121 protein-coding genes, 1 pseudogene and 1 riboswitch (1 of these 123 only partly in view) are annotated in these 108333 nt (G+C 70.6%); of the genes and pseudogenes, 68 read left to right on the forward strand and 54 right to left on the reverse strand.

The genetic code is table 11. The annotated features are described in order from the left end of the window. Positions 1-318 precede the first annotated feature (318 nt). Complete coding sequence (locus tag CKY28_RS12125) at positions 319-1242, reverse strand: ABC transporter ATP-binding protein (protein ID WP_095998650.1); 924 nt, start codon at positions 1240-1242, stop codon at positions 319-321. A gap of 100 nt (positions 1243-1342) precedes the next feature. Between CKY28_RS12125 and CKY28_RS12130 the strand changes: the two genes are divergently transcribed. Genes CKY28_RS12130 through tldD form a run of 3 tightly spaced genes read left to right on the forward strand, consistent with a single transcriptional unit; the run spans position 1343 to position 3333 of the window. Then, complete coding sequence (locus CKY28_RS12130; RefSeq protein WP_095998651.1) at positions 1343-1612, forward strand: usg protein; 270 nt, start codon at positions 1343-1345, stop codon at positions 1610-1612. 43 nt (positions 1613-1655) lie between these two features. After that, the gene (locus CKY28_RS12135) at positions 1656-1889 is read left to right on the forward strand and encodes a zinc-finger domain-containing protein (protein WP_095998652.1); all 234 of its coding nucleotides are present in this window, start codon (positions 1656-1658) and stop codon (positions 1887-1889) included. A 19-nt stretch (positions 1890-1908) separates the two neighbouring features. Further along, positions 1909-3333 (forward strand): metalloprotease TldD, encoded by a 1425-nt coding sequence (gene tldD, locus CKY28_RS12140; RefSeq protein ID WP_095998653.1) that lies wholly within the window; start codon positions 1909-1911, stop codon positions 3331-3333. Between the two features lie 9 nt (positions 3334-3342). Here tldD and CKY28_RS12145 read toward each other — a convergent pair whose 3' ends face one another. Next, a complete protein-coding gene (locus CKY28_RS12145) occupies positions 3343-3828 on the reverse strand; it encodes a gluconokinase (RefSeq protein ID WP_245841827.1) in 486 nt (161 codons plus the stop codon). Between the two features lie 70 nt (positions 3829-3898). Between CKY28_RS12145 and CKY28_RS12150 the strand changes: the two genes are divergently transcribed. Both CKY28_RS12150 and CKY28_RS12155 read left to right on the forward strand, forming a co-directional pair. Next, on the forward strand, positions 3899-4465 hold the full coding sequence (locus CKY28_RS12150; RefSeq protein ID WP_095998654.1) for a pyridoxamine 5'-phosphate oxidase family protein: 567 nt from the start codon (positions 3899-3901) through the stop codon (positions 4463-4465). After that, positions 4462-4656: a putative signal transducing protein gene (locus CKY28_RS12155; protein WP_095998655.1), complete on the forward strand. Its 195-nt coding sequence runs from the start codon at positions 4462-4464 to the stop codon at positions 4654-4656. Before CKY28_RS12150 ends, CKY28_RS12155 begins: the two co-directional genes overlap by 4 nt. Here CKY28_RS12155 and CKY28_RS12160 read toward each other — a convergent pair. The 5 genes from CKY28_RS12160 to recQ all read right to left on the reverse strand — a co-directional run bounded on the left by CKY28_RS12160 (position 4653) and on the right by recQ (position 8406). Next, positions 4653-4859 (reverse strand): hypothetical protein, encoded by a 207-nt coding sequence (locus tag CKY28_RS12160; RefSeq protein WP_141243922.1) that lies wholly within the window; start codon positions 4857-4859, stop codon positions 4653-4655. The genes CKY28_RS12155 and CKY28_RS12160 overlap by 4 nt on opposite strands. After that, positions 4856-5677, reverse strand: coding sequence for a sterol desaturase family protein (locus CKY28_RS12165; protein WP_095999205.1), 822 nt, complete (start codon positions 5675-5677; stop codon positions 4856-4858). The genes CKY28_RS12160 and CKY28_RS12165 overlap by 4 nt, the downstream gene beginning before the upstream one ends. A 79-nt stretch (positions 5678-5756) precedes the next feature. Beyond that, complete coding sequence (locus CKY28_RS12170; protein ID WP_095998657.1) at positions 5757-6155, reverse strand: hypothetical protein; 399 nt, start codon at positions 6153-6155, stop codon at positions 5757-5759. Then, positions 6152-6583 (reverse strand): protein tyrosine phosphatase family protein, encoded by a 432-nt coding sequence (locus CKY28_RS12175; RefSeq protein WP_095998658.1) that lies wholly within the window; start codon positions 6581-6583, stop codon positions 6152-6154. The genes CKY28_RS12170 and CKY28_RS12175 overlap by 4 nt, the downstream gene beginning before the upstream one ends. A 56-nt stretch (positions 6584-6639) precedes the next feature. Further along, a complete protein-coding gene (gene recQ, locus CKY28_RS12180; protein ID WP_095998659.1) occupies positions 6640-8406 on the reverse strand; it encodes a DNA helicase RecQ in 1767 nt (588 codons plus the stop codon). Positions 8407-8516: 110 nt separating this feature from the next. Between recQ and CKY28_RS12185 the strand changes: the two genes are divergently transcribed. Together CKY28_RS12185 and CKY28_RS12190 are read left to right on the forward strand one after the other, a co-directional pair. Then, the gene (locus CKY28_RS12185) at positions 8517-9416 is read left to right on the forward strand and encodes a hypothetical protein (RefSeq protein WP_095998660.1); all 900 of its coding nucleotides are present in this window, start codon (positions 8517-8519) and stop codon (positions 9414-9416) included. A gap of 37 nt (positions 9417-9453) precedes the next feature. Then, positions 9454-10092: a hypothetical protein gene (locus tag CKY28_RS12190; RefSeq protein ID WP_095998661.1), complete on the forward strand. Its 639-nt coding sequence runs from the start codon at positions 9454-9456 to the stop codon at positions 10090-10092. A 75-nt stretch (positions 10093-10167) separates the two neighbouring features. On the opposite strand, the gene CKY28_RS18710 is transcribed toward CKY28_RS12190, so the two are convergent. Further along, positions 10168-10602, reverse strand: coding sequence for a hypothetical protein (locus tag CKY28_RS18710; protein ID WP_095998662.1), 435 nt, complete (start codon positions 10600-10602; stop codon positions 10168-10170). 33 nt (positions 10603-10635) lie between these two features. On the opposite strand from CKY28_RS18710, the gene CKY28_RS18715 reads away from it, so the two are divergent. After that, entirely contained in the window at positions 10636-10857 is a 222-nt protein-coding gene (locus CKY28_RS18715; RefSeq protein ID WP_095998663.1) for a hypothetical protein, read from the forward strand. Positions 10858-10963: 106 nt separating this feature from the next. Here CKY28_RS18715 and CKY28_RS12205 read toward each other — a convergent pair whose 3' ends face one another. The 3 genes from CKY28_RS12205 to CKY28_RS12215 all read right to left on the reverse strand — a co-directional run bounded on the left by CKY28_RS12205 (position 10964) and on the right by CKY28_RS12215 (position 15765). Next, positions 10964-11374 (reverse strand): hypothetical protein, encoded by a 411-nt coding sequence (locus CKY28_RS12205; protein ID WP_141243924.1) that lies wholly within the window; start codon positions 11372-11374, stop codon positions 10964-10966. Between the two features lie 290 nt (positions 11375-11664). Beyond that, a complete protein-coding gene (locus tag CKY28_RS12210) occupies positions 11665-13485 on the reverse strand; it encodes an ABCB family ABC transporter ATP-binding protein/permease (RefSeq protein ID WP_095998665.1) in 1821 nt (606 codons plus the stop codon). Between the two features lie 267 nt (positions 13486-13752). Continuing rightward, a complete protein-coding gene (locus CKY28_RS12215; RefSeq protein WP_095998666.1) occupies positions 13753-15765 on the reverse strand; it encodes a S9 family peptidase in 2013 nt (670 codons plus the stop codon). A 114-nt stretch (positions 15766-15879) separates the two neighbouring features. Here CKY28_RS12215 and CKY28_RS12220 point away from each other — a divergent pair, with 114 nt between their 5' ends. Both CKY28_RS12220 and CKY28_RS12225 read left to right on the forward strand, forming a co-directional pair. Further along, the gene (locus CKY28_RS12220) at positions 15880-16110 is read left to right on the forward strand and encodes a hypothetical protein (protein ID WP_095998667.1); all 231 of its coding nucleotides are present in this window, start codon (positions 15880-15882) and stop codon (positions 16108-16110) included. Positions 16111-16166: 56 nt separating this feature from the next. Continuing rightward, positions 16167-16562 carry a hypothetical protein gene (locus CKY28_RS12225; protein WP_095998668.1) on the forward strand — a complete coding sequence of 132 codons (396 nt, stop codon included), beginning with the start codon at positions 16167-16169 and terminating at the stop codon, positions 16560-16562. Here the strand turns inward: CKY28_RS12225 and CKY28_RS12230 are convergent. The 4 genes from CKY28_RS12230 to crtY all read right to left on the reverse strand — a co-directional run bounded on the left by CKY28_RS12230 (position 16511) and on the right by crtY (position 20835). Further along, complete coding sequence (locus CKY28_RS12230) at positions 16511-17458, reverse strand: phytoene/squalene synthase family protein (protein WP_095998669.1); 948 nt, start codon at positions 17456-17458, stop codon at positions 16511-16513. The two genes, CKY28_RS12225 and CKY28_RS12230, sit on opposite strands and share 52 nt — an antisense overlap. Then, positions 17455-18036, reverse strand: a complete 582-nt coding sequence (locus tag CKY28_RS12235) for an LOG family protein (protein ID WP_095998670.1) — start codon at positions 18034-18036, stop codon at positions 17455-17457. The genes CKY28_RS12230 and CKY28_RS12235 overlap by 4 nt, the downstream gene beginning before the upstream one ends. Positions 18037-18193: 157 nt before the next feature. Then, positions 18194-19672: a phytoene desaturase gene (locus CKY28_RS12240; RefSeq protein ID WP_095998671.1), complete on the reverse strand. Its 1479-nt coding sequence runs from the start codon at positions 19670-19672 to the stop codon at positions 18194-18196. Then, a complete protein-coding gene (gene crtY, locus CKY28_RS12245) occupies positions 19669-20835 on the reverse strand; it encodes a lycopene beta-cyclase CrtY (RefSeq protein WP_095998672.1) in 1167 nt (388 codons plus the stop codon). Before crtY ends, CKY28_RS12240 begins: the two co-directional genes overlap by 4 nt. 77 nt (positions 20836-20912) lie before the next feature. On the opposite strand from crtY, the gene CKY28_RS12250 reads away from it, so the two are divergent. Continuing rightward, positions 20913-21431, forward strand: coding sequence for a GNAT family N-acetyltransferase (locus CKY28_RS12250; protein WP_245841828.1), 519 nt, complete (start codon positions 20913-20915; stop codon positions 21429-21431). Positions 21432-21603: 172 nt separating this feature from the next. Here the strand turns inward: CKY28_RS12250 and CKY28_RS12255 are convergent, their stop codons facing one another. Further along, positions 21604-22002: a response regulator transcription factor gene (locus tag CKY28_RS12255; protein ID WP_095998673.1), complete on the reverse strand. Its 399-nt coding sequence runs from the start codon at positions 22000-22002 to the stop codon at positions 21604-21606. Positions 22003-22114: 112 nt separating this feature from the next. Here CKY28_RS12255 and CKY28_RS12260 point away from each other — a divergent pair, with 112 nt between their 5' ends. The 5 genes from CKY28_RS12260 to CKY28_RS12280 all read left to right on the forward strand — a co-directional run bounded on the left by CKY28_RS12260 (position 22115) and on the right by CKY28_RS12280 (position 26066). After that, positions 22115-24241, forward strand: coding sequence for a CHASE3 domain-containing protein (locus CKY28_RS12260; protein ID WP_141243925.1), 2127 nt, complete (start codon positions 22115-22117; stop codon positions 24239-24241). Then, positions 24238-24603, forward strand: a complete 366-nt coding sequence (locus CKY28_RS12265) for a response regulator (protein ID WP_095998675.1) — start codon at positions 24238-24240, stop codon at positions 24601-24603. The genes CKY28_RS12260 and CKY28_RS12265 overlap by 4 nt, the downstream gene beginning before the upstream one ends. Next, positions 24600-24878, forward strand: coding sequence for an Hpt domain-containing protein (locus CKY28_RS12270; RefSeq protein WP_176473076.1), 279 nt, complete (start codon positions 24600-24602; stop codon positions 24876-24878). The genes CKY28_RS12265 and CKY28_RS12270 overlap by 4 nt, the downstream gene beginning before the upstream one ends. 77 nt (positions 24879-24955) lie before the next feature. Beyond that, positions 24956-25711 (forward strand): sterol desaturase family protein, encoded by a 756-nt coding sequence (locus tag CKY28_RS12275; protein WP_176473119.1) that lies wholly within the window; start codon positions 24956-24958, stop codon positions 25709-25711. After that, positions 25644-26066, forward strand: coding sequence for a DUF2141 domain-containing protein (locus CKY28_RS12280; protein ID WP_095999207.1), 423 nt, complete (start codon positions 25644-25646; stop codon positions 26064-26066). The genes CKY28_RS12275 and CKY28_RS12280 overlap by 68 nt, the downstream gene beginning before the upstream one ends. A 93-nt stretch (positions 26067-26159) precedes the next feature. Here the strand turns inward: CKY28_RS12280 and CKY28_RS12285 are convergent, their stop codons facing one another. Further along, positions 26160-26876, reverse strand: a complete 717-nt coding sequence (locus tag CKY28_RS12285; RefSeq protein ID WP_095998678.1) for an anti-sigma factor — start codon at positions 26874-26876, stop codon at positions 26160-26162. Next, the gene (locus CKY28_RS12290; RefSeq protein WP_095998679.1) at positions 26866-27450 is read right to left on the reverse strand and encodes a sigma-70 family RNA polymerase sigma factor; all 585 of its coding nucleotides are present in this window, start codon (positions 27448-27450) and stop codon (positions 26866-26868) included. The genes CKY28_RS12285 and CKY28_RS12290 overlap by 11 nt, the downstream gene beginning before the upstream one ends. 156 nt (positions 27451-27606) lie before the next feature. Between CKY28_RS12290 and CKY28_RS12295 the strand changes: the two genes are divergently transcribed. The 6 genes and pseudogenes from CKY28_RS12295 to CKY28_RS12320 all read left to right on the forward strand — a co-directional run bounded on the left by CKY28_RS12295 (position 27607) and on the right by CKY28_RS12320 (position 34233). Next, positions 27607-28575 carry a ferritin-like domain-containing protein gene (locus tag CKY28_RS12295; protein ID WP_095998680.1) on the forward strand — a complete coding sequence of 323 codons (969 nt, stop codon included), beginning with the start codon at positions 27607-27609 and terminating at the stop codon, positions 28573-28575. 17 nt (positions 28576-28592) lie between these two features. After that, positions 28593-29633, forward strand: coding sequence for a ferritin-like domain-containing protein (locus tag CKY28_RS12300; protein WP_095998681.1), 1041 nt, complete (start codon positions 28593-28595; stop codon positions 29631-29633). Between the two features lie 103 nt (positions 29634-29736). After that, positions 29737-29827, forward strand: a riboswitch (TPP riboswitch). Between the two features lie 43 nt (positions 29828-29870). Further along, positions 29871-31718 (forward strand): phosphomethylpyrimidine synthase ThiC, encoded by a 1848-nt coding sequence (gene thiC / locus CKY28_RS12305; protein WP_095998682.1) that lies wholly within the window; start codon positions 29871-29873, stop codon positions 31716-31718. Between the two features lie 140 nt (positions 31719-31858). Next, positions 31859-32494: an NYN domain-containing protein gene (locus tag CKY28_RS12310; protein ID WP_095998683.1), complete on the forward strand. Its 636-nt coding sequence runs from the start codon at positions 31859-31861 to the stop codon at positions 32492-32494. An 861-nt stretch (positions 32495-33355) separates the two neighbouring features. After that, a complete protein-coding gene (locus CKY28_RS12315; protein WP_095998684.1) occupies positions 33356-33841 on the forward strand; it encodes a GNAT family N-acetyltransferase in 486 nt (161 codons plus the stop codon). Continuing rightward, a pseudogene (locus tag CKY28_RS12320) lies at positions 33838-34233 on the forward strand (VOC family protein). The gene CKY28_RS12315 and the pseudogene CKY28_RS12320 overlap by 4 nt, the downstream one beginning before the upstream one ends. On the opposite strand, the gene CKY28_RS12325 reads toward CKY28_RS12320, so the two are convergent. Further along, entirely contained in the window at positions 34230-34661 is a 432-nt protein-coding gene (locus tag CKY28_RS12325; protein ID WP_095998685.1) for a pyridoxamine 5'-phosphate oxidase family protein, read from the reverse strand. The pseudogene CKY28_RS12320 and the gene CKY28_RS12325 overlap by 4 nt on opposite strands. 84 nt (positions 34662-34745) lie before the next feature. Next, positions 34746-34901, reverse strand: coding sequence for a hypothetical protein (locus tag CKY28_RS18720; RefSeq protein WP_176473077.1), 156 nt, complete (start codon positions 34899-34901; stop codon positions 34746-34748). A 127-nt stretch (positions 34902-35028) separates the two neighbouring features. Here CKY28_RS18720 and CKY28_RS12330 point away from each other — a divergent pair, with 127 nt between their 5' ends. Continuing rightward, entirely contained in the window at positions 35029-35337 is a 309-nt protein-coding gene (locus CKY28_RS12330) for a terminase small subunit (protein ID WP_245841829.1), read from the forward strand. Positions 35338-35516: 179 nt separating this feature from the next. Here CKY28_RS12330 and CKY28_RS12335 read toward each other — a convergent pair whose 3' ends face one another. Continuing rightward, positions 35517-35795, reverse strand: coding sequence for a hypothetical protein (locus CKY28_RS12335; protein ID WP_095998686.1), 279 nt, complete (start codon positions 35793-35795; stop codon positions 35517-35519). A gap of 100 nt (positions 35796-35895) precedes the next feature. Between CKY28_RS12335 and CKY28_RS12340 the strand changes: the two genes are divergently transcribed. Then, the gene (locus tag CKY28_RS12340; RefSeq protein WP_095998687.1) at positions 35896-36399 is read left to right on the forward strand and encodes a 2'-5' RNA ligase family protein; all 504 of its coding nucleotides are present in this window, start codon (positions 35896-35898) and stop codon (positions 36397-36399) included. Here the strand turns inward: CKY28_RS12340 and CKY28_RS12345 are convergent. Then, positions 36389-37081 (reverse strand): endonuclease III domain-containing protein, encoded by a 693-nt coding sequence (locus CKY28_RS12345; protein ID WP_176473078.1) that lies wholly within the window; start codon positions 37079-37081, stop codon positions 36389-36391. The two genes, CKY28_RS12340 and CKY28_RS12345, sit on opposite strands and share 11 nt — an antisense overlap. Before the next feature lie 106 nt (positions 37082-37187). On the opposite strand from CKY28_RS12345, the gene CKY28_RS18305 reads away from it, so the two are divergent. From CKY28_RS18305 to CKY28_RS12360, 3 genes are all read left to right on the forward strand, one after another. Next, positions 37188-37724 carry a DUF3833 family protein gene (locus CKY28_RS18305; RefSeq protein WP_176473079.1) on the forward strand — a complete coding sequence of 179 codons (537 nt, stop codon included), beginning with the start codon at positions 37188-37190 and terminating at the stop codon, positions 37722-37724. 43 nt (positions 37725-37767) lie between these two features. After that, positions 37768-38646 (forward strand): OmpA family protein, encoded by an 879-nt coding sequence (locus CKY28_RS12355; RefSeq protein WP_095998690.1) that lies wholly within the window; start codon positions 37768-37770, stop codon positions 38644-38646. Between the two features lie 62 nt (positions 38647-38708). Then, the gene (locus CKY28_RS12360) at positions 38709-39224 is read left to right on the forward strand and encodes a YciE/YciF ferroxidase family protein (RefSeq protein WP_095998691.1); all 516 of its coding nucleotides are present in this window, start codon (positions 38709-38711) and stop codon (positions 39222-39224) included. Here CKY28_RS12360 and CKY28_RS12365 read toward each other — a convergent pair. From CKY28_RS12365 to CKY28_RS12380, 4 genes are read right to left on the reverse strand one after another with little or no spacing between them, the layout of a single operon-like run. Continuing rightward, positions 39193-39627, reverse strand: coding sequence for a DUF1810 domain-containing protein (locus tag CKY28_RS12365; RefSeq protein ID WP_095998692.1), 435 nt, complete (start codon positions 39625-39627; stop codon positions 39193-39195). The genes CKY28_RS12360 and CKY28_RS12365 overlap by 32 nt on opposite strands. Further along, entirely contained in the window at positions 39624-40949 is a 1326-nt protein-coding gene (gltX, locus tag CKY28_RS12370) for a glutamate--tRNA ligase (RefSeq protein WP_095999208.1), read from the reverse strand. The genes CKY28_RS12365 and gltX overlap by 4 nt, the downstream gene beginning before the upstream one ends. A gap of 5 nt (positions 40950-40954) precedes the next feature. Beyond that, positions 40955-41389, reverse strand: coding sequence for a type II toxin-antitoxin system VapC family toxin (locus tag CKY28_RS12375; RefSeq protein ID WP_176473080.1), 435 nt, complete (start codon positions 41387-41389; stop codon positions 40955-40957). Next, on the reverse strand, positions 41365-41631 hold the full coding sequence (locus CKY28_RS12380; protein ID WP_095998694.1) for a type II toxin-antitoxin system Phd/YefM family antitoxin: 267 nt from the start codon (positions 41629-41631) through the stop codon (positions 41365-41367). Before CKY28_RS12380 ends, CKY28_RS12375 begins: the two co-directional genes overlap by 25 nt. Before the next feature lie 109 nt (positions 41632-41740). Here CKY28_RS12380 and CKY28_RS12385 point away from each other — a divergent pair, with 109 nt between their 5' ends. Continuing rightward, positions 41741-42676 (forward strand): ribose-phosphate pyrophosphokinase, encoded by a 936-nt coding sequence (locus CKY28_RS12385; protein ID WP_095998695.1) that lies wholly within the window; start codon positions 41741-41743, stop codon positions 42674-42676. Here CKY28_RS12385 and CKY28_RS12390 read toward each other — a convergent pair. The 3 genes from CKY28_RS12390 to CKY28_RS12400 are packed head-to-tail and all read right to left on the reverse strand — an operon-like array spanning position 42673 to position 45115. Then, positions 42673-43683, reverse strand: coding sequence for a hypothetical protein (locus CKY28_RS12390; RefSeq protein WP_095998696.1), 1011 nt, complete (start codon positions 43681-43683; stop codon positions 42673-42675). The genes CKY28_RS12385 and CKY28_RS12390 overlap by 4 nt on opposite strands. Next, complete coding sequence (locus tag CKY28_RS12395) at positions 43680-44537, reverse strand: PP2C family serine/threonine-protein phosphatase (protein ID WP_095998697.1); 858 nt, start codon at positions 44535-44537, stop codon at positions 43680-43682. The genes CKY28_RS12390 and CKY28_RS12395 overlap by 4 nt, the downstream gene beginning before the upstream one ends. After that, positions 44447-45115, reverse strand: coding sequence for a vWA domain-containing protein (locus CKY28_RS12400; RefSeq protein ID WP_095998698.1), 669 nt, complete (start codon positions 45113-45115; stop codon positions 44447-44449). The genes CKY28_RS12395 and CKY28_RS12400 overlap by 91 nt, the downstream gene beginning before the upstream one ends. A gap of 155 nt (positions 45116-45270) precedes the next feature. Here CKY28_RS12400 and CKY28_RS18725 point away from each other — a divergent pair, with 155 nt between their 5' ends. Beyond that, complete coding sequence (locus CKY28_RS18725) at positions 45271-46215, forward strand: hypothetical protein (protein ID WP_176473081.1); 945 nt, start codon at positions 45271-45273, stop codon at positions 46213-46215. A gap of 32 nt (positions 46216-46247) precedes the next feature. After that, positions 46248-46832, forward strand: a complete 585-nt coding sequence (locus CKY28_RS18730) for an OmpA family protein (RefSeq protein ID WP_095998700.1) — start codon at positions 46248-46250, stop codon at positions 46830-46832. Here CKY28_RS18730 and CKY28_RS12415 read toward each other — a convergent pair. Continuing rightward, positions 46803-47705: a hypothetical protein gene (locus CKY28_RS12415; protein ID WP_095998701.1), complete on the reverse strand. Its 903-nt coding sequence runs from the start codon at positions 47703-47705 to the stop codon at positions 46803-46805. The genes CKY28_RS18730 and CKY28_RS12415 overlap by 30 nt on opposite strands. A 291-nt stretch (positions 47706-47996) precedes the next feature. Next, positions 47997-48326, reverse strand: a complete 330-nt coding sequence (locus tag CKY28_RS12420; protein ID WP_095998702.1) for a PilZ domain-containing protein — start codon at positions 48324-48326, stop codon at positions 47997-47999. Between the two features lie 122 nt (positions 48327-48448). Here CKY28_RS12420 and sucC point away from each other — a divergent pair, with 122 nt between their 5' ends. From sucC to CKY28_RS12445, 5 genes are all read left to right on the forward strand, one after another. Continuing rightward, complete coding sequence (sucC, locus tag CKY28_RS12425) at positions 48449-49648, forward strand: ADP-forming succinate--CoA ligase subunit beta (protein WP_095998703.1); 1200 nt, start codon at positions 48449-48451, stop codon at positions 49646-49648. A 164-nt stretch (positions 49649-49812) separates the two neighbouring features. Further along, positions 49813-50565 carry an electron transfer flavoprotein subunit beta/FixA family protein gene (locus CKY28_RS12430; protein ID WP_095998704.1) on the forward strand — a complete coding sequence of 251 codons (753 nt, stop codon included), beginning with the start codon at positions 49813-49815 and terminating at the stop codon, positions 50563-50565. Further along, positions 50562-51491, forward strand: a complete 930-nt coding sequence (locus CKY28_RS12435) for an electron transfer flavoprotein subunit alpha/FixB family protein (RefSeq protein ID WP_095998705.1) — start codon at positions 50562-50564, stop codon at positions 51489-51491. Before CKY28_RS12430 ends, CKY28_RS12435 begins: the two co-directional genes overlap by 4 nt. 4 nt (positions 51492-51495) lie before the next feature. Beyond that, positions 51496-52170: a phytanoyl-CoA dioxygenase family protein gene (locus CKY28_RS12440; RefSeq protein ID WP_245841831.1), complete on the forward strand. Its 675-nt coding sequence runs from the start codon at positions 51496-51498 to the stop codon at positions 52168-52170. Positions 52171-52239: 69 nt separating this feature from the next. Further along, positions 52240-53331, forward strand: coding sequence for an alpha/beta fold hydrolase (locus CKY28_RS12445; RefSeq protein ID WP_095998706.1), 1092 nt, complete (start codon positions 52240-52242; stop codon positions 53329-53331). Positions 53332-53335: 4 nt separating this feature from the next. Here CKY28_RS12445 and CKY28_RS12450 read toward each other — a convergent pair whose 3' ends face one another. Then, on the reverse strand, positions 53336-54685 hold the full coding sequence (locus tag CKY28_RS12450; RefSeq protein ID WP_095998707.1) for a serine hydrolase domain-containing protein: 1350 nt from the start codon (positions 54683-54685) through the stop codon (positions 53336-53338). A gap of 65 nt (positions 54686-54750) precedes the next feature. On the opposite strand from CKY28_RS12450, the gene CKY28_RS12455 reads away from it, so the two are divergent. Both CKY28_RS12455 and CKY28_RS12460 read left to right on the forward strand, forming a co-directional pair. Next, positions 54751-55299 carry an AAA family ATPase gene (locus tag CKY28_RS12455; protein ID WP_095999210.1) on the forward strand — a complete coding sequence of 183 codons (549 nt, stop codon included), beginning with the start codon at positions 54751-54753 and terminating at the stop codon, positions 55297-55299. Positions 55300-55444: 145 nt separating this feature from the next. Next, positions 55445-56677 (forward strand): dipeptidase, encoded by a 1233-nt coding sequence (locus tag CKY28_RS12460; protein WP_095998708.1) that lies wholly within the window; start codon positions 55445-55447, stop codon positions 56675-56677. A gap of 108 nt (positions 56678-56785) precedes the next feature. On the opposite strand, the gene CKY28_RS12465 is transcribed toward CKY28_RS12460, so the two are convergent. Genes CKY28_RS12465 through CKY28_RS12475 form a run of 3 tightly spaced genes read right to left on the reverse strand, consistent with a single transcriptional unit; the run spans position 56786 to position 60601 of the window. Continuing rightward, positions 56786-57790 carry a histone deacetylase family protein gene (locus CKY28_RS12465; protein WP_095998709.1) on the reverse strand — a complete coding sequence of 335 codons (1005 nt, stop codon included), beginning with the start codon at positions 57788-57790 and terminating at the stop codon, positions 56786-56788. Next, complete coding sequence (gene nhaA / locus CKY28_RS12470) at positions 57790-58980, reverse strand: Na+/H+ antiporter NhaA (protein ID WP_095998710.1); 1191 nt, start codon at positions 58978-58980, stop codon at positions 57790-57792. Before nhaA ends, CKY28_RS12465 begins: the two co-directional genes overlap by 1 nt. A 1-nt stretch (position 58981) precedes the next feature. After that, positions 58982-60601 carry a lysine--tRNA ligase gene (locus CKY28_RS12475; RefSeq protein ID WP_095998711.1) on the reverse strand — a complete coding sequence of 540 codons (1620 nt, stop codon included), beginning with the start codon at positions 60599-60601 and terminating at the stop codon, positions 58982-58984. A gap of 121 nt (positions 60602-60722) precedes the next feature. On the opposite strand from CKY28_RS12475, the gene CKY28_RS18735 reads away from it, so the two are divergent. Continuing rightward, positions 60723-63194, forward strand: a complete 2472-nt coding sequence (locus tag CKY28_RS18735; RefSeq protein WP_095998712.1) for a TonB-dependent receptor — start codon at positions 60723-60725, stop codon at positions 63192-63194. 111 nt (positions 63195-63305) lie between these two features. Further along, positions 63306-64148: an SDR family oxidoreductase gene (locus tag CKY28_RS12485; RefSeq protein WP_245841832.1), complete on the forward strand. Its 843-nt coding sequence runs from the start codon at positions 63306-63308 to the stop codon at positions 64146-64148. On the opposite strand, the gene CKY28_RS12490 is transcribed toward CKY28_RS12485, so the two are convergent. Further along, a complete protein-coding gene (locus CKY28_RS12490) occupies positions 64132-64425 on the reverse strand; it encodes a 4a-hydroxytetrahydrobiopterin dehydratase (RefSeq protein WP_095998713.1) in 294 nt (97 codons plus the stop codon). The genes CKY28_RS12485 and CKY28_RS12490 overlap by 17 nt on opposite strands. 45 nt (positions 64426-64470) lie before the next feature. Between CKY28_RS12490 and CKY28_RS12495 the strand changes: the two genes are divergently transcribed. Genes CKY28_RS12495 through CKY28_RS12505 form a run of 3 tightly spaced genes read left to right on the forward strand, consistent with a single transcriptional unit; the run spans position 64471 to position 66070 of the window. After that, complete coding sequence (locus tag CKY28_RS12495; RefSeq protein WP_245841833.1) at positions 64471-64881, forward strand: metallopeptidase family protein; 411 nt, start codon at positions 64471-64473, stop codon at positions 64879-64881. After that, a complete protein-coding gene (ccmA, locus tag CKY28_RS12500; RefSeq protein ID WP_095998715.1) occupies positions 64878-65429 on the forward strand; it encodes a heme ABC exporter ATP-binding protein CcmA in 552 nt (183 codons plus the stop codon). The genes CKY28_RS12495 and ccmA overlap by 4 nt, the downstream gene beginning before the upstream one ends. After that, complete coding sequence (locus CKY28_RS12505) at positions 65426-66070, forward strand: heme exporter protein CcmB (RefSeq protein ID WP_095998716.1); 645 nt, start codon at positions 65426-65428, stop codon at positions 66068-66070. The genes ccmA and CKY28_RS12505 overlap by 4 nt, the downstream gene beginning before the upstream one ends. Before the next feature lie 224 nt (positions 66071-66294). Here CKY28_RS12505 and CKY28_RS12510 read toward each other — a convergent pair whose 3' ends face one another. From CKY28_RS12510 to CKY28_RS12540, 7 genes are all read right to left on the reverse strand, one after another. Beyond that, positions 66295-67179, reverse strand: a complete 885-nt coding sequence (locus CKY28_RS12510; RefSeq protein WP_095998717.1) for an RsmD family RNA methyltransferase — start codon at positions 67177-67179, stop codon at positions 66295-66297. Further along, positions 67176-68567: a threonine synthase gene (gene thrC, locus CKY28_RS12515; protein ID WP_095998718.1), complete on the reverse strand. Its 1392-nt coding sequence runs from the start codon at positions 68565-68567 to the stop codon at positions 67176-67178. The genes CKY28_RS12510 and thrC overlap by 4 nt, the downstream gene beginning before the upstream one ends. Further along, positions 68567-69187 (reverse strand): SURF1 family protein, encoded by a 621-nt coding sequence (locus tag CKY28_RS12520; protein WP_095998719.1) that lies wholly within the window; start codon positions 69185-69187, stop codon positions 68567-68569. The genes thrC and CKY28_RS12520 overlap by 1 nt, the downstream gene beginning before the upstream one ends. Further along, positions 69187-70095, reverse strand: a complete 909-nt coding sequence (locus CKY28_RS12525; protein ID WP_095998720.1) for a cytochrome c oxidase subunit 3 — start codon at positions 70093-70095, stop codon at positions 69187-69189. Before CKY28_RS12525 ends, CKY28_RS12520 begins: the two co-directional genes overlap by 1 nt. A gap of 239 nt (positions 70096-70334) precedes the next feature. Continuing rightward, positions 70335-70901 (reverse strand): cytochrome c oxidase assembly protein, encoded by a 567-nt coding sequence (locus tag CKY28_RS12530; RefSeq protein WP_095998721.1) that lies wholly within the window; start codon positions 70899-70901, stop codon positions 70335-70337. Between the two features lie 16 nt (positions 70902-70917). Then, the gene (locus tag CKY28_RS12535; protein ID WP_095998722.1) at positions 70918-71106 is read right to left on the reverse strand and encodes a hypothetical protein; all 189 of its coding nucleotides are present in this window, start codon (positions 71104-71106) and stop codon (positions 70918-70920) included. Continuing rightward, complete coding sequence (locus CKY28_RS12540; protein ID WP_095998723.1) at positions 71103-72005, reverse strand: heme o synthase; 903 nt, start codon at positions 72003-72005, stop codon at positions 71103-71105. The genes CKY28_RS12535 and CKY28_RS12540 overlap by 4 nt, the downstream gene beginning before the upstream one ends. A gap of 324 nt (positions 72006-72329) precedes the next feature. Between CKY28_RS12540 and CKY28_RS12545 the strand changes: the two genes are divergently transcribed. Beyond that, complete coding sequence (locus CKY28_RS12545; protein ID WP_095998724.1) at positions 72330-73220, forward strand: manganese catalase family protein; 891 nt, start codon at positions 72330-72332, stop codon at positions 73218-73220. 179 nt (positions 73221-73399) lie between these two features. Here the strand turns inward: CKY28_RS12545 and CKY28_RS12550 are convergent, their stop codons facing one another. The 4 genes from CKY28_RS12550 to coxB form a co-directional block, all read right to left on the reverse strand. Beyond that, the gene (locus CKY28_RS12550) at positions 73400-74518 is read right to left on the reverse strand and encodes a sensor histidine kinase (RefSeq protein ID WP_176473082.1); all 1119 of its coding nucleotides are present in this window, start codon (positions 74516-74518) and stop codon (positions 73400-73402) included. A gap of 214 nt (positions 74519-74732) precedes the next feature. Further along, on the reverse strand, positions 74733-75251 hold the full coding sequence (locus CKY28_RS12555) for an AAA family ATPase (RefSeq protein ID WP_095998726.1): 519 nt from the start codon (positions 75249-75251) through the stop codon (positions 74733-74735). A gap of 212 nt (positions 75252-75463) precedes the next feature. Beyond that, on the reverse strand, positions 75464-77158 hold the full coding sequence (gene ctaD, locus CKY28_RS12560; RefSeq protein ID WP_095998727.1) for a cytochrome c oxidase subunit I: 1695 nt from the start codon (positions 77156-77158) through the stop codon (positions 75464-75466). 4 nt (positions 77159-77162) lie between these two features. Continuing rightward, a complete protein-coding gene (gene coxB, locus CKY28_RS12565) occupies positions 77163-78401 on the reverse strand; it encodes a cytochrome c oxidase subunit II (protein WP_095998728.1) in 1239 nt (412 codons plus the stop codon). A 210-nt stretch (positions 78402-78611) separates the two neighbouring features. Here coxB and pyrE point away from each other — a divergent pair, with 210 nt between their 5' ends. The 7 genes from pyrE (at position 78612) to maiA (ending at position 84284) form a co-directional block, all read left to right on the forward strand. Beyond that, the gene (gene pyrE / locus CKY28_RS12570; RefSeq protein WP_095998729.1) at positions 78612-79193 is read left to right on the forward strand and encodes an orotate phosphoribosyltransferase; all 582 of its coding nucleotides are present in this window, start codon (positions 78612-78614) and stop codon (positions 79191-79193) included. After that, on the forward strand, positions 79190-80239 hold the full coding sequence (locus tag CKY28_RS12575) for a serine hydrolase domain-containing protein (protein WP_095998730.1): 1050 nt from the start codon (positions 79190-79192) through the stop codon (positions 80237-80239). The genes pyrE and CKY28_RS12575 overlap by 4 nt, the downstream gene beginning before the upstream one ends. Next, positions 80236-80955 (forward strand): pyridoxine 5'-phosphate synthase, encoded by a 720-nt coding sequence (locus CKY28_RS12580; RefSeq protein ID WP_425442516.1) that lies wholly within the window; start codon positions 80236-80238, stop codon positions 80953-80955. Before CKY28_RS12575 ends, CKY28_RS12580 begins: the two co-directional genes overlap by 4 nt. 226 nt (positions 80956-81181) lie before the next feature. Beyond that, positions 81182-81595, forward strand: coding sequence for a holo-ACP synthase (gene acpS / locus CKY28_RS12585; protein ID WP_095998732.1), 414 nt, complete (start codon positions 81182-81184; stop codon positions 81593-81595). Beyond that, positions 81592-82557, forward strand: a complete 966-nt coding sequence (gene lepB / locus CKY28_RS12590; protein ID WP_425442517.1) for a signal peptidase I — start codon at positions 81592-81594, stop codon at positions 82555-82557. The genes acpS and lepB overlap by 4 nt, the downstream gene beginning before the upstream one ends. A 10-nt stretch (positions 82558-82567) precedes the next feature. Further along, positions 82568-83668, forward strand: a complete 1101-nt coding sequence (locus CKY28_RS12595; protein ID WP_095998734.1) for an AI-2E family transporter — start codon at positions 82568-82570, stop codon at positions 83666-83668. Next, positions 83652-84284 (forward strand): maleylacetoacetate isomerase, encoded by a 633-nt coding sequence (maiA, locus tag CKY28_RS12600; protein ID WP_095998735.1) that lies wholly within the window; start codon positions 83652-83654, stop codon positions 84282-84284. The genes CKY28_RS12595 and maiA overlap by 17 nt, the downstream gene beginning before the upstream one ends. A 4-nt stretch (positions 84285-84288) precedes the next feature. Here maiA and CKY28_RS12605 read toward each other — a convergent pair whose 3' ends face one another. Further along, positions 84289-85452, reverse strand: a complete 1164-nt coding sequence (locus CKY28_RS12605) for a glycosyltransferase (protein ID WP_095998736.1) — start codon at positions 85450-85452, stop codon at positions 84289-84291. 124 nt (positions 85453-85576) lie between these two features. Between CKY28_RS12605 and CKY28_RS12610 the strand changes: the two genes are divergently transcribed. Then, positions 85577-86539: a hypothetical protein gene (locus tag CKY28_RS12610; protein WP_095998737.1), complete on the forward strand. Its 963-nt coding sequence runs from the start codon at positions 85577-85579 to the stop codon at positions 86537-86539. 34 nt (positions 86540-86573) lie between these two features. Then, positions 86574-87752 carry a glycosyltransferase gene (locus CKY28_RS12615; protein WP_095998738.1) on the forward strand — a complete coding sequence of 393 codons (1179 nt, stop codon included), beginning with the start codon at positions 86574-86576 and terminating at the stop codon, positions 87750-87752. On the opposite strand, the gene CKY28_RS12620 is transcribed toward CKY28_RS12615, so the two are convergent. After that, positions 87700-89130, reverse strand: coding sequence for a glycosyltransferase family 39 protein (locus CKY28_RS12620; protein WP_095998739.1), 1431 nt, complete (start codon positions 89128-89130; stop codon positions 87700-87702). The two genes, CKY28_RS12615 and CKY28_RS12620, sit on opposite strands and share 53 nt — an antisense overlap. Positions 89131-89138: 8 nt before the next feature. Then, positions 89139-89870, reverse strand: a complete 732-nt coding sequence (ubiG, locus tag CKY28_RS12625; RefSeq protein WP_095998740.1) for a bifunctional 2-polyprenyl-6-hydroxyphenol methylase/3-demethylubiquinol 3-O-methyltransferase UbiG — start codon at positions 89868-89870, stop codon at positions 89139-89141. A gap of 52 nt (positions 89871-89922) precedes the next feature. On the opposite strand from ubiG, the gene CKY28_RS12630 reads away from it, so the two are divergent. From CKY28_RS12630 to CKY28_RS12675, 10 genes are all read left to right on the forward strand, one after another. After that, positions 89923-91176, forward strand: a complete 1254-nt coding sequence (locus CKY28_RS12630; protein WP_095998741.1) for an aspartate kinase — start codon at positions 89923-89925, stop codon at positions 91174-91176. A gap of 629 nt (positions 91177-91805) precedes the next feature. Further along, positions 91806-92792 (forward strand): NAD(P)H-dependent flavin oxidoreductase, encoded by a 987-nt coding sequence (locus CKY28_RS12635; protein ID WP_095998742.1) that lies wholly within the window; start codon positions 91806-91808, stop codon positions 92790-92792. 75 nt (positions 92793-92867) lie between these two features. Further along, positions 92868-93536 carry a hypothetical protein gene (locus CKY28_RS12640; RefSeq protein ID WP_245841834.1) on the forward strand — a complete coding sequence of 223 codons (669 nt, stop codon included), beginning with the start codon at positions 92868-92870 and terminating at the stop codon, positions 93534-93536. A 53-nt stretch (positions 93537-93589) separates the two neighbouring features. Next, a complete protein-coding gene (ybgC, locus tag CKY28_RS12645; protein WP_095998744.1) occupies positions 93590-94060 on the forward strand; it encodes a tol-pal system-associated acyl-CoA thioesterase in 471 nt (156 codons plus the stop codon). Continuing rightward, on the forward strand, positions 94057-94749 hold the full coding sequence (tolQ, locus tag CKY28_RS12650) for a protein TolQ (RefSeq protein WP_095998745.1): 693 nt from the start codon (positions 94057-94059) through the stop codon (positions 94747-94749). The genes ybgC and tolQ overlap by 4 nt, the downstream gene beginning before the upstream one ends. A gap of 4 nt (positions 94750-94753) precedes the next feature. Continuing rightward, on the forward strand, positions 94754-95200 hold the full coding sequence (gene tolR, locus CKY28_RS12655) for a protein TolR (RefSeq protein ID WP_095998746.1): 447 nt from the start codon (positions 94754-94756) through the stop codon (positions 95198-95200). Between the two features lie 4 nt (positions 95201-95204). Continuing rightward, a complete protein-coding gene (locus CKY28_RS12660; RefSeq protein WP_095998747.1) occupies positions 95205-96161 on the forward strand; it encodes a cell envelope biogenesis protein TolA in 957 nt (318 codons plus the stop codon). A gap of 8 nt (positions 96162-96169) precedes the next feature. Continuing rightward, the gene (gene tolB / locus CKY28_RS12665; RefSeq protein WP_095998748.1) at positions 96170-97570 is read left to right on the forward strand and encodes a Tol-Pal system beta propeller repeat protein TolB; all 1401 of its coding nucleotides are present in this window, start codon (positions 96170-96172) and stop codon (positions 97568-97570) included. A 49-nt stretch (positions 97571-97619) separates the two neighbouring features. Beyond that, the gene (gene pal / locus CKY28_RS12670) at positions 97620-98144 is read left to right on the forward strand and encodes a peptidoglycan-associated lipoprotein Pal (RefSeq protein WP_095998749.1); all 525 of its coding nucleotides are present in this window, start codon (positions 97620-97622) and stop codon (positions 98142-98144) included. 176 nt (positions 98145-98320) lie between these two features. Beyond that, positions 98321-99286 carry a mechanosensitive ion channel family protein gene (locus CKY28_RS12675; RefSeq protein WP_095998750.1) on the forward strand — a complete coding sequence of 322 codons (966 nt, stop codon included), beginning with the start codon at positions 98321-98323 and terminating at the stop codon, positions 99284-99286. A gap of 114 nt (positions 99287-99400) precedes the next feature. Here CKY28_RS12675 and CKY28_RS12680 read toward each other — a convergent pair whose 3' ends face one another. Together CKY28_RS12680 and CKY28_RS12685 are read right to left on the reverse strand one after the other, a co-directional pair. Next, positions 99401-100279: a S1/P1 nuclease gene (locus tag CKY28_RS12680; protein WP_095998751.1), complete on the reverse strand. Its 879-nt coding sequence runs from the start codon at positions 100277-100279 to the stop codon at positions 99401-99403. A 23-nt stretch (positions 100280-100302) separates the two neighbouring features. Further along, a complete protein-coding gene (locus tag CKY28_RS12685) occupies positions 100303-101232 on the reverse strand; it encodes an isoaspartyl peptidase/L-asparaginase family protein (RefSeq protein WP_095998752.1) in 930 nt (309 codons plus the stop codon). Between the two features lie 62 nt (positions 101233-101294). Between CKY28_RS12685 and ispG the strand changes: the two genes are divergently transcribed. Genes ispG through CKY28_RS12710 form a run of 5 tightly spaced genes read left to right on the forward strand, consistent with a single transcriptional unit; the run spans position 101295 to position 104717 of the window. After that, positions 101295-102419, forward strand: a complete 1125-nt coding sequence (gene ispG / locus CKY28_RS12690; RefSeq protein WP_095998753.1) for a flavodoxin-dependent (E)-4-hydroxy-3-methylbut-2-enyl-diphosphate synthase — start codon at positions 101295-101297, stop codon at positions 102417-102419. Positions 102420-102475: 56 nt separating this feature from the next. Continuing rightward, entirely contained in the window at positions 102476-102961 is a 486-nt protein-coding gene (locus tag CKY28_RS12695; protein ID WP_095998754.1) for a retropepsin-like aspartic protease family protein, read from the forward strand. A gap of 34 nt (positions 102962-102995) precedes the next feature. After that, entirely contained in the window at positions 102996-103889 is an 894-nt protein-coding gene (locus tag CKY28_RS12700; protein WP_095998755.1) for a DMT family transporter, read from the forward strand. Continuing rightward, positions 103886-104362, forward strand: a complete 477-nt coding sequence (locus tag CKY28_RS12705; RefSeq protein ID WP_095998756.1) for a GNAT family N-acetyltransferase — start codon at positions 103886-103888, stop codon at positions 104360-104362. Before CKY28_RS12700 ends, CKY28_RS12705 begins: the two co-directional genes overlap by 4 nt. A gap of 4 nt (positions 104363-104366) precedes the next feature. Then, positions 104367-104717 carry a TfoX/Sxy family protein gene (locus CKY28_RS12710; RefSeq protein WP_095998757.1) on the forward strand — a complete coding sequence of 117 codons (351 nt, stop codon included), beginning with the start codon at positions 104367-104369 and terminating at the stop codon, positions 104715-104717. Between the two features lie 128 nt (positions 104718-104845). Here the strand turns inward: CKY28_RS12710 and ppa are convergent, their stop codons facing one another. After that, positions 104846-105415, reverse strand: coding sequence for an inorganic diphosphatase (gene ppa / locus CKY28_RS12715; RefSeq protein ID WP_095998758.1), 570 nt, complete (start codon positions 105413-105415; stop codon positions 104846-104848). A gap of 40 nt (positions 105416-105455) precedes the next feature. After that, positions 105456-107372, reverse strand: coding sequence for a M61 family metallopeptidase (locus CKY28_RS12720; protein WP_095998759.1), 1917 nt, complete (start codon positions 107370-107372; stop codon positions 105456-105458). Between the two features lie 104 nt (positions 107373-107476). Here CKY28_RS12720 and hisS point away from each other — a divergent pair, with 104 nt between their 5' ends. Beyond that, positions 107477-108333: the 5' portion of a histidine--tRNA ligase gene (gene hisS, locus CKY28_RS12725; RefSeq protein WP_095998760.1), read on the forward strand. The gene runs 448 nt beyond the window's last position; only the first 857 of its 1305 coding nucleotides appear in the window; it begins with the start codon at positions 107477-107479; its stop codon lies beyond the right edge, outside the window.

The following is a 108333-nucleotide window of genomic DNA, read 5'->3' on the forward strand; positions in this document are numbered from 1 at the left end:
TTTGCGGAGAGGTCGCCGTGGCTACGTGCTCGTTCAGCCGTTCCCGCAAAGTCGAAGAAGGGGTGGATGTGTCGGTGACCCTCTCAGGAGGCGTGCTCACCGTTGAAGAGTGGTGGCACTAACGTCCGCTTTGGGTCGAAAGCGGACATAGCTTACGTGTCAAATTCGGTCGGTTCCGACACCGGCAGCATAGCTGAACATTTCTGCGGGCCTACGAGTGTCGGAAGGCCGCGTCACAAGGTCTGCGATCGAAACCCGCGGACCGCCTCAGTCATGATCGGCCTCTGGCACCACCCGCCGCGCCGTCGTGCGTCCGGGTCAGCCGTTCGCCGCCCGCGTCAGCGACAGGAACACGTCCTCCAGGTCCGCCTCTTTGGTGGTCACGTCCACGATCCCCAGCCCATCGCGCGTGACCGCCGCCAGCACCTCGCCCGCATTCACCCGGTCCTTGCTGTACGTGATCTCCAGCGTGCGCGGGCTTTTCAAGAGGATGCGCTCGAAACAGGCGTTCTCGGGCGGGGCGGCGAGGTCGCGGTCGACCGTCACCGCGACGACCTTCTCCTGCGCCTTGTTCACCAGCTCGCGCGTGGGCTCGTTGGCGATGAGCTTGCCATGGTTGATGATGGCGATGCGGTCGCAGAGCTCTTCCGCCTCCTCCAGATAGTGCGTCGTCAGCACCACCGTCACGCCCTGCGCGTTCAGCTCGCGCACATAGGCCCAGAGCTGCTGGCGAAGCTCGATGTCGACGCCCGCGGTGGGCTCGTCGAGCACCAGCACGGGCGGGGAGTGCACCATCGCCTTGGCGACCATCAGCCGCCGCTTCATGCCGCCCGACAGCGTGCGGGCGTAGGCGTGCGCCTTGTCCTCCAGGTGCACGGCGCGCAGCAGCTCCATCGAGCGCCGCTCGCGCTTGGGCACGCCGTAGAGGCCGGCCTGGATCTCCAGCGTCTCGACGGGCGAGAAGAAGGGATCGAAGAGGATCTCCTGGTTGACGATGCCGATCGACGCCTTGGAGTTGCGCGGGTGCTCGTCGATGTCGAAGCCCCAGATCGACGCCCTACCGGAGGTCTTGTTGACCAGCCCGGCGAGGATGTTGATCAGCGTCGACTTGCCCGCGCCGTTCGGCCCCAGAAGCCCGAAAATCCGCCCACGCGGTACGTCGAAGGTGACGTCGTCGAGCGCGCGCTTGCCGCCCGCATAGGTCTTGCCAAGGCCCTGGATGCTGATCGCGGCGTCGCTCATACCCCTGCCGATAGGGACGCGGTGGCGGAGCCTCAACCCCGCTTGACTGCGTGCCCGAGTCTGCGGACATTCGGCGGTCCTTCACGCATGGGGAGGACGAATGACCGATCGCGCACTCTGCAAGCAATTGGGCGGTTACGGCCTGCTGACCGCCGAGATCCACTATTACATGCCGGACTACCCCGCGTTGCTGCAGCAGTTCGTCTGGCAGCAATACGACCTGGCCCCGCGCTTTCCCGAGCTGCACCGCTTTCTCGATCATTGGCGGCGGGAGGTGGAGGCGCCGCTCCATTCGATCCGCATCGCGCACAAGCACCTGATCGGCCCCGCCGAATGGCGCGCGGTGGACGGCGTGATCACGATAAATTGACCGGGGATTGAGGGCGGGCGCGGGCGCGGCTAATCAGCGCGTCATGCATCCGCCGCTCGAAATCTCCCGCGTCTCCACCCGCCGCGTCGCCTGCGATGGCGCGACCGACATCCCCGGCGGCGCCTCGCTCGGCCACCCGCGCGTGTACCTGCAGATCGACGAGACGGGTTACGTGGACTGCGGCTATTGCGACCGGCGCTTCGTGCTGATCGGGGGTCCTGCGGACGGGGCCGACCACGCGAAGCTGCACGACCGCGGGGATGGCGCGGGCCTGTAAGGCTTCTATATCGGAGCGCATGAACGCTCCCGCCGATCCCCGCCGCTTCCTCTACCGCGACCTCGATCCCGACACCGCCCAGCGCCTCACCGCGCAGGCGCTGGGCCAAGCGGACGACGGCGAGCTCTACCTGCAGTATCGCCGGTCCGAGGCGTTCGGCTTCGACGACGGGCGCTTAAAGACCGCGAGCTACGACACGCATGGTGGCTTCGGCCTGCGCGCCGTGTCGGGCGAGACGACCGCGTTCGCGCACGCCAACGAGCTCTCCGAAGCCGCGATCAAGCGCGCGGCGGAGACGATGGCGCTGATCGACCCCGCCAAGAACGGTCGCGCGGCCCCGCCGCCGCGGACCAACCGCCACCTCTACACCGACACCGACCCGCTCGACCTCGTGCCTTTCGCCGACAAGGTGAACCTCTGCCAGCGCATCGACGCCGCCGCCCGGGCGCGCGACCCGCGCGTGGCGCAGGTCTCGGTCGGGTTGTCGGGCAGCTGGTCGGTGGTCGAGATCGTCCGCGCCGACGGCTTCGTCGCGCACGACGTGCGGCCGCTGGTCCGACTCAACGTCCAGATCGTCGTCGAGCAGAACGGCCGGCGCGAGACGGGCAGCTTTGGCATCGGAGGCCGCTACCTCTACGACCGGCTGTTTGACGAGGCGACGTGGAACCGCGGGGTCGACGAGGCGCTGGCGCAGGCGCTCGTCAACCTCGACTCGGTCGCGGCGCCCGCGGGCGAGATGACGGTGCTACTCGGCTCCGGCTGGCCGGGCGTGATCCTGCACGAGGCGATCGGTCACGGGCTGGAAGGCGACTTCAACCGCAAGGGCACCTCCGCCTTCTCCGGCCGCATCGGCGAGCGCGTCGCGGCGCCGGGTGTCACGGTCGTGGACGACGGCTCCATCCCCGACCGCCGCGGCTCGCTGTCGATCGACGACGAGGGCACGCCCACGCGCGAAACGGTGCTGATCGAGGACGGCATCCTGAAGGGCTATATGCAGGACCGCCTGAACGCCCGGCTGATGGGCGTCGAGCCGACGGGCAACGGCCGTCGCGAGAGCTTCGCGCACGCGCCCATGCCGCGCATGACCAACACCTTCATGAAGGCCGGCCGCGACGATCCCGCCGAGCTGTTGAGCCGCGTCAAGCGCGGCATCTTCGCCAAGTCGTTCGGCGGCGGCCAGGTCGACATCGTCTCGGGCAAATTCGTGTTCAGCTGCACGGAGGCGTACATGGTCGAGGACGGCCGGGTCGGCGCGCCGATCAAGGGCGCGACGCTGATCGGCGACGGCCCCACGGTGCTGACCAAAGTGCTCGGCGTCGGCCACGACTTCGCGCTTGACGAGGGCATCGGCGTGTGCGGCAAGGGCGGCCAGTCGGTGCCCGCGGGCGTGGGCCAGCCGACGCTGCTGGTCGACGGGCTGACGGTCGGGGGCACCGCCGTCTGATATGTCGGCTCAGAGCGCTGAGCTTATTGCGGACACCGTTTCGCCGACGGACGCACGCGGTGCGAGGGTGCAACCGTTCTCGTCCGGCTCGAGCGGTTCCAGCGTCGCGAGCTGGCTTTCCAGCAAGGCGGCGGGCATGAAATGGTCCGCGCGCCGCTCCAGCCGCCGCGCGAGCTCGTGCGTCGGCACATCGAGCAGCACGAAGCGGCACGGCGCGGCCGCCGCGAGCCGGTCGCGGTAGCGGCGGCGCAGCGCGGAGCAGGCGAGGACGCTCCGCTCGCCCTTCGCCTCATGAGCGGCCAGCGCGTCGGCGAGCGAGTCGAGCCAGGGTGCGCGGTCGGCGTCGGTGAGCGGTTCGCCCGCGCGCATCTTCTCGACATTGGCGGGCGGGTGGAAGTCGTCGCCTTCGAGGAACAAGCAGCCCAGCGCGTCGGCGAGCGCGCGGCCCACCGCCGTCTTGCCCGCGCCCGATACGCCCATCATCACGATCTGCATCGCGCCCTTCCCGTTTGCGCCCCGCCTTTGCGCGGCGTAGCATCACCGGGCCGGAGCAGGGGAGGGCGCGATGGCCGAATTCTTCGACAGCATCACCGACGAGCATCGCGCCTTCATCGCGCGCCAGCCGGTGTTCTTCGTCGCCACCGCGGCCGCGGACGTGCGGATTAACCTCAGCCCCAAGGGCATGGACAGCTTCCGCGTGCTGGACGACCGCACCGCCGCCTATCTCGACGTGGGCGGGTCGGGCAACGAGACCAACGCGCACTTGCTCGCCGACGGGCGCATCACCGTGATGTTCTGCGCGTTCGAGAGCCCGGCGCTGATCATGCGCCTTTACGGCCGGGGGACGCCCGTGCTTCCGCAGGACGGGCGCTGGGGCGAGCTCGCGTCGCACTTCACCTTGCTGCCCGGCACGCGTCAGATCTTCGAGATCGCGGTGGATCAGGTGCAGACCTCGTGCGGCTGGGGCGTGCCGCACATGGAACTGGTGCGCGAGCGCGAGACGCTCCGGAAATTCGGCGCGAAGTTCACGCCCGAGCAGTTGCTCGACACATTCCAGCGGGAGAACGGCGCAAGCATCGACGGCCTGCCCGCGCGCGTGCCGACCGAGACGCCGCCCGGAATGCCGAATTGAGCCTCGTCGAGCTCGGCCGCTTCAACCGCAACGAAGCGCACATCGTCGTGGCGCGGCTGGAGGCGGACGGCATCCCGGCGATCGCGTTCGACGGCGAGACCTCGATCGGCGAGGGGAGCTGGTTCCTGATCCCCGTGCGCGTCATGGTGGACGAGGACGATCTCGACGACGCCCGCGCCGCGCTCGCCTAGGCCAACAGCAACGCCAGCGTGCCCGTCATCGATAGCGCGAGTAGTGCGGCGAGGCGCACCACCGACATCCACCACAGCCGCCGGTTCTCGTCCTTGCGGCCCATGCGCGTGACGAGCCACACCTCCTGCCGCCGCCAGGTGGTGACCAGCATCCAGCCCAGGATCGCGTCGGCGATGAGGAACGGGATCAGAAGCCCGATCACCGCCCGCGCGCCTCCCATTTCGCGCGGATCGTCTCCGACGTGTCGCGGCTGCCGTCATGGCTCCAGCCGGGCGGGCGCCAGAGGTAGCCGAGCTTGGCGCGCCAGCCGGGCGCGGCGCGTACGTCTCGCGCGATGCCGATCCATTCGTGGAACGCCGCCCAGAACAGGTGAAAGCTGCCCAGCTGGTGCACGATGCCGTAGCGCGGCCGGTCGTCGTCGCGTTCGCCCTCGAAGGTGCCGAACAGCTTGTCCCAGACGATGAACACGCCCGCATAGTTGCGGTCGAGGTAGCGCGCGTTGACGGCGTGGTGGACGCGGTGGTGCGAGGGCGTGTTCATCACCGCCTCAAACCAGCGGAGCATGCGGCCCACCGCCTCCGTGTGGATCCAGAACTGGTAGACGAGGTTCAACGCCGCCACGAAGAACACCATCGCGGGCGGAAAGCCGATGAGGAACAGCGGCAATCGCCAGATAAAGCCTAAGCTGATGAATCCCGTCCAGGTTTGTCGGAGCGCCGTGGACAGGTTGTAGTGCTGCGAACTGTGGTGGATCACGTGGCTCGCCCAGAACCAGCGCACGCGGTGCGCGGAGCGGTGAAACCAGTAATAAGCGAGGTCGTCGAGCACGAAGCAGAGCACGAACGCCCACCAGGCGTAGGGTATGTCGAGCAACCGGAAGCCGTGCACCCAAGTCGCGATCGCGAACACCGCGCCTGCCGAGAGCGCGCCCGCGACCGTGCTCCCCAGCCCGAGCCCCAAGCTCGTCAGCGTATCGCGCGGGCAGTAGCGGCGGCGGTCCTTGGCCCAGGCCCATAACATCTCCGCGAGCACCAGGACGACGAAACCCGGCACGGCGTAATCGACGGGATCGGGCAGCGCGGGCTCCACGCCGCGGAGCCTACGCCTTCATCGACTGCGGGGCCAGCCGCCGCATGTCAAGCTGATCGACGCCCGCGACGGCGATGCGCCCGCCGAAGCGCTTCTCGCCCGTGTCGACGACGATGCCGTCGGCGGTGGCGGCGATCTGCTTCCAGCCGACCTCGCGCACCGCGAGCTGCGCGCCATGGCGCTTCACCACCGCGACGCGCTCGCCGCGTTTATCCACCGCCAGCGCCGCCAACCCGTCCGCGCCCACCACCGCGCCGCCCGTGACGAAGCCGGGCAGCGAGTGCTCGACGGCGTCGGCCGCCTCCTCGACGCTGCCGATCTTGACGTCGCGGCCCAGCCGCAGCCACCAGGCCGCGCCCGACAGGGCCAGGATCGCGGCGGCCGAGCCGCCCAGCATCAGCCAGTTCATTCAGCCCCCGCGAGCGCGTCCAGCATCGGGCGGATCGCGGACAGGTCGTAGCCCGCGCCGCGCGCCTGATGGACCAGCAGCTCGGGATCGCGGCCGGCCTTGGCGGCGGCGAGCGCCCACAGGTTGCACGAGCGCGTGCCCGAGCGGCAATAGGCGAGCACCGGCCCGCCCGCCTCCACCAGCGCCCGCGCCATGGCGTCGAGCTGCGGATGGCTGAACCCCGCGCCGGTGACGGGCACATGCGTGTATCCGAGCCCCGCCGCCTTCGCCGCCGCGCGGATTTCGTCACCGGACGGCTGGCCCGCCTCCTCGTCGTCGGGACGGTTGTTGACGACCGCGACATAGCCCGCGGCCTTGATGGCGGGGATGTCGTCGGCTGAGATCTGCGGGGCGACCGCGACGCTCTCGTTCAGGGGGCGGATGTCCATGCGCCTGCGCTAGCCCGTTGCGGTTTCAGGGTGAAGGGCACGGATGCGTAACGAGGTCACGCCGCGGCGCGGATCACCTCCAGGAACGCGTCGCCATAGGCGTCGAGCTTGCGCGCACCGACACCCGACAGCACCGCCAGCTCCGCCCGGCTCGTCGGCCGGCGCGCGGCCATGTCGCGCAGCGTCGAGTCGTGGAAGATCACGTAAGGAGGCACGCCACCCTCTTTGGCGAGCTCGCGCCGGCGCTCGCGCAATGCCTCGAACAGCGGATCGTCGGCCGGGTTGGCCGCGGCGGCGGCCCCGCGGGCGCGGCGTTCGCGGCGGGGCTGGGGAACGACGGACAGGGTCGCCTCGCCTTTCAGGAGCGCGCGGGCACCCGGCCCGAATTCCAGCCCGCCATGCTCGTTCGCGCGCAGCGCGTCGCGGAGCAGGAGCGCGCGGCCGACCGGCTTCAGCAGCGCCGCCTCCTCCGCGTCGACGATGTCCCATACCGACAGGTTCTCGTGCCCGTTCATCAGGCTGCGCTCGGTCGACTTACCCGTCAGGACCTGCTCGATATAGGTGACGCCGAACATCTGCCCCGTGCGGAACACGGCGGACAGGAACTTGCGCGCGAGCTCGGTGGCGTCGACCGCGCCCGACGCGCCCAGGCAGTTGTCGCAGTTGCCGCAGTCGGCGGGCGCATCCTCGCCGAAATGCCGGAGCAGCACTTGGCGCCGGCATCCGCCCGTCTCGACCAGCGCCGACAGCGACTGGAGCCGCGCCGCCTCGCCCGCGCGGCGCTCGGGCTCGACCTCGTCGATGCGCTGGCGCGCGCGCACGAAATCCTCCGCGCCCCAGAACAGGTGCGCGACCGACGGGTCGCCGTCGCGGCCCGCGCGGCCCGTCTCCTGGTAATAGGCCTCGATCGATTTCGGCAGGCCTGCGTGGACCACGAAGCGCACGTCCGGCTTGTCGATGCCCATGCCGAAGGCGACGGTGGCGCAGATCACCATGTCCTCCGACGCGACAAAATCGGCCTGGTTCTTGGCGCGGATCGCCGGGTCGAGCCCCGCATGATAGGCGCGCACCGGCCGGCCCGTGCTGGCGAGCGACGCCGCCATCTTCTCGGTCCCCGCCCGGCTCTGGACATAGACGATGCCCGGCCCGGGCGTCCGGCGGATAATGTCGGCGACCTGGCGCGGCGTGCTCGTCTTGGGCGTTACATGATAGCGGATGTTGGGCCGGTCGAACCCCGATACGATCAGCCCGTCCGCCGGGATGCCGAGCTGAGCGAGGATGTCGGCGCGCGTGTGCGCGTCCGCCGTCGCCGTCAGCGCCAGCCGCGACACGTCGGGGAACGAGTCCATCAACGGCTTCAAGAGCCGGTAATCGGGCCGGAAGTCGTGCCCCCATTCGCTGACGCAGTGCGCCTCGTCGATCGCGAACAGCGCCAGGTCGGCCTGGGACAGGAGTTCGCGGAAGCTCTGCCCCGACGCGCGCTCGGGCGCGACGTAGAGCAGGTCGAGCTCGCCGCCCCGCAGGCGCGAGCGCGTCTCCGCCTGGTTGGCGTCGACCGAGGTCAGCGTCGCCGCGCGGATGCCCACCGCCTCCGCCGCGCGCAGCTGGTCGTGCATCAGCGCGATGAGCGGCGACACGACGACGCAGGTGCCGTGCAACATCACGGCCGGCAGCTGATAAGTCAGCGACTTGCCCGCGCCCGTCGGCATGACCGCGAGCGTGCGCTGGCCGCCGAGCACGCGCTCGACGACCTGGCGCTGGACGCCGCGGAAATCGGGAAAGCCGAAGACGCGTTGGAGTGTGGGAAGGGGGTCGGGAAGCATCGGGTGCAGCGGGAGATAGGCGTTCGGCTTCCGGAAATCACGCCCGCCGCGCGCCTTTCTCCAGCCATTTTCGGCTGCTCGAAGCGGAGGGGACGACGGGGAGGGGACGCATGCTGCGATGGTTGACGACGGCGGCGCTGCTGGCGGCCGCGGGCGGCGCGGCGAAGCAGGGCGAGCTGGTCATCGCCCCGGACGGCATGCGCCCGAGCAGCATCGCCGGCGTGCCCGCGCGGTTGCGCGTCGATCCCGCCGCGCCCGGCATGCCCGTTCTGAACCCGGCGCTCGCCGCGCGGGCGGGGCTGAAACCCGGCCCGTTCGCCGCGAGCTACGCGGTCGGCCCGGTGACGATCGCCGGTCGGACGGCGGTGGCGCGCATCGACCTCGGCGCAGGGCCCATAAAACGGCGCGTCACCTGGACCGCGCGCACCTACTCCGACACGGCCGACGCGGTCGTCGGCCCCGGCGGGCTGCCCGACCCGGTGATCCGTTTCCAGCTACGCGCGCCGCGGCCGGGCGAGCGTGTGGTGGCGCTGCCGATAGCGAAGGCGGGCGGGTTGTTCGGCGGCTGGGGCCTGACCTTCGCCGCGCTGACCGTCGACGGCGAGCCCATGCGCGTCCGTTTCGACCCGCGCCGCCCCACCACGGCGACCGCCGGCGCGGGTGTCGCGCTCGCTCGCGCGCAAGGCGGGGCGCTGGAGGGCTCGCCCACCACGACCGACATCGCCTGGGGCGTCCAGCGACCGGTCCGCACGCTGCGCCTGGAACGCCCGCTGATCGTCGGCCCGATCCGGCTCGACCGGCTGCTGGTGCGCGTATCCGATTACGGCGGCACGAGTTCGATCGCCGACGCCGCCGCGCCGCCGCCCGATCCCGACGAGGTGGTGGTAACCGCCAAAGGCAAGCGCGACCGGAGCCGCGACGTCCTGACGATCGGCCGCGACCAGCTCGACCGCTGCTCGTCGCTGACCTTCGACAAGCGGGCGCGGCAGGTGCGGCTGAGCTGCGCCTGACGGCAACCCGCGCCCGCACGGGTGCGTTCGGCCGGGCATGCGTGCCGTTCCCCTTATCCTGCTCCTCGCCGCCTGCGCCGAGGAGCGTGCGCCCGAGCCGGCCCCCTCCGCGCCGATCGTCGGCGCGGTGCCGCCGAAAGCCGTGCTGCCCTCGCCGACGCCCTCCGCCTCGCCCCGGTCGGTCGCGGCGCTGACGGCGGAGGGCTGGGGACCGCTCCGGGTCGGGATGACGCGCGCCCAGGTGGAAGCGGCGCTCGGACCCGACGCCGAGCCGAATGCGGTCGGCGGGCCGGAGCCGGATAGGTGCGACCAGTTCCGCCCGGCCCGCGCGCCGGAGGGCCTGATCGTGATGATCGAGGACGGGCGGCTCACCCGCGTGTCGCTGGTCGAGGGCGCGGCGCTCCGCACCGATCGCGGCCTGGGGCTCGGCGCGACCGCGGCGCAGGTCCGCGCCGCTTATGGCCGGTCGCTAGACGAGAAGCCGCACGCCTATGCGCACCCGCCGGGGCTGTACCTCACGCATTGGGCGACGCGGGGGACGGGCGACGCGCCCGATGCCGATCATCTCGCGGCCACCGACGCTCGGGGCATCCGCTACGAGACGGGCGCAACGGGCCGCGTGGAGGCGATCCATGCGGGCGGGCCGAGCATCCAATATGTGGAGGGATGCAGCTGACGCGCGCCGAACTCCACAGGCGGGCGGACGGCCGTTCCCGACCGTCCGCCCGCCGCGTGACGAACCGCGAGTCGTTTACCGCTCGCGGACGGTGCCGTCCGGGCTGGTCACCGTGCGCTGGCGATCGATCACCGGCCGCTCGCCCTTCTCCTTGTAGAAGGACCGCGAACTCGACCGGATCGTGCCATCGGGCCGGACCGCGGTGCGCGTCGTCGAGCGCGCTCGCTCGTCGTCGTCGCGTGCCATGGCGCGGGCGCGCTGGCGCGCGGTGCTGTTCTCGGTGTTGAAGCGGGCGTCGGCGTCCGTCGAGGCGGTGCCGCCGTCGCCGGCGACCGCGTAGCCGCCGCCCGACGCGCCCACCGCGCCGTTCCCGCTCGTGCCCGAGCCGTAGGTGCCGGCCTGGACCTGGCGGTCGGTTGGCGTCGAGGAGGACGAGCCGCCCGTCCGCGTCTGCGCCGCCGCGGCGCCGCTCAGCGCCAGGGCGGAGGCGAGAAGAATGAGATTACGCATACTGGTCACTCCTTTGGCGGACGATCGTCGACGGTGATCGTGCAGCCGTTCGCGTCGCGCCGCACCGTGGTGGAGCGCCGGACGCCGTCGACGGTGGAGCTGCTCGTCGCGACGCTCGAACCGCCGCCCGACGAGGAACTGGATGAGCTCACCGACACCGAGCTGCTCGACGCACCCGAGCTGTGCGAGGAGGCCGATACGCCGCCTTCCTCGGTGCTTACGCTCGTTTCGATCACGCGGCCGTCCGCGGTGTAGTGGATGCGCCGGCACTGTTCCGGGGCGGACCCGGCCAGCGCGGCGACGAAGAGGATCGCGCCCATGGCGGGATGGAGGGCGGGCGCGGGGCCCGCCCCCTCGATCCTTACTGCGGACGGTCGCCCGAGTTGGCCGTCGAGTCGCCATAGACCTCGGCGGTCGAACCCTGGCGCGTCGCCTGGCCGTACGCGTCCACCGCGGTCGAGCTCGACTGGCGGCCCGAACCGGTGGCGGTGCCGCCCGCGGTCACGCCGCCCGTGGCGCGGTTGCGGTCGGTGTAGATCGTGCCCGAGCCGTAGGTCGAGGACGAGTTGCCGCCGCGGCGCTGCATGCGCTGCTGGCGCCGCTGCTCGCGCTGGGACATGCCCTGGTCGTTGGTGCCGGCGGTGGCGCCGCCCGCGACCGAGCCGTGGGGCGAGGAGGCGCTGGCGCCGCCGCCCGCCGTGGTCTGCGCCATGGCCGAAGTGCCGAGCAGCCCGGCGGCCGCGATCGTCGCAATCATCAGAGGTTTACGCATAACATCTGCTCCTTAGATCGGCGCCGCTGCTGTTGAGCGGACCGGGGGCAAGACGCTTCAGCTCTGGAATGGTTCAACGATCAAAGTAAAATTGTCATTGCGAGAAGGCAACGACAACAAAGGTCTGTTTCTACTAAGATCTAAGTAGGTGAACATGTCAGCGAATTGGGCCTAATTACAACGCGGATGCGGGCCTGTACTGCACATGAACGTTCCGTTTCCGCTCGGTTCATCTTGAAAACAGCTGCCGCCGAGGCGGGCAACTGTCTCAGGCGCATGACACACGCCGCCTACTCGGCCGCGAGCGCGTCGTCGGCCTCCTCGCGCTCGGACGCCTGGCGCGCCCACATCTCAGCGTAGAGGCCATCCCTGCGGAGCAGCTGCGCGTGGGTCCCGCGCTCGGCCGCGCGGCCGCCGTCGAGCACGACGATCTCGTCCGCGTCGACCACCGTCGACAGCCGGTGCGCGATGACGATGGTGGTGCGTCCCCGCTCGATCTCGCGGAGTGTGTCGAGGATCGCCGCCTCCGTACGGCTGTCGAGCGCGCTGGTCGCCTCGTCCAGGATCAGGATCGGCGGGTCCTTGAGCAGCGTGCGCGCGATGGCGACGCGCTGCTTCTCGCCGCCCGACAGCTTTAGCCCCCGCTCGCCGACGCGCGTGTCGTAGCCGTCCGTTTGCGCCTCGATGAACTCGGCGATCGACGCGCCGCGCGCCGCCGCGCGTACCTCGTCGGGGCTCGCGTCCTCGCGGCCGTACGCGATGTTGTAGCCGATCGTGTCGTTGAACAGCACCGTGTCCTGGGGCACGATGCCGATCGCGGCGCGCAGGGACGCCTGGGTTACGTCGCGCAGGTCCTGCCCGTCGATCGTGATGCGCCCGTCGGTGACGTCGTAGAAGCGGAACAGGAGGCGCCCCAGCGTCGACTTGCCCGCGCCCGACGGGCCGACCACCGCGACCGTCTTGCCGCCGGGTATGTCGAGGTCGATGCCCTGAAGGATTTCGCGCTCGCCCTCGTAGCCGAAGCGTACGTTCTCGAAGCGCACGCGGCCCGCCGTCACCGCAAGCGGCGGCGCGCCGGGCCTGTCGCGGATCTCGGCGGAGGTGTCGATCAGCTCGAACATGGCGGCCATGTCCGTCACGCCCTGGCGGATCGTGCGGTACACCATGCCGAGCAGGTCGAGCGGGCGGAACAGCTGGCTGAGCAGCGTCGACACGAACACCACGTCGCCCGCCGAGAAGCGCCCCGACGACCAGCCAAACGCGACCACGCCCATCGCCAGCGCCAGCATCGCGTTGGTGATGAAGCTCTGGCCCACATTGAGCCAGGCGAGCGAGTTCTCGTTCCGGACAGCCGCGTCGGTATAGGCGGCGACGGCGCGCTCGTAGCGGCGGCTCTCGCGCTCCTCCGCGCCGAAATACTTCACCGTCTCGAAATTCAGGAGCGAGTCGACCGCGTGCGCCACCGCGCCCGTGTCAAGGTCGTTCATGCGGACGCGGAGCTGGTTGCGCCAGTCGGTCACCTTGCGCGTGAAGACGATGTACACCGCGACCATCACCACCGTCGCCGCGACCAGCCACGTCCCGAAGTCGAAGGCGAAGATGGTGAGCACGATGCCGAGCTCGAGAATCGTCGGCGCGATGTTGAACAGGAGGAAGTAGAGCATCGTGTCGATGCTCTTGGTTCCCCGCTCGACCACCTTGGTCACCGCGCCCGTGCGCCGCTCCAAATGGAAGCGGAGCGAGAGCCGATGCAGGTGCCGGAACACGTCCGCCGACAGCCGCCGGGCGGCGTCCTGCCCGACGCGCTCGAACACGGCGTTGCGGAGATTGTCGAACAGCGTCCCCAGGAAGCGCGACAGCGCGTAGGCGACCACGAGCCCGACGACGATCCACACCAGCCCGCGGTCGCCGGCCGCCATGCGGTCGACCGCGAACTTCAGCGTGTACGCCGCGCCGAACACCTGGACGAGCTTGGTCGCGACCACCAGCAGCATCGCCAGCACGATGCGCAGGCGCAGGCCCGGCTCGTGCTTGGGCCAGAGATACGGGAGAAAGCGCCGGAGCGTCGGCCAGAGCGGCTCCGTGGGCTGGGTCGGGGAGGCGGGGGGCATCGCCCCGCAATGTGGGGGTAGGGGGCGGCGAGGCAAGCGCGACCACTTAGTTCCTCCCCCGCTTACAGCGGGGGAGGGGGACCGCGCCCGCAGGGCGTGGTGGTGGGGGGCGTAGGTCGATCAGCGACAAGCCGGGGGCTTGTCGCCGACCGGAGCCGGCCTGCGGAGCAGGCCGTGGGCGATGCCGCATCCCATAGCTCCCCCTCCACCAGCCTGCGGCCGGTCCCCCTCCCCCACAACTGCGTTGCGGGGGAGGAATTCAGAAAGTCACTTCGCCGCCGTCTGCGCGTTCAGCCCCCGCACATACTCCGCCCCGTGCTTCACCTGCGCGCTCGACGCGGCCAGGGTCTGCCCGATCGGCTCCGCGCGTCCGCCGAGGCACGGTGCCAGGAAGTTCTCCGCCACCGCATTGAACGCGATGTTGTTCGCGGGGCGGGCGAAGCCGTGGCCCTCGTCGGGAAAGAGCACGTAGGTGACCGGAATGTTCTTCGCCTTCATTACCTCGACGATCTGGTCCGACTCGCGCACGTTGACGCGCGGGTCGTTGGCGCCTTGGCCGATGAGGAGCGGCTTCTTGATCCGGTCCACATATGTCAGCGGGCTACGTTCCTTGAGCAGCGCGCGGCCCTCCTCCGTGTTCGGGTCGCCCATGCGCTTGTAGAATTGCAGCTTCACCGCCTCCCAATAGGGCGGGATCGTCTGGAGGAGCGTGAACAGGTTGGAGGGTCCCACGATGTCGACGCCGCACGCGAACTTGTCGGGCGTGAAGGTCAGCCCGGCCAGCGTCGCGTAGCCGCCGTAGCTGCCGCCCATGATCGCCACCTTGTCGGGCGTGGTCACGCCCTGCTTCACCGCCCAGTCGACGGCGTCGATCAGGTCGTCGTGCATCTTGCGGCCCCATTGCAGGTCGGCCGCGGAGACAAACTTTTTCCCGAAGCCGGTGGAGCCGCGATAGTTGACGCTCATCACCGCGTAACCGCGATTGGCGAGCCACTGGTGCGTGGAGTTGTAGCCGTAGCCGTCGCGCGCCCACGGGCCGCCGTGCACGACGAGCACCATCGGCGCGGGGCGGTCCTCATAGCCCGCCGGCCGCGTCAGGTAGCTCACCATCGTCAACCCGTCGCGCGCGGGCACCTCCACCGCCTGCATCGGGCGGAGCGGCGCGCCGACGAGCTCCGGCCGGCTGACATATAGCCGCGTCAGCCGCTTGGCCGCGCGGTCGTACAGGTGCGTCTCCGACGGCGCGCTGACGGGATCGAAGGTGACGAGCCACTTGTCGTCCGCGTCGGTGCGCGAGGTGACGTAGAACTCGCCCTTGTTCTGCTTGCGCAGGAAGTCGAGGTCGCCGCGGACGGAGGCGTCCACCGGCTTGTACTCGTTCTTGAGGTAATAATCGGCATAGGCCTGGAGCCGCCCAGTCTTGGGGTCGAACAGCCCGCCCGACACGTCCGCCTTGGCCGACTGCGCGACGGGCGTCATGCGGCCGGTGGCCACGTCCTGCGCGAAGATCGCCGCCTGGTCGCGCCCGCGCGCGTCCGTCCAGTAGAGGATCTTGCCGTCGCGCGTGAAGGCGAGCGGCGCGGTGGTCTGCGAGTCGTCGAGCCCGTAGCTCACGACGGGCTTCGCCTCGACGGTGCCGTCGACGATGCGGAACCAGTCGCTGCCTGCGTCGGCGCGGGGCTTGGCGGCGAGCCTGAGATTCAGCTGCTCGTCGGCCACGAAGCTCGAATAGCCGTCGTTCCTGAACACGAGGTCGAGCTTCCCCGTCGCGGGCTGGAGGCTGTACACGTCGTGCCAGCGCGGGTCGCGGTTGTTGACGCCGATGAGCACGCGGTCGGTGACCGTCTTGCTCACCTTGACCGGGATCACGCGCGTCTTCTGGAACGGCGTGAGGTTCTTCTGTTCCCCGCTCGCGACGTCGACGCCGTAGAGCAGGAAGTTCTCGTCGCCGCCCACGTCGTTGATGAACATGATCTGCCGGCTGTCGGGCGACCAGAAGGTCTGGCGGATCGGGCGCAGCTTCTCGGCGGTGAGCGGCTTGGCCTGGTCGGGCGCGGTCGCGGGCGCGACCCACACGTTCATCACGCCGTCGCGCGGCGCCAGGAAGCTGATCCAGCGCCCGTCGGGCGACAGCTGCCCGCCGGCGCGCGTCGGGTTGCCGAACAGCTTGGCGCGCTCGATCAGCGGCACCGGCGGGGCGGCACCCTGCTGGGCCGGTGCGGCCCCCGTCATCAACAACGCCCCCGTCGCCAGAAACAACGCCTTGGTCGCATCGCGCATGACATGCCTCCTCCGTTATGACGGGAGTGTGCCCGAAGCGGTCCGATGCGACAAGCCGTTGGAACCTCGCGATTTCGGAGCCGTTTCCGCCGCGGTTGTAAGGGGTCCGCGTTTATGGAACCGGTGTATTTCATTCTGGCCATCATGGGGTGCGGCGACGGCCAGGCCGCGTGTCAGGAGCAGCGGGTCGAGCCCGTCCGCTACGAGACCGCCGCCGAGTGCCGCGCGGCCATGCCGGTGGCGCTCCAGCGCCATACCGACATCGACTTCCCCGTCGTCAGCGCCGCCTGCCGCGCGAGCGGGCCGGTGATGGTGAAGAACGAGGTGAAGCGCCCGCGCGGCTGAGCGGGACTCCGTCCGCCCGACATGATACCCTTCTCCCGGGAACAGGGAGAAAGGCCATGCGCAGATTCTTGTCCGTCGTCGGCGGCGCCGTCGTCGCGATCGTCGTCATGCTCGCCCTCGAATCGCTCGCCCATGCGGTCGCAGGCGGCCGACCCGCCTCGGTCGAGGCGATGAGCACGCCCGCCAAGCTGATGGTGCTCGCCGGTTACTTCCTCGGCACCTTCGCCGGCGCGCTTGCCGCGCTGCGCCTGTCCGGCTGGCCGGCCGCCGCGTGGATCGTGGGCGTGCTGGTGCTCGCGGGCGGCGTCGCCAATCTCGTGACGATCCCGCATCCGCTATGGATGCAGACGGCGACGCTGCTGCTTCCGGCGCTCGCCGTGGCCGCGGCGCTACGGCTCGGTCAACGCCGCGGCCTGGTCCATAATTCGGCCGGCCGCGGCGTACCCGCGTAAGCCGCCCGCCGCGCCGCCTGGCTCCAGGCGCGCGCGATCCAGCCGAGCTTGGCCGCGCCGGACGTGCTCACCCGCCGTTCCAGCGCGGCCTCCCCGCGTGCGCGGACCTTGCGTGCGATGTCGCCGTAGATGCCCGCCGCCGCCAGCACCGCCCAGGCCGAGCGGAAGGAGAGGGCGGGCGTGCCGCCGCGCGCGCTCGCCTCGTACCGCTCCGCCCTGTCCGCCAACCGCGCGCCCAACCGCGCCAGCGCGGGCCGGTTCTCGGGCAGGAGCAGCATCGCCTCGCTCAATCCCATCTCGCCCAGCCAGTCGCGCGGCAGGTAGCAGCGTCCGGCCTTCGCATCCTCGGCCAAGTCGCGCGCGATATTGGCGAGCTGGAACGCGAGCCCCAGGTCGCACGCGCGGTCGAGCGTCGCCTCGTCGTCTGGCGATACACCCATGACGACCGCCATCATCAGCCCGACGACGCCCGCGACATGGTAGCAGTAGAGGTAGAGGTCGCACTCGCTCACCGGCCGCCAGCCGTCCGCGTCGAGCTCGAACCCGCGGATGAGGTCGCGCGGCCATTCGGGCGGCATGGCGCACTCGCCCGCGACGATGCGGAGCGCGTCGAACGCTGGGTCGCCGACGATCCGGCCGCTGAGCGCCTCCTCCGTCATCGCCCTGATCTCGGCGAGGCGCGCCTGCGGGTCCGCCACTCGGCTCATGCCGTGGCCGTGATCCTGCCCGTCGGCAATGTCGTCGCAGCGCCGACACCAGGCGTAGAGCAACCAGGCCCGCTCGCGCGTGCGCCGGTCGAACAAAGTGCTCGCCGCCGAGAAGCTCTTCGACCCCCGCGCGATCGACTCGCGCGCGGTCGCCACGATCGCCTCGCGGGTGGGCAGCTCGCGCGTCAAAGGTCCGCGGCGCTCATCCTGACGATGGGCTGGGTGGGCACGTGCTCGCCCATGCGCGCCAAGAGCTCGGGCAGCGTACCCGCGACGATGAGCAGGTCCCGGTGCTGCGGCCGGAGGAAGCCAACCTCCGCCATCTTCCACCAGAACTCGATCAGCGCGTCGTAATAGCCCGCGCTGTTGAGCAGCCCCACCGGCTTCTCGTGATAGCCGAGCTGCGCCCAGGAGAGCGCTTCCCACAGCTCGTCCATCGTCCCCGTGCCGCCGGGGATGGTGACGAAGCCGTCCGACAAATCGGTGAACGCGGCTTTGCGCTCGTGCATACCGGACACGACGTGGAGCTCGGAGAGCCCGCGATGCGCCACCTCCGCGTCGACCAGCGCCTGCGGGATCACGCCCACCACCTCGCCGCCCGCCCCGAGCGCCGAGTCCGCCACCGCGCCCATCAGCCCCAGCCGGCCGCCGCCGTACACGACGCCGATGCCGCGCTCCGCCAAGCCCCGCCCGACCTCGCGCGCGGTCTCCAGATATACGGGGTCCGCCGGCGTCGCCGACCCGCAGTAAACGGCCAGGCGCCTCACGCTTCAAATCCTCCTCTGCAAGGGGAGGGGGACCAGCCGCAGGCTGGTGGGGGGGTATCCCCATCGAAAAGGTGATCCGACGCTTGCGATCGGGGACACCCCTCCGTCACGCCTGCGGCGTGCCACCTCCCTTTGCAGGGGAGGACTAGCGAGTTGCTCAACGCGCGCCCTCCAGCATCAGCCGTGCCGTCGCCTTGGCGGAGCCCACCACGCCCGGGATGCCCGCGCCCGGGTGCGTGCCGGCGCCGACGAAGAAGAGGTTGGGGATGTCGTCGTCGCGGTTGTGCACGCGGAAGAACGCGCTCTGCGTCAGGATCGGCTCCAGGGAGAAAGCGCTGCCGAGATGCGCGTTCAGGTCGGTCGAGAAATCGGCTGGCGAGTAGGAGAACTTGGTCACGATGCGCTCGTGGATGTCGGGGATGAGCCGGCGGCCAACCTCGTCCAGGATGCGCTTCTCCAGCACGGGCGCGACCTCCGCCCAGTCGCGCGGGAACTTGCCCATGTGCGGCACGGGGGCGAGCGCGTAGAAGGTCGAATGCCCTTCCGGCGCCAGCGACGGGTCGGTCACCGTCGGATGGTGCAGGTAGAGCGAGAATTCCTCCGCCACCACGCCGTGGTCGTAGATGTCCGACAACAGCCCTTTATACCGCGGCCCGAACAGGATCATGTGGTGCGGGATGCCGGGCCAGGTGCCCTTGATCCCGAAATGCACCACGAACAGTGAAGGCGAGTAGCGCTTGCGCTCCAGCCTGGCCGTGGTCCGCTTCGCGCTGCGGTTGTCGCCGAGCAGGTCGCGATAGCTGTGCATCACGTCGGCGTTGGTCGCGACCGCGTCGGCGTTGATCGCGTAGCCGCCCTTGGTCACCACGCCCGTCGCGCGGTCGCCCAAGGTCTCGATGGTCGCGACCGGGTCGCCGAGGCGCAGCGTGCCGCCGATCCGCTCGAAATGCTTCACCATGCCGGCGACCAGCCGGTTGGTGCCGCCCTTGGCGAACCACACGCCGCCGTCGCGCTCCAGCTTGTGAATGAGCGCGTAGATGGCGCTCGTGGTCATCGGGTTGCCGCCGACGAGCAGCGTGTGGAAGCTCAAGGCCTCGCGCAGCTTCTCGTTCTTCACGAACCTGGACACGATTGAATAAACCGACCGCCACGCCTGGTACTTGGCGAGCGCGGGCGCCGCCTTCACCATCGAGCCGAAGTCGAGGAACGCAACGTGGCCGAGCTTCTCATAGCCCTCGCGGAACACGCCCTCCGAATAGGCTAGGAAGCGCTGATAGCCCGCGACGTCCTCGGGATTGAGCTTGGCGATCTCGCCGCGCAGCACCTGGTCGTCGTTGGTGTAGTCGAAGTTGGTCCCGTCCGCCCAATTGAGCCGGTAGAAGGGCGTGACCGGCACCAGCTCGACGTCCTCCGCGATGTCGCGGCCCGTCAGCGCCCAGAGCTCCTGGAGGCAGGGTGGATCGGTGATGACGGTGGGCCCGCCGTCGAAGGTGAAGCCGTCGCGCTCCCAATAATAGGCGCGCCCGCCCGGCTTGTCCCGGCCTTCGACGATCGTGGTCTTCACCCCCGCCGACTGCAGCCGGATCGCGAGCGCCAGCCCGCCGAACCCGGACCCGATAACGACCGCGCTCTTCAACGCACCCCCCGAATGGCGGAGAGGGCGCGCCCCACGGGCACGGGCGGCCTGCCCATGAGGATGCGGGCCTTGTCCTTCATCGTCGAACGTCCTGCGTAGAAGCGGCCGATCAGCTTGCGATCGAGCCGGTAGAAGCGTTGGAGGACGCGGTAGCGCGCCTGCGGTTCCGCCGCGCGGAACAACATCGCGTCCAGCATCCGGTAGAAGCGCCGCGCCTGCCAGCAAGCCCGCGCATAGTCGTAGGTGGCCTGGTGGAGGTCCGCGCCCGCGAAATCGCGCCGTTTCGCGAGAGTGACCGCAAGCCTCACCGCGTCGGGCAGCGAATAGCCGGTGGTGGGGTGGAACAGTCCCGCGCGCATGCCCGCCTTGGCGACGCGCGCGCCGCCCGAGCGCCAATAGCTGTCGAAATCGCCCCCGATCGCGACGGGAAGCACGCCCTGCTCCTCGCGCACCGTGCGCCCCGCCCAGCCCTTGTCGGCGGCGTAGCGGTCGAGCCGGTGCGACACCGCGCGCGCGTTCAGCGTGGGCGAGTCGCTGTAATAGGTGTCCTCCAGGAACACGCGCCGCTCCGCGAACGGCATCACGTACATGAAGCGGTAGCCGTCGACCTGGCGCACGGTGGCGTCCATGACGACGGGCCGCTCGACGTCGTGCGGCTCGTCCAGCTCGAGCTCGCGGCCGAGGAACTTCTGCCAGCCCAGCTCCAGGGTCGACAAGTCGGCGGCGCCGCGCGCGTCGATCACGCCCGTCGCCTCCAGCCGCTCGCCGTCCTGCATCGCCACCGCGGTGGGGCTGATGCTCGCGACCTTGCGCCCCAGCATGACGCGCTCGGGCGGGAGCGTACGGCGCACCACCTCGTCGAGCCGGGCGCTCTCGATCGAGTAGTAGGTCGCCGGGATCGTGCGGGCGTGCGCGGGGAAGCGCACGTCGTAATCGCGCCAGGCGTGCACCACGAGCGGCGCCAGCAGCCAGCGGTCGGCGTCCGCCACGTCGGTCCCGAAAAAGGACCAGAGATGGTTGCCGCCGACGCTGTCGCCCGCGTCGATCAGGCGCACGTCGAGCTCGGGGTGCTTCTTGGCCAGCGCCAGCGCGAGAAGGCCGCCCGCCAGCCCCGCGCCGACGATCGCCACGTCGCACGCACCGTGGTTTGAAGGATGGGCCATCCCGGCCCGACTAGCCGACAAGGGCATGCGAGAGAAAGGCTTTCCGTACGCATGCTGTCCCAGGTTATCGGAAAGCCGTGACCGCACCCACGCTGACCACCGCGCGCCTGACGCTGCGGCCCCATCGCCCGTCCGACCTGGACGAGATGGTGGAGATGATCACCGATCCCGCCTTCACCGCGCAGATCGGCGCTCCGCCCGCCACGCGCGAGGAGGTCTGGCATCGCCTGCTCCGCTACGTCGCGCACTGGCCGGTGATGGGCTTCGGCCACTGGGTCGTACGCGAGACCGCGTCGGGCGCGTATCTGGGCGAGGTCGGCTTGATGGAGTCGCGCCGCGCGACCTCGCCCGCCTTCGAGGGCACGCCGGAGGCGGCCTGGGGCTTCCTGCCGCGGGTGCACGGTCAGGGCTATGCGGCGGAGGCGTGCGCGGCGATGCTAGGCTGGGCGGACGGGCGGGGGATCGAACGCACCGTGTGCATCATCTCGCCCGGCAACGCGCCGTCGATCCGCTTGGCCGAACGGCTCGGATATTCTTCCGCCGGCGAGGTCCGCTACCGCGACGCGCCCATTCTGTTCTTCGAACGTCGCCGTTGAAACGAAACGGGCATGAGTTCGCCGACGAAAAAACCCGGCTGGCCTAAGCCAGCCGGGTGAAAGGGAGGAATGTCGAACAACATCCCTCGGGTCGCAACGGCTTTATAGCACCGGATCGGTCCGTCCGCGCGTGCGAATACTTACAACTGGAGGGCCGGCCCAAGTAAAGCCGTTAACGAACCGCTCGCGCACCGCCCGCGCGCGCGGCGGTTCCGAGCAGCTCCTCGACGCGGAAGACCAGCTCCTCGGGATCGAAGGGCTTGCGCATATAGTCGTTTGCGCCTTCCCACATCGCCAGCGTCTCGTCCTTGTCGCTCTGGCGGCCCGTCAGCATCAGCACGGGCGTGTCCGCGAGCTCGCCCGACTTGCGCATCTCGCGCAAGACCAGCAGCCCCGACAGTTCGGGCATGTTGCAGTCCAGGATCACGAGGTCGGGCCGCCGCGCGCGTATCACCTGCAGCGCCTGCGCGCCCGTGGGCAGCACGCCCACGCCGTGGCCCGCGCCCATCAGCGCGTCGCGGACCAGCTCCGCCACGATCTCGTCGTCCTCCGCCACGATGATGCGCGCCACCTGCCTACCTCCACCTGCGTCTGAAATCCGGGCGATGAGGCCTCCGCGTTAACCCTAATTTGGTTAAGACGCGGTAAGCCCGGCGGCGACCCGAGCCGAAAGCACGCCGCCCTTGCTCCCTCTCCTTGCCCGATCGATACGCCCGCGCCCGTCCGGCCGCGTCCTGATCGGCGCGTTGGTCGCCGCGACGCTCGCGATCCACCTGCTGCTGGCCTATGTCCTCGATCGCGAGTTCGACCACGGCGTACGCGCGGCCGAGGAGGCGGAGCGTTCGCACCAGGTGCGCGCCGCGCTGATGGACGTGCTGTCCGTGCACCGCGACGTCGAGACCGGGCAACGCGGCTATCTCCTGACCGGCGACCCCGAATTCCTCCAACCATATCGGGAGGCGCGCGGGGTCGCGGAGGGAACGCTCCGCACCCTGGACGGCAGGCTGGAGCGGGGATCGCCGCTCGCGTCGGGCGTGGCGCGGCTGCGCGAACTCTCGCGCGCCAAACTCGACTTCGCCGACCGCACGGTCGCGCTGAAGGCGGCGGGGCGTCCCGCCCGGGCGCGCGCCGCCGTGGCGTCCGGCCGCGGCAAGGCGCTGATGGACGCGATCCGCGCCCAAGTCGCGGCCATGGACCGGTTGGAGCGCGCGCGCTTGGCCGACCGCACCGCGGAGGAGTTCAGGGCCCATGAGCGCACGCGCACGCTGTCGTTCCTGCTGCTCGCGGGCATGGCCGCGATGCTCACCGCGGCGGCGGTGGCGATCGCGCGCGCCTGGGACCAGCGCCGCCGCCTCCACACGCGCCTGCGCGACGCCGCCGCGCGCCAGCAGGCGATCCTGGACAGCACCACGGACGCGATCATCTCGCTCAATCCCAGCGGCAGCATCGAGAGCCTCAACCGCGCCGCGCGCGCCATGTTCGGCTATCGTGAGGACGAGCTGCTCCGCCGCGACGTGTCCGTCCTGTTCGAGATCGCGCCGGAAAGGGGCCGGGCCATGTCGTTCGCCGATCGGTTGGGCCTCGGGGAGGCGGGCGGCGGCCGCACGATCGACATCACCGGCCGGCGCAGCGACGGCGCGGCCGTGCCGACGGAAGTCGCAGTAAGTCCCATGGCGCTGCCGTCGGGCGTGCACGCGGTCGCCGTGGTCCGCGACGCCACCGAGCGCCACCGCGTCGACCGCCTGAAGCGCGAGTTCATCTCCACCGTCAGCCACGAGCTCAGGACGCCGCTCACCTCCATCGCGGGCTCGCTCGGCCTGCTCGCGGGCGGGGCGGCGGGGCCGCTGCCGCCCCGCGCGGACCGGCTCGTCGCCATCGCCCACGCCAACAGCGAGCGGCTGGTGCGGCTCGTCAACGACATTCTCGACATCGAGAAGATCGAGGCGGGCGAAGCGCAATTCGACATGCGCCCCGTACCGCTCGCCGACCTGCTCGGCCGCACCGTGGAGGCGAACGGGGGCTATGCCCAGGGCTTCGGCGTGCGACTCGAGCTCGCGCCCGTGGACGACGCCGCGCACGTGCTCGGCGATCCCGACCGGCTCACCCAGGTGTTCACCAACCTCCTCTCCAACGCGGTCAAGTTCTCGCCCGCGGGCGGCGTCGTGATCGTCATGGCCAGCGCGCTCGACGGCTGCTGGCGCGTCAGCGTCAGCGACCAGGGTCCCGGCATCCCGGAAGCCTTCCAGCCGCGCCTGTTCGACAAGTTCACCCAGGCCGACGGTTCCGACACGCGCGCCAAGGGCGGTAGCGGGCTCGGCCTCTCCATCGTGCGCGAGATCGTGGCGCGGCACGGCGGGCGCGTGTCCTTCGACACCGCGGAGGGCCACGGCACGACCTTCCACGTCGACCTGCCGCGCGCCGACGAGCCCGCGCGCCCCGCCGCCTCGGCCGCCCCGCTGCCCCGCGTCCTCCACGTCGAGGACGACGTCGACATGACGCGCGTCGTCGCCTCCGCACTGGAGGGCCGCGCCGCGCTGACGCCCGCCCACTCGCTCCGCCGCGCGCGCGAGCTGGTCGCGGCCGAGCGCTTCGACCTCGTAATCCTCGACATCGGCCTCGCTGACGGGTCGGGCCTCGACCTGCTCGACGCGTGCGGGAGGAGCGCGCCCGTGATCGTCTTCACCGCGCAGGAGGCCGGCGCGGAGCTCGCGCACCGGGCGCGCGTCGTGCTCGTGAAGTCCCGCGCGTCGATCGGGCGGCTGGTCGCCGCCGTCGACGACGCGCTCGGGCTGCCCAAGGAGGCCGCATGACCGCCCGCATCCTCTACGTCGACGACGAGGACGACATCCGCGAGATCGCCGCCATGGCGCTCGAGCTCGACCCCGGTTTCCTGGTGCGCGACTGCGGTTCCGGCCGCGCCGCCGTGTCGCTCGCCGCCGAGTGGAAGCCCGACCTCATCCTCTTGGACGTGATGATGCCGGAGATGGACGGCCCCGCCACGCTCGCCGCGCTGCGCGCGCAGGCCGAGACGGCGGACACGCCGGTCGCCTTCATCACCGCGCGCGCGGGCCGCGACGACGCGGAGCGGCTGGCCGGACTCGGCGCGTGCGGCATCATCGCCAAGCCGTTCGACCCCATGACCTTGGCCGCGCAGGTGAGAGCGCTGTTGTGATCGCCGACAGGCTCCGGCCGCTTCGCGTCCGCTTCGTCGAGCGTTCGGCGCGCGAGTGCGACGGGATCGACGCGGCGCTCGACGCCGACGCGCCCGACCTGGCGGCGGCGGGCGGGCTCGCACACCGTATCGCCGGCGCGGGCGGCACGCTCGGCTGGCCCGACGTCAGCGCAGTCGCCATCCGGCTGGAGGACGCGTGCGACGCCCGCGACCCCGCCGCGGCGCGCACCGCGGCGGCTGAGCTGAGGCGGCTCGTGGGCTCGCTCGCCCCCTAGCTCGCAGGTTCAGTTCTTCGATCTTCCGCCCTATAGACGGCGCCGTGCTTCCGGCCCTCCTCCTAGCCGCCGCGTCCATGACGCTGATCGTAGGCGTGCGGTACCTCCTCGTTTCCGGCGGCTTCGCCTGGCTGACGAGCGCGCGGCATCCCGGCCTCTATGCCGGGCTCGACCGGCAGATGCGCCGCGAGATCGGCTGGAGCCTCGCATCCGCTGCGATCTACGGCGTACCCGCGGGCGTCGTCATGTGGGGCTGGCGGACCCAGGGCTGGACCAGGATCTACACGGACCTCGACGCCTACCCGCTCTGGTGGCTGCCCATGTCGGTGTTCCTGTACCTCTTCGCGCACGACAGCTGGTTCTACTGGACGCATCGCTGGATGCACCGGCCAGGTCCCTTCAGGCTCGCCCACGCCGTCCACCACCGGAGCCGCCCGCCCACCGCCTGGGCCGCCATGGCCTTTCACCCCCTCGAGGCGCTCACGGGCGCTGTGGTGATTCCGACACTGGTGTTCCTGATTCCGATCCACTGGGGGGCGCTGGGTTTCGTTTTAACCGTGATGACGGTTATGGGTGTCACCAACCACATGGGGTGGGAGGTGTTTCCCCAGTGGATGTGGCGCGGCCGGCTGGGGGGCTGGCTCATCACCGCGTCGCACCACCAGAGGCACCATGAGCGGTACGGGTGCAATTATGGGCTCTATTTCCGGTTCTGGGATCGGTTGTGCGGCACGGACGAGGGCGTGGGCGACTTCGCGCGCGAGCATGCGCGTGCTGGCGCTAGGGGCGGTCGCGTGGACGCTGGGGGGCGCGACGCCGGTCGGGCGGCTTGACGTCGAGGTCTCCGGCCTACGCTCCGACAAGGGCGTGGTCCGCGTCTGCGTCACCGCCGACAGCCAGAGCTTCCCCAAATGCCACGGCGACATCCGCGCGGTGAAGCGCAACGTGCCCGCGAACACGCGCACGCTGACGCTCGAGGGCCTGCCGCCGGGCGCCTACGCCGCCGCGGTGATGCACGACGAGAACGGCAACAAGCGCCTCGACACCTTCGCGGGCGTGCCCACCGAAGGCTTCGGCTTCTCGCGCAACCCCGCCATCCGCTTCGGCCCGCCGCGCTTCGACGCCGCGCGCTTCGCGGTGACCGGTGAGGCGAACAAGCAACAGGTCCGGCTCCGCTACATGCTCTGACCGGCGGAACGCCGGCGTCGGAAGTCGTTCGCGCAAAGACGCGAAGGGACAAGGAAGAGGAAATCCGTTCGCGCCTTCGCGTGAACGGCCGCCCTAAACCGCCGACAGCGCCCCCGTAGCCACCACCGGCCCCGTCGGCGAGCCCGTGGGCGACCCGCCCGGCGGCTCCACCGAGACCGCCAGTACCACGCCCGCCGCCAGCCGCCCGCGCGCCTCGGGCCTGACCGTCAGCCGATTGCCCGTGCCTAGCACGCCCAGCGAGCGCGGCACGCCGTCGCCGGCGATCGTCCACAGCTCCGCCGCGCGACCTGCGGGGACGTCCACCGCCGACGCCAGCGTCAGCGTGCCCGTCGCCCGGTCGAACACCGCCGCGAGCGGCGCGTCGAGCGTTCCGCCCGCGTCCGGCGTCGGGTCGAGCGCGGCGACCAACGGCGCGGGCGCGGCCGGTGCGGGACGGGGCGGAGCCGGCGGCGCGGCGCGCTCCGGCTGGAGCAGCAGCGCGGCGAGCAGGCCCGCCGCCGCCAGCGACGCCCCGCCCGCGACCGCGCGCCACAAGCGGACCGCGCGGCCGGCGTCGTCGTTCGCCGCCCCGCCCGGCAGCGCGCCCAAGATCCGCTCCTCCAGTCCCGGGTCGGGCTCCACCTCACCGAACTCGGCGAACCAGACCGCGAAATGCTCGCGCCACCGCTCCACCTCGCGTGCGAAGCCCGGATCGGCGACGAGCAGCCGCAGCGCTTGCGCACGCTCCGGCCCGTCCAGCACGCCCAGCGCGAACTCGCCGGCGAGGACCGAGCGCTCCTCAGGCGTCATCGCGCAGGCAGTCGCGAAGGCGCAGGAGCCCGCGCCGTATCCAGCTCTTCATCGTGCCCAACGGCACGCCGCGCCGGTCGGCGAGCTCGGCATAGGTCACCCCGCCGAAAAAGGCGGTGCGGATCGTCTCGCGCTGCGGGGGCTCCAGCTGGTCCAGGCAGAGGTGCAGCCGGCGCCCTTCTTCCGCGTCGAGCATGCCCGCCGCCGCGTCGGGCCGCGCGTCGGCGACGTCCGCCGCCTCCTCCACGCCCGCCGCGGCGCGCACGGGGTTGGCGCGCCGCCAGTCGATCGCCCGGTTGCGCGCGATGGTGGCGAGCCAGGTGATCGGGCTCGCGCGCCCGGGCTCGTACCCGCCCGCGCGCCGCCAGATGATGAGGTACACGTCCTGCAGCACGTCTTCCGCGGCCTCCCTGGTGCCGCAGATACGGAGGCAGATGCCGAAAAGCTTCGCGCGGGTCAGGCGGTAGAGGCGTTGGAACGCCGCCCGGTCCTCGCCGCCCGTGGCGACGATCGCCTCGACCAACCGCGCGCGGGCGGCGTCGGGCGCGGTGGTGGAAGCTGGGGCGGACGCCATGCCCGACTACGCTAGCCGCCGTTTGAACGTGCGGCAACGGCGTTCGGCAAGTGCTTGTGACGTCATGCATCCTTTCCCGCAGCCGTTCGTATCTGTTTCTGTCCGCGGCCGAACGGCGCGCGGCTAGAGCGCCTCGTCGCGAAAGGGGAGTCCACCATGCCGGAAAGTGCCGATCTGATCGAAACGTTGGAGGCGCGCGCGAAGCGCCGCGACGAGCGCCGCGACTTTTTCAGGACGGTGCTGAAGGCCGCGGCCGTTACCGGATCCGGCGCGTCCGCGCTCTCCTTCTCGACCGGGGCGAACGCGCAGGCCGCGCCCACCGAGGTTGACGTGCTCAACTTCGCGCTCAACCTCGAATATCTTGAGGCGCAGTTCTACCTGTTCGCCTTCAACGGCACGGGCCTGCCCGCCAACCAGCTGACCGGCACGGGCACGCAGGGTGCGGTCCAGGGTGGACGCCAGGTGCCGTTCAGCAGCCCCGTCATCCGGCAATACGCCCGCGAGATCGCCGCCGACGAGGCCGCGCACGTGGCGTTCCTGCGCACGGCGCTGGGCGCGGCCGCGGTGGCGCAGCCCGCGATCGACATCCGCGGCGGCCCGGGCGGTCCGTTCGCCGCGGCGGCGACGGCGGCGGGCGTGCCGAACGGCGCGAACTTCGATCCGTACGCGGACGACATCAGCTTCCTGCTCGGCGCGTTCATCTTCGAGGACGTGGGCGTCACGGCTTATAAGGGCGGTTCGCCGCTCATCACCAACAAGACCTTCCTGCAGGCCGCGGCGGGCATCCTGGCCGTGGAGGCGTACCATTCCGCGATCATCCGGACCACGCTCTATCAGCTGGGCGTGCAGACGCCGTCGCTGGGAACGATCGAGAACAGCGAGCGCATCTCCAACGCGCGCGACTCGCTCGACGGCGCCGACGACCGCGACCAGGGCGTGGCGCCCCGCACCACGACGCTGGGCGACACGTCCAACATCGTGCCCGTCAACGCCGACGGCCAGGCCTTCTCCCGCACGCCGGGCCAGGTGCTCAACATCGTGTACCTGAACCGCGCCGCGGCGACCGCCGGCGGCTTCTTCCCGAACGGCGTGAACGGCAACATCCGCGCCAGCGCGGCCAACTGATCAGGGTGGAGAGAGAAATGATCGATCAAGACGCCATCTCCGCCGTGCTTCAGGCCGGCGCGCACCGGCGCGAGGAGCGCCGCCGTTTCCTCCGCATCGCCGGCGGCGCCGCCGCCATGGCGGGCGGCATGACCCTGCTGTCGTCGTGCGGCGACGACGACGACGGGCCCGCCATCACGCTTCAGCCGACGCCGACCGGCACGCCCAGCCCCACCGCGGCGGCGCCGCCGTCGGAGGCGGACGTGTTCAACTTCGCGCTGCAGCTCGAATATCTCGAATCGAACTTCTACCTCTTCGCCACCTCCGGCCAGGGCCTGCCCGCCAACCTCCGCACGGGGACGGGCACGCAGGGCGACGCGGTCGGCGGCCGCCAGGCGAACTTCACCGACCCGGTGGTGCGCCAATACGCCCGCGAGCTCGCCGAGGACGAGCTGCTGCACGTCCAGTTCATCCGCCGGACCTTGGGGTCGGCGGTGGCGGCGCAGCCCGCGATCAACATCGGCGGCGACGCGAACGGCGCCTTCACCGCCGCGGCGCGCTCGGCGGGCGTGGTGGGGGCTACGGGCGTGTTCGACCCCTACGCCACCGACGAGAACTTCCTGCTCGCGGCCTTCCTGCTCGCGGAGGTGGGCGTGAACGCGTATATGGGCGGCGTGCAGTTCCTCAACACGCCCGCCTTTATCGAGGCGGCGGCGGGCATCCACGCGGTCGAAGGCTACCACAGCGGCCTGATCCGCACCGCGCTCGTCACCAAGGGCATCCAGACGCCTGCGCTCAACGTGTTCCAGAACGCCCAGCGCATCTCGGACGCGCGCGACACGCTGGACGGCACGGCGAACACCGGCCTCCTGAACCAGGGCGGCGACCGCGACCAGGGGCTCGGCACCCCCGACAACCTCAACCTCGTCAACGCCGACGCCAACGCGATCGCCTTCGTGCGCTCGCCCAGCCAGGTGCTCAACATCGCCTATCTGGCGGCCGGCCCGAACATCGCGGGCGGCGGCTTCTTCCCCAACGGGGTGAACGGCAACATCCGCTCCACCACCGCGACGGGCTGACCCCTCTCCCTCGGGTCGCTACGAGGGCGGGCCGTCCTTTCCGACAGGGGAGGGCGGCCCTTTTCTTTTGCGCGCCGCCCGCGAAGCGCGTATCGCTCGCCCATCCCCGGGGGAGCGCCGTTCCGCGCTTGAGAGGAGGGCAGGAGCCCTCGACCCGCTGAACCTGATCCGGCTCATACCGGCGTAGGGAGGGAGAGGCGGGCCGCCCGTACTCCCTCCAGCAAGAGGAGAGTGACCATGGCCGACATCCCCGCCCGCACCGAGATCGGCGTCACGACGGGCCCGATCCGCGGCTCCAAGAAGGTGCATGTCGGTCCCCACCGCGTCGCCATGCGCGAGATCCACCTCGAGCCCGGCTCCGGCGAACCGCCGCTCCGGGTCTACGACACGTCCGGCCCCTATACCGACCCCGACGCGCGCATCGACATCATGGCCGGCCTGCCGCCCATGCGCCGCGGGTGGATCGAGGGCCGCGGCGACGTGGAGGCGTACGATGCCCGCGAGGTCCGCCCGGAGGACAACGGCCAGCTAGGCCCCGACCGTTCCGGCGGCGTGCGTCCGTTCCCCAACGTCAACCGCCGCCCACTGCGCGCCCGCGCCGGCGGCAACGTCACCCAGATGCACTACGCCCGCCGCGGCATCATCACGCCCGAGATGGAGTATGTCGCCGCCCGCGAGAACCTCGGCCGCGAGCAGGCCATGGAAGCGGCGCAGGGCGGGAACTCCTGGGGCGCCGCCATCCCGCCCATCGTCACCCCCGAGTTCGTCCGCGACGAGGTCGCCCGCGGCCGCGCGATCATCCCCAACAACATCAATCACCCCGAATCTGAGCCGATGGCGATCGGCCGCAACTTCCTGGTCAAGATCAACGCCAATATCGGCAACTCGGCGGTCGCCTCGAACGTCGCGTCGGAGGTCGACAAGCTCGTCTGGGCGATCCGCTGGGGCGCGGACACCGTCATGGACCTGTCTACCGGCCGCAACATCCACGACACGCGCGAGTGGATCATCCGGAACTCGCCCGTGCCGATCGGCACCGTCCCCATCTACCAGGCGCTGGAGAAGGTCGGCGGCGTGGCCGAGGACCTGACCTGGGAGGTGTTCCGCGACACGCTCATCGAGCAAGCCGAGCAGGGCGTCGACTATTTCACCATCCACGCCGGCGTGCGCCTCCCCTATGTCCCCCTCACCGCCAAGCGCGTCACGGGCATCGTCAGCCGCGGCGGCTCCATCATGGCGAAATGGTGCCTGGCGCACCACCGCGAGAGCTTCCTCTACGAGCGCTTCGACGAGATCACGGAGATCATGAAGGCGTATGACATTGCATATTCGCTAGGTGACGGTCTCCGCCCCGGCTCGATCGCCGACGCCAACGACGAGGCGCAGTTCGCGGAGCTCTACACGCTGGGCGAGCTCACCAAGCGCGCCTTGGCCCGGGACGTCCAGGTCATGATTGAGGGCCCCGGCCACGTGCCCATGCACCTCATTAAGGAGAACATGGACAAGCAGCTGGAGGCCTGCGGCGAGGCGCCCTTCTACACGCTCGGGCCGCTCACCACCGACATCGCGCCCGGCTACGACCACATCACCAGCGGCATCGGCGCGGCCATGATCGGCTGGTACGGCACGGCGATGCTCTGCTACGTCACGCCCAAGGAGCATCTGGGCCTGCCCGACCGCGACGACGTGAAGACGGGCGTCGTCACCTACAAGCTCGCTGCCCACGCCGCCGACCTCGCTAAGGGCCACCCCGCCGCGCGCCTGCGCGACGACGCATTGAGCCGCGCCCGCTTCGAGTTCCGCTGGCGCGACCAGTTCAACCTGTCGCTCGACCCCGACACGGCCGAGGCGTACCACGACCAGACGCTCCCCGCGGAAGGCGCCAAGACCGCGCATTTCTGCTCCATGTGCGGCCCGAAGTTCTGCTCCATGAAGATCACGCAGGAGGTCCGCGACTTCGCCGCGAAGCAGAACGCGCCGGCGGACACGTTCCTCGCCGCCAAAGAGGTAGAGCGAGGGATGGGTGAGATGGCGGAGCGGTTTAGGGAAAAGGGCGGGGAAGTTTACCTGCCGGCAGCGGAGTGATGGAACAACAGCGAGAAAAATCCATTGTATCTTAGGAAACGCCGCACTACGTAATCCGCCATACTCGCTGACAGCGTGCTGTCAGTTCAAGGGCCGCCAGGCGTAAGCCTGTGCGGCCCTTGCCGTATCCGGAGATGTAAATGCGGGTTTGGGTGTATGTGGATGGTTTCAATCTGTACTACCGCGCTCTCCGCAAAGGCCCGCACAAGTGGGTTGATCTTCAGGCACTTAGTCGTGAGCTGTTAGATGAGGCCGATGAGATACTCGGCATCCGATATTTCACGGCTCGAATCAGCCCACGGGCCGGAGATCCGGAGTCGCCGCGTCGTCAGCAGCTCTACCTCAGCGCACTCGGCACAGTCCCAGATTTGCACATCCACTATGGGCGCTTCATGGCAAGGACAAAGTGGCGACCAGTCGCTCACCCACTTTGGTCGCCCCACGTAAAAATTGAGGTGAATGATACCGAGGAGAAGGGGTCGGACGTTAACTTAGCTACCCATCTGCTGAACGACGCGTGGCATGATCGCTTTGATGCGGCACTTGTCTACTCACAAGATACGGATCTCGAGGAGTCACTTCGGATCGTCTCACAAGAGCTGCAAAAAGCCGTAGGTTTGGTCTGTCTAGACGGCCGCGAGCCGAACCGCCGCTTGGCTCGATGGGCTTCCTTTGTGCGTCATGTTACGCCGGCTCGTCTCGCCAAAGCGCAGTTTCCTGACACTGTCATAGGTGCCACAGGCAAGCAGATCACGAAGCCAAACGGATGGAAGTAGCCCTCGTAGAACTCGCTTGCATTGTTGGAGCGAATGGCATTTAAGAGTGGCGATCGTCGTCCAGTTAATCACAAAACCGCGTTACCGGCTGGGATACGATCGACAATGAGAGCAAACATGCTCCCACTTGCCGAGTCGAAACCGAAGGTAGTCCGTCACCGAGACAGCCTTCGGCCAACTGCATACGATACGCATGCCAGTTCTCCTGCAGTCCGGGGTGAGAGCCCCGGGCTCTGGGACACCCCATGCGCCCCAGTTGCTTGAACGCAGGGGTCAGCAGGAAAAAGTGACGACGACCGCCGATTCCCGGCTACTTAGAACCTTTGAAAGTGTCAAGCACTCTCACCCGACCATTGCTAAGAAGGCAGTGGTCAATCCGATACAGATTATAATGCGAGAGCACCTCCGGCCCCTGCGCCTTATCTGATCAGCGCACGCGGTATATCAGTCAGCGCTTGCCGGTGATCTGCCCGACCACCAACCCGTCAGATCCTGCTTGAGCAGTTTGGGCTGCTGATGCTCGAGAGTGAATCCCGCATACCTTATTTCCGCAGCCACTTGGACCCGACATCCGGCAGCCGCTGCTTGCCATCTTTCGGCGCATCCCAGGGATTCACGCTGGCCCAACGCTTGACCAGCAGCATCGCACCCTCGGGATCCAAGTGTAAGCCCTGAGCCGCTGCATGACGGAAGGCGCGCGCCGCCTTCGCTTTCCAAGGCTGGTCACTTCGCGCGGTGGTGTAACCCGTGTAAGGCGACTTCTTGCGGCTCCGGCTCACGGCTAGCGTCCATGCGGCGCTGCGCAGGCCTGCACAGCCGGTCAGGATAGCAGGACCGGATAGCTTCGGCTACGTCGTCCCCATGCGCATCCTCCCCTACACCGACGCCCTCGCGCCTGCGTTCCGCGCCATCAACGAGGCGTGGATCCGCGACATGTTCGTGCTGGAGGACCATGACCGCCACGTCCTCTCCCACCCGCGCGAGGCGATCGTCGATCGGGGCGGGGTGATCCTGTTCGTCGCCGACGACGCGGGCCAGGTGATCGGCACGGGCGCGCTGATGCCGACCGAGCCGGGCGTGGTCGAGCTCACCAAAATGGGCGTCACCGCCCAAGCCCGCGGGACCGGGGCGGGGGCGGCGCTGCTCGCCGCGCTGATCGAGCAGGCGCGGGCGCTGCCCGGCATCCGCACGCTCTACCTGCTCACCAGCCGCAAGTGCGAGGCGGCGATCCACCTCTACGAGCGCGCCGGCTTCGTCCACGACGCCGACATCATGGCCCGTTACGGCGGCGCTTACGCCCGCTGCGACGTCGCGATGCGCTATGCTCTCGACCAGCCAGGCGCGTGAACCGGCTCGCCCACGTCGCGCTCCTCGTCCGCGACTATGACGAGGCGCTCGCCTATTATGTCGGCCGCCTCGGCTTCACGCTCGTCGAGGACACGGCCCAGCCGGAACAGAACAAGCGTTGAGTCACGATCCGCCCGCCGAGTGCTGCGCCCGACGCGACCACCATCCTCCTCGCCCGCGCCGCCAAGCCCGAGCAGGCGCGCTTCGTCGGCGACCAGGCGGGCGGGCGCGTGTTCCTGTTCCTCGCCACCGACGACTTCGCGCGCGACCATGCGCGGCTGACGGAGGCCGGCGTCGAGTGGGTGCGTCCACCCGCCACGCACGGTTACGGCACGGTGGCCGTGTTCCGCGACCTGTACGGAAATTTGTGGGACCTGGTGGAGTTCGCCTAGACCTTCAGCTCCCCTTCCTCCTCGCCGTCCCAATAGTGCGCGCGCACCGCGTGGACCTTGATCAGCGTCAGCCCCGGCGTGTCGATCCCATCCGGGAAGTAGCGCTCCACGTCCTTCGTCCAGTGCCGCTCGAAACGCGAGGTGTCGCGGATCAGCTCCGCTTCGCCCTCGACCGTCACGAAGAAGGGCCGCTGCCCGATCAGGCCCGCCTTGCCCTGGTACGCCAGGCCCACATGCGCGTCGGCCTCGATGTCGCGGACGGTGCGCGCGTCGCCGCTCGAGAAGAAATAGGCGTCGAGGTCGCCTTCCACCTGCGCGTTGTTGCTCATCGGTCGCCCGGCGATCGCGCCGCCCTCCGTGCGGGTCGACAAGGTGCAGTAGTCGATCGCGCGCAGCTTCTCCGACAATTCGGCCAGCGTCTTGGTCATGCGGGGCTCCCGTGGTTGCACGGCGCCAACGCATCAACCGGTTCCCGCGCTCCGCAGGGGCGCCGGCCGACAGATCGGCTTCGCTCAGCCGTTGCCGAGCGCCGGCATGATCCACGCCGCGCTCATCGCCAGGATCGCGAGGAGCAAGCCCACGATCAGCACGTATCGCACCCCGTGCCCTCGGGTGCCGCCGCTCGCCTCGTCCTCGTTGAGCCGCCACTCGTCGCCGTGCCGTTGCATGACCCCTCTCCTGGGTTGCCCGCTCGGACGGCAGTATAGCACCGATCCGGCCCGAACGGCAGGGCTGGCGCGCCGCACGCGAGAAATTGCTTTCCTACAACGTTCGACCTATGTTCCATCATGGTCCATGAATGATCCGACCCACGCCCCGTCCGCCGTCCGCGCCCAGTGGACCCCCGCCAAGCAGCGCATTTTCCTCGCCGCCCTCCTCGAAACCGGCAGCGTTTCGCGCGCGGCGCGGGCGGCGGGGATGTCGCGGTCGAGCGCGCACCGCCTACGCACGCGCCTCGCCGGCACGACCTTCGACCGGCTCTGGGATCAGGCGCTCGCCGTCCACGCGCAGCGCATGGCCGACCCGTTCGCCGCGCAAGCGGAAGACGGCGCGTCCCCGGCGCGACCGCGCGGCCCGAGCGGCGCGCCGGCGGCGCGGCCGTGATGCGCGTCCGTCGCGCCGGAGGCGCGGCCGCGACGCGTACCTGGCGCGCCGCCGTCGCCTACCTGGCGCGTCGCGGGCGCTTCACGGGCGCTTCGCCGCCGCCGAGCGCCCGGAAAGTTTCACGCGACAACCGCCGTCAACATCTTGGGGGCCGTCGACAACGCCGGCCGCGTGCCGCGTCAGAGCGCGTTCGCGACCTGGTTCTCCACCCGGGCGTCGTCGCTGTCGTCGGCCTTCTCCGCGGCCTCCTCGCCCATCTCGCTGACGTTCTCGGCGCGGTCCTCCAGCGCGTCCTCGACCTGTTCGTTGCCCGCGGCGTCCGCCTGGGCTTCGAGCTGGTCGGCGCGGTTCTCGGTCATCGCCTCGATATTCTCCGCCGCCTTGTCGTCGGCGTTCTGCCCGCACGCCGCCAGCGCCAGCAAGCCCGCCGCGCCCAGGCCCTTGATCACGAACTTCATCGTCAACCCCTGTCTCCGTTTCGGTCGCGTCTCAATCGCCGAGCCCGCGCGCCGGTTCCCGCCGGTGGCGACTCGCCGGGCGGCCCGGTAGCCTGCGCCCATGCCCTTCCGAGTCGCGCCGCGTCCGCTCTACGTCATGATCAAGCCGCCCCCGCCGCTCGCCGACCACCTGCACGCCGCGTTCGGCCCGACCCGCCGCCCGGACCTCCTGCACATGACGATGCGCCCGCTCGGCGACCGCGCGGCCTTCGCCGGGTCCGAGCTCGACCGGCTCCGGCGCCTGCTCGATCGCTTCCGGGCGCCCCCATTCCGCGTCGCGCTGGATCGCCTCGGCGGCGACGGCGAGCGGCTGGTGCTCCACGGCAGCGAGCCGATCCGCGGCGTGCTCCGCTTCCAGCGCGCGCTCGCGCGGCTGCTCGCCGCCCACGGCTTCGGCGGCCGCTACGCGTTCAGGCCGCACGTCACGCTCGCCTACGGACAAGCCCCGCGTCAGGCCCACGCCGTCGATGTGGTCAGTTGGACCGCGCACGACTACCTGCTCGTCGAGAGCGTCGTCGGCGAGGCCCGGCACGAGCTCCTCGGCCGCTGGCCACTCACCCCGTGACCGCGCGGCCCGTCGGACAGTCCTCCCGGAGCGGACAGCGCCCGCACTCGGGCGTGTCCCAGCGGCAGATCACCTGCCCCAACCGCTTGAGCAGCAGGTGGAACAGGAGGAACTCCTCGCCCGACCAGTTCGGCATCGCCGCCGTGACCGCCTCGCTCGCCGCCCGCGCGTCCGCTCCCGGACGCACGAAGCCGAGCCGGCCCAGCACGCGCAGGTCGTGCGTGTCGACGATCGCAACCGGCCGGTCGAGCGTGCTCGCGTTGAGCGTCGTCGCCGCGACCTTGCGACCCACGCCCGGCAGCCGCTCGAGCCAGGCGAGCGCGTCCGCCAGCGGCAGCTCGCGGAGGAAATCGAGGTCGAAGTCGGGCCGCTCGCGCCCGACCCGCCGGAGCGCGGCCCGGACATACGCCGCCTTGTCCTCGGCGAAGGTGACCTCCGCCACCGTCGCCGCGATCTCCCCGACCGGCGCGTCGGCGACCCGCCGCCAGTCCGGATACCGCGCGACCAGCGCGTCAAATGCCGCCCCCGACACCGCGTCGCGCGTCCGGGCGCTCAGAATCGACTTGACCAGCTGCCCGACCGGCGAGCGCCGCGGCCCCGTCGGGGGCGGGCCGAACGCCCGCACGAGCGCGTCGCGCCACCGCCGGAGGTCCGCCGCCGCGAAGTCGAACGCGCCCTGCATGCGGTCCGCCTTAGAACGGAGCGGAAACGTGCGCCACCGCCCGCCGGTTACGCGCCATGCCGCCGCCATGCTATGCGGCCCGCCAAGACCGATCGGGAGAACCGCCATGCTTCGCGCCGCCACGCCCCTCCTCGCGCTCGCGCTCGCCGCCTGCGCCGGTTCGCCGCCGCCCGTAACCGCCGGCGCGCCCGGCTTCGATCCCATCACCTTCTTCGAGGGCCGCACGCGCGGCGCGGGCGAGCTCAACATCGTCTTGAATCAGCCGCGCTCGCTCACCGTCGAGGGCACGGGCCGCCTGCGCCGCGACGGCACGCTGGTGCTCCGCCAGCGCGTCGAGGAGGAGGGCCGCCGGCCCCGTACCCGTCGCTGGGAGATCCGCCGCACCGGCCCGACCACCTATGCCGGTACGCTCACCGACGCGACGGGACCCGTGCGCGCGGAGGCGAGCGGCAATCGGCTGCGCATCCGCTATCCCAGCGGCGCGGGGCAGGTGGAGCAGTGGCTGACCTTGTCCCCCGACGGCCGCACCGCGCAGAACCGCCTGACGGTGAAGCGCTTCGGCGTCGTGGTCGCGCGCGTGGACGAGACGATCCGCAAATACGGATCCAGGCCGTCCGCCGCTCCTGCGGGGAACACGCCCTGACTCCTCATCGTTCCGCCGTCCTAACCATAAGAGGACAGCGCGCATGGTCGACCGCTTCAGCATCAAGGACGGCATGGAGGTGGTCGGCTCCGACGGCGCGCGCGTGGGGACCGTGCGCGACGTGGAGACGGGCCGCTTCATCCTTCACGACGAGACCGGCCACGCCCGCGACCGCGCGCTGATGCTGAGCCGCGTTGAGCGCGTGGAGGGGAACCGCGTCCACCTGACGGAGACCGCGTCCGTCGTGCTGGGCGGTTTCGCCGAGCGGCTGGCGGAGGCGACGGGCGACCCCGATCCCCACCATCCGCACTCCCCGCGCACGGCGAAGACGGCGCTCTACTGGGCGCTGGGCCTCTTCCTGCTCCTCGCCTCACTCGCGCTCGCCTATTGCCGCACGACCGATCGCGAAGAGGAGACGATCACCGCGCCCGCCCAGATCGAGCCCGGCCCCGTCTCGCCCGCCGCCGCCGGAGCGCCGCTCCCCGTCCAGCTGCCCAACGGTCGCCAGCTCCAGCTCGCGCCCGATTCGCTCGCGCTGCAGCTGCGCAACTATCTCGCGACGCCGGACGTCCAGGCCGGCCGCTCCTTCCAGTTCGAGCGCATCCACTTCGACACCGGCTCCGCGGAGGTCCTTGCCGCCGAGATCCCGGCGATCGCGTCGGTCGGCCAGGTGCTCCAGGCCTTCCCCAACGCCCGCGTCCGCGTGGTGGGCTTCGCCGACGCCCGCGGATCCGCCCCCGCCAACGCCGACCTAGGGCTGCAGCGCGCGGAGGCGGTCGCTGGCCTGCTGGCGGGCAATGGCGTGCCGCGCGACCGCATCGAAACGGCGTCGGGCGGCGAGGGCGCTCCCGCCGCGACCAACGCCACCGCGGCCGGCCAGGCGGAGAACCGTCGGACGGAGCTCGTCGTCACCGCGCTCTGAGAGAAACCTATGTGAATACCGTGCGTTAACGCCGGGACCCACTTAGCATCGGAGTGAAGCACATGGGCCTGTTCACCAAGGACATCCACACGCTCGACGACCTGTTCGTCCACACGCTGCAGGACATCTACTACGCCGAGAACCAGATCACCAAGGCGCTCCCCAAGATGATCGGGCTTGCCACCGACCCGCAGCTCAAGAGCGGGTTCGAGCAGCACCTCACCGAGACCGAAGGCCAGATCAAGCGCCTCGAGCGCGTGTTCGAAATGCACGGGGCCAAGAAGAAGGCGGTGACCTGCCCCGCCATCGACGGCATCATCAAGGAAGCAAACGAGCTCTCGGGCGACATCGACGACAAGCAGGTCCTCGACGCAGCGCTCCTCGCCTCGGCGCAGGCCGTCGAGCATTACGAGATTACCCGCTACGGCACGCTGATCGCCTGGGCCAAGCAGCTCGGCCGCGAGGACTGCGCCGCCGTGCTCGCCGAGAACCTCGCCGAGGAAAAGGCGACGGACGCCAAGCTGACGGCCATGGCCGAAGCCAAGGTCAATCAGCGCGCCGAGATGGCGACGGCGTAAGTAGCCGCCGGGTCGTCTCCGGGTCGCGCTGGCCGCCGAAGAAGCGGTCGAGCGCGGCCCGGAACGGGGCCGGGTCGTCCGCCGCCGCCTCGAACAGCGTCATCGACGACCGGAGCTTGATCGCGTCGATCGGTCCCAAGACGCTCTCCGCCGAGCCGGGCGCGGCGGCCACCGCCTCCGCCGCTTCCACCAGCCGCGGCCCCAGCACCGGGTGCTGCAGATACGCCCGCGCCTCGGCCAAGTCGGCGATCGCGTAGTGCCGCGCCGTCTCCGACCGCCCGAGCCCGGCGATCTGCGGAAAGACGAACCACATCCAGTGGCTCTCCTTCCGTCCGCACCGCAGCTCCGCGAGCGCCCGATCGTACACGCCCTCTTGCGCCCGGACGAACCGCTCCAAGCTCATGCGCGCAGCCGCTCGACCGCCCGCTCCCGCCCGATGAGCGGCAGGAGCGCCGCCATGTCCGGCCCCTCGGCTCGCCCCGTCAGCGCCAGCCTGAGCGGCAGGAACAGTGCGCGGCCCTTGCGCCCCGTCCGCTCCTTGAGCCGCCCGGTGAGCGCGTGCCAGGGGTCGTCGGCCCAGTCGATGGCGCCCGCCGCTTGCGCCGCCTCCGCCAGATAGCCGCGGTCCTCCTCCGGCACGCTCGCGTCTACCGGCCCTTCGATCACCCGCCACCACTCCGCCGCCTCGGCGACCGTGTGCAGGTTGGGTCGCACGGCGAGCCACTCCGCCTCGCCCATACCCGCTGGCAGCCGGTCGCGGACCCGCTCGAACGGCAGCTGGTGCACGATCCGGGCGTTCACCCCTTTCAGCTCCGCCTCGTCGAACCGCGCCGGCGCCCGCCCGAACCGCGCGAAGTCGAAGCCCGCGACCAGCGGCTCCGGCTCGACGAACGGCTCCACCGGGTCGCTCGTCCCCAACCGCGCCAGCAGCGCGCGCACCGCCTCCGGCTCGATCCCTTCCTCGCGGAAATGGTCGACGCCGAGCGACCCCAACCGTTTGGACAGCTTGCCTTCCGCCCCCGTCAACAGCGCCGAATGCGCGAAGTGGGGCGGCTCCGCGCCCATCGCCTCGAACATCTGCAGCTGCAGCGCAGTGTTGGACACATGATCCTCGCCGCGCACGACGTGGCTGACGCCCAAGTCGATGTCGTCCACCGCCGAGGGCAGCATGTACAACCACGACCCGTCCGCGCGCCGCACCACGGGATCGCTCATCGTCCTGGGGTCGAACGCCTTGTGGCCCTGCACCAGGTCGTCCCAGCCGATCGGGGCGTCGTGCGCGAGCTTGAACCGCCAGTGCGGCCTGACGCCCTCCGCCTCCAGCTTCGCCCGCTCCGCGTCGGTCAGCTTCAGCGCCGCGCGGTCGTACACCGGCGGCAGCCCGCGCCCGAGCTGGATCTTGCGCTTCAGCTCCAGCTCCTGCGCGGTCTCGTAGCACGGGTAGATGCGCCCCCGGCTGCGCAGCTCCTCGAACCGCGCCTCGTACAGCGCGAAGCGCTCCGACTGCCTGACCTCGCCGTCGGGCGTCAGCCCCAGCCAGTCGAGGTCCGCCCGAATCGCGTCCACGAACCGCTCCTCCGACCGCTCCGCGTCCGTGTCGTCGATGCGGAGCAGGAAGCGCCCACCTTCCTTGCGCGCCAGCAGCCAGTTGTGGAGCGCGGTGCGGATGTTGCCGACATGGAGCCGGCCGGTGGGCGAGGGGGCGAAGCGTGTGGTGACGGTCATCTCGGTCAAATCAGGACGGGGACGTTCTCGGCGCGGGCGGCGACGATCAGGTCGCCGTCGCGGGTGGCCAGCGACGCACGCAACCGGATCGCGAGTTCCAGATAGGCGGCGTCGTAGATCGTGAGCCCGTGCAGGTCCGCCAGCCGCGACGCCTCCGTCCAGGCGAAGTCGCCCGTGTCGGTTCGGACGGTCACCGCCAAGTCGCGTATCTGACGCGCCGCCGCGTCGCGGCCTAGTCGGTCGAGCCGTCCGCGTCGTTCAGCCACATGGAGCATGTTCATGACCTCCAACGGCCAGTGCGCGGGAGCGATCAACGGCTTGTGCGACAGGGCGTCCGTGACCCGCTCGGACAATGCAGGCTCGTCGGCCAGCGCCAGCGGTCCGACGATTGAACAATCGACCACCAACACGAGGGTCAGGGCCGCCCTTCGTTGATCCACTCGCGGATTTCCTCGGGCGTGGCTGCAGGAAATCCCCTGGCGCGCAGCTCCTCGCGTAACCGCGCCATGTTCGCCAGAACGGCGCGCCGCCGCGCGACGACATCCTCCTGCGGCTCCTCCGGCGCGACCAGCCGCGCGACCGTGCGGCCGTGGCGCGTGATGACCACCTCCTCGCCCGCCTCTGCGGCGGCGACATATTCGGAGAGCCGGTCCTTGAACTCGGCGATGGGCACGTGGCGCACGGCGCATTCCTTTCTGGCCAGAAAATTAGCCGGAATACCGTAGCCCCGCAACCTTCATCGGTTGCGTGCCGCAACTGCCGGGCTAAGGAGCCCGCCGGGAGTAACGTACATGAAGCTGATTACCGGCAACTCGAATCTGCCTTTGGCCCGCGCCATCGCCGACTATCTCGAGCTGCCGCTCGCCGACGCCCTGGTGCGGCGCTTCGCCGACGAGGAGATCTTCGTCGAGATCGGCGAGAACGTCCGCGGTGAGGACGTGTTCGTGATCCAGTCGACGGGCTATCCGGCGAACGACAACCTCATGGAGCTCCTGATCATCATCGACGCGCTCCGCCGCGCGTCGGCGAAGCGGATCACCGCCGTGCTGCCGTACATGGGATACGCCCGTCAGGACCGTAAGCCGGGGCCGCGCACGCCCATCTCTGCCAAGCTCGTCGCCAACCTCATCACCACTGCGGGCGCGCACCGCGTGCTGTCGGTCGACCTCCACGCCGGCCAGATCCAGGGCTTCTTCGACATCCCCACCGACAATCTCTATGCCGCGCCCGTCATGTCGGCGGACATACTGGCGCGGTGGCAAGACCGGAACTTGATGGTCGTCTCGCCCGACGTGGGCGGCGTGGTGCGCGCGCGCGTGCTCGCCAAGCGGCTCCGCAACGCCCCGCTCGCCATCGTCGACAAGCGTCGCGAACGCGCGGGCGAGTCGGAGGTGATGAACATCATCGGCGACGTGGAGGGCCGCTTCTGCATCCTGGTCGACGACATCGTCGACTCGGCCGGCACGCTCTGCAACGCGGCGGCCGCGCTCAGGGAGGCGGGGGCGGAGGACGTCGTCGCCTATGTGACGCACGGCGTGCTGTCGGGCGGCGCGGTCGCCCGCGTCGAGGGCTCGGCGTTGTCGGAGCTGGTCATCACCGACTCGATCGGCAACCACGAGTCGATCGAGGCTGCCAAGCGCATCCGCCATCTGCCCATCGCGCCGCTGCTGGCGGAGGCGATCAAGCGGATCGCGGACGAGACCAGCGTGAGCAGTCTCTTCGACTAGGTCGCCGGCGGGAACATCTCAGCGCCGGTCGTCGATCGCACCCTGCACCAAGTGCAATCGCCGGCCGTCGGGTGGAACCGGTGCTCCGCTCGGTGGGCGCACCCGATCAGCTCGCCCTCGAACTGCGCGAGCAGCTCCGCCCAATCGAGCGGCCGAGGGCGCAGGCCGAGCGCCGCGACGGGTGCGAAGGCGTCCTCGAACGCGTCCGCGAGCACGGGCGGGAGGTCACTCAGCGTCGGCATGTGGCGCGGCGGCGTCAAGCCGGTATCGCGCCGCCGGCTGTACGCGAAGCGGTGGCCGGCGACTGCATGGTCCAGATCGATGTCTGGCGTCGTGGCGCGGCCCTCGTAAGGCCGGCGTCCCAGGAAGAGGAGCTGGAACGCGATCGCCGCGACCCCGAACGCGTCGTGGTTGCGGCTGCGCTCCTCCCTGCCGAACGCGCGCCCGGCCAGCTCGGGCGGGGTATACTCCTCCGTGAAGACGCCACACAGGAAGCGGTCGGCGCCGTGGCGGATCTGAAAGGAGTCCGCGTCGATCAGCGCCACGGTGGCCTGATCCGATACGAGCACTCCCGACTGGTTGATGTCGCCGATCACGCCGCCCGCGTAGTGGACGCTCGCGACCGCCCGCGCCACGTTGGCCGCGACGCGGACCAGCGTCGCGAAGGTCGCGCCGGGGAACGTGGCCCAACGGTCCGCCGGTCCCCAGAGCCGGTGGACGGGCTGGTGGCCGCGGACGCGCCGCATCGTGAAGCCCAGGAACGTGCCGCCCGCCGATAGGACCAAGTCGATCGGAAACGCGGCGAGGCTCGACCGGTCGGCCAGCCGCTGGTCGACCATCGCCGTGATCTTCGTCATGCGGGTCGCGCGCTTGTCCTCGTGGTAGACCTTGACCGCGAGATCGGGCCGTCCCTCGAGCTCGAACGCCTCGCCCTCCCCGCCGCGCCCGAGTGAACGGCCGAGCACCAGCACCTGTCCGCCCGCCCGGACGCGCTCGCCCGGCCTCATCGCCGAACGGCGAGCACGAGCGACTTGTCGTCGTGGGTCAGCGCGTTCAGCGCGTCCCGGCGTAGGTACCGGCCTAAGGACCGGGAAAGATCCCGGTCGCATCCCGCAGCCTCGCCGGCGCGCATCACGGCGAACATCTCGTCGAAGAAGCGCGGGTGGGGACGGCGCGCCGTCTCGTCGAGTACCAGCGCCTCGATCCCGTCGCTAAACAGCGCCAGCGCGGCGATCGGGCGATCGAGCCGGTTCACGACCAATCGGGGCCGCGGCCGGTCCGTCACGAAATAGGTCGTCCCCGCATATTCGCCGCCGGCCGGCCAGCTCGCCGCCTCCCAGCCGTCGCCTTGATCGACCACGGCGGCGCCGTCGCCGACATGGGCGATCACCGCCGCATCCGCCGCGACCAGCGCCGCCACCAACGTCGCGGCGAACTCGCGTGGCTTATCGCCCTTCGCTTCCGCCAGCTCCGCGATCTCGCCGCGGATCCGCTCGACCCACTCGCGGCATCGCTCCTCGCTCGGCAGGTCGCCGGCCGCCGCGATGTGCTCGGCCGCCGCGCGCACGAAGCCGCGGGCCGTCGCGCGCGCGCCTTCGCCGGCCCAACGCGCCGAGCCCGCGCCGTCCGCCACGGCGGCCACGAGGACGGGGCCGGTCGGGCCCACCACCTCCCGCGCCGCGACCGCGTCTTGGCACGGCGTGCCCGAAGCGAGATGCGACGTTCCGACCGCCCGCGCGCCGGCCCAACGCCACGAATGCGCCGCGGGGGTCAGACGCTGCCCCAGTCGGGCTTCTGAAGCGGGATGTGCTCGTCGTCGGTCCGCGACTTGGACACCGTCTGCAGCGAGCTCGACAGCCAGCTGAACAGCTCCTGAAACTTCAGGCCGTTCAGGTGGACGGGCGGGCGTACCGAAATGCGCGCCAGCGTCGCCATGTCGGCGTCCTCCACGCCTACCGCGAAGAAGCTGAGCGCCTTCCGCTCCGACTTCTCGCGCACCATCTGCGCCGCCCTGGCCCAGTCGTCGGTCGGGGACCCGTCGGTGATCAGGAACATCCAGGGGCGGTAGTACTTGATTGCGTTGTCGCGGTAGACGCGCTTGCGCTGCTCGATCATGTCCAGCCCGCGCTCGATCGCCTCGCCCATCGGGGTCAGGCCGCCGACCGGCAGGCGCGGCGCGACGAAGTCCTCCGCGCCTTGGAAGTCGGACACGGTCTCGACGGGGCCGAACGAGACCACGGCCACCTCCACCCGTTTGCGCGCCAACTCATCGCCGAGCAGCTCGTCGCGGAACAGCTGCAGCCCGGCGTTGAGGCCGTCGAGCCGAGGGCCGCTCATCGACTGGGAGTTGTCGAGCAACAGCACCACCGGGCAACGCGGCTCCGCGTTGCGGAAGAACTCGTCCTCGCCCGCGCGCAGCGGAACCTGCTCGAACCCCATGACGCTCTTTTCCCCTATTCGTGGAGCGGCATGGTTTCCGGACGGGAGACGGTGCGCAACGGGTGGGCGGGACCGATTGCTCCGAAACGGATGTAACGCTCCTTTTCGGGCGGCTGCGGCTCGCCGACACTCGGGCCGGCGAGCAAGGGGCGACGATGGGGGACGGAACGGAGGCGGCGGTCGCGATCCGCCGCTACGAGGCTGCTACGATCTTGGCGCTGTTCGCCAGCGTGGGGGTCCACGTCGCCCAGGCGCTGGCCGGCTTCGATCCCTATTGGCTGGTCGGCTGCAACTTCGGCATCATCTTCTCGCTGGCCCTCCTGGCGGTCCGGGCGCACCGGGCGAGCGAAGGCGCGTTCGACTCCGCGGTCGCGGCCGAGACGATCGTGGCGTTCGGCGTTCTGGCGCTCATCCTGGGCTTGGTCGTGGCGATCTACCGCGCTTTCGCGCTCGCGGGGGAAGGGTTGCGCTTCGACCTGGGCACGGTGGGCGAGCTGGGGCGGCCGTTCGCGCTCGGGCTGGCGGCGGCCGGGGTCGCGCCGGTCGTGGCCGTGCTCCTGCGCAACTTCTCCGCCGAGCACGGGCGCGAGCGCGGGCCGGCCGACGAGCTGGACGCCGCCACGGCGGCCGCCGTCCGCCTGGCCGCGACGCTGGACGCGGTGCGCGCCGCCGCCGTGGACCTCGGTCAGGCGGTGGGCGACGCCGCCGCGGCGACGGCACGGCTCGGGCCGGAACTGTCGCGCCACCTTTCGGACGTCGCGGACGCGACGGGACGGGTGGCGCCGACGCTCGACATGGGGGCCTCGCAGTTCTCCGGCCTGCTCGAGGCCGGCGCCAAGCGCTTCATAGGCGAGGTGGACGGCGCCGGAGCACGCTTCGCCGCCGACCTCGACGGCGCGCGCCGGCCGATCGCGGCGCTGGCGGATGCCGCGCGGGGGGGCGCCGGCGACATGGCCGGCCTCGCGGACGAGCTGAGCAGGGCGCGGGCGGGGGCGGCGGAGACGGCCGAGCTGTTCGCCGCGCTGAACGACCTCACCGCCTCCGTCGAGCGGTTCGTCGCGACGCGCGGACCCGTTCTCCAACGGGCCTCCGTCCCGTGAACGCAGGCCGCGCCCGGCGAGGCGGCAGCGCGTTGTACCTCCAGATCGGGCAGGAGACGATCTACCTCCTCTTGACCGGAGGGCTGTTCGCCTCGCTCATGCTGACGCTCTACGTCGCGAGCCTGCGCGGACCCACCGAGCAGCCGCCGATCGTCACCTTAAGCGAGGCCGACGGCTATACCTTCCCGACCGGATCGGCCGAGATCGGGCCGGCGTTCGCGCGGGCGCTGCGCACCGCCGCCGCTCCGCGGCTGCGCGAGCTGTCGGACCGCTATGAGGCCCCCATCATCGAGGTGATCGGGCACACGGACGAGATGCCTCTGTCCGGGCGGATGCGGGGTGATCTGGACGCGGCGCTCATCCCCTGGCTCTCGGGCGCCCGCACGCGCGAGCCGGTCTCCTCGGACAATGTGGGGCTCGGCATGGCGCGCGCCGTCGCGGTGGCGCGGGCGCTGCGCGAGGCGGGGCTGGACGATAGGTATACGATCATTCCGCTCTCCGCCGGCCCGCTGGTCAAACCAGGCGACGTCGTGACGGACGGCGCCAGCGCCGCCGACGAGCGCCGCCGACGCCGGATAGAGTTGCGGCTAAGGCGACCGGCCGCCGAGGCGCGCTGACGCCTCCCAACGGTCGAGAGCGCGGTTGGCCGCTCGGCCGAGCTGCCCCGCGCGCGCCCGCGCCGCCGCGTCCAGCCCAGGCCTGGCCGGATGATGCCGCCAGCGGAACGCCCGCCACGCCTCCCGCGCATCCGTCGCGCTGGTCGCGGCGTCGAGCGCTTGGGAAAGCTGCGCGAGTTCGCCGCCGCCCGTGGCCGCGTCGCCCGTCGTGGCGGGCGCCGGCGGCGGGTCGGTCGGCCGGGCCGCGAGCGCCGCGCGTTCAAGCGCGGCCAGCTCGGCATTGGCCCGCTCCAACCTCGCGAGGTGGTGCGGCGCGTCGGCCCCGCCCGCGGAGAGCGACTCGAGCAGCCGCGCCTCCGCCTCGTCCTGCTCGACCGTCAGCGCCGTGATCCGCTCGCCCGCTCGACTCGCGATCCAGCGCTCCGGCCAGCACCGCGCCAGCGATCGCCGGACGCGACGCTGCTCCGCCGCCGCATGCGCCGCCTCCTCCAGCACCAGTCCGGCCCGGCTGCCCATCCGTGCCCGTGCGAGCGACCGCGCGGCGGGCCAGTCGGGCACGGGCGCAGGAGCACGAGCGAGCGCGGCGAGCGCCGCCTCGACGCGCGACCGGTCGCCCGAGAGCAGCTCCGACCGCCAGGACGCGGCCGCTTGGCCGTCGGGAATGCGGTGCTCGACCCGGAGCAGGGCACCGGGATTGGGACCGCTCGCGGGATCGCCGCCGAGCGCGCGGAGGAACCGCTCGACGCCCGCGCCCACGTCCGTGCCGTCCTCGACGAACGGCCAGATTGCGTCGGGCGGCGGGTCGGGGAAGCAGTGGCGGAACAGGTCGAGCACCGCGGCGCGACGCAGCGCACCGACCCGTTCGCTCCCCATCCGAGGCACCGACGGTCTGGAAGCGATGGGGGGCTGAGGCGGCGAGGGCGGACGCTGCTGCGCTGCTATTGGAAGGTAGGTAGTGACGGCATGGCCCGTGCGAAACGGAACCGGCTGTCGCGCAGGCGTCGGATCAGGTGCGGGGAGGGCCGGCGGAGCTTCGCCGCGTAACCTTCGCCACCCGCTCACCGCCGCCGCCCAGAAGCGTTCCAGCATCATCCACCTCCGGCATTTGGCCGGCCGGGAGCATGACGATCGGATCGCGCCGGCGCAACGGCCGAGCGTAGCGCGTCAGCGCTGGCTCAACGCCACGATATGATCGAACACCGCCGGATGTAACGGTTTTGCGAAGGCGCAGCCGTATTTGAACTTGTCGCGCCAGGCGACCACCGCCTCCAGGCCCGCGAGCCCCGGCAGCGTCAGCCACACCACCGTGCCGGGCCAGAGCGTGAAGCTCGTCTCGGCGCGGAAACCGGAGAGCGACAGGTCGACCACGTCGATCTCGAACTTGGTCTGGCCCCGGTCGCGAAGGTGCGCGCGCATCTTCACCGCCTTGCGCAGCGCGCGGCGGTTCTCGTCGCCGGGAGTGTCGAATGCGGGGTTGGTGAACGGCTGGGTCATGGCTACCGAGTCGTACACCGGAGGTGGTTAACAACCCGCCAACATGCCCGACACTGGACGGGTCGGGACGGCTGTGCTTTAGGCCCGACCATTCCCGTTCTTCGAAAGAGGCGTGAGCCCCCATGAACATCCACGAATACCAGGCCAAGGAACTGCTCAGCAAGTTCGGCGTCCCCGTGCCCGCCGGCCATGCCGCGATGAGCGTGGACGAGGCGGTCGAGGCCGCGGGCAAGCTCCCCGGGCCGCTCTTCGTGGTCAAGGCGCAGATCCACGCCGGCGGCCGCGGCAAGGGCAAGTTCAAGGAGCTGCCGGCGGAGGCCAAGGGCGGCGTCCGCCTGGCGCGCACCGCCGACGAGGTTCGCGCGGCGGCTGAGGAGATGCTCGGCAACACGCTCGTCACCGTCCAGACCGGCGAGGCGGGCAAGCAGGTCAACCGCCTCTACGTCACCGACGGCGTCGACATCGCCCGCGAGTTCTACCTGGCGCTGCTCGTCAACCGCGCCACGGGCCGCATCTCGATGGTCGCGTCCACCGAAGGCGGCATGGACATCGAAACGGTCGCGCACGACACGCCGGAGAAGATCCACACGATCGACATCGACCCGGCGACCGGCTTCATGCCGCACCATGGCCGCGCCGTCGCCGCCGCGCTGGGCCTGACCGGCGATCTCGCCAAGCAGGCGCAGAACGTCGCCGCCAAGCTCTACGGGGCGTTCCTCGGCACCGACGCGTCGCAGATCGAGATCAACCCGCTCGCGGTGACCGATGACGGCAAGCTCATGGTGCTCGACGCCAAGGTCGGCTTCGACGGCAACGCGATGTTCCGCCACAAGGACCTGATGGAGCTCCGCGACGAGACGGAGGAGGACCCGGCCGAGCTGGAGGCGTCCAAGTACGACCTCGCCTATATCAAGCTCGACGGCGACATCGGCTGCATGGTCAACGGCGCGGGCCTCGCCATGGCGACGATGGACATCATCAAGCTCAACGGCATGTTCCCCGCCAACTTCCTCGACGTGGGCGGCGGCGCCAGCCGCGAGAAGGTAACGGCCGCGTTTAAGATCATCCTCCAGGACCCGAACGTGAAGGGCATCCTGGTCAACATCTTCGGCGGCATCATGCGCTGCGACATCATCGCGGAAGGCATCGTCGCCGCGGCCAAGGAAGTGAACCTCCAGGTGCCCCTGGTCGTTCGCCTCGAAGGCACCAACGTCCAGCAGGGCAAGGACATCCTGGCCAATTCCGGCCTGGCGATCGTCCCCGCCAACGACCTGGGCGACGCGGCCAAGAAGATCGTCGCCGAGGTGAAGAAGGCGGCGTGACGACGCTCCCGCCCGCGCTGGCGGAGTGCGTCGAGGCGATCGACGCTACTCTAATGCGTATGCAACGGACATTGGATGAGTCAAAGCGTGAAGCAGACGCGTTCCAGGCTCGGATGGCGAGGTTAAACCAGCGGCTAGAAGAAGTCCGAAAGAGGTAGAGCGGAATGAAAGCACTCGTCCCCGTCAAGCGCGTGCTTGACTACAATGTGAAGCCCCGGATCAAGGCCGACGGCACGGGCGTCGACCTGTCCAACGTCAAGATGAGCATGAACCCCTTCGACGAGATCGCCGTCGAGGAGGCAATCCGCTTGAAGGAGAAGGGCGTCGTCACCGAGATCGTGGCGGTGTCGATCGGCGAGGCCAAGGCGCAGGAGACGCTGCGCACCGCGCTCGCCATGGGCGCCGACCGCGCGATCCTGGTGACCGCCGAGGGCACGGTCGAGCCGCTCGCGGTGGCCAAGATCCTGAAGGGCATCGTCGCCGAGGAGAGCCCTGAGCTCGTCATCCTGGGCAAGCAGGCGATCGACGACGACAACAACCAGACGGGCCAGATGCTCGCCGGCCTGCTCGGCTGGGCGCAGGGCACCTTCGCGTCCAAGGTCGAGGCCGCGGACGGCGAGGTCCGCGTCACCCGCGAGGTCGACGGCGGCCTGGAGACGGACCTGCTCAAGCTCCCCGCCATCATCACCACCGACCTGCGCCTGAACGAGCCGCGCTACGCGAGCTTGCCCAACATCATGAAGGCGAAGTCGAAGCCGCTCGCGAACAAGACGCCCGCCGACTACGGCGTCGACACCGCGCCCCGCATCTCGATCGTCAAGGTCACCGAGCCGTCCAAGCGCCAGGCCGGCTCCAAGGTCGCCGACGTCGACGAACTCGTCACCAAGCTCGCAGCCTTAGGGATCGCCAAGTCATGAAGTGTCTCGTCCTCGTCGAACACGACGGCAAGACCGTCCGCGACGCCACGCTCTCCGCCGTCACCGCCGCCAGCAAGCTGGGCCAGGTCGACCTGCTCGTGGCGGGCGAGGGCGTCGGCCCCGTCGCTGAAGCCGCCGCCAAGATCGCAGGCGCGGGCACGGTGTACGTCGCCGACGACGCGGCCTACGCGCACCAGCTCGCCGAGAACATCGCCCCGCTCGCGGTCGAGCTCATGGGCGAGCACGACGCGTTCGTCTGCCCCGCCACCACCAACGGCAAGAACATCGCGCCCCGTGTGGCGGCGTTGCTCGACGTGATGCAGGTCTCCGACGTGCTGTCGATCGAGGGTCCGGACACGTTCACGCGCCCCATCTACGCCGGCAACGCGATCGCGACCGTCAAGACGAGCGACCCCAAGCTCGTCCTCACCGTCCGCGGCACCGCGTTCGAGAAGGCGGCGGCCGAGGGCGGCTCCGGCCAGGTCCAGCCCGCGCAATCGACCGGCGACAAGGGCCTGTCGCGCTTCGAGAATGCCGAGATCGCGCAGAACGCGCGTCCCGAGCTCACCTCCGCCAAGATCATCGTCTCCGGCGGTCGCGCGCTTCAAAATAGCGAGAACTTCCACAGCCTGATCGAACCGCTCGCCGACAAGCTCGGCGCGGCGGTCGGCGCATCGCGCGCCGCGGTCGACGCGGGCTACGTCCCCAACGACTACCAGGTCGGGCAAACCGGCAAGATCGTCGCCCCCGACGTCTACATCGCGGTCGGCATCTCGGGCGCGATCCAGCACCTGGCGGGCATGAAGGATTCCAAGATCATCGTCGCCATCAACAAGGACGCCGACGCGCCCATCTTCCAGGTGGCCGACATCGGGCTGGTGGGCGACCTGTTCAAAGTCGTTCCCGAGCTCACCGAGAAACTCTGACCGGGTGGACGGGGCCGACCTGTCCTTCGACCGGCACGGGGCGGCGCGGCACGATCGCGCCGCCCTTTCCGTTTTGGGCGACCTCGAACGTGTCCTCGCTTCTTGCCCGACTGACCGCGCGGGCACCCGTCTGTACGGCGTGCCAGGGCTCGCGACGCTACTCGCGTCCGACGGTCCGATCGGCCGCATCGCCGTCGACCGTGCTGGACCCGAAACACGCCCGGTCCGCGCGATCCTGTTCGACAAGACGCCCGGCGCGAACTGGTCGCTCGGCTGGCATCAAGATCGAACGATTGCCGTGCGGGAGCGACACGACGTTCCCGGCTATGGACCGTGGTCGCGCAAGGCTGGCGTCCAGCATGTCGAGCCGCCCTTCGCCGTAATCGAGGCGATGGTCACCCTACGCGTCCACCTGGACGACGTACCCGCCGACAACGCACCACTGCTCGTCGCTCCCGGCTCGCACAAGCTCGGCCGCCTCGCCGAGCCCAACATCGCCGGTGTCGTCGAGCGTTGCGGGACGGCGGTATGCTTGGCCGAGCGCGGCGACGTGTGGGCGTATGCCACATCGATCATTCATGCATCGGCTGCGTCGACCGGGCATGCGCACCGGCGTGTGTTGCAGGTGGACTACGCTCCGGACGTGCTTGCCCCGCCCCTCGAATGGCTGGGCGTCTGATCGCGACCGATCGGCGCTGAACCGGGGCGATCTGTTGCGAAGAATGCTCGTGCTGTGCACGATCCGTTGATGCTTTCGCTTCTATTGCTCGCCCTCCAAGCTCCCGCCCAGACCCCGCCCGCAGCCGCCGCCGGCGCACCCGCGCAGCCCACCCGAACCTGGCCCACGCGCGAAGGCGACCACGTCATCCGCGATTTCCGCTTCCGCTCCGGCGAAACGTTGCCCGAGCTCAGGATGCACTACACCACGCTCGGCCAGCCGCGCCGTGACGCCCGAGGCGAGATCGTCAACGCGGTCATGGTGCTCCACGGCACCGGCGGCACGGGCAAGCAGTTCCTCTCGCCCCAGTTCGCCGACGAGCTGTACGGGCCGGGCCAGCCGCTCGACATCACCCGCTACTGGATCATCCTGCCCGACAATATCGGCCATGGCGGCTCGTCCAAGCCGTCCGACGGCCTGCGCACGCGCTTCCCGGCTTACGGCTACCACGACATGGTCGCCGCACAGCACCGGCTGCTCACGCAAGGGCTAGGCGTCAAACGGCTGCGGCTCCTCATGGGCACCTCGATGGGCTGCATGCACGGCTTCGTCTGGGGGAGCACCTACCCCGACTTCGCCCGCGCGCTGATGCCGCTCGCCTGCGAGCCCGTCGAGATCGCCGGGCTCAACCGCATGTGGCGCCAGCTCGCCATCGACAACATTCGGAACGACCCCGCTTACGCGGACGGCGACTACCGGGCGCAGCCCACCGCCGGCCTACGCGCCGCCGCGTCGCTCCTGTTCGTGGCGGGCGCGGCGCCGCTCAACCTCCAGGCGCAGTTCCCCACGCGTGAGCCCGCGGTCGCCTACGCCCACGATCGCGTGGCGCGGCAGGTCGCCGGCCTCGACGCCAACGACCTCGTCTACGCGCTCGACAGCTCGCGCGACTACGACCCCTGGCCGCAGCTGGAGCGGATCACCGCGCCCACCGTCTGGATCAACTCGGCCGACGACTTCATCAACCCGCGCAACCTCGACTTCCCCGAACGCGCGGTGAAGCGGATGCCGAACGCCCGCTTCCGCATAATCCCCGAAACGCCCGAGACGCGCGGCCACGGCACGCACACCTGGGCGAAGTTCTGGCGCGCCGACCTCGCGGACCTGCTCCGCCGGACGGAGTAAGCCGCTACTCGGGCCGCAAGCGCGTGATCACGCCCTGAGCATCGCTCTCGGCGAGCCATGTCGTGCGCTTGCGCCGGAACGTCGCGCGGTAGCGGCGGGTGCTTCCTTCCTCGCCGATGAGCGAGAAGGAATGGAGCGGCCCGACGCCGTTCAGCAGCGCCCGCGCGAAAGGGGAGCCGAGCTGCCCCGCCACGTTCGGCGACACGCCCGTCGCGGGTCGGCCCGCCGCCGCAGCCTCCAGCGCCGCCCTGACGCGCGCCGTCGATTGCGGCGTCCGATCCTCAATCGCCGCGGGCTCGGGCGGGGCGGGAACGTACCGGTCGAGCAGCGCCTCCGCGAGCAACGGGAAGAAGGTGCGCTGGTTGGTGAGCGCGATCACGGTCAGCCGCCGATCCTCGACGCGCAGGATGTCGGCGAGCGCGGGCCCGCCGCTATGGCCCACGACCGGCACGCCGCGATAGGTGCGCGCGACCCAGCCCACGCCGAAACCCGAACGCCTGCCGCCCGACAGCGTCGCGGGCGTCTCCAGCGCGACGAGCGACTCGCGCCGCAGCACGCGGCCCTGGTCGAGCGCCGCGAAGAACGCGGCCAGGTCGCGGATCGAGCTATATAGGCCGCCCGCACCGTATCCGTGCGGGGCGAAGAAGAAGTCACTGGTCACGAGCTCGCCGTCGCGCAGGCCGTACGTTTCCGCGCGCTTGGGCAGCACCGCGCCGACGCGCACGCCGTCCTCCTCGGCCGCGAGCGCGAAGCCGGTGGCCGTCATGCCGAGCGGCGCGGTCACCTCGTCGCGCAACAGATCGGGCAGCTTCTTGCCTCCCGCTTTCTCGATCACCGCGCGCAGCACGGTGAAGTCGGTGAAGCCGTAGCGCGCCTCGGTGCCGGGCTGGTAGGCGAGCGGCCGCTTCATCGCCGCCGCGACCACGCCCTCGACCGTCTGAGGCGCGGGCGTCCCCAGATCGTCGGGCAGCCCGGACGTGTGGTCGGCGAGCTGGCGCACCCGGATGCCCGCCCAGGACGGCGGCGCGTCGGGAAACCAGCGCGTCAGCGGATCGTCGAGATCCAGCCTGCCCCGCCCCACCAGCCGCATCAGCAGCACGCCCGTGAAAATCTTGGTCGCGGAGGCGAGCTGGAACCGCGTGTCGAGGTCGACGGGAGCGTTCCACTCGACGTCGGCGACGCCGTAGGCGGCGAGCTTGACGACGCGGCCCCGCTCCACGACCGCGACCGCCGCGCCGGGGATGCGGCTGACGGCCATCTGATCGGCGACGACTCGGTCGATCGCGTCGGCGCGGGCGGAGGCGGGCGCGGCGATCAGGCTCAGCGCGGCTGCGAGCAGGAACAGGTACGGCATGTTTCGCGTCTGTACCGATCGGCCCGGGAGAGGTGACGCGCCATGCGACGAAGCCGCGACGAGACGTGAACGGAGCGACCGACCGCCTCCATGTCGTCACCGGCGGCCCCGGATCGGGCAAGACGACGCTGGTCGACGCGCTCGCCGCCGCAGGCGTCGCCACCAGCCCGGAAGTCGGCCGCGCCGTCGTGCGGGAACAGCTCGCCAGCGGCGGCGCGGCGCTGCCTTGGGGCGACGAGCGCGCCTTCGCCGAGCTGATGCTGCCGCGCGAGTGCGCCGCGCACGGGGCGGCGCTGGCTAGGGGCGAGGAGGTGGTGCTCGACCGCGGCGTGCCCGACGTGGTCGGCTTCCTGCGCGTCTCGGGGCTGCCCGTGCCCGGCCATATCGACCGAGCCGCGCGGCGCCACCGCTACAACCGCCAAGTGTTCCTGGCACCCTTCTGGGCCGAGATCTACGTGCACGACCCCGAGCGCATCCAACCCGCCAGCCACGCCCGGGCGACCGAGGCCGTCATGCGCGAGACCTATGCCGGCTACGGCTACCACCTCGTCGAGCTGCCCCGCGCAACGGTGGAGGAACGCGTCGCCTTCGTGCTCCGCCATCTGGCGGGCTGAAATTGGGGCTGTCCTACAAGCGTCGCGCCGTGCAAGCTTGCCGCATGAGTGCTTACGCCAACTCCGCCACAGCCACCGCCCGGGCAACGATTCGTCGCGATGTCGAGCCGACATACGCTTACTTTCGTCACCTTCGGGGCCGCGCATGATCGCCGCGCTCCTGCTGCTCCAGGCAGCACCCGACCCCGCGCTCGCCGCCCGCGTCGAGCGCGTGCTCGCGCGTAACCCCATAGTGGACGGTCACAACGACCTCGCTTGGGAGCTGCTGCAACAGCATGGAGGCAAGGTCGAGACCGTCGATCTGACCCGCGACACCAGCCGGCTCGCCAACCCGCTCCAGACCGACCTGCCGCGGCTCAGGAGGGGCGGCGTCGGCGGGCAGTTCTGGTCGGTGTACATCCCCGCCAGCGTCACCGGCCCGCGCGCCGTCGAGCTGACGATCGAGCAGATCGACATCGTACGCCGCTTCGTCGCCGCCAACCCGCGCGCGCTGGCCTTCGCCGACACCGCCGCCGACGTCCGCCGCATCGCACGCTCGGGCCGCGTAGCCTCGCTGCTCGGCGTCGAGGGCGGGCATCAGATCGACGGCCGTCTGTCGGTGCTCCGCCGCTACCACGACCTCGGCGTGCGCTACATGACGCTGACCCACGGGCGTAGCCTGTCCTGGGCCGACAGCGCCACCGACGCGCCGATCTCGGGCGGGCTGTCGGCGTTCGGGCGGCAGGTCGTGGCGGAGATGAACCGGATCGGCATGATCGTGGACGTGTCCCACGTTTCCGACGCGACGATGCACGCGGTGCTGGGGCTGACGCGCGCGCCGGTGATCGCGTCGCACTCCGGCGCCCGCGCCATTGCGTCCGCCCCGCGCAACGTGCCCGACGACCTGCTCCGGCTCATCGCCGCGAACGGCGGTGTCGTGATGGTCAACTTCTACCCCGCTTTCCTCTCCGACCAGTGGCGGGCGTGGGACCAGGCGCGGGGAGCTGAGGCGAAGCGCCTGGGCGTACCCGACGAGCTCTACGGCGACAAGGCGCCCGTGCTGCTCGCGGCCTGGGACCGCGTCAACCCCGAGCCGCGCGTCACCGTCGCCACCGTCGCCGACCATGTCGAACACATCGCCCGCGTCGCGGGCCGTGACCATGTGGGCCTGGGGGGCGATTACGACGGCATCGGCGGCACGGGGCCGGAGGGGATGAAGGGCGTCGACGGCTACCCGCTGCTCCTGGCGGAGCTCGCGCGGCGCGGCTGGAGCGACGCCGACCTCGGCAAGCTCGCCAGCGGCAACGTGCTCCGCGTCATGGAGCGCGTCGAGCAGGTCGCGGCCGCTTCACGTGGAACACCGCCCATCGATGCAGTCGACCCGCTGGCCCGGCCGTAAGACCGTTTCCTCCCTCCGTTCGTCTCAAGCTTAGTCGAGAGACCGATGCGGTCACGGTCGCCGGGAGCGTTTCTCGACTGGGCTCGAAACGAACGGAGAGGGGCGCAGTCAAAAGCCCGACAGGAAGCTCGCGACGTTCGCACCCAGCGCGTCGACCGCGTAGCCGCCCTCCATCACCACGGCGGTCGGTAAGCCAACGCCCGCGATATCGCGCGCGAGCAGCGCATAGTCATCCGTCTCCAGCGCGAAATGCGAGATAGGGTCACCCGCCCAGGTGTCCGCACCGAAGCTCACCACCAGCGCCCCCGCGCCACAGCGCGCGATGGCATCAAGCGCCGCGCCCTGCGCCCGCCGGAACGAGTCGAGCCTCGTCCCCCGCGGCAACGGCAGGTTGAGCGTCGCGCCCCGACCCTCGCCTTCGCCGACCTCATCGGCATGGCCCCAGTAGAAGGGATAGTCCGTCGCCGGGCCGGCGTGCACCGACGCGTAGAACACATCGCCGCGGGTCCAGAAGATGTCCTGCGTCCCGTTGCCGTGGTGATAGTCGATGTCGAGCACCGCCACCCGGCCGACTCCGGCATCCCGCATCGCCTGCGCCGCGACTGCGGCGGCGTTGATGTGGCAGTAGCCGCCGCAATAGTCGGCGCCCGCGTGATGTCCCGGCGGCCGGCACAGCGCGAACGCCGCGCGCTCGCCGCTGAGCACGGCATGCGCCGCCGCCAGCGCGGACTGCGCGCTCCAATAGCTCGCCTCGAACGCGTGCGATCCCAAAGGTGTCGTCGCATCAAACGCGTACCGCCCGAGCAGCGCGTCGATCCGCGTGAGCCGCACCGGCCGCCGCCCCACCACCGGAAAGGCGTAGGGGATCGCGTCGCCCGTCCGCCCCGCCTCGCGCCACAGCCGCGGCGCGTCCTGCAGGAACCGGATGTACCCCGCATCGTGCACCGCCAGCACGGGCGCGAGCCCGCGATCCTCCGGCCGCTCGGTCGCTGCGAGCGCCGCCAGCATCGCGTCCACCCGCTCCGGCTTCTCGGCATAGGCCGTGAACCCGCCGTTATGCAGCTCCTCGGCCGGCGCGTGCAGCCGCTGGCGGGAGTCGTGGAAGACGCGCATCAGTCGCGCTTAGCCGACAGGCGAAGCACCGCGTAGCCCATGACCGCCGACAGCGCGGAGCCGGCGATCACGCCGAGCTTCACCTGGTCGATCAGCTCCGGCCGCCCCGGAAAGGCGAGCCCGCCGATGAACAGGCTCATGGTGAAGCCGATGCCGGCGAGCAACGCCACGCCGTACACTTGGCCCCAGCCGCACCCGCCCGGCTTCCCCGCGATTCCCAGCTTCACCGCCGCCCAGACCGCGCCCAATATGCCTAGCTGCTTGCCCAGGAACAGGCCCAACGCGACGGCCAGCACCAGCGGCTGGCCCAGGCCGCCGATCCCCGTGAGCGCGACGCCCGCATTGGCGAAGCCGAATAGCGGCACGATCAGGAACGCGCTCCACGGCGCCAGCCCGTGCTCGATCCGGTGCAGCGTCGATTCGGGCGCGTCCGGCGCGCCCGGAGTCGGCGTGATCGGCACCACAGCCGCCGCCAGCACGCCCGCGATCGTCGCGTGCACGCCCGACCTGAGCACGAAGAACCACAGGACCACGAAGCCGAGCAGGAACACCCACGGCGCGCGCACGCCGTGGCGGCCCAGCGCCCACATGACCGCCAGCACGCCCGCCGCCGCGGCCAGCGCGGGGAGGCTGAGCCCGTGGCTATAGGCGAGCGCGATGATCGCCACCGCCCCCATGTCGTCGACGATCGCCACCGTGGTCAGGAACAGCTTGAGCTGCGCGGGCACCCGCTTGCCGAGCAGCGCCATCACCCCGATCGCGAAGGCGATGTCGGTCGCCGCGGGAATCGCCCAGCCGCGCGTCAGCCCGTCCTGATCCCGCGTGATGAACAGGTACACGAGCGCGGGAACGATCATGCCGGACGCCGCCGCGATGACGGGCAGGCGGCGGTTCTCCGGCTGCGCCAGCGCGCCGTCCACCAGCTCGCGCTTGATCTCCAGTCCGACGAGCAGGAAGAAGAAGGCCATCAGCCCGTCGTTGATCCACAGCTCGACGTTCATCGGCCCCAGCGTGGGCGAGAGCGTCGGCCCGGTCGGATCATGCCGCCAATGCTCGTACCACTCGGCCGCGCCTGAGTTCGCGACGATCAGCGCCGCCGCCGCCGCCAGCATCAGCACGATGCCGCCCGTCGCCTCCGACTGGAGGTAGCGGCGGAGCGCGTTGAACGGCTTGGCGACGGGCGCGTGCACGTCAGCCCACCCGCGCCAGCGCGTCCGCGATCAGCCCCCGGCTGTTGCCCACGCCGTAGAGTGCGATGAAGCTGCCCATGCGCGGGCCTTGGCTAGAGCCGAGCAGCGTCTCGTACAGCGCCTTGAACCAGTCGCGTAAGTTCTCCTTACCATAGTGCTCTTTGCCGACTTCGTAGACCATGTCCTGCAGCTCCTCCGCTGTGCCGCCAGGTGCGAAGCTGCCCGGCATTTGCGGTACTGACGACACTTTACCGAGCCGCTCGTAGAGGTCGTGAAGCGCCCTCCTCTCAATTTCGGTTGGAGGTCGCAGCACTAGCTTTGGCGCGACAACCTCACGATGGTAGGCGACAGCGCAGTCGATCAACGTAGCGACCGCTGCACTAAGCTCGTCCGAGATGTCATATGTACTGTAGACGTAGTTCTCGACGATCTCTCGATCTTGCGCGTTCAGCACGCCGACAAGGTTCAGCAACAGACCATATGTGAAAGGCAGCGCACCCGATGGCACTTGCCCGCCGTGGATGTGATGCACCGGATTACCCAGTCTCTCCTTGACAGGCTGGCCCGGATAGCTCGCGCGGAACTGCCAGTAATCATCCACCGCGCGCGGGATTACGCCCATGTGGAGCTGCTTGGCCTTCTTGGGCTCGCGGTACGCGTAGAAGGCGAGGCTCTCCTCGGGGCCGTAGGTCAGCCACTGTTCGATCGACAGGCCGTTGCCCTTCGACTTCGAGATCTTCTCGCCATGCTCGTCGAGGAACATCTCGTAGTTGAAGCCCTCGGGCGGCCGCCCGCCGAGCACGCGCGCGATCTTGGACGACTGGACTACCGAGTCGATCAGGTCCTTGCCCGCCATCTCATAATCCACGCTGAGCGCCACCCAGCGCATCGCCCAATCGACCTTCCATTGCAGCTTCGACCCGCCCGACAGCGCCGACTGCGTCACCCGCTCGCCCCCGTCGTCGAACGCGATCAGGCCCGCGTCCGCGTCGACCACCTCGACGGGCACCTGCAGCACGATCCCCGATTTGGGGCTCACCGGCAGCACGGGCGAGTAGGTGGCGCGACGCTCGGCGCGGAGCGTCGGCAGCATCACGTCCTGGATCTGGTCGAAGCGCTGAAGCACGAGCCGTAGCGCGTCGTCGAAGCGGCCGGACGTGTAGTAGTCCGTCGACGACGCGAACTCGTAGTCGAAGCCGTAGCGGTCGAGGAAATCGCGCAGTCGCGCGTTGTTGTGCGCCGCGAAGCTCTCGTGCGTCCCGAACGGATCGGGGATGCGGCTCAGCGGACGACCGAGATGCTCCCGCAGCATGTCGCCGTTGGGCACGTTGTCGGGCACCTTGCGCAGGCCGTCCATGTCGTCGGAAAAGGCGACGAGCTTGGTCGGCTGGTCGGACAAGGTGTGGAACGCGTTGCGCACCATCGTCGTGCGCAGCACTTCGTTGAACGTGCCGATATGCGGCAGGCCCGAGGGACCGTACCCCGTCTCGAACACGACCGGCCCAGGCTGTCCGCCTTCGCCCGGCTTGCCCTCGGGCCAGCGCTTCAACAGCTTGCGCGCTTCCTCGTACGGCCAAGCCTTGGACTCGAGGGCGGCGGTGCGGATGTCGTCGGTCGTCATCGACCGAGCGACCTAGCGCCCGAAGGCCGATGCGCAACGATATTCGAGGGTAGAAGCTCGATTCGCGTAGCCGCGCGCTCACCTTGCGTTCAGGGCCGCGCCGCCTAAAGCCGCGGCGCTTATGGTTGTAACCCTGTCCCTTCTCCTTTCCGCCGCGCCCCTCCAAGCGCAGCAGCCCACGACACCGCCTGTCCAGGAGCCGACGGTCCAAGAGCCCGCCACCGAGGAGGCGGAAACCGACGCCGAGGCGAGCGAGGGGGAAGAGATCGTCGTCACCGGCCAGCGCGAGCCGGGCAGCGTCGCGGGCGACATCCCGCCGCTCCAGCAGATTCGCCCCGCCGAGATCCGCTCCTACGGCGTGAACACCGTCGAGGAACTGCTCGCCGAACTAGGGCCGCAGACGCGCTCGGGCCGCGGCGGCCCGCCGGTGGTGCTGGTGAACGGCCGCCGCGTCTCTGGCTTCCAGGAGATCCGCGATATCCCGACCGAGGCGATCCTGCGCGTCGACGTGCTGCCGGAGGAGGTGGCGCTCCGATACGGCTATCGCGCCGACCAGCGCGTGGTGAATTTCGTGCTCCGCCGCCGCTTCCGTGCTGTCACCGCCGAGGCCGACGCGCGCGTCGCGACCGAGGGCGGCCGCGTCGCGCCGGAAGCGGAGGTCGATTTCCTGACGATCCGCCGCGACGAGCGCCTCAACCTGCACCTCGAAGGCCAGTTCACCGACGCGCTCACCGAATCGGAGCGCAACGTCTTGAGCCGCAACGGTGACGGCAGCAGCGGCGACCCGCTGCGCACGCTGCTGCCCGAGAACCGCACCGTGTCCACCAACGCCGTCTACGCCCGCCCGATCGGGAACGTGCAGGCGTCGGTCAACGGCCAGCTCGAGATCAGCGACTCGACCGCTTTGTTCGGCGCGGGGCTCGACGGGCTCGCGCTCCAGCAGGACAGCCGCACCATCTCCGGCCGGCTCGGCACGACGCTGAACGGCGACATCGGCTCCTGGCGCTGGAACTTCACGGGCGCGTACGACATCTCCGACTCGGAGACGTTCACCGACGTCGAAGGCTTCGCGCCCAACCGCGCCGACGCCGTATCCTCGCAGGGTAACGCCAGCCTGCTTCTGAACGGCACCGCCTTCGAGCTGCCCGCGGGCAACATCTCCACGAGCGTCCGCGTCGGCGGATCGACGCTCGATTTCGAGAGCCGCTCCTTCCGCTTCGGGAACGCTGTCGAGAGCCGGGTGTCGCGCGACGTGGGCGGGGCACGTGGTAACATCGACGTGCCGATCGCCAGCCGCAGCCGCGACGTGCTGCCCTTCCTGGGCCAGCTCTCCGTCAACGCCAACGCGGAGGTCGAACGCCTCTCCGACTTCGGCACGCTCTGGAGCATCGGTTACGGCGCGAACTGGTCGCCCTTGACCGGCGTCCGCCTGATCGCCTCCGTCGTCGACGAGCAGAACGCGCCCAGCCCGCAGCAGCTCGGCAACCCGGTCATCACCACGCCCAATACCCGCGTCTTCGACTATCTGCGCGGCGAAACCGTCGCGGTGGAGAGCATCACGGGCGGCAACCCCCTCCTCCGCGCCAACGACCGCAGCGCGTTCCGCCTCGGGCTCAACCTGCAACCCTGGTCGGACAAGGACCTGACGTTCCAGGCCGACTACAATCGGATCCGCATCGACGATCCCATCGCGGGCTTTCCGGCCGCCACCGCCGAGATCGCCGCCGCCTTCCCCGACCGCTTCACGCGCGACGCCGAAGGACGGCTGACACGCCTCGACGCCCGGCCGATCAACTTCGACCGGCAGGAGCGGTCTAGCATCCGCTACGGCTTCAACTTCTCCAAGCCGCTCCGGTCGCGCGTCCAGCGCCAGCTCGAGGCGTTCCGCGCCGGCAAGGGCCCGAACCCGTTCGAAGGCCTGCGCCCGTCTGGCGGCGCGCGGCGGCAGGCCGAAGCCGCGGCCGACGCGCAGCGCCCGGCGGGCGAAGCGCCGCGGCGCGGTGAGGGCGGGCAAGCGGGCGGCCAGGGCGCCGGCCCCGGCGGCCGCTTCGGTGGCGGACGTAATTTCGGTGGGGGGGGCTTCGGCGGACGTGGCGGGGGAGGCGGCGGACGTCTCCAGTTCGCGCTGTTCCACACGGTCAACTTGACCGAGCGCGTGACGGTGGCGGAGGGCGGGCCCGTGCTCGACCTGTTGAACGGCGACGCGATCGGCAACAATGGCGGCCAGCCGCGCCACGAGGTCGAGGGCCAGGCGGGCTACACCAACAACGGCCTGGGCGCGCGCCTGTCGCTCAACTTCCGCTCCGCGACCGAAGTGCAGGGCGGCACCGCCGCCGCGCCCGAGACGCTGGAGTTCGGCAGCCTGACCACGCTCAACCTCCGCCTCTTCGCCGACCTAGGCGCGCGGCCCGAATGGGTCCGGCGGCACCCCTGGATGCGTGGCATGCGCGTGACGGTAGGCGTCGACAACCTGTTCAACCAGCGCCAGGAGGTGCTCGACCAGACGGGTGGGACGCCGATCAATTTCCAGCCGGCGTTGCTCGATCCGCTCGGGCGGTCGGTGCGGGTATCGCTTCGGAAGCTATTCTTTTAGCTCGCCCTGTCCCACCACAGCCGTCACCCCGGACTTGTTCCGGGGTCCATCGTCGTGCGAACGATGCCGCCGGAGTGCGCGCACGACGATGGATGCCGGAACAAGTCCGGCATGACGAAGAAGGGGGCGGGAAGCGTCATGGCCGGCGAAAAGGCGATCTTCGTGACGGGCGCGGCGTCGGGCATCGGGCTCGCCGTCGCCAGGCTCTTCTCCGACCGCGGCTGGCGCGTGGGCCTGTCCGACATCGACAAGCCCGGCCTCGCCGCCGCGGCCAGGAGCCACCCTTTCCCGCTGGAGCGCACCTCGACGCACCCGCTCGACGTCACGAACCGAGAGCAATGGGCGGAGGCGTTGGACGCGTTCACCGAGTCGAGCGGCGGGCGCCTCGACGTGCTCTTCAACAATGCGGGCGTGCCGCACGGGGGACCCTTCGCGTACGCGGGCTGGGAGGGCATCGACCGCACGGTGGCGGTGAACCTGATGGGCGTGATCAACGGCGCGCGGATCAGTCACCTCTACCTGCATCGCACGCCGGGGTCGTGCCTGCTCAACACCGCCTCGGCGAGCGCGATCTACGGCTCGGCGGGACTCGCCGTCTACTCGGCGACCAAGTTCGCGGTACGCGCGCTCACCGAGGCGCTCGACGCCGAATGGCACGCCGACGGCATCAAGGTGCGCGCGCTGGTGCCGGGCTTCATCGACACGCCGCTCCTTCAGCAGACGACCGAGGGCTCCAACCGCTCGATCCGCGACACGGTGACGAACGCCGGCTTCGAACTGACCTCGGCCGACGCGGTCGCCAAGGCCGCGTGGAAGGCGGTGCACGGGAAGCGGGTGCTCATACCCGTCGGCCCGACCGCGCGGCGGCTGATGTTTGCGGCGCGCTGGATGCCCGGTCGGCTAAGGCGGGTGATGCGCCGCCGCTACGCCGAGCCCGCTATGCTTCCAGGATAGCGTCGATCGCGGTGGCGAGCTCCACGTCGCGGTGCGACAGCCCGCCCGCGTCGTGCGTGGTGAGCAGTATCTCGACGCGGTTATAGACGTTGGACCATTCGGGATGATGGTCCGCCTTTTCCGCCAGGATCGCGACGCGCGCCATGAAGCCGAACGCTTCCGCGAAGTCGCCGAACGCGACGCGGCGGACGATCGCGTCGCGGCCCTCGTCGTAATCCCAGTCGGAAAGCGCGTCCAACGCCTCGGCCCGCTCCGCCTCGCTCAGCTGCTCGACCACTGCCGCTCCTTCCGTTCGTCCCGACCGGGGCCTATGGCAGGCGGCATGAGCGAACAAGAGCCCGCCGGTTACGCGCCGTCGCCCGAGCTGATCGAGCGCATCGCCCGCGACACGATCGCCAAGCTGCCCCCGCGCTTCCGCGACCACCTGGGCGACGTGGTGCTTCTCGTGGAGGAGCTGGCCGACGAGGAAACGCTGGACGCGCTCGGCATCGAGCACCCGCTCGACCTGACCGGCCTCTATCACGGCCGCCCCTTGGGCGAGAAATCGTCGATGGAGGCGGGCTCCCCGCCCGACCGCATCCACCTCTACCGCCGCGCGATCCTGGAGGAGTGGATCGAGACCGACGTGCGCCTCGACGACCTCGTGCGGCACGTCACGATCCATGAGATCGGCCATCATTTCGGCCTGTCGGACGAGGACATGCACGCGCTGGAGGACGCGGCCGGGGAGTGATCCTGCGGTTCGAGGATGTGGCTGTCGCGCGAGGTGGGCGCGTGCTGGTGCACGGGCTCTCGCTGCAACTCGCAGCCGGTGATGCGGCGCTGGTGACCGGATCGAATGGAGCAGGCAAGTCGTCGCTGCTGCGCGTCGCGGCCGGGCTGCTGGGCCCGTTCGCGGGTCGCGTCGAGCGCGGCGGCGAGGCCGCGCTGCTGACCGAGGCGCACGCGCACGATCCGGAGCTGTCGTTGGACCGAGCGCTCGGCTTCTGGGCCAAGGTCGATCGCGTCGCGCCGGCGCTCGACGCGCTGGAGCTCGCGCATCTGGCGGACGTGCCCGTGCGGCTCCTGTCCACCGGTCAGCGGCGACGCGCGGGGCTGGCGCGCGTCGTCGCGGGTGGCGCGGCATTGTGGCTGCTCGACGAGCCGGCGAACGGGCTCGACGCGGACGGCGTCCTGCTGCTCGAACGGTTGCTGGCGGAGCACCGCGCGCGGGGCGGCGCGGCGATGGTGGCGAGTCATACGCCCGTAGCGCTTCCGCACGCAGTCGAGGTGCGGCTGTGAGCCTGTTCGCCGCGCTCGTGCTGCGCGACCTGCGGCGCGCCTATGCGGGCGGCGGAGCGCTGTGGCCGGTGGCGTTCTTCCTGCTGGTGGCGACGCTGTTCCCCTTCGCGGTCGGGCCCGACCAGGCGCTGCTGGGGCGCGTAGCGGCGGGCGTGGTGTGGGCGGCGGCGCTGCTCGCGGCGCTCTTGCCCGTCGAGCGGCTCGTCGCGCCCGACCTGGAGGCGGGCGTACTCGACCAGCTCGCGGTGCGCGGCGTGTCGATGGCGCTGGTGGCGAGCGCGAAGGTGGCGGCGCACTGGCTGGCGTTCACGCCGCCGCTGATGGGGGCGACGGTCGTCGCGGCGGGGTTGCTGGGCATGTCGGGCCGGACGCTCGCGATGGTCGAGACCGGCCTGCTGATCGGCACGCCGGGGCTCGCGGCGCTGGGCGTGGCGACGGGCGCGCTCGTCGCGGGGCTGCGCGGCGCGGGCGCGGTGGCGGGGCTGGTCATGCTGCCGCTGGCCGTGCCGCTGCTCATCTTCGGCGCGGGCGCGGTGGAGCAGGGGGCGGGCGCGTACAAGCTGCTCGGCGCGGTGAGCCTGTTGCTGCTCGCGGGCGCGCCGTTCGTGGCGGCGGCGGCGATCAGGGCGGGGATGGATTGAGGTACTGCCAGAGGCTATATCGTAATCATGCGTAATATGCCGCAGCACGATCTGCCTGGCCTAAAGAAGCCGCCCTCGCGTGCGAGCATGGAGCGGTTGCACCAGCATATGCTTCGTGAATTCGAGCGGCGTCGTCGGCGACCGGGAGAGGATGGTCAAGCTGTGCCGGTCGAACCTGGTAAACCACTGAATTTGTCGGGCGGCGCTGCCGTTCCATTGGAGGATTAGCGGCTCCACCGCGCCCAGATCGCCGTCGGCAGCACGAGCCCGCGCGCCTCTTCCGTCACGCCCAGCTCGCCCGCCTCGACCGTGCCGGGCAGGTCGGCGAAGACCTGGCGCAGCATTTCGCCGATCGCGAGCGCGGACATGCGCACCGCGTAGACCGTGAGGAACAGGAAACGCGATCGCTCGTCGAGCAGCCGGCGGCAGTCCGCGACGAGCGCGGGCAGGTGCTCCTCCAACCGCCACACCTCGCCTTCGGGACCGCGGCCGTATTTGGGCGGGTCGAGGAATATGCCGTCGTAGCGCCGGTTGCGGCGCACCTCGCGCGCGGTGAACTTGGCCGCGTCCTCGACGATCCAGCGGATGGGGCGATCGGCGAGGCCGGAGAGCTTGGCGTTGGCGCGGGCGGCCTCGACCGATTTCTTGCTCGCGTCAACATGGACCATGCGTGCGCGGGCGGCGGCGAGCGCGAGCGTGCCGACGCCGGTATAGCCGAACAGGTTCATGACCTCCGGTTCGGCGACGCCCTCCAGCCGCTCGCGCATCCAGCTCCACACCGGGGCCATGTCGGGGAAGAAGCCGAGGTGGCGGAAGGGCGTGGTCTGCGCGGTGAAGCGGACCTCGCGCCAGGACAGCGGCCAACCGGCACGGGGCACCGGCTCGGCGAAGCGCCCCTCCTCGAACACCCAGCGCCCGCCGCCTTCTTCGTCGGAGCCGGGGACGAACTCGCCCGCGGCGCGCCAATCGGCTTGCGCAGGGGTCCAGAGCGCCTGCGGCTCGGGACGGATGAAACGGTAGGGGCCGTAACGTTCGAGCTTGCGGCCGTTCCCTGAGTCCACCAGGCCGTAATCGGCCCAGGGCTCGCCGGCCATGGTCAGCAGCTTCATCGGGCGGTCGCGCGCTCGGCGATGTAGGCGGTGACCGCCTCGAAGGTGGCCGGCAGCGTCGCGTAGCGTTCCTCGCGCTGGAACAGGTCGCCCAAGCGATGCGGGAGCGTCGGCCGCGTACCCGTCGCGCGCTCCACGGCGTCGCGGAACTTGGCGGGATGGGCGGTGGCGAGCGTCACCACGGGCGCGTCCACCTTCGCGGTGAGCGCGGCGGCGAGCGCGACGCCGGTGTGCGGGTCGACCACCTCGCCCCCGCGCTCGTTCGCCCAGCGCATCGCGGAGCTCATGTCGTCGCCGTCGACGCGGCAACTCGTGAACAGCTCGGCCGCGCCTTCGAGCTGCCGGGGCGTGAGGCGCATCGCGTGGCTCGCCTCGAAACCGCGCATCTGCTCGGCCGAGGCGCGGCCGTTCGCGCCGCCCAGCTCGAACAGCAGGCGTTCGAAGTTGGAGGAGACCTGGATGTCCATCGACGGCGTCGGCGTCTGAACCACGGCGCCGCGGGAATAGTCGCCCGCGGACAGTGCGCGGTGAAGGATGTCGTTGACGTTGGTCGCTACGATCAGCTTGGCGACCGGCAGGCCCATGCGCGCGGCGACCCAGCCGGCGAAGACGTTGCCGAAATTGCCCGTCGGCACCGCGAAGGCCACGCCCCGCTCGGGCGCGCCTAGCCGGACGGCGGCGTGGAAATAATAGACCACCTGCGCCATCAGTCGGGCCCAGTTGATCGAGTTCACCGCCGATAGCGCGAAGCGGCCGCTGAACGCCGGATCGTTGAACATGGCTTTGACCAGCGCTTGCGCGTCGTCGAAATCGCCCTCGATTGCGATGTTGTGAATGTTGGGGGCGAGCACGGTCGTCATCTGCCGCCGCTGCACCTCCGACACGCGGCCGGCGGGGTGGAGCATGAACACGTCCACGCCGTCGCGACCCGCCAGCGCGTCGATCGCCGCCGAGCCGGTGTCGCCGCTGGTCGCGCCGATCACGGTGAGGTGCCCGCGCCGGTCCTTCAGGAAACGCTCGAACAGCAGGCCGACGAGCTGCAGCGCCACGTCCTTGAACGCCAGCGTAGGGCCGTGGAACAGCTCGAGCAGCCACTGGTCGTGGTCGAGCTGGACGAGCGGCGTCACGGCCGCGTGCGCGAAGCGGCCGTATGCGCGCGCGCACAGGTCGCGGAGCTCGTCCCTGCCGAGCGCGTCGCCGACGAACGGCGTCATGACGGCGACGGCGGTGTCGACGTAGCTCAACCCCTGCAGCGCCGTGATCTCGTCGCGCGAGAAGCGGGACCACGCCGCCGGCACGTAGAGCCCGCCGTCGGAGGCGAGGCCGGCCAGCGTCACCTGCTCGAAATCGAGCGCGGGCGCATCCCCGCGGGTGCTGACGTAGCGCATCAGCGGACCCGCCGCCTGAGCGCGAGGACGTAGATCACCATCGCCGCCGTCGCGAAGAAGAACCACTGAAGCGCGTAGGAGAGATGCGGGTTGGGCACGCTGGACGGATCGGGCCGGGCGTTGGACGCGAGCCCGGCGAGCGGGCGGTCGCTCACCAGCATGAGGCGCTCGGGATCGCGGTCGAACAGCGAGCCGAGCGCGGATCGGTTGCTGGGCGCATAAGCGATGTGGCCCGACACTTCACCGCCCGGCCATCGCACGCGCGCGTTCGGATCGCGCGTGGTGCCGAGCTGGACGAGCATGCCCGGCCCTTCCGCCCCGCCCGTGCGGCACTCGGCGAGGATGCGGAAGCCGAACCGGCCCGCGCCTTCGGTGCGGAAGGCGGTCGGCTCCAGACAGAAGCCGGTCGCGCGGCGGAAGAGCAGGCCTTCGTCGGGCAGGCGCGGAAAGGCGACCGGCAGTTTGGCGGGATTGGCGGAAAGCTGCGCGATATAGGCGAGCTTTTCCGGCCGGCGGTCGAGCAGCTGCCACAGGCCGAGCCCGACCATGGTCGCGACCGCGAGCGCCACGACGACGGTGGGGACAAGCGGCCAGCGCTTTACCGGCCGCTCCCCCGGCATCACCCGTGGACCGGTGCGCCCCAGTTCCCCCACACGTACACGGTGACGAAGAGGAACAACCACACCACGTCGACGAAATGCCAGTACCAGGCCGCCGCCTCGAAACCGAAATGCTGGCGGGGCGTGAAGTCGCCCTTGTAGCCGCGGATGAGGCAGACGATCAGGAAGATGGTGCCGACGAGCACGTGGAAGCCGTGGAAGCCCGTCGCCATGAAGAACGCCGCGCCGTAGTTCAGGCCTTTGAAGGGGAAGGGCGCGTGCGCGTACTCGTACGCCTGGATGCCGGTGAACAGCACGCCCAGCGCGACCGTGACCCACAGGCCCTTGAGGAAGCCGTCGCGCTCGCCGACGCCGAGCAGGCCCCAGAGCCCGCGCTTGGCGCCGCCGCGCTGGTCGTGGATCAGCGCGTGGTGCGCCCAGGTGACGGTGGTGCCCGAGCAGAGCAGGATCAGCGTGTTGAGAAGCGGCAGCTCAAAGGCGTTGATGACCTCCAGGCCCTGGGGCGGCCACTGCGCCGCGATGGCGGCAGCGCCCTCGGCCGCGCGTTCGACCTGGCCGTCGACGTAGCTCATCGCGGTCGGGAAGAGCGAATAGTCGAACCAGGCCCAGAACCAGCCGACGAAGAACATCACCTCCGAGGCGATGAACAGGATCATGCCGTAACGGAAATGGAGTTGGACCACGGGCGTGTGGTCGCCGCGCCGCGCTTCGCGCACCACGTCGGCCCACCAGGCGTACATGGTGAACAGCACGCCGGCCAGGCCGATCAGGAACACCCAACCGCCGCCGCGCGCCTCGTGCATGTACATGACGCCGCCCGCGGCCATGATGAACGCGGCGATCGAGCCGATCAGCGGCCAGGGGCTGGGTTCGAGGATGTGGTAGGGGTGGTTCTTGGCGCCGGCCATGGCGGATGCTGCCCTTTGCTGCGGTTTGCCGACGCCCTTAGGACGTGCGGGCGGGCCGGGCAATAAGGTGTGTGCCCGGCTTCGAGACTTCCTGCGTCACCCCGGACTCGCTCCGGGGTCCATCGTTGAACGCGCATCCTCGTCGGGGAAACGCACCGCCGGTCGTCCTACGCTCGCAAACGGTTCGCCCGGACGGCGATGGACCCCGGAACGGGTCCGGGATGACGGGGAGGGAGTGGTCAGCCCGCCTTGCCCGCGGCCTCGACCGGGTAGAAGGTGTAGGAGAGCGTAATATTCTCGATGTCGCGCGCGTCGGGGTCGTTCAGGATCTTCGGGTCGACGAAGAAGATGACGGGCATGCGCATCGACTCGCCGGGCTTGAGCGTCTGCTCGGTGAAGCAGAAGCACTGGATCTTGGTGAAGTATTTGCCCGCCGCCTCGGGCGTCACGTTGAAGGTGGCGGTGCCAGTGACGGGCTGCGACGCGCGATTGGCGGCCTGGAAGAACACCATGTCGCGCGCGCCCACCGCGACCGTCTCCGAGCGCGTCTCCGGGCGGAAGCTCCAGGGGAGGCGGGCGGAGATGTTGGCGTCGAACTTGACGGTGATCCGCCGGTCCCCGACCGCGCCCGGCGCGGACTCGGCGCGCTGCGGGGTCCCTGCGAAGCCGGTCACCTGGCAGAACAGGCGGTAGAGCGGCACGCTGGCGAAGGCGAGCGCGGTCATGAACAGCACGATGCCGACCGCGAACAGCGCAGTGCGCTTGGTGCGGGCGTCGGGGGAGTGGCGGGGTGCGGCGGAGGCCATCAGTTCATCCCTCTCGTCATCGCGCCGGAGCCGCTGGCGTCGTGCCGCGGCCGGAGGCGGACGGCGCGTTCTCGGGCAGGCCCTGCTGGATGCGGGTGAGCGTGATGAAGAACACGAGCACCGCGAGCGCGCCCAACAGCAGCGCGAGCACCATGGCGCGGCCCTTCTGACGCTTGCGGATCAGGTCTTCGTCGTCGTGCCTCATGCGTACCACCGGTCGGCGACGAGCGCGCCGAAGATCAGGAAGAGATAAAGGATGCTGTACTTGAACAGCCGCTTCTCCGGCCGCATCGCGTCGCCCGCCGGGTCGGTCGTACGCGTCGCGACGACGTAGGCCATCCCCCCGAAGATCGCGGTCGTGGCGAGTGCTGTGACGCCGTAGATCGCGCCGGTCAGCCCCAGCGGCCAGGGCGCGACCGCGGCGGCGGCCATGGGCAGCGTATAGAGCCCGATCTGTCGGCGCGTCGTGCGCTCGCCGGCGACGACGGGAAGCATGGGCACGCCCGCGTTGGCGTAGTCGGTCTTCACGAACAGCGCGAGCGCCCAGAAGTGCGGCGGCGTCCAGAGGAAAACGAGCGCGAAGAGCAGCACGGGCAGCAGCGCCACCTCGCCCGTCGCCGCCGCCCAGCCGATCAGCGGCGGGAACGCGCCCGCCGCACCGCCGATGACGATGTTCTGCGGCGTGCGGCGCTTGAGCCAGACGGTATAGACGAGGACGTAGAAGAGGATGGACGCCGCTAGGATCGCGGCCGCCGCCATGTTCACCGCGAAGAGCATGAAGATGACGGAGAAGGCTCCGAGTCCGACGCCGAAATGGAGCGCGGACTGGCGCTCCATACGGCCGGCGGGGAGCGGACGCTGCGCGGTGCGGCGCATGGCGGCGTCGAGGTCCGCCTCGTACCACTGGTTGAGCGCGCCCGCGGCACCCGCGCCGAGCGCGATGCACAGGATGGCGGCGAAGCCGATCACCGGGTGGACGGGCACGGGCGCCGCCAGCATACCGCACAGGCCGGTGAACACGACCAGCGTCATCACGCGCGGCTTGGTGAGCGCGAGGAAGTCGCGCCAGTCGGCCGGCGGCAGGAGGGGCTGGGCGGGGGTCATGACGAGCCGGCCATATAGGCTCCGACTCCGCGCACGAAAAGCCGCGAGGCCGTTCCGAGTCGCGCCATACCGGCCTTTCCAAAGTTCAGGAACTTCGCGCTACGTCCCGAAAGGAGTCGGAGGGGTCGAGCTCGAAACGCGGCGGGACGGGGACGGTGCGGCGTAGCGCGCGCGATCGACATGGCGGCATCGTGGCACGGCTCGTCCCTGTAGGACAGCATCGCGCGACGCGACGGCGCCTCAATACACCTGCGCAATAAACCAAAGGCGCGGGGCTTCGTTCGCTGAGCGTCCTCCGATGACGTCCGGCAGAAGGAAGCTAACATGTATTATCACGACAGCCGACTCCAGTTCCCGGTCAAGGTGACGGAGCGCGATCCCGCCTTCGCCCGCTCGCTGCAGCAGGCGATCGGCGGCGTGGAGGGCGAGATCCGCGTGGCGATGCAGTATTTCTTCCAGGCCTGGGGCAGCCGCGCGCCTACCAACAAGTATCGCGACATGCTGCTCCACACCGCGACGGAGGAGATCGGCCATATCGAGATGCTGGCGACGGCGGTGGCGATGAACCTCGACAAGGCGCCGACCCACCTCCAGGAAGAGGGCGCGGCGGACAAGCTGGTCGGCGCGGTCATGGGCGGCGAGCGCCCGCGCCAGGCGATCGAGGGCATGATCCACAAGCAGATGCTGTCGGCCGGGCTCGCGGCGATGCCCGTCGACTCGGACGGCGTGCCGTTCGACATGAGCCACATCTACGCCAGCGGGAACACGGCCGCCGACATGACCGCCAACGTCGCCGCCGAGTCGACGGGACGCGTGCTGGCGGTGCGCCTCTACAACCAGGCGCACGACCAGGGCATGAAGGACATGCTCGCTTTCCTGATCGGCCGCGACACGATGCACCAGAACCAGTGGCTGGCGGTGATCGAGGAGCTGGGCGGCATGGGGGGCGCGTTCCCCATTCCGAACAGCTTCCCGCAATCGATGGAGAACCAGGAGCACAACTACCGCTTCTTCGTCACCTCGACGGACGGCACTTACCCGGAGGGGCGCTGGTCGCAGGGCCAGTCGATCGACGGCAAGGGCGAGTTCACGCCCCATCGCGTCGAGCCGATGGGGACGGAGCCGGTGCTGGGCCCGGCGCGGCCGGACTCCGGCGCGCAGAGCGAGCAGATGGAAGGCGCGAGCATGAAGCCGGCGATCCCGCTGGAGGCGTGAGGCGAGCAGCGTAGCTGCGAGCCGGTGCCGCCGAGCGAAGCAAGGCGGCACACGCCGAAACGGCCGGCGGGTCGCGCGAGCGACCCCGTCCGGCCGGGGTCCCCACGAAGTGCTACTTCGTGGGGTGCCCCGATGACGCGGGGCTCGCCCCCGCGTCGGCCTTGCCGCGCCGTCCCTCCTCAGCTCCGCCGCAACTCGACCAGCGGCGCGCTCAACGTCGCCGAGAAGCCCTCATCGCCGTAGCGCAGCGCCGCGCCGCCCGTGCCGGTCAGCCCCGCGCGGAGCAGCTTCGAGCCGAAGCCCAGGCGTTCGGGCGCGCGCGCCGGCGGGCCGCCCGCCTCGCGCCAGTCGAGGACCAGGCGCTTGCGCTCGACGCGCCACGACAGCGTCACGCGCCCGTCCGGGGTCGACAGCGCGCCGTACTTGACCGCGTTGGTGGCCAGCTCATGGAGCACCAGAGACGCGGACAGCGTGGCGCGCGAGCCCAGATCGACGTGGGCACCGTCGGCCGCGATACGCAGGCGGCCGAAGGGCTTGAGCACCTGGTCGACGACCTCGGCGAGCGTCGCCTTCTCCCAGTCGCGCCGCAACAGCACCTCGTGCGCGGCGCCGAGCGCCTGCAGGCGCGCCTCGAACGCGTCCAAGGGCGCACGGTCGAGCGCGCGCAAGGTCTGCAACGCGATCGCCTGGACGATGGCCAGCGTGTTCTTGAGCCGGTGGCCGAGCTCCTGGTTGACGAGCCGCAGCTGGTCGGGCCCGATGCCGGCGGGCGGCACCGCGACGGCCGCGTCGCGGTCGCGCAGCTCGCGGCGCAGCTCCAACGTGGTCTCCACCTGCCGCGCCAGGCGGACCAGGCCGTCGGCTTGGGGGTCGGTCAGACCGCCCGGCCTCGGCTCCGGGTCGAGGACGCACAGCGCGCCCAGGCACTCGCCCGAGCGCGCGTGGATCGGCGCGCCGGCGTAGAAGCGGAGATGGGGAGCGCCGACGACGAGCGGGTTCGCCGCGGTCCGGCGGTCGAGCGACAGGTCGTCGATGACGAGCAGGTCGGGCGAGTGCAGCGCGTGGCGGCAGACCGAGCTCTCCAGATCGGTCTGCGGCGGGCCGAAGCCGACCCGCGCCTTGAACCATTGCCGGTCACGGTCAACGAAGCTGATCAGCGAGGCCTGCGTGCCGCAGAGCTGGCGCGCCACGACCGTGACGTCGTCGAACGCCTCCTCGGGTCCCGAGTCGAGGATGCCGTACGACGCGAGCGCGCGGAGCCGCTCCGGCTCGGTCGCAATCGGTCGCGCGTCGGTCATCGTCATTCCCCGCCCCCCGGCTGGATGTGGACGCGTACGCGTAGGAACAGTGCGCAACTTTATAGTACCGAGCAGACATTGTCGCGTTGATTTCGATCAAGCGTAGGCCGGGGCGAAGCAAAGCGCCCCGGCAGGTGGGATGGGGCATTCCGAATCCTAGTCGCAGCAGCCGACGCGGGGGCAAGTTCCGCCTTCCAGGTGAAACCGGCGCAGCTCAGTCCGGCGTCATCGCATCCAGCACGAAGTCGGCGCGGTGGACGGCGCTGCACCGCGGCAGGGTCACGGCGCGGTACCCGAGGATCGGGAAGGCTCGAGCGAGACGCTCATATTCGTCGATCGCTTCGTCGAAGCCGTGCCGTCGCTCGGCATCGGTGACGTAGATGTCCGGCCAAGGTAGCGCCAGAAAGACGAGAGGGTCGTAGCGATGTTGCCGCAGCAGCTCCTCGTCGATTGGTCGGCCGGATGCGTGCGCCAGCGCGACGGCGGCGTCGACCAACCCCCGGTCGAAGAACACGGGGCCGGGTAGCGCCTCCGCGGCCGCGTGATCCTCCAGAGCCGACGCCATTGCCCGACGTGCGAAGGCGGTGAGGTCAGTCCAGGGCAGTGCGCTCCCGCCTTGGGCGAGTTCGTCCGCGACGATCCGTCGGCCGGGCTCCTCCACCACGGCGTGGCCGCGCGAGGCGAGTTCGCGGAGCAGCGTCGATTTGCCGCCGCCCGAGCAGCCGGAGATCACGATCAGGCGGGGCGTTTCGGCTTCCTTTCGGGGCGGCGCTCGACGGCGAAACGCCCCGGCGGTTGGGCCGGGGCGTTCGGGGTGTCGGTCGTGGAGGCCGACGCGGAACTAAATTCCGCGTCGTCGGACGGGGCTGGTGGCCCCGCCGGCCGGCCTAGCATTTGGGAGCTTCGCTTCGCTTGCTCCCACCAGCTTGCAGCTACGCTGCGCGCTTAATGCTTGGCTGCGGGCGCATCCTCGATCACCGGCAGCGTCTCGAACTGATGGTACGGCGGCGGCGAGGAGAGCGTCCACTCCAGCGTCGTGGCGCCCTCGCCCCAGGGGTTGTCCGGCGCGCGGCGGCCGGCGAGCAGCGACCAGAGGAGGTTGACGAAGAACACCGCCATGCCCGCGGCCATGATCATGTAGCCGATCGACGCGACGTAGTTCCACTGCTCATAGGCGTCCGGATAGTCGGAGATGCGGCGCGGCATGCCGTCCATGCCCAGGAAGTGCATGGGGAAGAACAGCACGTTCACGCCGACGAAGAACACCCAGAAGTGCAGCTGGCCGAGCCACTCGTTGTACATGCGGCCCGACATCTTCGGGAACCAGTAGTAGAAGCCCGCGAACAGCGCGAACACGGCGCCCAGCGACAGCACGTAGTGGAAGTGCGCGACCACGTAGTAGGTGTCGTGCATGTAGTCGTCGATGCCGCCGTTGGCGAGCACCACGCCCGTCACGCCGCCCACCGTGAACATGAAGATGAAGCCGATGGCGAAGACCATAGGGGTGCGGAACGTCAGCGCGCCGCCCCACATGGTCGCGATCCACGAGAAGATCTTGATGCCCGTAGGCACCGCGATGACCATGGTAGCCGCGGTGAAGTACATTTTGGTGTTCACCGACAAGCCGATCGCGAACATGTGGTGCGCCCACACGACGAAGCCGACCACGCCGATCGCGACCATGGCGTAGGCCATGCCCAAGTACCCGAAGGCGGGCTTGCGGCTGAAGGTCGCGACCACCTGGCTGACGATGCCGAAACCCGGCAGGATCATGATGTACACTTCGGGGTGGCCGAAGAACCAGAACAGGTGCTGGTAGAGCACCGGGTCGCCGCCGCCGGCCGGGTCGTAGAAGGTCGTGCCGAAGTTGCGGTCGGTCAGGAGCATGGTGATCGCGGCGGCGAGCACCGGCAGCGCGAGCAGCAGCAGGAAGGCGGTGACGAGCACCGACCACACGAACAGCGGCATCTTGTGCAACGTCATGCCCGGCGCGCGCATGTTGAAAATGGTGGTGATGAAGTTGATCGCGCCCAGGATCGAGCTGGCGCCCGCCAGGTGGAGCGACAGGATAGCGAGGTCGACCGACGGCCCCGGCTCACCATAGGTCGACAGCGTCGGATAGACCGTCCAGCCCGTGCCCGCGCCGCCGGTGAAGGGCGAGGCCAGGAGCAGCAGGAACGCCGGCACGATCAGCCAGAAGCTGATGTTGTTCATGCGCGGGAACGCCATGTCGGGCGCGCCGATCATGATGGGCACGAACCAGTTGCCGAAGCCGCCAATCATGGCGGGCATGACCATGAAGAACACCATGATCAGGCCGTGCGCGGTGATGAGCACGTTCCACAGGTGCAGCGACGAGTCGAGCGAGCCCGAGCCGCCGTGGAGCATGTTGGCCCAGGTGCCCAGATACTGGATGCCCGGATGCGCCAGCTCGGCGCGCATTAGCCCGGAGATCGCACCGCCGATGATGCCGGCGATGATCGCGAAGATCAGGTAGAGCGTGCCGATGTCCTTGTGGTTGGTGGACATGAACCAACGCGCGAAGAACCCCGGTTTGTGGTCCGCGTCGTGGTGATGCTCGTGCGCGTGGTCGTGCGCCTGGAAGGCGAGACCGGAGGGGCTGAGTGCGGTGTCGGTCATGGCTTTACAGTCCAGGGTTGCCGAGGCCGGGGTTGTTGGCCGGGGCGCGTTCGAGCTGGGGTCCGGGGGAGATGGTGGCGTTGACGGTGGCGGCGCCGGTGGTGGCGCTCTCCTCCGCGTTGGCGGTCGCGTCGCCCACGTCCGAGCCCTGCTGCACCTGCGGGATCACCTTGTCGGACGGGCGGCCGGCGGCGGGCATGGTGCCGCCCTTGGCCGCGACCCAGGCGGCGAACTGCGCGGGCGGCACCGCCTGGACGGCGATGGGCATGAACGGGTGGCGCGGGCCGCACAGCTCCGAGCACTGGCCGAAATAGAGGCCCGGCTTCTCGATGGTGAAGCTCGACTCGTTCAGGCGGCCGGGGATAGCGTCCAGCTTCATCCAGAAAGCGGGCATGGCCCAGCTGTGGATCACGTCGTTGGACGTGGTGATGAGGCGGATGGGCACGCCCACCGGCAACACGATGCGGTTGTCGGTCGCGAGCAGGCGCGGGCCGTCGGCGTCGGTGCGCGCGCGCTCGCCCGGCTGGATCTCGTCGCGCTCCTTGAGCATGTTGGCGGTGACCTCGATCGCGCCGTGGTCGGGATACTGATAGGTCCAGTACCACTGGTTGCCGATCGCCTTCAGCGTCACGGCGCCCGCGGGGGCGGGCTTGAACTGCGCCTGGAGGAGGCCGATCGACGGCACGGCCACGACCACCAGCGCCAGCACCGGCAGCACCGTCCACAGCACCTCGACGAGCGTGTTGTGCGTCGTCTTGGACGGGATGGGGTTCGCCGCGCGGCGGTATCGCAGCACCACCCACATGAGCAGGCCGAGCACCACCAGACAGGTGATCGTCATGATGGGGAACAGGATGCTGTTGTGCATCCACACGGCGAAGTCGCCGTTCTTGGTCACCTGCGGCTGGAGCGCGAAGCCGCCGGGCACGGGCGCGCCGATCACGCGGTCGCCGGTATAGGCGGGCGCGCCGTTCTCCGCGAGCAGCGGGCTGGTGGGTGCTGCGGGCTCGGCGGCGGCGACGGTGGTCGGCGCGATGTTGGTGGCGCCTTCCGAATTGGCGGACTGCTGGCCGCCCTCGGACGGCAGCGCGGGGGCGACCGGCGAGGGCGCGGTGCTGGGCGCGGCGGCCGCGGTGTTGGTCGGGGCGGTCGCGGCGCCCGGCGCGGGCGCCTGGGCACCCAGGCCCGTCGCGGCGAACAGGAGCCCGGCGGCCAATCCGATCGTGTTCAGCGTCTTGCGCATCGGTTCACTTGTACCTTCGGCGGCGGCCCCGCACGATCGTCAACAACGCGCGCCAGGCCTGATCAGGTTCGAAATAAAACGGGGCCTATATGCCGGGGTCTCGGCTCGGGGCAAGCGGCTGGCCTTCCTAAATTAACGTGTGATCCCGTTGCGTGGGGCGCGGGGGCTGCCTAGAGCGGCCTGGCCGTTCGAGGGAGCTTCACGCGCTTGATGACCGACGACGACGTCCTCGCCGAGTTCCGGGCCGCCGACGCGTTGCTGGAGGGGCATTTCATCCTGTCCTCCGGCCTACGCTCCCCGCGCTACCTCCAGTGCGCGCGCGTGCTGATGGACCCCCGGCGCGGCGCGCGGCTGGCCGAGGAGCTGGTGCGGCGCTTGCCGGGCGAGGTGAAGCAGCGGGTCGACGCGGTGGTGTCGCCCGCGATGGGCGGCGTGGTCGCGGGCCATGAGGTGGCGCGCGCGCTGGGCGTGGAGGCGATGTTCCTGGAGCGGCCGGAGGGCGTGTTCGAGCTCCGGCGCGGCTTCCGCCTCCGGCCCGGCCAGGGCGTGCTGATGATGGAGGACGTGGTCACCACCGGCCTGTCCTCGCGCGAGGCGATCGCGGCGATCGGGCGCGCGGGCGGCGAGGTGGTCGCGGCGGCGGCGCTAGTGGACCGGTCGAACGGGACGGCGGAGCTGGGCATACCGTTCTTTCCGCTGATCCGGCTGGAGGTGCCGACCTACGAGGCGGACGCGCTGCCGCCCGAGCTCGCCGCGGTGCCGGCGGTGAAGCCGGGGAGCCGGGCGGCGTGAGGCGGCTGCTCGCGGCGCTCCTGCTGCTCGCCGCGCCCGCGAGCGCGCAGGACGTGCCCTCGCGTGTCGAGCAGTCGCTGCGCGACTCAGGCTTCGCGGGCGTGTTCGCGGTGTCGGAGAACGGCGCGCGAGTCACGGGCGGCGCGGTCGGGGAAGCCGCGCCGGGGCGGCCTTTCGCGTACGAGATGGTGTTCCCCTGGGCGTCGGTGACCAAACAGGCGGTCGCCGTCATGGTGATGCAGGACGTGGAGGACGGCCGGATCGCGCTGAACGCGCCTGCGTCGCGCTACATGCGCGAGCTAGGGCGGGGCAGTCGCTCGCCGACGGTGCGGCAGCTGCTCCAGCACCGCTCGGGCCTGCGTAACCCGGACGATGGGCCGCGCGACGACAGCGGTTGGCCCAGCTTCTACACGGGCGGGCCGACGGGCATCGAATGGTGCCTAGGCGCCCGTGGAACGCCGGGCGGGAACTGGCGCTACAACAACTGCGACTATCTCGTGCTGGGCGGCATCCTGGAGCGGGTGAACCGGCGGCCTTTCGCCGACCTGTTCGCCGAGCGGATCAGTGGACCGATCGGGGGCAAGGTGCGCTTCGTGGGCACGCCTGTGGGTGTCGACGCCGACACGGTCTGGGCGGGCGGGCCGGACGTTGCGACTCTGGATCGGCTGGGCCGATTCGGGAGCGCAGGCGGGCTCATCGGGACAGCAGAGGACATGCTGGCGTTCGACCGGGCGCTGCTGTCGGGGGCGCTGCTCACCGACCGGGCGCGCGCGGAGCTATGGCGGGGCGACCCGAAGCTCGGCTTTCAAGCGCTCGGCCAATGGTCGTTCGACGCGCCGCTGAAGGGGTGCGCGGGGCCGGTCAGGATCGTCGAGCGGCGCGGCGCGATCGGCGAGTTCCAGGTGCGCAACTTCATCGCGCCCGACCAGGGCGTCTCCGCCGTGCTGCTGACCAACCGGGCGGAAGGCAAGTTCGACTTCGGCGAGATTTGGCAGGGCCGCGGCGTCAGCCACGACTTCCTCGCGAGCGTGCTGTGCCCGGCATGATCCGCCTCGGCGTGAACATCGACCATGTCGCGACCGTCAGGAACGCGCGCGGGGCAGGCTATCCGGACCCGGTGCGCGCGGCGCTGCTGGCGGCGGAGGCGGGGGCGGACGGCATCACCGCGCACCTGCGCGAGGACCGGCGGCACATCACCGACGACGACATCGCCAGGCTATCCGCCGAGCTGAGCGTGCCGCTCAACCTGGAGATGGCGGCGACCGACGAGATGCTCGACATCGCGCTCCGCCACCGGCCGCACGCGGCGTGCATCGTGCCGGAGAAGCGCGAGGAGCGCACGACCGAGGGCGGGCTGGACGCGGCGGGGCTGCACAACACGCTGGCGCCGATGGTGGGCGCGCTCGGCGCGGCGCGGATCCGCGTATCCCTGTTCATCGAGCCGGACGCGCGCCAGATCGAGGCGGCAGTGAGGCTCGGCGCGCCGGTGGTGGAGCTGCACACCGGGCGCTACGCGGAGCTGGACGGCGAGGCACGCGCGGAGGAGCTGCGGCGCTTGGCGGACGCCGCGGCGCTGGCGGCGAAGAACGGGCTGGAGGTGCATGCCGGGCACGGGCTGACCTTCGACAACGTGCAGCCGGTCGCGGCCATCCCGCAGCTGAGGGAGCTCAACATCGGGCACTTCCTGGTGGGCGAGGCGCTGTTCGTGGGGCTGGGCGACGCCGTCCGGCGCATGCGCGAGCTGATGGACGCGGCGCGGTGAGAGTAACGGCCCTCAAATTACTCCCCCGCCCACGGCGGGGGAGGGGGACCGCTCGCGTAGCGAGTGGTGGAGGGGGTGCAGGGCGATGCCGCATCCCCCACGGCTTGCTCCGCAAGCCGGCTCCGGTCGGCGACAAGCCCCCGGCTTGTCGCTTATCGACCTACGCCCCCCTCCACCAGCTTCGCAGGTCCCCCTCCCCCGCCGTAAGCGGGGGAGGAATTTAGTCGTGATCATCGGCTTGGGCTCCGACCTGTGCAACATCGAGCGCATCGCCGCTTCGCTCGAGCGGTTCGGCGAGCGGTTCGAGCGGCGGGTGTTCACGGACGCGGAACGGGCGAAGGCGGACCGACGGCCGTTCACCAAGGCCGGCACGCTCGCCAAGCGGTTCGCGGCGAAAGAGGCCTTCTCCAAGGCGGTGGGCACCGGCTTCAAGCGCGGCGTGTTCATGCGCGACATCGGCGTCGTCAACGCGCCCTCCGGTGCGCCGACGCTCGCGCTCACGGGCGGGGCCAAGGCCAGGCTTGACGCGATGATACCCGAAGGCCACGTCGGACGCGTGCATCTGACGCTGACCGACGACCACCCCTGGGCGCAGGCCTTCGTAGTGATCGAGGCGGTCCCGTCCAACGGATCCGGTTGATGAACGACGTCGCGATGAAGATCGAGCCCGCGCCCGACGCGGCCGGGTCCGTCGAAGCCTCGGGCGAGCCCGAGGCCCGGCCGGCCAAGCCGAAAACCGACTGGTGGGGCGAGATAAAGGGGCTGTTCTGGCTGCTCCTGATCGTGCTCGGTTTCCACAGCTTCGTCGCCAAGCCCTTCTATATCCCGTCCGAGTCGATGCTGCCGGGCCTGCAGGTGGGCGACCGGCTGGTGGTGAACAAGTTCGCCTACGGCTGGAGCTACGTTTCGCCCACCATCCCCAATCCCGCCGCGATCTTCCGGTCGCTGGTGCTGCGCGACCCCGCCGTGGAGAGCTGGAGCGTGTCGCTGCCCGCCTGGGACGGGCGGCTGCTGGGCGGGCTGCCCGAGCGCGGCGACGTGGTGATCGTGACGCCGCCCGGCACGCGCAACGATTACATCAAGCGCGTGGTCGGCCTGCCCGGCGACCGGTTGGAGGTGCGCGGCGGCGTCGTCTACCTCAACGGCCGCGCGGTGCGGCGCGAGAGCCTGGGCGACCGGCTGGTGCCCGTGGACGAGAACACGCCCTGCTCGGCCGCCGACTATCCGGGCGCGCTGGAGCAGCGGCCGGGCGGCGAGCTGGTGTGCCGCCTGCCGATTGTGCGCGAGACGCTGCCGGGCGGCGTCAGCTTCGAGACGGTGGATCTGGAGCCGAACAGCCAGGGCGACACCTTCGGGCCGATCACCGTGCCGGCCGATCACGTGTTCCTGATGGGCGACAACCGCGACCGGTCGGCCGACAGCCGGTTCGAGCGGTCGCAGCTGGGGCTGGGCGGGCCGGTGCCGTTCGAGAATATCGGCGGGCGCGCGGAGTTCATCACCTTCTCGCTCGACGGGTCGACGACGTGGAACCCGCTCACCTGGCCGGGCGCTTTCCGCGGTGGACGGGCGGGCACGTCGCTCCATCCCGACGAAGCCGAATAAGGGGACAGCAATGGCCGACCACGCGGAGCGCATCCAGACGCCGGGGGTGGTCGAGCCGGGAGCGAGCCCCAACGAGCTTCACGACCCGCTGGTCCGCCAGGAGGTCAAGAAGGCCAAGGTGTGGTTCGGCGCGGCGCTGCTCGTCGCGCTCGGCGTCCTCCTGATCCAGCCGATCCTCGTCATCTTCGCCGGGCTGGTCCTCGGCGTCATGTTCGACGGCGGCGTGCGGCTGCTCGGCCGCGTGATGCCGATCGGGCGGGGCCTCAGGCTGCTGATCGTCGTCTTGGGTGTGGTCCTGTTCCTCGTCGGCACCTTCTACCTGATGGGCGTCGGCATCGTCGAGCAGGTGACGCAGCTCCGCGCCACGCTGGAGGTGCAGGCGACGCGGCTCACCACCTTTCTCGCGCAGCAAGGACTGTTGCCGGGGCGCTCCGACATCAGCGGCATCGTGCGCCAGGCGGCGAGCTCGGTCGGGCGGCTGACGAGCTGGGTTGGCTCGGCGATCGGGGCGCTCACTACCCTGTTCTTCATTCTGGTGCTGGGCCTGTTCTTCGCGATGGAGCCGCGCGTGTACGAGAAAGGGACGCAGTGGCTCGTCCCGCGCTCGGACCGACGCGAGTTCGCGCTGACGCTCGATCGGGTGGGCTTCACGCTCCGACGGTTGCTCGCAGGCAAGCTCGTCGCCATGGTGGCGCAGGGCGTCGTGACCTGGCTGGCCCTGCTGGTGGGCGGCGTGCCGCTGGCGGCGCTGCTCGGCATCATCACCGGCATCCTCGCGTTCATTCCCAACGTCGGCGCGTTCGTCAGCGGCGTGCTGATGGTGGCAGTCGGGTTTAGCGCCGGCGTCGACGCCGGGCTGTGGGCGATCGGCACCTATGTCGTCGTGCAGGGCCTGGACGGTTACGTGTTCACGCCGCTCGTCGCCAAGAAAACGGTGGACATGCCGCCCGCGCTGACCTTGGGCGCGCAGATCCTGGCGAGCGCGGCGTTCGGGCTGATCGGGCTGGCGCTCGCCGACGTGTTCGTGGCCATGGTCAAGGTCGCGCTCGAGCGCCGCGCCGAGCGCGAGGAGCAGCGTATCAGGGGGCGGGCAGATGCTGCGCCTGCATGACTATTGGCGGTCGTCGGCCGCCTACCGCGTCCGCATCGCGCTCAATCTCAAGGGCGTCGCCTACGAGGCGATCCGTATCGACCTGCTCGGCGGCGCGCAGGGCCAGGCGGCGAACCGAAGCGTCAACGCGCAGGGGCTGGTGCCGAGCCTCGTGCTCGACGACGGCACGGCGCTGACCCAGAGCCTCGCGATCCTCGGGTGGCTCGACGACGCCTATCCCGAGCCGCTGCTGTGGCCGCGCGATCCGATCGCCAAGGCGCGGGCGAGCGCGCGGGCGCTGGTGGTCGTCGCGGACGTGCACCCGCTCAACAACCTGCGCGTGCTGGGACGGCTCGAGGCGCAGTTCGGCGCGGACGCGGACGCCAAGAAGGGGTGGTACCGCCACTGGGTGGAGCTCGGGCTCGCGGCGTTGGAGGAGATGGCGGACGGGGCGGGGCCGTTCCTGAGCGGCGACGCGCCGGACGTGTCGGACGTGTGCCTCGTGCCGCAGCTGTTCAACGCTCGGCGATTCGACGTGGACCTGACGCCCTACCCGAAGCTGGTCGCGGCGGACGTGGCGGCGAACGCGCTACCGGCCTTCCAGGCGGCGCATCCGGATCGGGTGCGGCCCGACTGACACGTCACCCCGGACTCGTTCCGGGGTCCATGACTCGACGCGTACCCCCGCTGGTGAGCACGCGTAACGCGATGGACCCCGGAACAAGTCCGGGGTGACGGTTGGGGGCAAGGCGGGCCGCCACCAGCCCGTCGAACAATTGGAGGTAACGCTTGACCGCGTCCTCCCCCGGCTGCGGCACGGGCGTGGGGCGCGGCGCGTCGGGGCGGAGGCGGCGGTTCAGCGCGGCGAGGAGCGCCTCGGCGTCGCCGCGGGGCACGACGTCGCCTTGGCTCCCGTCGGCCACGATCTCGCGGATGGCGGAGCTTACGTCGGTGGCGACCACGGGCGTGCCGACGGACAGCGCTTCGCGGAGCACGCCCGGCGCGCCCTCGAAATCGGACGGAAGCGCCACGAGCGCCGCGCGCGCCATCGCGGGAAGCGGGCAGGGCGCATGGCCGGGCAGGTGGACGCGATGCGCCACCCGGAGGCTACGCGCACGCGCTTCCAGGGTGCTGCGCTCCGGACCCTCGCCGAGCAGCACGAGCCGGACGTCGTCGGGCAGTCGCGGCAGCGCGTCGACGAGCCGGTCCCAGCGCTTCTGCCCGACCAGCCGGCCCACGCCCAGCACCACACGGCCGGGCAGGAGCAGGACCGGCGGCGCGTCCGGGTCGGGCCTGGTCGGCGGGTTGGCGATCACGTGGACGCGGCCGCCCATGCCGAGCGCGCGGTCGGCGGCGCGGGCGGTCGCCGGCGTCATGCAGACGAGGCGGTCGAGGAAGCGGCCATGCGTCCGAAGCCACGCCGCGTGCAGCCGGTCGAGCACGGGGCCATGGTCGCCGCGGGAGGTCGTGCTCGACATCTTGGCGACGATCGGCGGGCAGGCGTCGCGCAGCCTCAGGCGGAGCAGCGCCGCCATCCCGGTATAGTGGTTGCCGGGGCAGAAGATCAGGTCGGGCGCGAGCGCGCGCACGACGCTCGCCAAGCGGCGCAGCTCGAGGAGGTCGGTCGAACCGAGCTCGACGATATGGACGCCCGTCGGCGGCCTGAAGCCGTCGTCCGCCCGGCCCAGCACCAGCGTCACGCGCCGGCCCGCCTGCGCCCAGCCCGCGCAGAGGCGCAGCTGCGCGCGCTCGACGCCGCCTCTGCCGGGGCTTTGGGCGAAGGTGAGGACGTGGCGCGCGGTCATGGCGTGCGCCTTGGGCGACGATTATGTCGTGCAAAAGAAATTAATTTGCGCCATTGCGCGCTTCGGGCACCGGCCACGGCCTCGCGCCGGCCGATCTTTCCCCCCAACCCCTTTCGGACGACGGATGGACTGGAAGCAGGAACGTAAAGGGCTGGACCGCGCACAAGCCGCGCCCGCCGTTCCGCCCACCGACGCCGCCGTCGCGATCGGCCTGGAGCCGTTGCGCGCCGCCAAGCGCCGCTGGCCCGCGATCCTGGGCGCAGGCCTTACCGTGCTGATGGTGATCGGGCTCGGCCGCGAGCTGTTCGGCGGCGGATTGGACGACCTGACGGGCGCGGTGCCGACGAGCCCGCTCTTCTACCTGTTCTTCGTAGCTCTCTATTTCTCGCTGCCCGTCGCCGACTATCTCATCTTCCGCCGCCTATGGGGCGTGCCGCCCGCGGGACTGGCGGCGACGATCAAGAAGCGCATCGCGAACGAGGTGCTCTTCTCCTACTCGGGCGAGGCTTATTTCTACGCCTGGGCGCGCGCGAACGCGACGGTGGTGGCCGCGCCGTTCGGCGCTGTGAAGGACGTCTCGATCCTGTCGGCGGTGGCGGGGAACGCGATGACGCTCCTGCTGATGGCGCTCTCCGTGCCGCTCGGCCACGAGCTGCTGCCCCAGGCGATGCGCGACACGGCGGCGGGGTCGGCGGTGGTGCTGGTGGCGATGTCGCTGCCGTTCCTGATCTTTTCGCGGCGCGTCTTCTCGCTGCCGCGGCCCGAGCTCTGGTGGATCTTCAACGCGCACGTGGTGCGGCTCGTGGCGGGGACGGTGTTCATCGCGCTCGCGTGGCACTTCGCCCTTCCCGAGGTGCCGGTGGCGATGTGGCTGTTCCTGGCGGCGGGGCGGTTGCTCGTCTCCAGGCTGCCGCTGGTGCCCAACAAGGACCTCCTGTTCGCGAACTTCGCGATCGTGATCATCGGGCAGGACCAGGCCTTGTCCGAGCTGATGGCGTTCACCGCGGCGCTGACGCTCGTCGTGCACGTAGTGCTGATCGCCGCGTTCGGGCTGCACCATCTGGCGACCCGCGGCCGGGCGCTCTAGAAGCCGCCGAGGGATCGGGAGGGGCCAGGCCGCGATGCGGATCGTCGACGTCAACGAATTCTATTCGCCCACCGGCGGCGGGGTGCGCACCTATCTGGAGCGCAAGATGGGCCTGCTCGCCGAGATGGGCCACGAGCTGATCGTCGTCGCGCCCGGCCGCGAAACCCAAGTCGAGGAACGGCCGGGCGGCGGCCGCATCCACTACCTCAAATCGCCGCGTCTGCCCTTTGACGACAATTACGGGCTGTTCTGGGATGAGGAGGCGATGACCGCGCTGCTCGACGAACTCGACCCGGACGTGGTCGAGTGTTCGTCGCCGTGGCGGCCCGCCTGGTTCGTGGGCAAGTGGGAAGGCCGCGCAGTCAAGGTCTTCTTCATGCACAACGACAACATGGCCGCCTACGCCCAGCGCTGGTTCGAGGACGTGGCGAGCCACGAGCGGATCGAGCGCGCCTTCGGCTGGTACACGCGGTACATGGGCCGTTTCCTCGAGCTGTACGACGCGGTGGTGACCAACGGGCCGGCGCTGGAGAAGCGGTTGCGCGCGCGGGGCCTGCGCATCGACGCCGCCATGCCGCTGGGCATCGAGCGCGGGCATTTCTCGCCGCGTTTGCGCGACGAAGGGTTGCGGCGCGCCATGCTGGGGCAGTTGGGGTTGGGCGAGGACGGGCTGCTGCTGCTGGGCTTGGGGCGGCACCACGCCGAGAAGCGCTGGCCGGTGGTGATCGACGCCGTCGAACGCGCCGGCGCGCGCCTGCCGGTGGGGCTGATGATGCTGGGCCACGGCAAGCTGACGCCCAAGCTGGAGAAGCGGATCGCGGGATCCCCGCATATCCGGCTGTTCCGCCCCGTCTACGACCGCGAGCGGCTGGCGCGGATCATGGCGAGCTGCGACGCGCTGATCCACGGGTCGGAGGGCGAGCCGTTCGGGCTCGTAGCGTCGGAAGCGATCGCGTCGGGCCTGCCGCTGATCGTGCCCGCGAGCGGCGGCTGCGCCGAGGTGGCGGACCCGCACTCGTCCGAGATGTACGAGCCGCGCAACGCCGCCTCGGGCGCCAAGGCGATCGCGCGCCTCTACGCGCGCGACCGGCAGATGCTGCGGCGGGCGGCGGTGGCCGCGGCGGCGCGGGTGCGCTCCGACCGCGAGCACGCGGCCGACCTCATGGATTACTATGCGGAACTGGTCGCGGCGCGGCGTAAGCTGGCGGCGTGAACACGCGGAAGCGCGTGCCGGGCACTGGGACCTCGCGCCAGCCCGCCTGACGCGCGACCTGCGCCAGCTGCGCGTCGAGCAGGTCGCTGCCGGATGTATGCCGGCCCTCGCCGCCGACGAGCACCGCCGAGCCTGGGAGGCGCGGGCGGCTGCGGGAGATGAGGCGGAGGCGGCGCTCGGCGACCTCGCCCAGCAGGCGGTCGCTGCGGAAGTAGAAGGGGCCGGTGGCGAACTCGGGCGTGGGGAGCCGGCCGGCAGCGGGGAGGAACTGGGGCGAGAGCGTCGCGACGGGGCCACGGATGGCCAGCCGGTCTAGCGTCGCGCGGACCGCGGCGGACTGGCGCATCGCTTGCGCCAAGAACAGGCCCTGGCCGGCGAGCGCCGCAACCGTGGGTGCGAGGCCGGCCGCGGCGAAGACGGCGAGCGCGATGCGCCAGGCTGGGCCGGGCGGGCGCTCGTGCAGGCGGATCGCGAGCAGCACGAACAGCGGCGGCAGCGCCGGCAGCAGGTACTGACGCCATGTCGGCGTGGGCAGCAGCGCGGCGACGAGGCCGGCGGCGAGCAGGACGGTGAGCGCGGACGGGCGGAGGCGGCGCGCGACGAGGAGCAGCGCGGGCAGGCTCGCGCCCAGCGCAAGGAATTTGAACGCATCTAGCAGCTTGACGGCGAGCGACAGTTTGACGGGGCGGTCGGCGTACCAGTCGAGCGGCGCGCGGACGGGAAAGTCGAGCACGCCGAAGACGAAGCCTTCGGGCGCGAGCAGGTAGGTCCAGGCGACCAGCGCGGCGGGCAAGGACGCGCCGAGCGCGACGTGGGGCGGGTGGTGGCGGCGGCGCGCGAGGCTCGACAGGCCGTAGGCGGCGGCGGGAAGCGCATAGGAGATCTTCGCTGCGGCGGCCCCGGCGAGCAGCAGGCCGATTAGGACGGCGTGCGTGCGCGTGCCCCGTTCCTGCTCGGCGCGGACGACGAGCGGCAGCGCGCTCGCCAGCAGCGCGGCGGGGAGCGCGTCGTTGCGGGCGGTGCCGATGCTGAAGAGGAGAACATCGCAACCGGCGAACAGCGCGGCGGCGATCAGGGCGGCGCCTGGGCCGGCGCTCTCGCGTGCGGCACGGTGGACGCCGGCGACCGCGACCGCGCCGAGGGCCGCATTGACGAGGCGCAGCGCGGGCCAGGTCCACGCGCCAGCGATCCACGCGACGGGTGCCAAGAGCAGCGGCTGGAGCGGCGTCTGAAGATAGGCGAAGTCGCGATAGGGCAGCAGGCCTTTCGCGGCGAGCACGGTCGCGGCGACGTACTGCGACTCGTCGTGATCGACGGGGCGGGCGAGGGAGAGAAGCGCGAAGAGGAGGGTGAGGGCGGCCCAGCAAGCGGCTCGCATCAGACTCGTCAGGCCCGCACCGCCGTCACGAAATAGTCGAGCTCGGTTGACCCGGAGAGCTGGAACCCGCGCGAGAGCGTGTAGGACAGGCCGGTCACGTCGCGCACGCTCAGGCCCGCCTCCTCCAGCAAGCGCGTCAGCTCCTCGGGGCGGAGGAAGCGCGTCCAGTCGTGCGTGCCGCGCGGGATCATGCCGGTGCCCTCCGCGACGGTGATCATGGCGAGGCGCGACAGGCTGGTGCGGTTGGGCGTGGAGAGGATCATGAGCCCGCCCTCCACCAGCGCGTCCGCGAGCCCGCGCACGAACGCGGCCGGGTCGGCGGTGTGCTCGATCACCTCCAACGAGGCGACGAGGTCGAACCGCTCGCCGGCCAGCGCCTCTATGCCGCCCGGACGATAATCCACCGACAGCCCGCCCGCTGCCGCGTGCGCGCGGGCGGCCTCGATCAGCTCGGGCGCGGCGTCGATGCCGGTCACGGCCGCGCCCAGCCGGGCGAGCGGTTCGGCGAGCAGCCCCGCGCCGCAGCCCACGTCAGCTACGCGCTTGCCCGCGAGCGACCGGAAGGAGCGCGGGTCCAGCCCCCAATGCGCGTCGGCCTGTTCGCGGATGTACCGGAGGCGCGGCGGATTGAGCCGGTGCAGCGGCGCCGACGATCCGCGCGGGTCCCACCAATCGGCCGCGAGCCGCCCGAAGTGCGCGGCCTCGTCCGGCCTGACCGTTCCCTCGCTTGCCATGCTCATGGCGCGCGCCCTATCAGGCGCGTTCGCCGCACCCAAGGGGGACTGGAGCCGCATGGCGCGCATCGTGATGAAGTTCGGCGGCACGTCGATGGCCGGCATCGAGCGCATCCGCTCGGTCGCGGGCCGCGTCAAGCGCGAGGTGGACGCGGGCAACCAGGTCGCGGTGGTCGTCTCGGCCATGGCGGGCGAGACCGACCGGCTGGTCGGCTTCTGCCGCGAGGCGAGTTCGCTCTACGACCCGCGCGAGTATGACGTGGTGGTGTCGTCGGGCGAGCAGGTGACGAGCGGGCTGCTCGCGATCGCGCTCCAGGCGCTGGGCGTGCCGGCCCGCAGCGCGCTCGGCTGGCAGCTGCCGATCCGCACCTCGGACGCGCACGGCACGGCGCGGATCGGGACGATCGACACCGACGGCCTCGACGCGGCGCTGGCAAGGGGCGAGGTGGTGGTGATTCCCGGCTTCCAGGGCGTGACGCAGGAGGGGAGCGTCACCACGCTGGGCCGCGGCGGGTCGGACACGAGCGCGGTCGCGGTCGCCGCCGCGATGCGCGCCGACCGCTGCGACATCTACACGGACGTGGACGGCGTCTACACCACGGACCCGCGCATCGTCCCCAGGGCGCGCAAGCTGTCCAAGGTGACGTACGAGGAGATGCTGGAGCTGGCGAGCGTGGGGGCCAAGGTGCTCCAGACGCGTTCGGTGGGGCTGGCGATGAAGGAGGGCGTGCGCGTGCAGGTGCTGTCCTCCTTCACCGGCGCGGACGCGCCGATGGCGGACACGCTGCCCGGCACGATGATCGTGGGCGAAGAGGAGATCGACGACGTGGAACGCCAGCTCATCACGGGCATCGCGCACGACAAGAACGAGGCCAAGATCACGCTGACGGCGGTGCCCGACAAGCCGGGCGCGGTAGCCGCGATCTTCGCGCCGCTGGCGGCGGCCGGCATCAACGTCGACATGATCATCCAGAACATCGCCCATGCGACGGGCGGGTCGACGGACGTGACCTTCACCGTGCCGCAGGCCGACCTGGCGCGGTCGATCGAGACGCTGAACCAGGCGCGGGACGCGATCGGCTATGAGCGCCTCGTCCACGACACGCGCGTGGCGAAGATCAGCGTGGTGGGCGTCGGCATGCGCTCCCATGCCGGCGTGGCGTCGACCATGTTCGAGACGCTGGGCGCGCGGGGGATCAACATCCAGGCGATCTCCACGTCGGAGATCAAGGTGAGCGTGCTGATCGAGGAGGATTACACCGAACTCGCGGTGCGCGTGCTGCACACGGCATACGGGCTGGATGCGGCGTAGGGCGCACGCGCCGAGCGAAGCTCGAAGCGAGACGCCCAAGCCCGGCCGGCGGGTCGGCCTGCCGAACCCGTCCGACGACGCGGCTTCGCCGCGGCGGGCCTAACGTCGGACATCGCCGCCACCTCCATTTTCCCTGTCCTACAAGCGCCTGCCCGTGCCAGCGTATCCGTCATGCCCCGGCCCGACTCGACCCAGTATCATCACCCTCCATCGTCGCGCGTACCCACGCTCACCCTCGATCGGAGCAGCGACGTGCGGCGAAGCGGGCGCGTACCGGTGCGGGCGCGGCGCTACGCCGTCGCTCACCCGGCGCGCGGGCGCAGCGCGGGCGACGCGTCGGTGTCGCGTCCGTGTTGCGCGCCTGTCGCCTATTCGTGGCTTGGCGGGCGCGTCGCCGCGGCGTCGTGGGCGCTTCCGGCTCCGGGAAGTGTTCGGGCCTCAACCCGCGTCAACTTGTTCGGTGTCGCGGCCCAGCCCGGCCGCGTCCGACCGGCGTTCTTGGCGTGTACTTTAGTGTACTTCCGCCCCGCTTGGCGGCCGGACCATGCGCCGCTAGGTCGTGCCGCATGACTGACACTCTCGCCCGTCCCGCCACTTCTGCCCTCGGCCGCGAGCGCCTTCAGCGGCGCATGTCGCGCGGCGCGACTTTTCTAGGAAGCGAGGTCGCCATCATGGGCGGCGCGATGTCCTGGGTGTCGGAGCGGAACCTCGTGTCCGCCTTGTCCAACGCGGGCGCGTTCGGGGTGATCGCGTGCGGGGCGATGAGCCCGGAACTGCTCGACGCGGAGATCGCCGCGACCAAGGCGATGACCGACCGGCCGTTCGGCGTGAACCTGATCACCATGCATCCTGCCTTGCAGGAGCTGATCGCGGTGTGCGGGCGTCACGGCGTCACCCACGTCGTGCTCGCGGGCGGGTTGCCGCCCAAGGGGTCGCTGGAGGCGATCAAGGCGACGGGCGCGAAGGTGATCTGCTTCGCGCCCGCGCTGAGCCTGGCCAAGAAGCTGATCCGTTCGGGCGTGGATGCGCTGGTGATCGAGGGCATGGAGGCGGGCGGGCATATCGGCCCCGTGTCGACCAGCGTGCTGGCGCAGGAGATGCTGCCGGTGATCGCCGACCAGCTCCCCGTCTTTGTCGCGGGTGGCATCGGGCGGGGTGAGGCGATCGCGGGCTATCTCGACATGGGGGCTGCGGGCGTGCAGCTCGGCACGCGTTTCGTCTGCGCGACCGAGTGCATCGCGCATCCCCGCTTCAAGCAGGCCTTCATCCGCGCGAGCGCCCGCGACGCGGTGGCGAGCGTGCAGATCGACCCCAGGCTGCCCGTCATCCCGGTGCGCGCGCTCAAGAACGCCGGCTCCGAGCTGTTCACCGCCAAGCAGCGTGAAGTCGCCCAGAGGCTGGACGAGGAGGCGGTCGTGATGGCGGAGGCGCAGCTGGAGATCGAGCACTACTGGGCGGGCGCGCTCCGCCGCGCCGTGATCGACGGCGACATCGAGCACGGGAGCGTGATGGCGGGCCAGTCGGTCGGCATGGTCACGCGCGAGGAGCCCGCCGCGGCGATCGTCGCCGAGCTGATGGAGGAGGCCGCGGGGGCGCTGGACCGGCGGGCGGCGTGAGATCGCGGTTACCCGAACTTAACCATTCCCTCTCCATCATGTCGCCCACGGGGGACAGCGATGGAGTGCGTGGCCGTGCGCCGATACCCGATCCTGCTCGCCTGTTGCCTGACCGCCTGCGTCGTGCGCCCCGCGCCCGTCGAGGTTGCGCAGGCGCCTTCGCCCGCGCCGAGCCCGACGCCCGCGCCCGTTCCGTTACCGCCGGGCGCGTCGCCGGGGATGAACGTGCCGTTCCCGCTCGTTGACGGCAGCTTTCCGACGCCGAACCGCAACCTCTCGCCTGCGGGCGCGCTGTGGCACTTGCGCGGCGGGCTGAACGTTGCGGCGCTGGCGTGCCGGGGACCGGGCGAGACGGCGACGATCGCGCGCTACAACGTGCTGCTCGCGAGCCAAAAGGCGGCGCTGGCGCAGGCGCAGAAGGCGTACGAGGCGGAGTATCGCGCCGCCGCCCGGGCCGAGTGGCAGGCCCGTTGGGACTCGGCGATGACGCGGCTCTACAACTATTTCTCGCAGTCGCCGCCGCGCGAGGGCTTCTGCGCGGCGTCGGAGGCGCTGCTCGTGGAGCTTGAGGCGGTGCCTGCCGAAGAGCTGCCCGCCTTCGCTCATGCACGGCTCGCCGACTTGGACCGGCCGTTCACCGGCTTCTACGCGGCCTACCACGCATGGCGCACGCAGAGCCTGCCCGTGGCGCTCGCGCGAGCGCCGCGCATCGAGGTCGACCCGAAGGTGCTGCGCCTGCCCTGAGCCCGACCCAACCGGGTTGCGCCGGTTTCCCAAGCCGTTAAACCGCCCGGCCGATGGTTAACGACGGGCTCGATCTGCCTGCGGAAGGACGCTTCGTGGGCGGCGAGCACCGCTTCCCGGTGCGCATCTATTTCGAGGACACGGACTTGTCGGGGATCGTGTACCACGCCAATTACCTGCGCTTCATGGAGCGGGCGCGGTCGGAGCTGCTGCGCCAGGCCGGCATCGACCAGCGCGCGGCGATGGAGTCGGGCGGCGGCGCTTACGCGGTCGCCAGGCTCGACATGCGCTTCCGCGCGCCGGCCAAGCTGGACGACGCGCTGGTTGTGGTGTCGCGGCCCAAGAGCGTGCACGCAGCGCACGTCGTCATTCATCAAGCAGTCATGCGGGGCGAGGCCATTCTGGCGGAAGCGGAGGTCGTGGCGGCGCTGGTCGCGCCCGACGGTCGGCCGCGGCGCCAACCGGCGGAGTGGGTCGCCAAGTACAGGGACTTATTGGGCCAAGGGGGCGCCTCACACCGATGAACCCGTTCTTCAACACCGACGCGGCGACGCTCTCGCCCGTGGCGCTCTTCCTCCAGGCGGACTGGGTGGTGAAGGCCGTGATGATCGGCCTGCTGCTGGCCAGCATCTGGACGTGGGCGATCATCATCGCCTTTTCCCGGCGTGTCGCGCGCACCCGGCGCGAGATGGCGAAGTTCGAGCGCGACTTCTGGGCCGCGGACGACATCGACGCCTTCTACAAGGTGCACGGGACGAGCGAGCTGCCGTCGGCGCGCGTGTTCGCGGCGGGCGTGTCCGAATGGCGCAACTCCACCGCGGCGAGCCCGATCGACAAGAGCGGCACGCGCGAGCGGCTCGCCACCGCGATGGGCGCGTCGGTCGCAGCCGAGATCGACCACCTGTCCGACCGCCTGAACATCCTGGCGACCGTGGGATCGGTGGCGCCGTTCGTGGGGCTGTTCGGCACGGTGTGGGGCATCATGCGCTCCTTCACGTCGATCGCGTCGGCGCAGAACACCTCGCTCGCGGTGGTGGCGCCCGGCATCGCGGAGGCGCTGTTCGCGACCGCGATCGGCCTGTTCGCCGCCATCCCGGCGGTGATCGCGTACAACCGCTTCAGCCACGGCGTGAACCGCGTGGAGGCGAGCCTCAACCGCTTCGCCGACGGCTTCCACGCCACGCTGAGCCGGCAGCTCGACGGGGCGCGCTAGGCGCATGGCCATGAACCTGCCCTCGCGCTCGGGGCGCGGCCGGCGCGCGCCGATGGCGGAGATCAACGTGACGCCGCTGGTCGACGTGATGCTGGTGCTGCTGATCATCTTCATGGTGACAGCACCGCTCCTGACCGCGGGCGTGCCGGTGGAGCTGCCCGACAGCCGCGCCAAGCCGCTCGATACTGAAGATAAGCCCGTCCAGATCTCCATCGACCGCGCGGGCAAGCTGTTCGTGGACGACACGGAGCTGGCGGAAGCGGACCTGCCCGCCAGGCTCGAGCGGATCGCGAGCGCCGGCTCGGGTGCCAGAGCGGGGGGACGCCCGCCGCAGGTGTTCCTGCGCGCCGACCGCGGGCTCGATTACGGCCGCGTCATGCGCGTCATGGGCGAGCTCAACCGCGCCGGGCTCAACCGCGTCGCGCTGGTGACGGTGGAGGAGGGCTCCTAGTCCCATGGAGCGCGCGGAGAAGGTCGGGCTGGGCGTCGCCGCCGCGGGGCACCTCGTGCTCTTCGGGCTGCTGTCGGTCGGCTTTCTCGCGACGCCCAATCCGGACAAGCTCCGCGCCACGCCGGTCGAGGTGAGCCTGGTCGAGGACGTGGCGCTCGAATCGGCCGCGCCCGCGCCCGCCGCCGATCCGGCGCAGTCGATCGCCCCGGAAGAGGGTCCGCCGGAGGACGCGGTGCCGCCCGAGCCCGCGCCAGCCCCGCCCGAGCCCGCACCCAAGCTGCAACCGGCTCCGCCGCTTCCCGCACCGGCGCCCGTGCCCCGGCCGCAGCCTGCGCCGCCTAAGCCCGCACCTCAGCCAAAAGCCGCTCCGAAGGCCGCGCCCAAGCAGCCGCGGCGCCCCGCCGCGGAGCCCAAGGCGGCGCCCAAGCAGGCGCAGCCAAAGGCCGCGCCAAAGCAGGCCGCCGCCGCGCCCAAGCCGACGACCACCGCCGCCGCCAAGAAGGGGACGGGGTCGACGCAGACCGCCGCGGCCGCACGCCCGCGCGGGTCGCGGCTCGGCGACGATTTCCTGAAGGGCCTGTCGGCCGAGCCGTCGCGCTCGACCAACCCGAACCCGCCCGCCACCCGCGTCGGTGCGCAACAAGCCGCCAACATCGGCGCGGCGATCCAGCGGCAGATCCAGCCCTGCGCCAACCGCCAGGTCTCGCCCGGACCCGGCGCGGAGCGGATCCGCGTCGCGATCAACCTGCGCATCAACCGTGACGGCTCGCTCGCCAGCCGGCCCACGGTGCGCGGGAGCACGGGCGTGGACGACGACAACCGCCGCTATGTCGACCGCGTGGAGGACCTCGCGGTCGCCGCGTTCGTCGGCTGCGCCCCCCTTCGCGGCCTGCCGCCCGAGCTGTACGACGTGCCCGGCGGCTGGTCGAATTTCACGCTCCGCTACAAGCTTCCCGGTTGAGGACCACCATGATCGCGCCCGTTCTCTCGCTTAGCCTAATGCTCCTCGTCGGCACCGCCTCGGTCCCGGCGGTCCAGGAGGCCCCGCCGCCTCAGCCCGCCCTGCAGCAGGCGCCGGCGCAAGCGCAGCCGGCGCAGCAGGAGGAGCTGGTGGTCGACGTGGAGGGCGGCGTGCAGCCGGGCGCGCAGCTGTCCATCGCCATCCCTGTCATGCCCGCGGCCGCGGTGGCGCAGACGCCCGCCGGCTCGACGGACGCGCTCGGGCGGCAGCTGGCCGAGGTGGTCGGCAACGACCTGCGCAACTCGGGGCTGTTTGACCCGCTCTCGCCCGGCCAGCTGCGCCAGCCTTCGTTCCCGGAAGTGACCGCGCCGACCTTCGACTATTGGGGCGGCACGGGCGCGCAGGCGTTGGTACAGGGCTTCGTGCGCGCGAACGGCGACGGCACGCTGACGGTCGGCTGCTACCTGTACGACGTGTCGACGCGCGCGGAGCTGACGCGGCAGGGCTTCGTGGTCAGTCCGTCCGACTGGCGGCGCGCGGGGCACAAGTGCGCGGACATGGTCTATACGCGGCTGACCGGCGAGGGCGCCTATTTCGACAGCCGCGTCGTCTACGTCTCGGAGACGGGGCCGAAGAACCGCCGCATCAAACGTCTGGCGATCATGGACCAGGACGGGGCGAACCACCGCTTCCTGACCAATGGCCAGTCGATCGTGCTGACGCCGCGCTTCGCGCCCAACCAGCAGTCGATCGTCTACATGAGCTACATCGGCAAGACGCCGGCCATCTACGTGTACGACATCGGTTCGGGGCGGCAGCGGCTGGTGGTGCAGAACGCCGCCACGACCTTCGCGCCGCGCTTCTCGCCGGACGGGCGCTACATCCTCTTCTCCATGGCGCGGAACGGCAACACGGACCTGTACCGAGTGTCGGCGCAGGGCGGGCAGCCGCAGCAGCTGACCAGCTCGCCGGGCATCGACACGGGCGGCAGCTACTCGCCCGACGGCCAGCGCATCGTGTTCGAGAGCGACCGTTCGGGCGGGCAGCAGCTCTACGTCATGAACGCCGACGGGTCGAACCAGCAGCGCATCAGCTTCGGCGGCGGGCGCTACGCGACGCCGGTGTGGAGCCCGCGCGGCGACCTGATCGCATTCACCAGGCTCGGCGGCGGCTTCCGTATCGGCGTCATGACGCCGAACGGGTCGGGCGAGCGCCTGCTCACCGACGACTGGCAGGACGAGGGGCCGAGCTGGGCACCCAATGGGCGCGTGATCACCTTTCTGCGGTCCGGCCGCGGCACGAGCGGCAAGGCGGACCTGTGGATGGTGGACCTGACGGGCGTCAACGAGCGGCGCATCCCGACGCCGCTCGACGGGTCGGACCCGGCCTGGGGACCGCTCAGGCCTTGAAGGATCGCGGGGGCGTGACAGCAGGGCGGAAATACAAAGGGAGTTTGATATGACGAGGACCATCACCCTGATCGCCGCGACGGCGCTCCTGTCGCTGGGCGCATGCGCCAAGAAGCGCCCCGAAGTGCTGCCGCCCGCCCCCGTCGGATCGGGCGCGGACGCGGGCGCGGGGGTGGCCGACCCCAATGCGGCGGGCGGCGCGGTCGTGCCGGGGTCGGACGCGGACTTCCAGCGGTCGGTGACGTCGAACACGATCCTGTTCGCGCTCGACCAGTACGACATCGACGCGCAGGCCAGATCGATCCTGGACAGCCAGGTCGAGTGGCTGAACCGCTACCCGAACGTGCGGATCACGATCGAGGGCCATGCCGACGAGCGCGGCACGCGCGAGTACAACCTCGGGCTGGGCGATCGACGCGCCAACGCGGCCAAGAACTACCTGGCGGCGCGCGGCGTCAGCCCGGCGCGGATCAGCGTGATCAGCTACGGCAAGGAGCGGCCGGTGGCGCTCGGCTCGGACGAGGGGAGCTGGGCGCGGAACCGGCGGGCGGTGACTGTCATAATCGGGCAGTGACCCCAGTCCCTCTCCCATCGGGAGAGGGAGGGAGCGGCGCGACAGCGCCGCGGAAGGGTGAGCGCTTGGGTGCGTCACTCACCCTCACCCGCTAGCCGCTGCGCGGCGTCGCCGCCCTCTCCCGGCGGGAGAGGGCTCAGAGGCAACCTGACCGTTACGCCTGCGTTTCTGCCATAATGAACGGAGTCGTACGCGAGCCCGCCACACTCATCTGGGCCAAGCTCAACGGCTGGTGGCAGGGTTTCTTCCTCCAGCTGCCCAACATCGTCGCGGCGATCCTCTTCTTGGCTGTCGCCTACGGCGTCGCCAAGCTCGCGCAGCGCGCCGTCCGGCGGCTCGGGCGGCGGCGCGACCGGGTGGACCTCGGCACGGTACTCGGCTCTCTGGCGTTCGGCGGGATCATGACCGCGGCCGCGCTCGTCGCGTGCGTGATCGTGTTCCCGTCGGTGAACCCGGCGGACGCGCTGGCGACGCTCGGCATCGGCTCGGTCGCGGTGGGCTTCGCGTTCAAAGACATTCTGCAGAACCTATTCGCGGGCGTGCTGCTGCTCCTGCGCAGGCCGTTCCGGCGCGGCGACCAGATCGTCGTCAAGGATTTCGAGGGCACGGTCGAGCATATCGAGAGCCGCGCCACGCACATCAAAACCTATGACGGCCGGCGCGTCATCATCCCCAATGCGGACATCTATACGAGCCCGGTGACGGTCAACACGGCCTTCCCGATCCGGCGCGACCATTTCGACGTCGGCATCGGCTACGGCGACGACGTCGACCTCGCGATCCGGGTCTTCGGCGAGGCGATGGCGGCGATCGACGAGGTCGCCGACGAGCCTGCGCCCGAGGTGCTGGCCTGGGGGTTGGACGAGAGCACCGTCACGTTGCGGGCCCGCTGGTGGACGGGATCGAAGCGCACGGAGATCGTCCACGTCAAGGCGAAGGTGATCCAGGCGATCTTCGAAGCCGCCAAGGAGCACGCGATCGATCTGCCTTTCCCGACGCAAGTGCTGCTGTTCCACGATCAGACGGAGGAGGTGGACGGCGACCGCGCCCGCCAGCGCGAGGGCTGGCCGGCGGGCGACGCGCCGCCCCGGCCGCGGCGGGAGCAACCGACGGCCCTCTCCGCTGCGTCATCCCGGCCTTGAGCCGGGATCCATGCGCGGCGCCCTCGTTCGCGAAGGTCGCTCGCGAGCGGACGCACGCGCGTGGATGTCGGGTCAAGCCCGGCATGACGGATGAAAGACGAAGCTTTCCGCTCCTCAGCGGCGGCGCGGCTCGGGCGTGAACGCCTTCGCCGGGTCGAGCGCCTCGTCGAGCAGTCGGGCGAGGCGTAGGCCGGCGCGCTGCACTTGGAGGCGCTGCGGCTCGATAGCGGCCTGGATCTCCGCCTCGTCGAGCTGGACGCGGGCGGTCGGCTTGGGGCCGCAAGGGTCGCCCAGGGCGAGCGTGTAGGCGACGTCGCGGCTGACCGCCCAGGCTTCGCGGCTCCAGTCCTCGGTCGTGCCCGCGGCGAGTTGCGCCTCTTCGGCCGCGTCGTACCGCCGTACGATCGACGGCGGCGTGGTGATCGCACGGTCGGCGAGCGGGCTGTCCCAGATGGCGTGGAGGTTGAGCCACTCGGGCTTGTAGGCCCCGTAAGCCGCGTCCACGTCGTTGCCGCCGCGGTCGCCGCGGTCGCCGGCGTGGAGCGGCATGTGCAGGTCGCCGACGAAATGCATGAGGAAGACGAGCGCCTGGACCTTCTCGCGTGCCGGTACGCTGCGGTCCTGGAGCAGCTTCACTTGGCGATCGATCTGCGCCGACACGCAGTTGCCGTCGCGGCACGCGGTTTTTGGGTCGAAGGGGCGGCAGATGTCGACGTTCTGATAGTGCCAGGGCGCCGAGTAGCTGAAGCGCTGCCCGAGGTTGCGGACGCAGTCGGCCCAGACGCTCGCCCCGTCGGGCGTTAGCGCGGGACAGGTGGGGGTCTCGAGGAGCGGCGTACGGCGGAGCATCGCGCGTACCCGCGCCGCCGTTTCCGGCTGGGCGTTGAGGAGCGCGATCTCGGCCACGCGGCCGTGCGCGAAGAAGCCGTAGGCGTGGGCAGGGGCGGAGAAGAGCAGCCCGACAACCGCGAGCAGCACGGGGAGGAACCTCATGCGCGCGGCCCCTAGCCGCCGAATCAGTCGCGGTACAGCGCGACCTCCGCCTGGTCCCACGACGAGACGCGGCCGCGGTACATGCCGGGCGTGGTGAAGTGCCAGATACCCTCGCACGCGGGGGTGACGACGATGACGCCGCCCGTGCCGCCGAGCGCGCGCACCTCGTCCATCACCGCGCGGGCGGCGGCGTCGGGCGTTTCGCCGGCGTAGAGCATGCGCGCGGCGATCGCGTGGGCGGTGCCGGCGCGCAGGAACTGCTCGCCCGACCCCGTGCACGACACCGCGCCCGCGCGGTCGTCGGCCCAGGTGCCGGCGCCCACGACCGGCGAGTCGCCGATCCGATCCCAGCGCTTGCCGGTGACGCCGCCCGTCGAGGTCGCGGCGGCGACGTGCCCGCGCCGGTCGCGCGCGACCGCGCCCACCGTGCCGTATTTCATCTCGACGTCGTACTGGTCGGCGTCGGTGCTGAGCAGCTCGCGTAAGTGGTCCTGGCGCTCGGGCGTGACGAACCAGTTGGGGTCGGCCTGCTCCAACCCCTGTTCGAGCGAGAACCGGTCGGCGCCGGGGGCGGCGAGGAAGACGTGGGGGCTGCGCTCCATCACCGCGCGCGCGAGCTGGATGGGGTGGCGCGTGCGCGAGACGCCCGCGACCGCGCCCGCCTGACGGCCCGCGCCCTCCATGATCGACGCGTCCAGCGCGACCGCGCCGTCGTGCGTCAGCGCGGCGCCGCGGCCGGCGTTGAAGCAGGGATCGTCCTCCAGCACGCGGATCGCGGCCTCCACCGCGTCGAGCGCGGGCCAGCCGTTCCGGAGCACCGCCGCGCCCGCCTCCAGCGCGGCGTGCAGGCCGGCGCGCGCGGCCTCCTCGCGGCCGGGGGGCATGTGGTCGGGATGGATCACGCCCGCGCCGCCGTGGATCACCAGCGTCCAATCGTCGTCGAGATCTTGCATCAGCCGCGTGCGCTTTCGGTGCAGGGGTATGAGCGGGCGCGGCTAGGCTATATATGTGCCCCATGTCCATCCGTCCCTGGCGCGACATCCAGCGCCGTCCTTCGCGCCAGATCATGGTCGGGAACGTGCCCGTCGGCGGCGACGCGCCCGTCACCGTCCAGACCATGACCAACACGCCCACCGCCGACGCGGTCGCGACGCTCGACCAGATCAGGCGCTGCGAAGAGGCGGGGGCGGACATCATCCGCGTGTCGTGCCCGGACGTGGAGTCGACGCAGGCGCTCCGGCGGATCACGCGCGCGGCCCGCGTGCCGATCGTGGCCGACATCCACTTCCACTACAAACGCGCGCTGGAGGCGGCGGACGCGGGGGCTGCGTGCCTGCGCATCAACCCCGGCAATATCGGCTCGGCGGAACGCGTGCGCGAGGTGGTCAACGCCGCCAAGGCGAACGGATGCAGCATCCGCATCGGCGTGAACGCCGGCTCGCTCGAGCGCGACCTGCTCGAGAAGTACGGCGAGCCCTGCCCGGAGGCGCTGGTCGAGAGCGCGCTCGACCATATCAAGCTGCTCCAGGACCACGACTTTCACGAGTTCAAGGTCGCGGTGAAGGCGTCGGACGTGTTCCTGGCGGTCGCCGCCTACCAGCAGCTCGCCGAGGCGGTGGACTGCCCGCTGCACCTCGGCATCACGGAGGCGGGCGGGTTCGTCGGCGGCACGGTCAAGAGCGCGATCGGCATCGGCTCGCTCCTCTGGTTCGGCATCGGCGACACGATCCGCGTGAGCCTGTCGGCTGAGCCCGAGGAGGAGGTGCGCGTCGGCTTCGAGATTCTGAAAGCGCTCGGCATCCGCAACCGCGGCGTCCGCGTCGTGTCCTGCCCGTCTTGCGCGCGCCAAGGCTTCGACGTGATTCGGACCGTGCAGACGCTGGAGGAGCGGCTGCAGCACATCCGCACGCCCATGTCGCTGTCGGTGCTCGGCTGCGTCGTGAACGGCCCAGGCGAGGCGCGGGAGACGGACATCGGCGTCACCGGCGGGGGCAACGGGCGGCATATGGTGTACCTGTCGGGCGTGACCGACCACCATGTCCAGGACGAAGGCATGGTCGACCACATCGTCCGGCTGGTCGAGGCCAAGGCGGCGGAGATCGAAGCGGACGAGCGCGCTCGGGCGCTGGCGGCGGAGTGAGCCGTTAACCATCCCGCTTAGCGCGGATTTGAGCGGTCCGCGGCTAAGCGGGGCGCATGAAGTTCGCGCTCGCCATCGTGGTCGTCATCGGCGTGGCGATCGGCGCCTCCATGCCGGCGCCGACGCCCCGGCCGGTCGCCGCCGCGCCGGCCGCGCCGGCCGAGCGCGACGACACGCGGCGGCCGACCGTGCTCCAGCGCGGCGACGGCGGACATTTCTGGGCGACCGTGGAGGTGAACGGTCAGCCGGTACGCTTCATCGTCGACACGGGCGCGTCCACCGTCGCCCTGTCGGTCGCCGACGCGCGAAAGGCGGGCGTCGCCTTTGACCCGGCGCGGTTCGAGCCGATCGGGCAGGGCGCAGGCGGCGTGGTCCGGGGCGAGGTCGTGACGCTGGGCGAGGTGGCGCTCGACGGCAAGGAGGCCACCGGCCTGAAGGCGGTCGTGCTCGACGGCGGCGAGATCTCGCTCCTGGGCCAGAACTTCCTCCGCATCATGAACGTGGAGATCAAGGGCGACACGATGACGCTCAACCCGGGGTGACCCGGACCGGGCGGCCGGTTATGGCCCGCCCGACATGCGTTCCGTCTCCGCTCCTCTGGCCTTCGCGGTCGCGTGCACGGCGGTCGGCACCTACGCCGCGATGGACGTGTTCATGAAGGCGCTGTCGATCGAGGCGGGCGCGTACAGCGCGGTGCTGTGGCGGTCCTGGGTCGGGGTGGCGCTATCGGGCGTGATCTTCCTGGGCAGGGGCGGGCGCTGGCCGGGGCCCGAAGCGCTCAAGCTGCATGCCTTGCGCGGGCTGACGGCGGGGACGTCGGTGCTGTTCTTCTTCTGGGGGCTGGCGCGCATCCCGATGGCGAAGGGGGTGGCGCTGACGTTCCTCGCGCCGCTGATCGCGATCTTCCTGGCGGGCGCGGTGCTGGGCGAGCGGATCAGGCGGGCGGCGATCTACGGCTCGCTCGTGGCGGGCGCCGGCGTGCTGGTGATCGCCTGGGGTGAGGTGGAGCGGAACGCGTCGACCGACAGCGTGCTCGGCGCGCTGGCGGTGTTCGTGGCGTCGATCTTCTACGCCGTCAGCCTAGTCTATCTACGCCGGCAGGCGCAGGCGGCGGACCCGATCGAGGTGACCTTGTTCACCGGGCTCGTGATGGGGGGCATGCTGCTGCCGGGTGCGCCGTGGTGGTCGGGCGCGCCGACGACCGCGCTCGCGCCGATGGTGGTCGCGGCCGCCGTGCTGGGCACGGTGTCGTCGATCATGTTCGCCTGGGCGTACTCACATGCCGAGGCGCAGGTGCTGGCGCCGGTCGAGTACACCGCCTTCGTCTGGGCGGCGTTGTTCGGGTGGCTGGCGTTCGGGGAGCTGGTGACGGCGTACACGGTGGCGGGAACGGCGCTGATCGTGATGGGGTGCCTGATCGCGGTGCGGAAGGCCGCGGGGTCTGCGCCGCAGTCGGAGGCGGGCGCATGATCTCGATTCGGCCGGCCCGGCCCGGCGACGAGGCGCTGGTGCTCAGGTTCGTGCGCGAGCTGGCCGCGTTCGAGCGCGAGCCGGACGCGGTGGAAGCGGGCGAGGCCGAGTTCCGCGACGCGCTGTTCGGGCCGGACCCGGCGGCCGAGGCGGTGATCGCGGAGTTGGACGGCGAGCCGGTCGGCTTCGCGCTATTCTTCTACAATTTCTCGACCTGGACGGGGCGGCCCGGGCTGTATCTGGAGGACCTGTACGTCACGCCCGCGGCGCGGGGGCGGGGCGTAGGACGGGCGTTGCTGCAACACCTCGCGCGCGTGGCGCTGGAGCGGGGCTGCGCACGGTTCGAGTGGGCGGTGCTCGACTGGAACGCGGACGCGATCGCGTTCTATCGTGCGCTGGGCGCGGTCGGCATGGAGGAGTGGACGGTGCAGCGGGTGAGCGGCGACGCGCTCCGGCGACTGGCGGGGGCGTAGCCTGATGGCGTTCAATCGCGGGCTGGTGGACTGGGTGGCCGAGGCGATGGAGCCGGTCGGCCCCGTCACGCACCGGCCCATGATGGGCGGGGCGACGCTCTACTGCGACGGCGTGGTGTTCGCGATCGTCGGCGACGACGCGCTGTGGTTCAAGGCGGACAAGGTCAGCGACGCCGAGTGGGACGCGGCGGGGTGCCCGCGCTTCACCTACGAGATGGGCGAGGGGCGGACGGGGAGCATGAACTACCGACGCGCGCCGAACGACGTGTACGACGACGCGGATAGCCTGCGGCACTGGGCGGGGCTGGCGTTGGAGGCCGGGCGGAGGGGGCCGGCGAAGCGGAAGAAGGGCTGAGCGCCCTTCGCTGGCGCAATCCCCGCTCGCGCCGTCAGTCGCGGCGAAGCCGCGCCTTATGGCGCAGTTTGCCACGCTGGCCGAGCTTGGGCGAGTCTTGCGCCGAGTCGGCGCAAGCCGCCCTGCGCTTACGCCTTTTCCATCCCCGGAGCTTCAACCCCCTTCGCCTTCTCCGCATTATAGCGGTCGATGGCCTCCATCGTGATCCGCCGAGCCTCCTCGCGGCCGCCCCAGGTGCCGATCCGGACCCACTTCTTCTTCTCCAGGTCCTTGTAGTGGGTGAAGAAGTGCTCGATCTGCTGGAACACGATCTCCGGCAGGTCCTCGCGCTCGATCACGTCGGCGTAGTAGGGGAAGGTCTCGTTCACCGGCACGCAGACGAGCTTCTCGTCGCCGCCGGCCTCGTCTTCCAGGTTCAGCACCGCGATCGGGCGCGCGCGGACGACGCAGCCGGGGATGAAGGGCGAGCGCGCCACGACCAGCGCGTCCAGGGGATCGCCGTCGGGCGAGAGCGTGTGCGGCACGAAGCCGTAGTTCGCCGGGTAGCGCATGGGCGTGTGGAGGATACGGTCGACGAAGAGCGCGCCGCTAGCCTTGTCGAACTCGTACTTCACGGGTTCGCCGCCGGTCGGCACCTCGATGATGACGTTAAGGTCGTCGGGCGGGGACTTCCCCACCGGGATCAGGTCAATGCGCAATGTATGTCACCCTTTTGTTGGTGGCGGCGCCGGCCCCGCGTCAGCGGGCGGAAAGTAGCCGATCGAGTCCCGCCTCTCCGGTCCCGACCTTTTGTAGGCGCGGGTAGCGCGGACCGTCGTGATAGTCGACAGCGACCTCGCGCACCCCGTCCTGCGATCGGACAAGCAGCCGGATGGGGTCGCGCGTACCCTTGGCCGCCACCACCGCGGCCTTTAGGCGGTCGGCGGAGTAGGTCTGGCCGTTGACCGCACTCACCACCGTGCCGACGTCGAGCCCTGCGCGATAGGCGGGGCTGTTCCAGATCGACGCGGTCACCTCGCCCTCGCGGTTGAGCACGAGGCCGATCGAGTAGCTGAGGTCCGCGACGTTGCGCGCGCGCTCCGCTTTCGAGAAGTAGCCCGTCGGCTCCGCGGTGTAGACGAGGCGGTAGCCGTTCATCTCGAAGCCGTTCACCGGCGCGGGCTTGCCCGTCTCTGTGATCCGCGTGCGCAGGAACCCCGCCCAGTCGTACGGCTGGATGCGGTTCAGCGTCTCCGCCACGTCCTCGAACGTATAGGTGACGACGCCCCAGTCGCCGTCGCGGATGCCGAATAAAGCCTTGGCGAAGTCGTCGATCGAGCGGCGGCCGCGCGACTCGCGGCGCAGAATCGCGTCGACCTCCATCCAGATCAGCAGGCCCTCGTTGTAGTAATCCTCCGACCGCTGCCAGCTCGACCAACCCTTGGGTCGCCTGGCGGAGATGATCGGATCGTTGGTCGTGTCGAGCAGCGGACGCCATTCGCGGCCGACCGCGTTCTGGAGGTTGGCGGCGATCAGCGCATAGGCGTCGAGCGTGTCCTGCTTGGACACGATGCCCGAGCGCGCCTGGAGGACGTAGCCCCAGAACTGCGTCTGGCCTTCATAGACCCAGAGCAGTGAGTTGCGCGTCGGCGTGCGGTAGTCGGGCGCCCACTGGTCCGCGCCGCGACGGAACTTGCCGTCCCAGCTATGCGCGAACTCGTGCGGCAGGAGGTTGCGCCTGGCCACCGAGTTCTCCCAGTCGGTGAAATAGCCGGGGTTCACTCCGTTCTCCGACGAGCGGTGGTGCTCCAGGCCGATGCCGCCGAGCTGGTCGGAGATGGTCAAGAGGAACTCGTACCGGTCGTAATGGCGCGCGCCGAACGCTTTGAGCGACTGGTCGACGAGGCGGCGGTGCGCCTCGATCTGGTCGGGCTTCGCTTCCAGCTCGGCGGCCGTGTCGGCCCAGACGTTGAGGTCGACGCGGGGGCTGAGCGCCCATTCCTTGTAATGGCGGCCCGCGACGATCGGCGAGTCGACCAGCGTCTCGTAGTTGACCTGGTTGTAGGTGTAGGTCGCCCCGGCGCGCTGCGCGGGGACGGCGGAGACGGCGGTCCAGCCCTCCGGATACCTAACCGTCATGCGGACGGGGATCTGCCGGACGAAGTAACCCGCGGGGTAAAGGCTGACGCGCTCGGGCTGGAGGCTTAGCATGGCGGGCGTGGCGACGACGCGGCCCTGGTCGGGCTTGGTGGCGGAGAGGAAGTCGAACGAGACGTCGAGCTGCTGGACGCCCTGCGGCACGTCCAGGTGGAACGCGTAGACGTCGACGGGGTCGCGCGTCCAGGGGATTACCTGACCGTTGCCGCGGACCACCAGGCTGGCCAGCTTCTCGATCTCGCCGCGCGGCGCGTGGTTGCCGGGGAGGAACTTGGGGTAGAGCAGCGTCATGCGCCCGGCCTGGGGCACGGGGATCGTCTCGCGCACGCGCCAGATGCCGCGCGTCACGTCGGTCGCGTCGACCTGGAGCTGGATCACGCCGGGATAGGGCACGTCGCGCGGCTGCGGGATCGGGTCGACGTACGGGACGGGCTGGGGGGCCGAGTTGCCAACGGGGACTTGGGCGAGTGCCGCGGCGGACGCGGCGGCGAGGAACGCGGACAGGACGGTGCGGATCAAGGACGGCCTCTCGGGATATTGTTTCGGCGCGGTTTAGGCGGGCGAAAGGTCAACAGTCCAGCCCGTTGCGGCCCGCGGGTCCGGCCCCTAATAACCCGCGCTTCATGGCCCGTATTCAGACCCCGAACCGCGTTCGCGGCACCCAGGACATATTCGGCGAAGACCAGCGCCGCTTCGCGCATGTGCTCGAGACGTTCGAGCGCGTGCGGCGGCTATACTGTTTCGGGCGCGTCGACGTGCCGGTGATCGAGGACACGCAGGTCTTCGCGCGCTCGATCGGCGAGACGACGGACGTGGTATCGAAGGAGATGTACACGTTCGAGGACCGGGGTGGGGACTCGATCACGCTGCGCCCAGAGTTCACGGCGGGGATCGCGCGGGCGTTCATCACCAACGGCTGGCAGCAGCATGCGCCGATGAAGCTGGCGACGAGCGGGCCGCTGTTCCGCTACGAGCGGCCGCAAAAGGGGCGGTTCCGGCAGTTCCACCAGATCGACGCGGAGGTGATCGGCGCGGCGGAGCCGGCGGCGGACGTCGAGCTGCTGGTGATGGCGGACCAGCTGCTGCGCGAGCTCGGCATCGGCGACGAGGTGACGTTGCAGCTCAACACGCTGGGCGACACGGAGACGCGCGACGCGTGGCGGGCGGCGCTGGTGGCGCATTTCGCCTCGCACCGCGACCAACTGTCGGAGGAGTCGGTCGCGCGGTTGGAGAAGAACCCGCTGCGCATCCTCGACTCCAAGGACCCGCGCGACCGGCCGGTGGCGGACGGCGCGCCGGACATCGACGCGTTCCTGACGGCGGAGGCGCGGGCGTTCTTTGACGCGGTGACCGCGGGCTTGGACAGCGCGGGGGTGAGGTGGACGCGCAACCCGCGGCTGGTGCGCGGGCTCGATTACTACCGGCACACCGCGTTCGAGTTCGTGACCGACCGCTTGGGCGCGCAGGGCACGGTGCTGGG

Origin of the sequence: Sphingomonas lenta, assembly GCF_002288825.1 — a bacterium.
In the GTDB taxonomy this organism is placed as follows: Bacteria; Pseudomonadota; Alphaproteobacteria; order Sphingomonadales; family Sphingomonadaceae; genus Sphingomonas; species Sphingomonas lenta.

Excerpts from the sequence above, each read along its gene's own strand:
- CKY28_RS12125 (WP_095998650.1), bottom strand. The coding sequence starts at position 1,242 with ATGAGCGACGCCGCGATCAGCATCCAGGGCCTTGGCAAGACCTATGCG.
- CKY28_RS12130 (WP_095998651.1), top strand. The coding sequence starts at position 1,343 with ATGACCGATCGCGCACTCTGCAAGCAATTGGGCGGTTACGGCCTGCTG.
- CKY28_RS12135 (WP_095998652.1), top strand. The coding sequence starts at position 1,656 with ATGCATCCGCCGCTCGAAATCTCCCGCGTCTCCACCCGCCGCGTCGCC.
- tldD (WP_095998653.1), top strand. The coding sequence starts at position 1,909 with ATGAACGCTCCCGCCGATCCCCGCCGCTTCCTCTACCGCGACCTCGAT.
- CKY28_RS12145 (WP_245841827.1), bottom strand. The coding sequence starts at position 3,828 with ATGCAGATCGTGATGATGGGCGTATCGGGCGCGGGCAAGACGGCGGTG.
- CKY28_RS12150 (WP_095998654.1), top strand. The coding sequence starts at position 3,899 with ATGGCCGAATTCTTCGACAGCATCACCGACGAGCATCGCGCCTTCATC.
- CKY28_RS12165 (WP_095999205.1), bottom strand. The coding sequence starts at position 5,677 with ATGTTATGGGCCTGGGCCAAGGACCGCCGCCGCTACTGCCCGCGCGAT.
- CKY28_RS12170 (WP_095998657.1), bottom strand. The coding sequence starts at position 6,155 with ATGAACTGGCTGATGCTGGGCGGCTCGGCCGCCGCGATCCTGGCCCTG.
- CKY28_RS12175 (WP_095998658.1), bottom strand. The coding sequence starts at position 6,583 with ATGGACATCCGCCCCCTGAACGAGAGCGTCGCGGTCGCCCCGCAGATC.
- recQ (WP_095998659.1), bottom strand. The coding sequence starts at position 8,406 with ATGCTTCCCGACCCCCTTCCCACACTCCAACGCGTCTTCGGCTTTCCC.
- CKY28_RS12185 (WP_095998660.1), top strand. The coding sequence starts at position 8,517 with ATGCTGCGATGGTTGACGACGGCGGCGCTGCTGGCGGCCGCGGGCGGC.
- CKY28_RS12190 (WP_095998661.1), top strand. The coding sequence starts at position 9,454 with ATGCGTGCCGTTCCCCTTATCCTGCTCCTCGCCGCCTGCGCCGAGGAG.
- CKY28_RS18710 (WP_095998662.1), bottom strand. The coding sequence starts at position 10,602 with ATGCGTAATCTCATTCTTCTCGCCTCCGCCCTGGCGCTGAGCGGCGCC.
- CKY28_RS12205 (WP_141243924.1), bottom strand. The coding sequence starts at position 11,374 with ATGCGTAAACCTCTGATGATTGCGACGATCGCGGCCGCCGGGCTGCTC.
- CKY28_RS12210 (WP_095998665.1), bottom strand. The coding sequence starts at position 13,485 with ATGCCCCCCGCCTCCCCGACCCAGCCCACGGAGCCGCTCTGGCCGACG.
- CKY28_RS12215 (WP_095998666.1), bottom strand. The coding sequence starts at position 15,765 with ATGCGCGATGCGACCAAGGCGTTGTTTCTGGCGACGGGGGCGTTGTTG.
- CKY28_RS12220 (WP_095998667.1), top strand. The coding sequence starts at position 15,880 with ATGGAACCGGTGTATTTCATTCTGGCCATCATGGGGTGCGGCGACGGC.
- CKY28_RS12225 (WP_095998668.1), top strand. The coding sequence starts at position 16,167 with ATGCGCAGATTCTTGTCCGTCGTCGGCGGCGCCGTCGTCGCGATCGTC.
- crtY (WP_095998672.1), bottom strand. The coding sequence starts at position 20,835 with ATGGCCCATCCTTCAAACCACGGTGCGTGCGACGTGGCGATCGTCGGC.
- CKY28_RS12265 (WP_095998675.1), top strand. The coding sequence starts at position 24,238 with ATGACCGCCCGCATCCTCTACGTCGACGACGAGGACGACATCCGCGAG.
- CKY28_RS12275 (WP_176473119.1), top strand. The coding sequence starts at position 24,956 with ATGACGCTGATCGTAGGCGTGCGGTACCTCCTCGTTTCCGGCGGCTTC.
- CKY28_RS12280 (WP_095999207.1), top strand. The coding sequence starts at position 25,644 with ATGCGCGTGCTGGCGCTAGGGGCGGTCGCGTGGACGCTGGGGGGCGCG.
- CKY28_RS12285 (WP_095998678.1), bottom strand. The coding sequence starts at position 26,876 with ATGACGCCTGAGGAGCGCTCGGTCCTCGCCGGCGAGTTCGCGCTGGGC.
- CKY28_RS12290 (WP_095998679.1), bottom strand. The coding sequence starts at position 27,450 with ATGGCGTCCGCCCCAGCTTCCACCACCGCGCCCGACGCCGCCCGCGCG.
- CKY28_RS12295 (WP_095998680.1), top strand. The coding sequence starts at position 27,607 with ATGCCGGAAAGTGCCGATCTGATCGAAACGTTGGAGGCGCGCGCGAAG.
- CKY28_RS12300 (WP_095998681.1), top strand. The coding sequence starts at position 28,593 with ATGATCGATCAAGACGCCATCTCCGCCGTGCTTCAGGCCGGCGCGCAC.
- thiC (WP_095998682.1), top strand. The coding sequence starts at position 29,871 with ATGGCCGACATCCCCGCCCGCACCGAGATCGGCGTCACGACGGGCCCG.
- CKY28_RS12310 (WP_095998683.1), top strand. The coding sequence starts at position 31,859 with ATGCGGGTTTGGGTGTATGTGGATGGTTTCAATCTGTACTACCGCGCT.
- CKY28_RS12315 (WP_095998684.1), top strand. The coding sequence starts at position 33,356 with ATGCGCATCCTCCCCTACACCGACGCCCTCGCGCCTGCGTTCCGCGCC.
- CKY28_RS12325 (WP_095998685.1), bottom strand. The coding sequence starts at position 34,661 with ATGACCAAGACGCTGGCCGAATTGTCGGAGAAGCTGCGCGCGATCGAC.
- CKY28_RS18720 (WP_176473077.1), bottom strand. The coding sequence starts at position 34,901 with ATGCAACGGCACGGCGACGAGTGGCGGCTCAACGAGGACGAGGCGAGC.
- CKY28_RS12330 (WP_245841829.1), top strand. The coding sequence starts at position 35,029 with ATGAATGATCCGACCCACGCCCCGTCCGCCGTCCGCGCCCAGTGGACC.
- CKY28_RS12335 (WP_095998686.1), bottom strand. The coding sequence starts at position 35,795 with ATGAAGTTCGTGATCAAGGGCCTGGGCGCGGCGGGCTTGCTGGCGCTG.
- CKY28_RS12340 (WP_095998687.1), top strand. The coding sequence starts at position 35,896 with ATGCCCTTCCGAGTCGCGCCGCGTCCGCTCTACGTCATGATCAAGCCG.
- CKY28_RS12345 (WP_176473078.1), bottom strand. The coding sequence starts at position 37,081 with ATGCAGGGCGCGTTCGACTTCGCGGCGGCGGACCTCCGGCGGTGGCGC.
- CKY28_RS18305 (WP_176473079.1), top strand. The coding sequence starts at position 37,188 with ATGCTTCGCGCCGCCACGCCCCTCCTCGCGCTCGCGCTCGCCGCCTGC.
- CKY28_RS12355 (WP_095998690.1), top strand. The coding sequence starts at position 37,768 with ATGGTCGACCGCTTCAGCATCAAGGACGGCATGGAGGTGGTCGGCTCC.
- CKY28_RS12360 (WP_095998691.1), top strand. The coding sequence starts at position 38,709 with ATGGGCCTGTTCACCAAGGACATCCACACGCTCGACGACCTGTTCGTC.
- CKY28_RS12365 (WP_095998692.1), bottom strand. The coding sequence starts at position 39,627 with ATGAGCTTGGAGCGGTTCGTCCGGGCGCAAGAGGGCGTGTACGATCGG.
- gltX (WP_095999208.1), bottom strand. The coding sequence starts at position 40,949 with ATGACCGTCACCACACGCTTCGCCCCCTCGCCCACCGGCCGGCTCCAT.
- CKY28_RS12385 (WP_095998695.1), top strand. The coding sequence starts at position 41,741 with ATGAAGCTGATTACCGGCAACTCGAATCTGCCTTTGGCCCGCGCCATC.
- CKY28_RS12390 (WP_095998696.1), bottom strand. The coding sequence starts at position 43,683 with ATGAGGCCGGGCGAGCGCGTCCGGGCGGGCGGACAGGTGCTGGTGCTC.
- CKY28_RS12400 (WP_095998698.1), bottom strand. The coding sequence starts at position 45,115 with ATGGGGTTCGAGCAGGTTCCGCTGCGCGCGGGCGAGGACGAGTTCTTC.
- CKY28_RS18725 (WP_176473081.1), top strand. The coding sequence starts at position 45,271 with ATGGGGGACGGAACGGAGGCGGCGGTCGCGATCCGCCGCTACGAGGCT.
- CKY28_RS12415 (WP_095998701.1), bottom strand. The coding sequence starts at position 47,705 with ATGGGGAGCGAACGGGTCGGTGCGCTGCGTCGCGCCGCGGTGCTCGAC.
- CKY28_RS12420 (WP_095998702.1), bottom strand. The coding sequence starts at position 48,326 with ATGACCCAGCCGTTCACCAACCCCGCATTCGACACTCCCGGCGACGAG.
- sucC (WP_095998703.1), top strand. The coding sequence starts at position 48,449 with ATGAACATCCACGAATACCAGGCCAAGGAACTGCTCAGCAAGTTCGGC.
- CKY28_RS12430 (WP_095998704.1), top strand. The coding sequence starts at position 49,813 with ATGAAAGCACTCGTCCCCGTCAAGCGCGTGCTTGACTACAATGTGAAG.
- CKY28_RS12435 (WP_095998705.1), top strand. The coding sequence starts at position 50,562 with ATGAAGTGTCTCGTCCTCGTCGAACACGACGGCAAGACCGTCCGCGAC.
- CKY28_RS12445 (WP_095998706.1), top strand. The coding sequence starts at position 52,240 with ATGCTTTCGCTTCTATTGCTCGCCCTCCAAGCTCCCGCCCAGACCCCG.
- CKY28_RS12450 (WP_095998707.1), bottom strand. The coding sequence starts at position 54,685 with ATGCCGTACCTGTTCCTGCTCGCAGCCGCGCTGAGCCTGATCGCCGCG.
- CKY28_RS12460 (WP_095998708.1), top strand. The coding sequence starts at position 55,445 with ATGATCGCCGCGCTCCTGCTGCTCCAGGCAGCACCCGACCCCGCGCTC.
- CKY28_RS12465 (WP_095998709.1), bottom strand. The coding sequence starts at position 57,790 with ATGCGCGTCTTCCACGACTCCCGCCAGCGGCTGCACGCGCCGGCCGAG.
- CKY28_RS12475 (WP_095998711.1), bottom strand. The coding sequence starts at position 60,601 with ATGACGACCGACGACATCCGCACCGCCGCCCTCGAGTCCAAGGCTTGG.
- CKY28_RS18735 (WP_095998712.1), top strand. The coding sequence starts at position 60,723 with ATGGTTGTAACCCTGTCCCTTCTCCTTTCCGCCGCGCCCCTCCAAGCG.
- CKY28_RS12485 (WP_245841832.1), top strand. The coding sequence starts at position 63,306 with ATGACGAAGAAGGGGGCGGGAAGCGTCATGGCCGGCGAAAAGGCGATC.
- CKY28_RS12495 (WP_245841833.1), top strand. The coding sequence starts at position 64,471 with ATGAGCGAACAAGAGCCCGCCGGTTACGCGCCGTCGCCCGAGCTGATC.
- CKY28_RS12510 (WP_095998717.1), bottom strand. The coding sequence starts at position 67,179 with ATGAAGCTGCTGACCATGGCCGGCGAGCCCTGGGCCGATTACGGCCTG.
- thrC (WP_095998718.1), bottom strand. The coding sequence starts at position 68,567 with ATGCGCTACGTCAGCACCCGCGGGGATGCGCCCGCGCTCGATTTCGAG.
- CKY28_RS12520 (WP_095998719.1), bottom strand. The coding sequence starts at position 69,187 with ATGCCGGGGGAGCGGCCGGTAAAGCGCTGGCCGCTTGTCCCCACCGTC.
- CKY28_RS12525 (WP_095998720.1), bottom strand. The coding sequence starts at position 70,095 with ATGGCCGGCGCCAAGAACCACCCCTACCACATCCTCGAACCCAGCCCC.
- CKY28_RS12530 (WP_095998721.1), bottom strand. The coding sequence starts at position 70,901 with ATGGCCTCCGCCGCACCCCGCCACTCCCCCGACGCCCGCACCAAGCGC.
- CKY28_RS12535 (WP_095998722.1), bottom strand. The coding sequence starts at position 71,106 with ATGAGGCACGACGACGAAGACCTGATCCGCAAGCGTCAGAAGGGCCGC.
- CKY28_RS12540 (WP_095998723.1), bottom strand. The coding sequence starts at position 72,005 with ATGACCCCCGCCCAGCCCCTCCTGCCGCCGGCCGACTGGCGCGACTTC.
- CKY28_RS12545 (WP_095998724.1), top strand. The coding sequence starts at position 72,330 with ATGTATTATCACGACAGCCGACTCCAGTTCCCGGTCAAGGTGACGGAG.
- CKY28_RS12550 (WP_176473082.1), bottom strand. The coding sequence starts at position 74,518 with ATGACCGACGCGCGACCGATTGCGACCGAGCCGGAGCGGCTCCGCGCG.
- ctaD (WP_095998727.1), bottom strand. The coding sequence starts at position 77,158 with ATGACCGACACCGCACTCAGCCCCTCCGGTCTCGCCTTCCAGGCGCAC.
- coxB (WP_095998728.1), bottom strand. The coding sequence starts at position 78,401 with ATGCGCAAGACGCTGAACACGATCGGATTGGCCGCCGGGCTCCTGTTC.
- pyrE (WP_095998729.1), top strand. The coding sequence starts at position 78,612 with ATGACCGACGACGACGTCCTCGCCGAGTTCCGGGCCGCCGACGCGTTG.
- CKY28_RS12580 (WP_425442516.1), top strand. The coding sequence starts at position 80,236 with ATGATCCGCCTCGGCGTGAACATCGACCATGTCGCGACCGTCAGGAAC.
- CKY28_RS12595 (WP_095998734.1), top strand. The coding sequence starts at position 82,568 with ATGGCCGACCACGCGGAGCGCATCCAGACGCCGGGGGTGGTCGAGCCG.
- maiA (WP_095998735.1), top strand. The coding sequence starts at position 83,652 with ATGCTGCGCCTGCATGACTATTGGCGGTCGTCGGCCGCCTACCGCGTC.
- CKY28_RS12605 (WP_095998736.1), bottom strand. The coding sequence starts at position 85,452 with ATGACCGCGCGCCACGTCCTCACCTTCGCCCAAAGCCCCGGCAGAGGC.
- CKY28_RS12610 (WP_095998737.1), top strand. The coding sequence starts at position 85,577 with ATGGACTGGAAGCAGGAACGTAAAGGGCTGGACCGCGCACAAGCCGCG.
- CKY28_RS12615 (WP_095998738.1), top strand. The coding sequence starts at position 86,574 with ATGCGGATCGTCGACGTCAACGAATTCTATTCGCCCACCGGCGGCGGG.
- CKY28_RS12620 (WP_095998739.1), bottom strand. The coding sequence starts at position 89,130 with ATGCGAGCCGCTTGCTGGGCCGCCCTCACCCTCCTCTTCGCGCTTCTC.
- ubiG (WP_095998740.1), bottom strand. The coding sequence starts at position 89,870 with ATGAGCATGGCAAGCGAGGGAACGGTCAGGCCGGACGAGGCCGCGCAC.
- CKY28_RS12630 (WP_095998741.1), top strand. The coding sequence starts at position 89,923 with ATGGCGCGCATCGTGATGAAGTTCGGCGGCACGTCGATGGCCGGCATC.
- CKY28_RS12635 (WP_095998742.1), top strand. The coding sequence starts at position 91,806 with ATGTCGCGCGGCGCGACTTTTCTAGGAAGCGAGGTCGCCATCATGGGC.
- ybgC (WP_095998744.1), top strand. The coding sequence starts at position 93,590 with ATGGTTAACGACGGGCTCGATCTGCCTGCGGAAGGACGCTTCGTGGGC.
- tolQ (WP_095998745.1), top strand. The coding sequence starts at position 94,057 with ATGAACCCGTTCTTCAACACCGACGCGGCGACGCTCTCGCCCGTGGCG.
- tolR (WP_095998746.1), top strand. The coding sequence starts at position 94,754 with ATGGCCATGAACCTGCCCTCGCGCTCGGGGCGCGGCCGGCGCGCGCCG.
- CKY28_RS12660 (WP_095998747.1), top strand. The coding sequence starts at position 95,205 with ATGGAGCGCGCGGAGAAGGTCGGGCTGGGCGTCGCCGCCGCGGGGCAC.
- tolB (WP_095998748.1), top strand. The coding sequence starts at position 96,170 with ATGATCGCGCCCGTTCTCTCGCTTAGCCTAATGCTCCTCGTCGGCACC.
- pal (WP_095998749.1), top strand. The coding sequence starts at position 97,620 with ATGACGAGGACCATCACCCTGATCGCCGCGACGGCGCTCCTGTCGCTG.
- CKY28_RS12675 (WP_095998750.1), top strand. The coding sequence starts at position 98,321 with ATGAACGGAGTCGTACGCGAGCCCGCCACACTCATCTGGGCCAAGCTC.
- CKY28_RS12680 (WP_095998751.1), bottom strand. The coding sequence starts at position 100,279 with ATGAGGTTCCTCCCCGTGCTGCTCGCGGTTGTCGGGCTGCTCTTCTCC.
- CKY28_RS12685 (WP_095998752.1), bottom strand. The coding sequence starts at position 101,232 with ATGCAAGATCTCGACGACGATTGGACGCTGGTGATCCACGGCGGCGCG.
- ispG (WP_095998753.1), top strand. The coding sequence starts at position 101,295 with ATGTCCATCCGTCCCTGGCGCGACATCCAGCGCCGTCCTTCGCGCCAG.
- CKY28_RS12695 (WP_095998754.1), top strand. The coding sequence starts at position 102,476 with ATGAAGTTCGCGCTCGCCATCGTGGTCGTCATCGGCGTGGCGATCGGC.
- CKY28_RS12700 (WP_095998755.1), top strand. The coding sequence starts at position 102,996 with ATGCGTTCCGTCTCCGCTCCTCTGGCCTTCGCGGTCGCGTGCACGGCG.
- CKY28_RS12705 (WP_095998756.1), top strand. The coding sequence starts at position 103,886 with ATGATCTCGATTCGGCCGGCCCGGCCCGGCGACGAGGCGCTGGTGCTC.
- CKY28_RS12710 (WP_095998757.1), top strand. The coding sequence starts at position 104,367 with ATGGCGTTCAATCGCGGGCTGGTGGACTGGGTGGCCGAGGCGATGGAG.